This window comes from Achromobacter sp. UMC71, from assembly GCF_014170305.1.
In the GTDB taxonomy this organism is placed as follows: Bacteria; Pseudomonadota; Gammaproteobacteria; order Burkholderiales; family Burkholderiaceae_B; genus Achromobacter.
The window spans coordinates 54699-147572 of the sequence record NZ_LZZT01000028.1; the positions used below are offsets into that span (position 1 = coordinate 54699).

At 67.4% G+C, this 92874-nt stretch carries 84 protein-coding genes and 6 tRNA genes (1 of these 90 cut by a window edge); 55 read left to right on the top strand and 35 right to left on the bottom strand.

Going from position 1 to position 92874, the window contains the following annotated elements; genetic code table 11:
* The 4 genes from A9974_RS12940 to A9974_RS12950 all read left to right on the top strand — a co-directional run.
* Positions 1–729: the 3' portion of a D-alanyl-lipoteichoic acid biosynthesis protein DltD gene (locus tag A9974_RS12940; protein ID WP_183004494.1), read on the top strand. It extends 396 nt beyond the left edge of the window; 729 of the gene's 1125 nt are visible here — the last part of the coding sequence; the start codon falls outside the window, past its left edge; it ends in the stop codon at positions 727–729.
* A 67-nt stretch (positions 730–796) separates the two neighbouring features.
* Complete coding sequence (locus A9974_RS29480; RefSeq protein ID WP_255358783.1) at positions 797–922, top strand: hypothetical protein; 126 nt, start codon at positions 797–799, stop codon at positions 920–922.
* Positions 923–1024: 102 nt separating this feature from the next.
* Entirely contained in the window at positions 1025–2500 is a 1476-nt protein-coding gene (locus A9974_RS12945) for an inorganic phosphate transporter (protein WP_183004495.1), read from the top strand.
* Positions 2501–2605: 105 nt separating this feature from the next.
* Complete coding sequence (locus A9974_RS12950) at positions 2606–3253, top strand: DsbA family protein (protein WP_183004496.1); 648 nt, start codon at positions 2606–2608, stop codon at positions 3251–3253.
* Positions 3254–3285: 32 nt separating this feature from the next.
* Here the strand turns inward: A9974_RS12950 and A9974_RS12955 are convergent, their stop codons facing one another.
* The 3 genes from A9974_RS12955 to A9974_RS12965 are packed head-to-tail and all read right to left on the bottom strand — an operon-like array spanning position 3286 to position 5191.
* Complete coding sequence (locus A9974_RS12955; RefSeq protein WP_183004497.1) at positions 3286–3906, bottom strand: glutathione S-transferase family protein; 621 nt, start codon at positions 3904–3906, stop codon at positions 3286–3288.
* Between the two features lie 17 nt (positions 3907–3923).
* The gene (locus A9974_RS12960) at positions 3924–4241 is read right to left on the bottom strand and encodes a chaperone modulator CbpM (protein WP_183004498.1); all 318 of its coding nucleotides are present in this window, start codon (positions 4239–4241) and stop codon (positions 3924–3926) included.
* A 2-nt stretch (positions 4242–4243) separates the two neighbouring features.
* Positions 4244–5191 (bottom strand): DnaJ C-terminal domain-containing protein, encoded by a 948-nt coding sequence (locus A9974_RS12965; RefSeq protein ID WP_183004593.1) that lies wholly within the window; start codon positions 5189–5191, stop codon positions 4244–4246.
* Between the two features lie 232 nt (positions 5192–5423).
* Here A9974_RS12965 and A9974_RS12970 point away from each other — a divergent pair, with 232 nt between their 5' ends.
* The 8 genes from A9974_RS12970 to fabI all read left to right on the top strand — a co-directional run bounded on the left by A9974_RS12970 (position 5424) and on the right by fabI (position 12975).
* Positions 5424–5909 carry a GNAT family N-acetyltransferase gene (locus A9974_RS12970; protein WP_183004595.1) on the top strand — a complete coding sequence of 162 codons (486 nt, stop codon included), beginning with the start codon at positions 5424–5426 and terminating at the stop codon, positions 5907–5909.
* A 57-nt stretch (positions 5910–5966) separates the two neighbouring features.
* Positions 5967–6296, top strand: coding sequence for a DHCW motif cupin fold protein (locus A9974_RS12975; RefSeq protein WP_183004499.1), 330 nt, complete (start codon positions 5967–5969; stop codon positions 6294–6296).
* 97 nt (positions 6297–6393) lie between these two features.
* Positions 6394–7029, top strand: coding sequence for a glutathione transferase (gene yfcF / locus A9974_RS12980; RefSeq protein WP_183004500.1), 636 nt, complete (start codon positions 6394–6396; stop codon positions 7027–7029).
* A 19-nt stretch (positions 7030–7048) separates the two neighbouring features.
* Positions 7049–7450, top strand: a complete 402-nt coding sequence (locus tag A9974_RS12985; RefSeq protein WP_183004501.1) for a VOC family protein — start codon at positions 7049–7051, stop codon at positions 7448–7450.
* Between the two features lie 186 nt (positions 7451–7636).
* Entirely contained in the window at positions 7637–10024 is a 2388-nt protein-coding gene (locus A9974_RS12990) for a DUF3141 domain-containing protein (RefSeq protein ID WP_183004502.1), read from the top strand.
* Positions 10021–10965, top strand: coding sequence for a phosphate acetyltransferase (locus A9974_RS12995; protein ID WP_183004503.1), 945 nt, complete (start codon positions 10021–10023; stop codon positions 10963–10965). Before A9974_RS12990 ends, A9974_RS12995 begins: the two co-directional genes overlap by 4 nt.
* Positions 10966–11020: 55 nt before the next feature.
* On the top strand, positions 11021–12205 hold the full coding sequence (locus A9974_RS13000; RefSeq protein ID WP_183004504.1) for an acetate/propionate family kinase: 1185 nt from the start codon (positions 11021–11023) through the stop codon (positions 12203–12205).
* On the top strand, positions 12202–12975 hold the full coding sequence (fabI, locus tag A9974_RS13005; RefSeq protein WP_183004505.1) for an enoyl-ACP reductase FabI: 774 nt from the start codon (positions 12202–12204) through the stop codon (positions 12973–12975). The genes A9974_RS13000 and fabI overlap by 4 nt, the downstream gene beginning before the upstream one ends.
* Before the next feature lie 63 nt (positions 12976–13038).
* On the opposite strand, the gene A9974_RS13010 is transcribed toward fabI, so the two are convergent.
* Positions 13039–14730, bottom strand: a complete 1692-nt coding sequence (locus tag A9974_RS13010; RefSeq protein WP_183004506.1) for a SulP family inorganic anion transporter — start codon at positions 14728–14730, stop codon at positions 13039–13041.
* Between the two features lie 285 nt (positions 14731–15015).
* Between A9974_RS13010 and A9974_RS13015 the strand changes: the two genes are divergently transcribed.
* On the top strand, positions 15016–16005 hold the full coding sequence (locus A9974_RS13015; protein WP_183004507.1) for a tripartite tricarboxylate transporter substrate binding protein: 990 nt from the start codon (positions 15016–15018) through the stop codon (positions 16003–16005).
* Positions 16006–16494: 489 nt separating this feature from the next.
* Here A9974_RS13015 and A9974_RS13020 read toward each other — a convergent pair whose 3' ends face one another.
* From A9974_RS13020 to tkt, 3 genes are all read right to left on the bottom strand, one after another.
* On the bottom strand, positions 16495–17688 hold the full coding sequence (locus tag A9974_RS13020; RefSeq protein WP_183004508.1) for a phosphoglycerate kinase: 1194 nt from the start codon (positions 17686–17688) through the stop codon (positions 16495–16497).
* 95 nt (positions 17689–17783) lie between these two features.
* Positions 17784–18794, bottom strand: a complete 1011-nt coding sequence (gene gap / locus A9974_RS13025; RefSeq protein ID WP_183004509.1) for a type I glyceraldehyde-3-phosphate dehydrogenase — start codon at positions 18792–18794, stop codon at positions 17784–17786.
* 15 nt (positions 18795–18809) lie between these two features.
* Positions 18810–20846 (bottom strand): transketolase, encoded by a 2037-nt coding sequence (gene tkt, locus A9974_RS13030; RefSeq protein ID WP_183004510.1) that lies wholly within the window; start codon positions 20844–20846, stop codon positions 18810–18812.
* A gap of 259 nt (positions 20847–21105) precedes the next feature.
* Between tkt and A9974_RS13035 the strand changes: the two genes are divergently transcribed.
* Entirely contained in the window at positions 21106–21552 is a 447-nt protein-coding gene (locus A9974_RS13035; protein ID WP_255468149.1) for a hypothetical protein, read from the top strand.
* Between the two features lie 81 nt (positions 21553–21633).
* Positions 21634–22365 (top strand): 16S rRNA (uracil(1498)-N(3))-methyltransferase, encoded by a 732-nt coding sequence (locus A9974_RS13040; RefSeq protein ID WP_183004512.1) that lies wholly within the window; start codon positions 21634–21636, stop codon positions 22363–22365.
* 86 nt (positions 22366–22451) lie between these two features.
* Here A9974_RS13040 and A9974_RS13045 read toward each other — a convergent pair whose 3' ends face one another.
* The 4 genes from A9974_RS13045 to A9974_RS13060 all read right to left on the bottom strand — a co-directional run bounded on the left by A9974_RS13045 (position 22452) and on the right by A9974_RS13060 (position 27446).
* Positions 22452–22919, bottom strand: coding sequence for a barstar family protein (locus A9974_RS13045; protein WP_183004513.1), 468 nt, complete (start codon positions 22917–22919; stop codon positions 22452–22454).
* A complete protein-coding gene (locus tag A9974_RS13050; protein WP_255468150.1) occupies positions 22916–24148 on the bottom strand; it encodes a patatin-like phospholipase family protein in 1233 nt (410 codons plus the stop codon). The genes A9974_RS13045 and A9974_RS13050 overlap by 4 nt, the downstream gene beginning before the upstream one ends.
* Entirely contained in the window at positions 24129–26417 is a 2289-nt protein-coding gene (locus A9974_RS13055; RefSeq protein ID WP_183004514.1) for an NADP-dependent malic enzyme, read from the bottom strand. The genes A9974_RS13050 and A9974_RS13055 overlap by 20 nt, the downstream gene beginning before the upstream one ends.
* Before the next feature lie 138 nt (positions 26418–26555).
* The gene (locus tag A9974_RS13060; protein WP_183004515.1) at positions 26556–27446 is read right to left on the bottom strand and encodes an FAD-binding protein; all 891 of its coding nucleotides are present in this window, start codon (positions 27444–27446) and stop codon (positions 26556–26558) included.
* Positions 27447–27491: 45 nt separating this feature from the next.
* Here A9974_RS13060 and A9974_RS13065 point away from each other — a divergent pair, with 45 nt between their 5' ends.
* Positions 27492–28652, top strand: coding sequence for a pyridoxal phosphate-dependent aminotransferase (locus tag A9974_RS13065; protein ID WP_183004516.1), 1161 nt, complete (start codon positions 27492–27494; stop codon positions 28650–28652).
* Positions 28653–28748: 96 nt separating this feature from the next.
* Here the strand turns inward: A9974_RS13065 and A9974_RS13070 are convergent, their stop codons facing one another.
* Positions 28749–30221, bottom strand: coding sequence for an MFS transporter (locus tag A9974_RS13070; protein WP_183004517.1), 1473 nt, complete (start codon positions 30219–30221; stop codon positions 28749–28751).
* Positions 30222–30319: 98 nt separating this feature from the next.
* Here A9974_RS13070 and A9974_RS13075 point away from each other — a divergent pair, with 98 nt between their 5' ends.
* Entirely contained in the window at positions 30320–30937 is a 618-nt protein-coding gene (locus tag A9974_RS13075; protein ID WP_183004518.1) for a TetR/AcrR family transcriptional regulator, read from the top strand.
* Positions 30938–31477: 540 nt separating this feature from the next.
* On the opposite strand, the gene A9974_RS13080 is transcribed toward A9974_RS13075, so the two are convergent.
* Positions 31478–32296, bottom strand: coding sequence for a lytic transglycosylase domain-containing protein (locus A9974_RS13080; protein ID WP_183004519.1), 819 nt, complete (start codon positions 32294–32296; stop codon positions 31478–31480).
* An 81-nt stretch (positions 32297–32377) separates the two neighbouring features.
* On the opposite strand from A9974_RS13080, the gene ubiD reads away from it, so the two are divergent.
* Positions 32378–33922: a 4-hydroxy-3-polyprenylbenzoate decarboxylase gene (gene ubiD, locus A9974_RS13085; RefSeq protein WP_183004520.1), complete on the top strand. Its 1545-nt coding sequence runs from the start codon at positions 32378–32380 to the stop codon at positions 33920–33922.
* Between the two features lie 18 nt (positions 33923–33940).
* Here ubiD and A9974_RS13090 read toward each other — a convergent pair whose 3' ends face one another.
* From A9974_RS13090 to A9974_RS13125, 8 genes are all read right to left on the bottom strand, one after another.
* The gene (locus A9974_RS13090; RefSeq protein WP_183004521.1) at positions 33941–35038 is read right to left on the bottom strand and encodes a hypothetical protein; all 1098 of its coding nucleotides are present in this window, start codon (positions 35036–35038) and stop codon (positions 33941–33943) included.
* A gap of 255 nt (positions 35039–35293) precedes the next feature.
* On the bottom strand, positions 35294–35650 hold the full coding sequence (locus A9974_RS13095; protein WP_183004522.1) for a hypothetical protein: 357 nt from the start codon (positions 35648–35650) through the stop codon (positions 35294–35296).
* A 3-nt stretch (positions 35651–35653) separates the two neighbouring features.
* Positions 35654–36067: a phage holin family protein gene (locus tag A9974_RS13100; protein ID WP_183004523.1), complete on the bottom strand. Its 414-nt coding sequence runs from the start codon at positions 36065–36067 to the stop codon at positions 35654–35656.
* Between the two features lie 69 nt (positions 36068–36136).
* The gene (locus A9974_RS13105; protein WP_183004524.1) at positions 36137–36454 is read right to left on the bottom strand and encodes a YqjD family protein; all 318 of its coding nucleotides are present in this window, start codon (positions 36452–36454) and stop codon (positions 36137–36139) included.
* An 83-nt stretch (positions 36455–36537) separates the two neighbouring features.
* A complete protein-coding gene (locus tag A9974_RS13110) occupies positions 36538–37254 on the bottom strand; it encodes a hypothetical protein (RefSeq protein WP_183004525.1) in 717 nt (238 codons plus the stop codon).
* A 152-nt stretch (positions 37255–37406) separates the two neighbouring features.
* On the bottom strand, positions 37407–38285 hold the full coding sequence (locus tag A9974_RS13115) for an ABC transporter ATP-binding protein (RefSeq protein WP_183004526.1): 879 nt from the start codon (positions 38283–38285) through the stop codon (positions 37407–37409).
* A gap of 4 nt (positions 38286–38289) precedes the next feature.
* The gene (ntrB, locus tag A9974_RS13120) at positions 38290–39195 is read right to left on the bottom strand and encodes a nitrate ABC transporter permease (RefSeq protein WP_233175141.1); all 906 of its coding nucleotides are present in this window, start codon (positions 39193–39195) and stop codon (positions 38290–38292) included.
* 29 nt (positions 39196–39224) lie between these two features.
* Complete coding sequence (locus A9974_RS13125) at positions 39225–40529, bottom strand: CmpA/NrtA family ABC transporter substrate-binding protein (protein WP_183004527.1); 1305 nt, start codon at positions 40527–40529, stop codon at positions 39225–39227.
* Positions 40530–41053: 524 nt separating this feature from the next.
* Between A9974_RS13125 and cysG the strand changes: the two genes are divergently transcribed.
* Positions 41054–42469 carry a siroheme synthase CysG gene (gene cysG, locus A9974_RS13130; RefSeq protein WP_183004601.1) on the top strand — a complete coding sequence of 472 codons (1416 nt, stop codon included), beginning with the start codon at positions 41054–41056 and terminating at the stop codon, positions 42467–42469.
* A gap of 78 nt (positions 42470–42547) precedes the next feature.
* Here cysG and upp read toward each other — a convergent pair whose 3' ends face one another.
* The 5 genes from upp to A9974_RS13155 all read right to left on the bottom strand — a co-directional run bounded on the left by upp (position 42548) and on the right by A9974_RS13155 (position 47709).
* Positions 42548–43186 carry a uracil phosphoribosyltransferase gene (upp, locus tag A9974_RS13135; RefSeq protein ID WP_183004528.1) on the bottom strand — a complete coding sequence of 213 codons (639 nt, stop codon included), beginning with the start codon at positions 43184–43186 and terminating at the stop codon, positions 42548–42550.
* Between the two features lie 137 nt (positions 43187–43323).
* Positions 43324–44772, bottom strand: coding sequence for a D-alanyl-D-alanine carboxypeptidase/D-alanyl-D-alanine-endopeptidase (dacB, locus tag A9974_RS13140; protein WP_183004529.1), 1449 nt, complete (start codon positions 44770–44772; stop codon positions 43324–43326).
* A gap of 156 nt (positions 44773–44928) precedes the next feature.
* Complete coding sequence (locus tag A9974_RS13145; protein WP_183004530.1) at positions 44929–46083, bottom strand: ABC transporter substrate-binding protein; 1155 nt, start codon at positions 46081–46083, stop codon at positions 44929–44931.
* 65 nt (positions 46084–46148) lie between these two features.
* Positions 46149–46652, bottom strand: coding sequence for a flavin reductase family protein (locus tag A9974_RS13150; RefSeq protein ID WP_183004531.1), 504 nt, complete (start codon positions 46650–46652; stop codon positions 46149–46151).
* A 43-nt stretch (positions 46653–46695) separates the two neighbouring features.
* The gene (locus tag A9974_RS13155; protein ID WP_183004532.1) at positions 46696–47709 is read right to left on the bottom strand and encodes an LLM class flavin-dependent oxidoreductase; all 1014 of its coding nucleotides are present in this window, start codon (positions 47707–47709) and stop codon (positions 46696–46698) included.
* Positions 47710–47788: 79 nt separating this feature from the next.
* On the opposite strand from A9974_RS13155, the gene A9974_RS13160 reads away from it, so the two are divergent.
* The 9 genes from A9974_RS13160 (at position 47789) to A9974_RS13200 (ending at position 56725) form a co-directional block, all read left to right on the top strand.
* On the top strand, positions 47789–48625 hold the full coding sequence (locus tag A9974_RS13160) for an IclR family transcriptional regulator (protein ID WP_183004533.1): 837 nt from the start codon (positions 47789–47791) through the stop codon (positions 48623–48625).
* A 170-nt stretch (positions 48626–48795) separates the two neighbouring features.
* Positions 48796–49851 (top strand): tRNA preQ1(34) S-adenosylmethionine ribosyltransferase-isomerase QueA, encoded by a 1056-nt coding sequence (queA, locus tag A9974_RS13165; RefSeq protein ID WP_183004534.1) that lies wholly within the window; start codon positions 48796–48798, stop codon positions 49849–49851.
* Complete coding sequence (tgt, locus tag A9974_RS13170) at positions 49848–50984, top strand: tRNA guanosine(34) transglycosylase Tgt (RefSeq protein WP_183004535.1); 1137 nt, start codon at positions 49848–49850, stop codon at positions 50982–50984. The genes queA and tgt overlap by 4 nt, the downstream gene beginning before the upstream one ends.
* Before the next feature lie 296 nt (positions 50985–51280).
* Positions 51281–51622: a preprotein translocase subunit YajC gene (gene yajC / locus A9974_RS13175; protein ID WP_183004536.1), complete on the top strand. Its 342-nt coding sequence runs from the start codon at positions 51281–51283 to the stop codon at positions 51620–51622.
* A 112-nt stretch (positions 51623–51734) separates the two neighbouring features.
* Positions 51735–53615 carry a protein translocase subunit SecD gene (gene secD / locus A9974_RS13180; protein WP_183004537.1) on the top strand — a complete coding sequence of 627 codons (1881 nt, stop codon included), beginning with the start codon at positions 51735–51737 and terminating at the stop codon, positions 53613–53615.
* A 51-nt stretch (positions 53616–53666) separates the two neighbouring features.
* The gene (secF, locus tag A9974_RS13185; RefSeq protein ID WP_183004538.1) at positions 53667–54602 is read left to right on the top strand and encodes a protein translocase subunit SecF; all 936 of its coding nucleotides are present in this window, start codon (positions 53667–53669) and stop codon (positions 54600–54602) included.
* A 187-nt stretch (positions 54603–54789) separates the two neighbouring features.
* Entirely contained in the window at positions 54790–55101 is a 312-nt protein-coding gene (locus tag A9974_RS13190) for a helix-turn-helix domain-containing protein (protein WP_183004603.1), read from the top strand.
* 132 nt (positions 55102–55233) lie between these two features.
* The gene (locus A9974_RS13195; protein ID WP_183004540.1) at positions 55234–55911 is read left to right on the top strand and encodes a VOC family protein; all 678 of its coding nucleotides are present in this window, start codon (positions 55234–55236) and stop codon (positions 55909–55911) included.
* Positions 55912–55960: 49 nt separating this feature from the next.
* The gene (locus A9974_RS13200; RefSeq protein ID WP_183004542.1) at positions 55961–56725 is read left to right on the top strand and encodes an alanyl-tRNA editing protein; all 765 of its coding nucleotides are present in this window, start codon (positions 55961–55963) and stop codon (positions 56723–56725) included.
* Positions 56726–56860: 135 nt separating this feature from the next.
* On the opposite strand, the gene A9974_RS13205 is transcribed toward A9974_RS13200, so the two are convergent.
* A complete protein-coding gene (locus A9974_RS13205) occupies positions 56861–57622 on the bottom strand; it encodes a phosphatase PAP2 family protein (protein ID WP_183004544.1) in 762 nt (253 codons plus the stop codon).
* Positions 57623–57788: 166 nt separating this feature from the next.
* On the opposite strand from A9974_RS13205, the gene miaB reads away from it, so the two are divergent.
* The 5 genes from miaB (at position 57789) to lnt (ending at position 63381) form a co-directional block, all read left to right on the top strand.
* Positions 57789–59219 carry a tRNA (N6-isopentenyl adenosine(37)-C2)-methylthiotransferase MiaB gene (gene miaB / locus A9974_RS13210; RefSeq protein WP_183004546.1) on the top strand — a complete coding sequence of 477 codons (1431 nt, stop codon included), beginning with the start codon at positions 57789–57791 and terminating at the stop codon, positions 59217–59219.
* On the top strand, positions 59216–60241 hold the full coding sequence (locus A9974_RS13215; protein ID WP_183004548.1) for a PhoH family protein: 1026 nt from the start codon (positions 59216–59218) through the stop codon (positions 60239–60241). The genes miaB and A9974_RS13215 overlap by 4 nt, the downstream gene beginning before the upstream one ends.
* A complete protein-coding gene (gene ybeY / locus A9974_RS13220; RefSeq protein ID WP_183004550.1) occupies positions 60231–60704 on the top strand; it encodes an rRNA maturation RNase YbeY in 474 nt (157 codons plus the stop codon). The genes A9974_RS13215 and ybeY overlap by 11 nt, the downstream gene beginning before the upstream one ends.
* 155 nt (positions 60705–60859) lie before the next feature.
* Entirely contained in the window at positions 60860–61750 is an 891-nt protein-coding gene (locus A9974_RS13225; RefSeq protein ID WP_183004552.1) for an HlyC/CorC family transporter, read from the top strand.
* Positions 61747–63381, top strand: a complete 1635-nt coding sequence (gene lnt / locus A9974_RS13230) for an apolipoprotein N-acyltransferase (protein ID WP_183004554.1) — start codon at positions 61747–61749, stop codon at positions 63379–63381. The genes A9974_RS13225 and lnt overlap by 4 nt, the downstream gene beginning before the upstream one ends.
* 72 nt (positions 63382–63453) lie before the next feature.
* Here lnt and A9974_RS13235 read toward each other — a convergent pair whose 3' ends face one another.
* A complete protein-coding gene (locus A9974_RS13235; RefSeq protein WP_255468156.1) occupies positions 63454–64461 on the bottom strand; it encodes an aldo/keto reductase in 1008 nt (335 codons plus the stop codon).
* Positions 64462–64906: 445 nt separating this feature from the next.
* Here A9974_RS13235 and A9974_RS13240 point away from each other — a divergent pair.
* From A9974_RS13240 to A9974_RS13280, 9 genes are all read left to right on the top strand, one after another.
* A tRNA-Ala gene (locus A9974_RS13240) sits at positions 64907–64982 on the top strand.
* Between the two features lie 33 nt (positions 64983–65015).
* Positions 65016–65091 (top strand) — tRNA-Glu (locus tag A9974_RS13245).
* Between the two features lie 63 nt (positions 65092–65154).
* Positions 65155–65231, top strand: a tRNA-Asp gene (locus A9974_RS13250).
* Positions 65232–65335: 104 nt separating this feature from the next.
* Positions 65336–65411, top strand: a tRNA-Ala gene (locus tag A9974_RS13255).
* Between the two features lie 34 nt (positions 65412–65445).
* Positions 65446–65521, top strand: a tRNA-Glu gene (locus A9974_RS13260).
* A 69-nt stretch (positions 65522–65590) separates the two neighbouring features.
* A tRNA-Asp gene (locus tag A9974_RS13265) sits at positions 65591–65667 on the top strand.
* A 229-nt stretch (positions 65668–65896) separates the two neighbouring features.
* The gene (locus tag A9974_RS13270) at positions 65897–67387 is read left to right on the top strand and encodes a helix-turn-helix transcriptional regulator (RefSeq protein WP_183004556.1); all 1491 of its coding nucleotides are present in this window, start codon (positions 65897–65899) and stop codon (positions 67385–67387) included.
* Positions 67388–67637: 250 nt separating this feature from the next.
* Positions 67638–68732, top strand: a complete 1095-nt coding sequence (gene bioB, locus A9974_RS13275) for a biotin synthase BioB (RefSeq protein WP_255468152.1) — start codon at positions 67638–67640, stop codon at positions 68730–68732.
* Positions 68729–69706 (top strand): EamA/RhaT family transporter, encoded by a 978-nt coding sequence (locus A9974_RS13280; protein WP_255468158.1) that lies wholly within the window; start codon positions 68729–68731, stop codon positions 69704–69706. The genes bioB and A9974_RS13280 overlap by 4 nt, the downstream gene beginning before the upstream one ends.
* A gap of 13 nt (positions 69707–69719) precedes the next feature.
* Here the strand turns inward: A9974_RS13280 and A9974_RS13285 are convergent, their stop codons facing one another.
* Both A9974_RS13285 and A9974_RS13290 read right to left on the bottom strand, forming a co-directional pair.
* A complete protein-coding gene (locus A9974_RS13285; RefSeq protein ID WP_255468153.1) occupies positions 69720–71198 on the bottom strand; it encodes an MFS transporter in 1479 nt (492 codons plus the stop codon).
* 100 nt (positions 71199–71298) lie between these two features.
* Positions 71299–71802 (bottom strand): peroxiredoxin, encoded by a 504-nt coding sequence (locus A9974_RS13290; protein WP_025137301.1) that lies wholly within the window; start codon positions 71800–71802, stop codon positions 71299–71301.
* A gap of 247 nt (positions 71803–72049) precedes the next feature.
* Between A9974_RS13290 and A9974_RS13295 the strand changes: the two genes are divergently transcribed.
* Complete coding sequence (locus tag A9974_RS13295) at positions 72050–72487, top strand: hypothetical protein (protein ID WP_255468154.1); 438 nt, start codon at positions 72050–72052, stop codon at positions 72485–72487.
* A 197-nt stretch (positions 72488–72684) separates the two neighbouring features.
* Here A9974_RS13295 and A9974_RS13300 read toward each other — a convergent pair whose 3' ends face one another.
* A complete protein-coding gene (locus A9974_RS13300) occupies positions 72685–73569 on the bottom strand; it encodes a dienelactone hydrolase family protein (protein ID WP_183004609.1) in 885 nt (294 codons plus the stop codon).
* Between the two features lie 109 nt (positions 73570–73678).
* The gene (locus A9974_RS13305; RefSeq protein WP_183004560.1) at positions 73679–77434 is read right to left on the bottom strand and encodes a DUF748 domain-containing protein; all 3756 of its coding nucleotides are present in this window, start codon (positions 77432–77434) and stop codon (positions 73679–73681) included.
* A 235-nt stretch (positions 77435–77669) separates the two neighbouring features.
* Between A9974_RS13305 and moaC the strand changes: the two genes are divergently transcribed.
* The 5 genes from moaC to glp are packed head-to-tail and all read left to right on the top strand — an operon-like array spanning position 77670 to position 80606.
* Positions 77670–78158 carry a cyclic pyranopterin monophosphate synthase MoaC gene (gene moaC / locus A9974_RS13310; protein WP_183004562.1) on the top strand — a complete coding sequence of 163 codons (489 nt, stop codon included), beginning with the start codon at positions 77670–77672 and terminating at the stop codon, positions 78156–78158.
* Entirely contained in the window at positions 78139–78390 is a 252-nt protein-coding gene (locus A9974_RS13315; protein ID WP_183004564.1) for a MoaD/ThiS family protein, read from the top strand. The genes moaC and A9974_RS13315 overlap by 20 nt, the downstream gene beginning before the upstream one ends.
* A 5-nt stretch (positions 78391–78395) precedes the next feature.
* Positions 78396–78878: a molybdenum cofactor biosynthesis protein MoaE gene (locus tag A9974_RS13320; RefSeq protein ID WP_183004566.1), complete on the top strand. Its 483-nt coding sequence runs from the start codon at positions 78396–78398 to the stop codon at positions 78876–78878.
* Complete coding sequence (gene moaB, locus A9974_RS13325; RefSeq protein WP_183004568.1) at positions 78875–79396, top strand: molybdenum cofactor biosynthesis protein B; 522 nt, start codon at positions 78875–78877, stop codon at positions 79394–79396. Before A9974_RS13320 ends, moaB begins: the two co-directional genes overlap by 4 nt.
* Positions 79397–79400: 4 nt before the next feature.
* A complete protein-coding gene (gene glp, locus A9974_RS13330) occupies positions 79401–80606 on the top strand; it encodes a gephyrin-like molybdotransferase Glp (RefSeq protein ID WP_183004570.1) in 1206 nt (401 codons plus the stop codon).
* On the opposite strand, the gene mobA is transcribed toward glp, so the two are convergent.
* Genes mobA through A9974_RS13345 form a run of 3 tightly spaced genes read right to left on the bottom strand, consistent with a single transcriptional unit; the run spans position 80591 to position 83401 of the window.
* Positions 80591–81214: a molybdenum cofactor guanylyltransferase MobA gene (mobA, locus tag A9974_RS13335; protein ID WP_183004572.1), complete on the bottom strand. Its 624-nt coding sequence runs from the start codon at positions 81212–81214 to the stop codon at positions 80591–80593. The genes glp and mobA overlap by 16 nt on opposite strands.
* On the bottom strand, positions 81207–82301 hold the full coding sequence (moaA, locus tag A9974_RS13340; RefSeq protein ID WP_183004573.1) for a GTP 3',8-cyclase MoaA: 1095 nt from the start codon (positions 82299–82301) through the stop codon (positions 81207–81209). Before moaA ends, mobA begins: the two co-directional genes overlap by 8 nt.
* A gap of 23 nt (positions 82302–82324) precedes the next feature.
* The gene (locus A9974_RS13345; protein WP_183004575.1) at positions 82325–83401 is read right to left on the bottom strand and encodes a substrate-binding domain-containing protein; all 1077 of its coding nucleotides are present in this window, start codon (positions 83399–83401) and stop codon (positions 82325–82327) included.
* A gap of 159 nt (positions 83402–83560) precedes the next feature.
* Between A9974_RS13345 and A9974_RS13350 the strand changes: the two genes are divergently transcribed.
* The 7 genes from A9974_RS13350 (at position 83561) to A9974_RS13380 (ending at position 92789) form a co-directional block, all read left to right on the top strand.
* Entirely contained in the window at positions 83561–84118 is a 558-nt protein-coding gene (locus A9974_RS13350) for a formate dehydrogenase subunit gamma (protein ID WP_183004577.1), read from the top strand.
* Positions 84115–85686 (top strand): NADH-quinone oxidoreductase subunit NuoF, encoded by a 1572-nt coding sequence (locus A9974_RS13355; RefSeq protein ID WP_183004579.1) that lies wholly within the window; start codon positions 84115–84117, stop codon positions 85684–85686. Before A9974_RS13350 ends, A9974_RS13355 begins: the two co-directional genes overlap by 4 nt.
* A gap of 13 nt (positions 85687–85699) precedes the next feature.
* Positions 85700–88576, top strand: a complete 2877-nt coding sequence (gene fdhF, locus A9974_RS13360; protein WP_183004581.1) for a formate dehydrogenase subunit alpha — start codon at positions 85700–85702, stop codon at positions 88574–88576.
* Positions 88577–88598: 22 nt separating this feature from the next.
* The gene (gene fdhD, locus A9974_RS13365) at positions 88599–89429 is read left to right on the top strand and encodes a formate dehydrogenase accessory sulfurtransferase FdhD (protein WP_183004583.1); all 831 of its coding nucleotides are present in this window, start codon (positions 88599–88601) and stop codon (positions 89427–89429) included.
* Positions 89430–89447: 18 nt separating this feature from the next.
* On the top strand, positions 89448–89705 hold the full coding sequence (locus A9974_RS13370; RefSeq protein WP_183004585.1) for a formate dehydrogenase subunit delta: 258 nt from the start codon (positions 89448–89450) through the stop codon (positions 89703–89705).
* Positions 89706–89819: 114 nt separating this feature from the next.
* The gene (locus tag A9974_RS13375) at positions 89820–91487 is read left to right on the top strand and encodes an OFA family MFS transporter (RefSeq protein ID WP_183004587.1); all 1668 of its coding nucleotides are present in this window, start codon (positions 89820–89822) and stop codon (positions 91485–91487) included.
* A 159-nt stretch (positions 91488–91646) separates the two neighbouring features.
* Entirely contained in the window at positions 91647–92789 is a 1143-nt protein-coding gene (locus tag A9974_RS13380) for a class I SAM-dependent methyltransferase (protein WP_183004589.1), read from the top strand.
* The last annotated feature ends 85 nt before the right edge of the window (positions 92790–92874 follow it).

Consider the following 92874-nt stretch of genomic DNA (forward strand, 5'->3'; position numbering starts at 1 on the left):
GTGGTGGTGATGGTGTCGCCCGGCTGGTTCGACGGCGACGGCGGCCTGGGGCCGGACGAATTCCGGGAGCACGCCAATCCCCTGCTGCCCCGCCTGCTGCGCCAACCCGAGGGCCGCGAACAGGTGGCGCGCTGGCTGCAGGACAAGGGCGACGCCCGCGTGGCGTGGTCGATGGCGTCCGAGCAGGCCTATGTGTTCCGCCAGCGACTGGTCGATCTGTGGACGCCCGCCTATGCCGCGCCCGCCCCGGAAAGCGAACGCGCCGGCCCCGCTGCGGCCGCCCGCGTGGTGGACTGGGACGCCCTGGCGCGCGAAGCGCAGGACGCCGAACAGGCGCAGATGGCGCACAACCGCTACGCGGTGCGCGACGACTTCTTCGACAAGTACCTGCAGACGGTTCCGGCGGGCGGCAAGGCCGCGTTCCAGCCCCAGCCGCTGACCGGCAAGGACGAATTGCGCGAATTGGCCGCGCTGATGCAATTGCTGCGCAACCATGGCGTGAACGCGCTGTTCGTGATGCAGCCACTGCACCCGCTGGTGTTCAAGGACCTGGACCGATTTGGCCCGATACAGCGCGACGTCAATGCCCTGTGCGCCCGCTACGCCATGACCTGCATGGACATGTACGGCGCGCCCTACGAGATCGGCACCCTGCGCGACGTGCAGCACCTGGGCGAACTGGGCTGGCTGCGGGTGAACCAGCGCATCGCCGAGGTATTCCGCCCATGACGCCTCGGAACACCCTGCTGCCCCCCCGGCCGGTAACGCCGTCCCTGCCCGCCCTGGAGCGCCCGCAATGAAGAAAACCCTGTGGCTATGCCTGCTATACCTGGGGCTGCTGGCGGTCATGATGATCCAGGCCGATACGTCGGCCAATCTGGGCAAGCCGATCGAGATCGAATTCCAGTACCAGAAATTCTAGGGGCGAGCCCGGGCGGGGCGCCGGCCAGGTTGTCGAAAGCAACCGGGGACAGGTCACAAATCTGTAATAATCTGGGCCTCGCCGGAACCTCCCCCCGCCTCCATGTTCTCCCTCTTCCATGGCCTAGACCTCTGGGTCGGCCTCAGCCTTGCGCTGGCCCTGACGTTCGTCCTGGCCTTCGAATTCATCAACGGCTTTCACGACACGGCGAACGCCGTCGCGACGGTCATCTACACCAAGGCGATGCCGCCGCACCTGGCGGTAGTGCTTTCCGGGATCTTCAACTTTCTGGGCGTGCTGCTGGGCGGCGTGGGCGTGGCCTACGCCATCGTCCACCTGCTGCCGGTGGAACTGCTGATCAACGTGGATACGGGGCGCGGGCTGGCCATGGTGTTCGCCATGCTGGCCGCCGCCATCGCCTGGAACCTGGGCACCTGGTATTTCGGCATTCCGGCGTCCAGCTCGCACACGCTCATCGGCTCCATCCTGGGCGTGGGCCTGGCCAATGCCCTGATGACCCATCTGCCCCTGGCGGACGGCGTCAACTGGGGCAAGGCGATCGACATCGGCGCCTCGCTGGTGGTGTCCCCGGTGGCCGGTTTCCTGGTGGCCGGCGGCCTGCTGCTGGCCTTGAAACGCTGGCTGCCGCTGTCCAAGATGCACAAGACGCCCGAACAGCGCCGCGCCATCGACAACAAAAAGCACCCGCCGTTCTGGAACCGCCTGGTGCTGGTGCTGTCGGCCATGGGCGTGAGTTTCGTGCACGGCTCGAACGATGGCCAGAAAGGCATCGGCCTGATCATGCTGGTGCTGATCGGCATCGTGCCGGCCAACTTCGTGCTGGACACCAACAGCACCACTTACCAGATCGAACGCACCCGCGACGCGGCCACCCACCTGTCCGCGTTCTACCAGCGCAACGAAGCCATGCTGGGCGACTTCCTGGCGCTCAAGCGCGCCGGCTCGGCCTCGGACCTGCCGCGCAATTTCCGTTGCGATCCGGAACTGACCTTGCCCACCATCGACGCGCTGCAGGCCGATCTGCACGGCGTCAGCAACTATGCCGACCTGTCGCCGGCCAAGCGCATCGACGTGCGCCGCTACCTGCTGTGCCTGGACGACACCGCCAAGAAGGTGGCGCGCATCGAGGGGCTGCCGGGCCGCGAGCGCACCGACCTGCAGCGCCTGCGCGGCGACCTCACCGCCACCACCGAATACGCGCCTTTCTGGGTCATCGTGGCGGTGGCGCTGGCGCTGGGCGCCGGCACCATGGTCGGCTGGCGCCGCGTGGTGCTGACGGTCGGCGAAAAGATCGGCAAGCAGGGCATGACCTACGCGCAGGGCATGTCGGCCCAGCTGACCGCGGTAGGCGCCATCGGCCTGGCCAATGTGTTCAGCCTGCCAGTATCGACCACGCACGTGCTGTCGTCCGGCGTGGCCGGCACCATGATCGCCAACAAGAGCGGCCTGCAGGGCGGCACGGTGCGTAACATCCTGCTGGCCTGGATCCTGACGCTGCCCGCCTCGATGCTGCTGGCGGCCGGCCTGTTCTGGATCGGCGTGCAGATCGCCGGCTAGGGGTCAGCGCCAGGGGCCGCGGCCGCGCGATCCGCGCGGCTGGCGCAACACTCTGGCTACGGCGCCGGGCTATTTCCGGCGCGGGCGCGCCGCTACCATGGCGCCATGGCTACCCCACTCCCCACCCTGCATTACATCTACGATCCGCTTTGCGGCTGGTGCTACGGCGCCGCGCCGCTGGTGGAGGCCGCCCGCGGCATCGCGGGCCTGATGATCGCCGCCCACGGCGGCGGCATGATGACGGGCGGCAACATTCAGCCCGTCACCGAGGCGCTGCGCCGCTACGTCATGCCGCACGACGAACGCATCGCCGGCCTGACCGGCCAGGAATTCGGTCCCGACTATTTCGACGGTTTGCTGCGCGACCACGGCGCGGTATTCGATTCGGCCCCGCCCACCACCGCGGTGCTGGCCGCCGAAACGCTGGCCGGCCGCGGGCTGGACCTGCTCAAGCGCCTGCAGCACGCCCATTACGTGCAGGGCAAGCGCATCGCCGACCCCGCCGAGCTGCAACGCCTGGCCGAGGATATCGGCCTGGATGCCGAGGGCTTTCGCGCGGCCTACGCCGTGGCCCGGGGCGAGGCCACCGCGCGCCACATCGCGCAAAGCCGGGCCCTGCTGACGCGGGTGGGCGGCTCGGGCTTTCCGACGCTGGCGCTGGAACGGGACGGCGCCTATACGCTGCTGGAACCCAGCCGCTACCTGGGCCGCCCGTCGCAATGGCAGGCGGACCTGCGCGAACGCATCAAATAGCGTCTGCCGCGCCGGCGGCGCCTGCGGCCCCGTCAGGCGCTGGTCTCGCCGATATCGCCGTCGCGCTGCAACGCGCGGTGCATCGCAGGACGCGCGGCCAGCCGTTCGGCGTAGGCCGAGAACACCGGGTTCTCGGCAATCATCTTCACCTGCATCATGAACTGCAGCGTGCCGCCCAGCACGATGTCGACCGCGCTGAAATGGTCGCCCAGGAAATAGGGCCGCTCCTGCAGCACGTGCGCCACGACCTGCTCGACCTCGTCGGCCGAGCCCCAGCCCATCGTCCCACTCTTGTGCGCCGTTTTGAAGGCGCGCTCGGTCATGGCCGGCTCGAACACGCCGGTGGAATAGGCCAGCCAGGTCAAATAGGGCCCGCGCTGCGGATCGCCGACAACCGGGCCCAGGCCGGCCTGCGGATAGAGGTCGGTCAGGTACAGCGCGATGGCCGGGGTTTCGAAGATCGTCACCCCGTCGTGCACCAGCGCCGGCACCTTGCCGTGCGGGTGGATGTCGATGTAACCGGGGGAAAGTTGGCCGGAGCCGTCGCCGCGGCGGATCGACACCATTTCGGTGTCATACGGCACGCCCAGCTCTTCCAGCAGCCAGAGTATCCGGAACGACCGCGAGCGCGGCGCGTGATAAAGGGTCAGCATGGTCTCGGTCTCCCAGATTAGTCACCGGCGCCGCCCAGCGCGCGCAGTTGCGCCTTCAGGCGGCGCACCTCCTGGCTCAGGTCCAGGATCAGGGCCACGGCGTCCAGGCCGGCGCCGAAATCGCGTTCCAGGCGGCGCGCGTCCAGGGCGCGTTGCAGGTCCAGGCTGTAGAAGCGCCATTCGGCCGGACGCGGTCCGCTGGCCTCGACGATGCCGACTTCGACCAGTTGGGCGACCCACTCCACTTCGGCGCCGCAGGCGCGGGCCAGATCGTCGGCGCTGAGCGGCTGCGATTTGCCCACCACGGTGGCGCTGGTGATGACGAGTTTCTTCATGGTCAGACCCCCAGGTGGCGCCGCGGGTTGAACGGCAGATCTTGTTGCAGCTTGCGGTAGGCCTGCTTGGCGGCCTCGGTGTCGGCGGGCGGCAGCGCCAGCTCGAGCACCAGGTACAGGTCGCCGGGTGGATCGCCCGGGATGCCTCGGCCACGCAGGCGCAGCTTGCGGCCGTTGGCCGAGCCCGCCGGCACCGAGACTTCCACGGTGCCGCCCGGCGTGGGCACGTTGACCTGGGCGCCCAGCGCCGCTTCCCAGGGCGCCACGGGCAAGGTCATGTACAGATCGCGCCCTTCGGCCCGGTAGCGGGCGTGCGGCTTGAAACGCACTTCCAGGTAGAGGTCGCCGTTTTCGCCGCCGCCGTAGCCCGGCATGCCCTGCCCGGCCAGGCGGATGTATTGGCCTTCGCGCACGCCCGGCGGAATGCGCACGCTGAGCGTGCGCGTCTGCACTTGCGGCCGGCCCTGGTCGTCCATCTGCATGGAGCGCAGGCTGATGTCGCGCGTGGCGCCCTTCAACGCGTCTTCGAGATCGACCTCGATCGCCGCGTGATGGTCGTCGCCGCGGGCGCGGAATTCCTGCTGCGCGCCATGGCCCGTCGCACGGCGGCCCCGGTCGCCGAACAGCGACGAGAAGAATTCGCTGAACTGGGCTTCGTCGCCGGGCGCGGCGCCGCGGTGGAATTCGAAGCCCTCGTCCCAGCCAGGGGGCGGCTGGAAACCGCCGCCGGGCGACACGCCGGCGGCCAGGTTGTCGTAGGCCTCGCGCTTTTCCTTGTCGCGCAATACGTCGTAGGCCTCGTTGACGTCGCGCATGCGCACCTCGGCATCGCTTTCCTTGCTGACGTCGGGGTGGTATTTGCGGGCGAGTTTGCGGTAGGAGCGCCGGATCTCGTCGTCGGTGGCGCCGCGCTCCACACCAAGAATGCTGTAGTAGTCCTTGAACTCCATTTTCCAGCCCATGGTTAGGGTTGCAGCCAAAGGCGGCTCGCGCCGGATTCGGCCCTGAACAGAAAGAAGATAGGGGTTGTCGCCCGATTTTTCAATGCGATTCGCCAAGATTGCGGCTTCGCGCATAATTGCAGGTTGGGCGGCCGCGCAGGCTGGGCCACGCAGGCCACCCACGCGCCCGCAAATGCCGAGCCGGCTGCGCCGCGCCATTGCCAACGAACAGGAACCGATCGTGCTGGAAATCATCGACGTCGACTTCAACAACCCGGAACACGGGCAACAAGTGCTGGCCATGCTGAACGAATACGCCAGCGGCCCCATGGGCGGCAACTCGCCCCTGCCCGACCACGCCCAGCGCAACCTGATTCCGGAACTGGCACGCCGCCCGACCGCGCATGCCTTGCTTGCGCGGGTCGACGGTCAGGCCGCCGGCGTGGCCATCTACCTGGAAGGCTTTTCCACCTTCGCCTGTCGCCCGCTGGTGAACCTGCATGACCTGGGCGTATCGCCCCGCTTCCAGGGCATGGGCGTGGGCAAGCAGTTGCTGGCCGCGCTGGAAACCCGCGCCCGCCAGATGGGCTGCTGCAAAATCACGCTGGAAGTGCTGGAAGGCAACGACGTGGCCCAAGGCCTGTACCGCAAGCTGGGCTACGAAGGCTATTCGCTGGACGAAGAGACCGGTCGCGCCATGTTCTGGCAGAAGAAACTGGCCGCCTGACCCAAGCTCCGCCCACGGCTTCCGGGCGGCGCGCCCGCCCTCCCCAAAGGACTTTCCATGAAGATGAGCAACATCCCCTTCGGCACCACCGACTGGTCCGACGTTGACGCCACCGAACACCCCGGCGATACCGGCATGGCCTACTGGCGCACGCGCCAGTTCGGCGACCTGCGCGTGCGCATGGTGGAATACACCGCCGGCTACCTGGCCGACCATTGGTGCAGCAAGGGCCACATCCTGTTCTGCCTGGAAGGCGAGCTGCACACCGAGCTGGAAGACGGCCGCCGCTTCGTGCTGACCCCTGGCATGAGCTACCAGGTGGCCGACCAGGCCGAGCCGCACCGCTCGTCCACCGCCATCGGCGCCAAGCTCTTCATCGTCGACTGACGCGCCGGCGCGACACGCCAAATTTCAATTGCGTTACGCTTTGCGGTACGCCCCCTTGGTGCGTACTCATTTATCCACCGCCAGACCGGAGAAGCTCTTGGGCGCCCCGTTTACGCTGTTTGTCGATTCCCAGTTCCTCAGCCCCTACGCCATGTCGGCCTACGTGGCGCTGACTGAAAAACAACTGTCCTTCGAAGTGCGCCTGATCGACCTGGACGCGGGCGAGCAGCGCATGCAGCCCTATCAGTGCCGCGCCCTGACCGCGCGCGTGCCGGCGCTGACGCACGCCGACTTCAACCTGACCGAATCCACCGCCATCGCGGAATACCTGGAAGACCTGTATCCGGCGCCGGGCTGTACCGCGCTGTATCCGGCCCTGCCCCAGGAACGCGCCCGCGCCCGCCAATTGCAGGCCTGGCTGCGCAGCGACCTGGCCGCCCTGCGCCAGGAACGCCCCACCGAAACCGTCTTCTACGACCAGCCCGGCCAGCCCTTGTCCGATGCCGGCCATGCCGCCGCGGCCAAACTGATCCACGTGGCCAGCGCCCTGATCGGCGCGGGCCAGACCTCGCTGTTCGATCAATGGTGCCTTGCCGACCTGGACCTGGCGGTGGCGCTGCGGCGCCTGTGGCTGGACGGCCTGCCCGATCCGCTGCGCGACTATGCCGAAACGCAGTGGCAACGCCCCTCGGTGCGCAAATGGCTGGAGCACAACGCGGCCGCCCGCGCGTAAGCCGCCTGCCGGAGCCTCCATGCAATTGCTGGATCACGTCTCCATCAGCGTCGCCGGGCTGGATGCCGCCCGGCCTTTCTACGACGCCATCATGCAGGCCCTGGGCGCGGCCAAGGTCTACGACCGCGTCGACGCCCTGGGCTACGGCGAACGCTGCCAGCCCGGCGATGCCGGCCATAGCTACCTGACCATCCAGGCCGATGCCGGCGCCCCGCCAGCCGCCCCCGCGCGGCGCCACTGGTGCTTCAAAGCCGCCAGCCGCACCGCGGTGGACGCCTTCCATGCCGCCGGACTGGCCCAGGGCGGCCGCGACGACGGCGCGCCGGGCCTGCGGCCGCATTACCATCCGCATTACTACGCCGCGTTCCTGCTGGATCCGTCGGGCAACCGCATCGAAGCCGTGTGCCACGACGCGCCCTAGCGCGCCGGCCGGCGGGGTAAAAACCAAGAGGGACGGATAGTCCCCAGGCGTTTGACTTGCATCAACCCCACCTATGTTGCGATGCAACATCCATTCAGGTGTAATGGGGGGGTCAAGTCAGCTGGTTCCACTGGAGCCAGTCCGGCGGCAACCGTGCCGCCGGGAGCATACCTAGAGGAGATCGCCATGGCCGAATCCGGCAACGATCGTGTCCCCGCCCCGTCCTTCAATCCCTGGACGGCCGCCTATGAATACGCTGTGGACGCCTGGCAGCGTGCCGTGCTCTATGCCGATGTGATGCGCCAGCGTGGCAACCAATACCACGAGCACATGGCCAAGCGGGCGCCCAACGTGCTCAGCATGGAATACGAACTGGTGCTGGATGGCCGCGAACTGGCCCGCCCGGTCAACTACGGCCTGTTGCGCATCAAGCCGCCCGATGGCGTGGTGGTCGACCCGATCAAGCGCCCCTTCCTGGTGGTGGACCCGCGCGCCGGGCACGGCCCCGGCATCGGCGGCTTCAAGCCCGAAAGCGAAATCGGCGTGGCGGTGCGCGCCGGCCACCCCTGCTATTTCGCCACCTTCCTGCCGCGGCCCATGCCGACCCAGACCGTCGAAGACGTGATGATGGCCGAGGCCTACTTCCTGGAAGAAATCATCGCCCGCCACCCCGACGCCGAAGGCAAGCCGGTAGTGGTCGCCAATTGCCAGGCGGGCTGGCAGATCATGATGACCGCCGCGGTGCGGCCGGAGCTGTTCGGCCCCATCATCATCGCCGGCGCGCCGCTGTCCTACTGGGCGGGCTGGCGCGGCATGAACCCGATGCGCTATTCCGGCGGTCTGCTGGGCGGCAGCTGGCTCACCGCGATGACCAGCGACCTGGGCAATGGCACCTTCGACGGCGCCTGGCTGGTGCAGAACTTCGAAAACCTCAATCCCGCCAACACGCTCTGGTCCAAGCAATACAACCTGTATTCCAAGGTCGACACCGAAGCCGGCCGTTACCTGAGCTTCGAGAAATGGTGGGGCGGCCACGTCTTTTTGAACGGGCCGGAAATCCAGTACATCGTCGACAACCTCTTCGTCGGCAACCGCCTGTCGACCGCCGGCCTGGTGACCTCGGACGGCATCCGCATCGACCTGCGCAACATCCGTTCGCCCATCGTGGTGTTCTGCTCCAAGGGCGACAACATCACGCCGCCGCCGCAGGCCCTGGGCTGGATCCCCGACCTGTACCAGGACGACGCCGAAGTGCTGGCGCATGACCAGACCATCGTCTACGCCGTGCATGAAAGCATCGGCCACCTGGGCATCTTCGTGTCCGGCAGCGTGGCGCGCAAGGAGCACCAGGAATTCACGTCCAACATCGACATGATCGACGTGCTGCCCCCGGGCATCTACCAGGCGGAAATCACCGACAAGACGCCGGAAACGGCGAACGCCGACCTGGCTGATGGCAACTACGTGCTGTCGTTCGAACAGCGCAAGCTGGACGACGTGCGCGCCATCGTCGACCGCAAGGAAGACGATGACCGCCGCTTCAAGGCCGTGGCCCGCATCTCGGACATCAACCTGGGCATGTACCGCAGCTTCGTGCAGCCCTGGGTGCGCGCCTTGGTCACGCCGCAGTCGGCCGAATGGAGCCAGCGCCTGCATCCGCTGCGCCTGCCCTACGAACTGGTGTCCGACCGCAATCCGCTCATCGCGCCGATCGCGCGGGTGGCCGAGCAGGTGCGCGAACATCGTCAGCCGGTCTCGCCCACCAACCCCTTCCTGATCGCCCAGGAAATGTTTTCGAACATGATCGAGACCAGCCTGAACATCTTCCAGGAATTGCGCGATTCGGCTGACGAACGCACCTTCATGGGCGTCTACGGTTCGCCCCTGGTGCAGGACCTGGCTGGCCTGGGTGGCAAGGACGGCTTGCCGCGCCGTCACCCCGGCGTTTCGCCGGAACACCGCCGCTTCATGCAAGAGCGCGCCGCCGAACTGCGTTCCATGCTGCAGGAAGGCGGCCTGCGCGTTGCCGCCATCCGCATGCTGCTGTACGTGGCCGGCGCCGAAGGCGGACTGGACGAGCGCAGCTTCGCGCTGATCCGCAAGATGCGCGCCGAAGCCGGCAACGCCATGACTTTGCAGGAATTCAAGGACATGGTCCGCGACCAGGCCATGATGATGCGGCTGGATTCGGCGGCCGTGTTGCAGACCATGCCAACGTTGCTGGAAGGTTCGCCGCCCGCCGCCATCCGCGACGCGCTGGCCGCGATGACGCACGTGCTGGAAGCCACCGAGTCGCTGAACCCGGCTGCGCAGCAGAATCTGGCCGAGATGGAGCGCATCTTCGAGACCGCTGCGCGTCGTGCGCAGCAACACCAGCCCGCGCCCAAGGCGCGCCGCGCGGTTCGCGCCGCGGCCGCCAAGCTTGAAACGCATGACGTTACCGTCCCCGGCAAGACCGAGCGGGCGACGGCCAGGAAGGCTGCCCCCCTCAAGGCCTCGCCGAAAAACGCCGCGCCCGCCAAGAAAGCCGCGCCTGCGCGCGTCCGCCAACCCGCCAAAGACAAATCCGCATGAGTCTGCCCACCTCCACGCATTACGACAAGCTCATCGCGCGCGCGCAAACGCTGGAACCCGCGCGGTGCGCCATTGCCCATCCTTGCGACGAACCGTCGCTGTCGGCCGCGCTGGAAGCGCGCGATCTGGGCCTGCTGCGGCCGATTCTGGTGGGTCCGGAGCGCAAGATCCGCGATACGGCCGAACAGTTCCGGCTGAACCTGGGCGACGCCCGCATCGTCGACGCGCCGCACAGCCACGCCGCGGCCGAAGCCGCCGTGGCCTTGGTGCGCGGCGGCGAAGCCTCGCTGCTCATGAAAGGCAGCCTGCACACCGACGAACTGATGCATGAAGTGGTGGCGCGCGCCACGGGCCTGCGCAGCGGCCGGCGCATCAGCCATGTGTTCATCATGGAAGTGCCGACCTACGCCGAGCCGCTGTTCATCACCGATGCCGCCATCAATATCTTTCCCGACCTGGAAACCAAAGCCGACATCATCCGCAACGTGATCGACCTGCACCATGGCCTGGGGCTGGGCGAACCGCGCGTGGCCATCCTGTCGGCCGTGGAACAGGTCACCCCCAGCATCCCCAGCACCATCGAAGCGGCCGCGCTGTGCAAGATGGCCGACCGCGGCCAGATCACGGGCGGCCTGCTGGACGGCCCATTGGCGCTGGACAACGCCATCAGCCCCGACGCCGCCCGCATCAAGGGCATCCGCTCGCTGGTGGCGGGTGTGGCGCAAGTGCTGGTGGTGCCCGACCTGGAGGCCGGCAACATGCTGGCCAAGAACCTGACCTTCCTGGCCAACGCCGAAGCCGCGGGCATCGTGCTGGGCGCACGCGTGCCCATCATCCTGACCAGCCGCGCGGACAGTCCGCGCTCGCGGCTGGCGTCCTGCGCCGTCGCCGCGATCTACGCGCACCACCTGGCCCAGCAGCAGGCGCGTCCGCTGGCCTGAAGCCGCGGGGCCGCAGGGCCCCGCCTCGTCCGTTGCATCAAGAGGCTCTCGACCCATGTCCGACACCATCCTGGTCATCAACGCCGGCAGTTCCAGCATCAAGTTCTACCTGTACGACATTGACGCCAAGCAGGCCCTGGCGCCGCGGCTGGGCGGCCAGCTCGAAGGCATCGGCACCAGCCATCCGCGGCTGCGCGTGCGCGACGCGGCCGGCCAGACGCTGGTGGAACGCGACATCGCGCCCAGCCATGCGCCCGACGTGCCCAATGGGCAGGAAGTAGTCGGCACCTGGCTCAGCGGCCACCTGGGCGGCGCGCCGCTGGCGGTGGGACACCGCGTGGTGCATGGCGGACCCGACCTGTCCGAGCCGGTGCTGATCGACGACGACATCCTGGCCCGGCTGGACGCCTTCACGCCGCTGGCGCCGCTGCACCAGCCCAACAACCTGGCACCCATCCGCGTGATCCGCCAGCGGCGCCCTTGGATTCCTCAGGTGGCGTGCTTCGACACCGCCTTTCACCGCAGCCATTCCGACGTCGCCGACCGCTACGCCCTGCCCGACCCGCTGTACCAGCAAGGCGTGCGCCGCTATGGCTTCCATGGCCTGTCGTACGAGTACATCGCGCAGCGCCTGCGGCAGGCGTTGCCCGAGATCGCGATGGGCAAGATCATCGCTGCCCACCTGGGCTCGGGCGTGTCGGCCTGCGCCATGCATGAAGGCAAGAGCGTGGATAGCACCATGGGCTTTACCGCGCTGGAAGGCCTGCCCATGGGCACGCGGCCCGGCCGCCTGGATGCCGGCGTGGTGCTGTGGATGATGGAACAAGGCATGACGCACGACGAGATCGAGCACCTGCTCTATCACGACTGCGGCATGAAAGGCCTGTCCGGCATCAGCAACGACATGCGCGAACTGCTGGCCAGCGACGCGCCGTCGGCCAAGCTGGCGCTGTCGTACTTCGCCTGGCGCGTGGCCGAAGGCATGATCGGGCTGGGCTGCGCCATGAACGGCATCGACGGCATCGTCTTCACCGCCGGCGTCGGCGAGAACTCGGCCGAGATCCGCCAGGCCATCAGCGAACACTGGGGCTGGCTCGGCATCAAGCTGGATCCGCAGCGCAACGCCCACCATGGGCCGCGCATCTCCAGCGACGACAGCCGCATCGGCGTCTACGTGGTGCGCACCAACGAAGAACTGGTGATCGCGCAGCACACCCTGGACCTGGTGAAACAACGATGAGCGCCGCGCTTCCCCTTGCCGGCAAACGCGGCCTGGTCACCGGCATCGCCAATGCCGACTCCATCGCCTGGGGCTGCGCCAAGGCCTTTCGCGCCATGGGCGCGGAACTGGCCGTGACCTACCTGAACGACAAGGCGCGGCCGCACGTAGAACCCCTGGCGCGCCAGGTCGACGCGTCGCTCCTGATGCCGCTGGACCTGCTGCAGGACGGCCAACTGGAGGCCGTGTTCGACCGCATCACCGAGCAATGGGGCGGCCTGGACTTCGTGCTGCACTCCATCGCCTATGCCCCGCGTGAAGACCTGCATGGCCGTGTCACCGACTGCTCGCGCGCCGGCTTCCTGCAGGCCATGGACGTCTCGTGCTGGTCGTTCATCCGCATGGCCAAGCTGGCCGAGCCCCTGATGCCGGGCGGCGGCGCGCTGTTCTGCATGAGCTACTACGGCTCGCAGATGGTGGTCGAGCACTACAACATGATGGGGCCGGTGAAGGCCGCGCTGGAATCGGCCACCCGCTACCTGGCCGCCGAACTCGGCCCGCAGGGCATCCGTGTGCACGCCATTTCGCCGGGTCCGCTGAAAACCCGCGCCGCCTCGGGCATCGCCGAATTCGACGCCCTGCTGGACCGCGCCCAGGCCAAGGCGCCGGCGCGCAGCCTGGTGTCGATCGACGACGTCGGCGAGGCCACGGCCTGGCTCGCCACCGATGCCGCCCGCCTCATGACCGGGCAGACCCTGTACATCGACGGCGGCTATCACATCATCGATTAGCGGCGCCGGGCTGACAAGGGACTCTGCCCGCCCCGCTCGGGCCGGCAGATGCCGGGTCCGACATCACGCCAGCGTGTCGGGCGCCGGCCCCTGGCGCCAGCGCTCGATCGCCTCGACCGCCTGCTCGGGGCTGGCGAAGATCTTGTCGCGCCCGATCCGGTCGGCCAGGCCGCTGCGGTCCAGCGCCATGCGGAACTGGCCGTGGCCGCCCGCCACCAGCAGCACCATGCCCCGGTCACGCAGCGCGCGCCGCAGTTCATACAGCGCTTCGATCGCATCGGCGTCCGCCTGCGTCATCGCCTCGGCGTCCAACACGAACCAGGTCGCGTCGCCCGATTGCGCGATCACCTCGCGCGCCCGTCGGCGGAATGCATCGGCATTGAAGAACCAGACCGACGACTCGAACAGCCAGATCACCGTGCCCGGCACCGGCTGCGCCTGCGGATTCAAGTGCATCTTGCCCAGCACCGACTCGCCCGGCAGCCGGCCCAGCAGCGCATCGCGCGGATTGCCCGACACATACATGGCGTACAGCAGCGTCGCGCCCACCGACACCGCCACGCCTTGCAGCACGCCAAAGCCCACCACGCCCACCGCCGCCAAAATGCCGAAGGCCAACTCGATGCGGGAAATGCGCGCCAGCCGCAAGAACGCCTGGCCATCGAACAAGCTGGTGGCCGCCAGCAGCAGAATCGCCGACAACACCGCCTGCGGCAGCCAGTAGAGCGGCGCGCTCAGCAGGCCCACCACCACCGCCAGGGCCGCAGCCGCGCTCACGCCCACCAGCGGCGACGAACCGCCCGCCGCCAGGCCCACCGCCGTGCGTGAATCGGCCCCCGTCACCACGAAGCCCTGGAACAGGCCCGCCATCACATTGGCCGCGCCAAAGCCCACGAGTTCACGGTTCGGGTCCACGTGCTCGCCGGTGCGCGCCGCGAAACTGCGCGCTGTCACGATGCCGCTGGAAAAGCTCACCACCAGTACCCCGGCCGCGCCCAGCAGAATGTTGTCCACCCCTTCCAGCCGCACCGGCAGGCTCAACGCCGGCAGGCCGGCCGGCACCTCGCCCACTACCGCGATGCCCAGGCTGGGAAAATCGAACAGCCACGACAGCAAGCACGCGCCCACCACCAGCAGGATCGGTCCCGGCCAGGTTGGCCGCCAGCGCTTGACCGCCACCAGCAACAGGCACGACGCCACGCCCAGGCACAATGTTGGAACGCGGATCTCGGATACGCGCCGCGACAACTCCAAAAACGGATGGATCAGCCCGCTGTTGCGCAGCCCCACCCCGGTCAGCCCGCTCAGCTGCGACAGCGCCAGCGTCAACGCGACCCCCGCCATATAGCCGATCAGCACCGGCCGCGACAGCAGATTGGCCAGCACCCCTAGCCGCAACACCCGCGCGACCAGGCAGCCCACCCCCACGGTCAACGCAATGCCCGTCGCCGCCACCAGCCGGTCTTCGGGCGTCGTCAACGCCATCCCCGTCAGCGTTGCCGCGATCAGCGTGCAGGTGGCCGTATCCGGCCCCACGATCAGCGTGCGCGACGAGCCGAACAGCGCGTAACCCAGCATCCCCGCGATCGCCGCCCACAACCCCGCCACCGGCGGCACCCCCATCATCGCCGCGTAGGCCAGCCCCACCGGCAACGCCACCGCCGCCACGCTCAGCCCGGCCGCCACGTCACGGCCCGCGGACTGCCGCGTGATGCCGCGGAAATTATTCAGGCCAGGAAGAAAACGTAGATTCATGGAGCGGCAAGGCAGCTGAAAAACCAGAAAATCCGCGGCGCGCGGGCGAGCGACAAGGCTACACCAGTCCACGTCCCCAATACCTGTCGTCAGATCAAACGGGCCGCGCCGCTTCATTCCAAAAAGGAATTGATTTCCTTAACTATTTATCCCTTTTTATCAATTTCCCGATTGCGTAGAGTCGTGGGCACAACAAACGCGGCGTCATTGCCGCTCCCGGGGCTGCCCTAGCGGCCCCGGAACAACAGCGCGGTGCCCCCCGGGGCCCGCGCGCCAGGAGACTCCATGCCCCACGCCTTCCTGCGTCGCGCCGCGCGCGCGCTCGCTCTGACCACGCTCGCTCTCGGGGCCTCCGCGCCCGCCCTGTCGCAGGCCCAGTCCTACCCCGACCGCCCCATCAAGCTCGTCGTTCCGTGGCCTCCCGGCGGCGCCACGGACGCCCTGGGCCGCATGCTCGCCCAGCGCCTGACTGAACGCCTGGGCCAGACCGTCATCGTCGACAACAAAGCCGGCGCCGGCGGCAACATCGGCACCGCCTCGTTCGTACGCGAAAAGCCCGACGGCTACACCCTGCTGGTGGCGACCAGCTCGACCAACGCCGCCAACCCCCATCTGTACGCCCGCCTGGGCTTTGACCCCATCAAGGACTTCACCCCGGTCGCCTTCGTCGCCGAAATCCCCAACATCCTTGAAGTCCCCAAGCAATCGCCTTACCAGTCCGTGCGCGACCTCGTCGAGGCCGCCCGCGCCGCACCCGGCAAGCTCAATTACGGCTCCGGCGGCGTCGGCTCGTCCCAGCACCTGGCCGGCGCCATGTTCAAGTCGCGCACCGGCATCGACATCCTGCACATTCCTTACAAAGGCAGCGGCCCCGCGGTCTCCGACCTGCTCGCCGGGCAGGTCGACATGATGATCGACACCGGCTCGCTCGCCCAGGTCCAGGCTGGCGCGCTGCGCGCCCTGGCCGTTGCCTCGCGCCAGCGCCTGCCTGCCCTGCCCGACGTTCCCACCTTCGAGGAAGCCGGCGTCCCCGACATGCATGCCTCGGCCTGGTACGGCATCGTCGCCCCCGCGGGCACGCCTGCCGCCATCGTCGACCGCCTGAACCGCGACATCAACGCCATCACCGCCGCCCCCGACATGCGCCAGCGCATGGAAGCCATGGGCGCCCTCGTCCCCGCGGGGCAGACGCCCGCGGCCTTCGGCGAATTCATGCGCACGGAAATCGACCGCTACGGCGCGATCGTGAAGCTGTCGGGCGCAAAGATGGAGTAAAGGCACAAGCAAAGGCATCGCCACCCCGGCGTAGCGAGCCGCCAGGCAGCGCACGACATCGTTCAGCCCCCCACCTGCGCAAGCGCGCAGCGCGCATCGCCCCGACGCCTCACCGCACGTATGCCAGGACCGGCCGCCCGCGTGGCCGGTCCTGGCGGGCCCCGCAAACCTCCCCACATGCCATTGACCCAGCAACGCCACAAGCCAAGACGCCCGTAGCCCGGGGCGGCGGCTGGCAGGGCGTCGAGCAACCTCGATGCGCCCGAGGGAATCTGAAGGAGGAGCCGAAGGCTCGGACGAAGATGACGACGGGGCAGTCCGGAGCGAAGGCTCCGGACCGCAATCGTGGGCGCTCGACGCCCTGCCAGCCGCCGTCCCGGGCGACCTACGAAGCACCAGGGCGACAAGCCAAGACAAAACAACCATAACGACCAAAAAAAACCGCTCCAAAAGGAGCGGCTTTCATCAAGCAGACACCAAGCAAAACGCTTACTTGGCCCGCTCCTGCAGCACAGCCACCGCCGGCAACGTCTTGCCTTCCAGGAACTCCAGGAAAGCGCCGCCCCCAGTCGAGATATAGCCCACCTGCTCGGAAATCCCGTACTTGGCGATCGCCGCCAACGTATCGCCGCCACCGGCGATCGAAAACCCGTCCGAGTCGGCAATCACCTGCGCCACCACCTTCGTGCCGTTGGCGAATTGATCGAACTCGAACACGCCAACCGGCCCATTCCAGACGATCGTGCCGGCCTGCTTCAGGATCGCGGCCAGCTGCTCGGCCGTTTGCGGGCCGATGTCCAGGATCATGTCGTCCGCCGCCACCGCGTCGGCCGCCTTCACCGTCGCCTCGGCATCCGCCCCGAAGGACTTCGCGCACACCACATCCACCGGAATCGGCACATCCGCGCCGCGCTGCTGCATCAGCTCGATCACCGCGCGCGCCTGGTCCACCTGGTCGGGTTCCGCCAGCGACTTGCCGATCGACAGCCCCGCGGCCAGCATGAACGTATTGGCAATGCCGCCGCCCACCACCAACTGGTCCACCTTGTCGGCCAGCGACTGCAGGATCGACAGCTTCGTCGACACCTTCGAGCCGCCCACGATCGCCACCAGCGGACGCTTGGGTTCGTGCAGCGCACGGCCCAGCGCATCCAGTTCGGCTTCGAGCAGCGGGCCCGCGCAAGCCACCGGCGCAAAGCGGGCGATGCCATGCGTCGTGGCCTCGGCCCGGTGCGCCGTGCCGAATGCGTCGTTCACGTACACGTCGCACAACGCCGCCATCTTGCGCGACAGCGCCTCGTCGTCCTTCTTTTCGCCGACATTCACGCGGCAGTTTTCCAGCAGCACCACCAGGCCCGGCTCGACCTTCACGCCGTCGACCCAGTTCTGCACCAGCGGCACCGGCATGCCCAGCAGCTCGGACAGGCGCTGGCCCACCTTGGCCAGGGAATCGGCTTCGGTCAGCACGCCTTCTTTCGGGCGGCCCAGGTGCGAAGTGACCATCACCGCGGCGCCGGCGTCCAACGCCAGGCGGATGCCGGGCACCGAGGCGCGGATGCGGGTGTCTTCGGAAATGCGGCCGGCGTCATCGAACGGCACGTTCAGATCGGCGCGGATGAACACGCGCTTGCCGGACAGGGCGCCGGCCTTGGCCAGCGCGGACAGGGTATTGACCTTGGACATATGCTTTGCTTCCTACAGTTGGCGAACAAAGGGGACGAACCCGCTTTCCGCTTGGGCGGAAAACCCGTTCGTCCCCTTCGGCCTGACAGCGATGCTTACTTGGCCGACATCAGCGCGACGGTGGTGTCGAGCATGCGGTTCGAGAAGCCCCATTCGTTGTCGTACCAGGACGACACCTTGACCAGGCGGCCCGAGACCTTGGTCAGCGACGCGTCAACGGTGCTGGAGGCCGGGTTGTGGTTGTAGTCCACCGAGACCAGGGGTTCGGTGTTGTAGTCCAGGATGCCCTTGAGCTCGCCTTCGGAGGCGGCCTTCAGGATGCCGTTCACTTCTTCCACGGTCGTATCGCGGCTGGCCACGAACGACAGGTCGACCAGCGACACGTTGATGGTCGGGACGCGGATCGAGTAGCCGTCCAGCTTGCCGTTCAGTTCCGGCAGCACCAGGCCCACTGCGGCGGCGGCGCCGGTCTTGGTGGGGATCATGCTCATCGTGGCCGAACGCGCGCGGCGCAGGTCTTCGTGGTAGACGTCGGTCAGGACCTGGTCGTTGGTGTAGGCGTGCACGGTCGTCATCAGGCCGTTTTCCACGCCCAGCTTGTCGTGCAACGGCTTGACCAGCGGGGCCAGGCAATTGGTGGTGCACGAGGCGTTGGAGATGACGGTGTGCTCGGCCTTGAGCACGCCGTGGTTCACGCCGAACACGACGGTGGCGTCAACATCCTTGCCGCCGGGAGCCGAAATGATGACCTTCTTGGCGCCGCCCTTGATATGGGCGCCGGCCTTTTCCTTGCTCGTGAAAAAGCCCGTGCACTCCAGCACCACGTCGACCTTCAGCTCGCCCCAGGGCAGCTCGGCCGGGTTGCGGTTGGCCAGCACGCGGATCTTGTCGCCATTGACGACCATGAATTCGCCGTCGACTTCGACCTTGCCGGGGAACTTGCCGTGGGCGGTGTCGTAGCGGGTCAGGTGGGCGTTCGTCTTGGGATCGCCCAGGTCGTTGATGGCGACGATTTCGATATCGTGCTTCTTGCCACCTTCGTAGTGGGCACGCAGGATGTTGCGGCCGATGCGACCGTAACCGTTGATGGCGACGCGAATAGTCATGACTAAGCTCCTTTTTTACAAAACTTGGCGGACGGTCTCGGCCACCTTGTCGGCGGTCAGCCCGAAGAACTTGAACAGCGCGCCGGCCGGAGCGGACTCGCCATAGCGGTCGATGCCGACCACGGCGCCTTCCAGGCCCACGTATTTGTGCCAGAAGGCGGTCACACCGGCCTCGACGGCCACGCGCGGCAGGCCTTTGGGCAGCACGGATTGCTTCCAGGCGGCATCCTGGCGGTCGAACACGTCGGTGCTGGGCATGGAGACCACGCGCACCGCGATGCCGTCCTTGGCCAGTTGGGCCTGCGCGTCCAGCGCGATGGCCACTTCGGAGCCGGTGGCGATGATGACGGCGCGGGCGCCTTCGGCATCGCGCAGCACGTAGCCGCCGCGGGCGATCGCGTCCACGGTGGCGGCATCGCGCGGCACGAACGGCAGGTTCTGGCGCGACAGCAACAGGGCCGTCGGGCCGCCGTCATGCACGTCCATGCCGATGCTGGTCGGGCGCGTCACGGCGGCATTCCAGGCCACGGCGGTTTCGGCCGTGTCGCAAGGACGCCAGAGCGACAGGTTGGGGATCAGGCGCAGGCTGGCGGCGTGCTCGATCGATTGGTGAGTGGGGCCGTCTTCGCCCAGGCCGATCGAATCGTGCGTGAACACGTGCACCACGCGTTGCTTCATCAGCGCGGCCATGCGGATGGCGTTGCGCGAGTAGTCCGAGAACGTCAGGAACGTGCCGCCGAACGGCAGGTAACCACCGTGCAGGGCCACGCCGTTCATGATGGCGGCCATGCCGAATTCGCGCACGCCGTAGTTGATGTGGCGACCGAACTGGATGCCCTTGTCGCCGGCGCGCACGGCGGCCACGCCCTTCCAGTCGGTGAAGTTGGAGCCGGTCAGGTCGGCCGAGCCGCCCAGCATTTCCGGCAGCGCGGCGGCCAGCGCCGTGATCGCGAACTGCGAGGCCTTGCGGGTGGCCACGGTTTCAGCCTTTTCCAGCGTGGTGTTCAGGAACGCCTGGAATTGCTCGGCATAGCCGGCGGGCATTTCGCCCTTCATGCGGCGGGTGAACTCGGCGGCGTCGGAGGGGAACGCGGCGGCGTAGGCGTCGAACGCCGACTGCCATTCGGCTTGCGCAGCCGCGCCGGTCTTGCGGCCGTCCCAGCCGTCGTACACGTCTTGCGGAATCTGGAAGGGCTCGGCCGACCAGCCCAGCGCGGCGCGGGTGGCGGCGATTTCGTCCTTGCCCAGCGGGGCCCCGTGCACATTGTGGGTGCCGGCCATGTTGGGCGAACCCTTGCCGATGACGGTGCGGCAGATGATCAGCGTGGGCTTTTCCGATTGCGCGCGGGCGGCCTTGATGGCGGCGTCCACGGCGGCGGCGTCATGGCCATCGATGCCCCGGATGACGTTCCAGCCGTAGCCCTCGAAGCGCTTGGCGGTGTCGTCGGCGAACCAGTGCTCGACGTGGCCGTCGATGGAAATGCCGTTGTCGTCGTACAGGACGACCAGCTTGGACAGCTTGAGCGTGCCGGCCAGCGAGCAGACTTCATGCGAGATGCCTTCCATCAGGCAGCCGTCGCCCGTGAAGGCGTAGGTGTGATGGTCGACGATGGTGTGACCGGGCTTGTTGAATTCGGCGGCCAGCAGCGCTTCGGCCAGCGCCATGCCCACGGCATTGCCCAGGCCCTGGCCCAGCGGGCCGGTGGTGGTTTCCACGCCCGGGGTGATGCCCACTTCGGGGTGGCCCGGCGTCTTGGAATGCAGCTGGCGGAAATTCTTGAGCTCTTCGATCGGCAGATCGTAGCCCGTCAGGTGCAGCAGGGCGTAGATCAACATCGAGCCATGGCCGTTGGACAGCACGAAGCGGTCGCGGTTGGCCCAGGCGGGATCCTTGGGATTGTGGCGCAGGTTGCCGATCCAGAGGGCCTGGGCGATTTCCGCCATGCCCATGGGAGCACCCGGGTGCCCGGAGTTCGCTTGTTGCACGGCATCCATCGCGAGGGCGCGGATGGCATCCGCCAAGGCAAGTTTAGGGGCGGTCGGATTGCTCATTCGGAAGGCTCTTTGAAGCTGGCGCGCCCAAGCAGGAAATGGGGGCCAGTTGAGTAGGTTGCGAAGCAAAAGATTTTAGCATCCGGGGCTTGCCCCCCCGCCATCGGGCGGCGGGGCGAGGTAAATGGGCGCATTCCCGGGGAAATCGCGGGCGGCCAGCCGGAAAATGATGGGGTGGAAGCCACAATTGCGGCGAGGCGGTCCGAGATTCATGATGGCTGCATGTATCCGCCACTGGACGCCCGCTAAGATGAACCGCATGCTGAACGTCACCCTGCCCGTCGAAGGCATCATGGCATTGCGCAATGCGCTGGGCGAAGAGCAGGCCATTGCCATTGCCCATTCCCTGGAACTCGCCCAGATACGGGGCGAGGCCGAACTGGCGGCCACGTTGCGGCAAGAATGGCAAAAAGAAGCGGTTACGTTACGGCAAGAATGGCAAAAGGAACTGGCTGCCGCCGTCGCCCCACTCGCCCGGCGTGAGGAAATACAGGAACTGCGCCGCGAAATCGCCAAGCTTCCCAACCGCGAAGAACTCAAGCGCTTCGCCACTCACGAAGACTTGGCAGAACTGCGCAGCCAATTCCTGCGCCTGGACAAAAAGATGACCGTGGGCTTCCTGGTATTGCTCGCGCTCAACCTCACTTCCAACACCCCGCTCTTCATCGAGTGGGGGACCAAAGTGGTAGGCTACGCGCTCAAGTAGCCCGGGGATACCGCCGCCTGCAACACGCCCGGTCCCACCCCCTGCCCTTCGCTCCATTTTCCATCCGTTGCCGCAACGCCCATGTCCGCCCCCCGCTTCTTCTGCGATGCCCCTCTGTCCGCCCGTGCCCGCATCGCGCTGCCCGACGCCCTGGCCCACCACGCCCTGAGAGTGCTGCGCCTGCGCGCCGGGGAATCCGTCATCCTGTTCAACGGCAAGGGGGGTGAATACCCCGCCGTGCTGGAAGTCGAGGGCAAGGCCGGCTTCGCTCAATTGGGCGCCTTCGAGGCTCGCGAGGCCGAGCTGGCCGGTCGCATCACCCTGGTGCAGGGCCTGCCTTCCGGCGACAAGATGGACTGGGTGGTGGAAAAGGCCGTGGAACTGGGCGCGGCCCAGGTCTGCCCCATCGCGGCTCAGCGCAGCGTGCTGCAGCTGTCCGGCCCACGACTGGACAAGCGGGTCGCCCACTGGCAGCGCATCGCGCAATCGGCCGCCGAGCAGTGCGGCCGCAACCGCCTGATGACCGTCAATGCCCCCGTTACCCTGGCTGACTGGCTGGCGCTGCCGGCAGACGGCCTGCGTCTGTTGTGCCACCCCGATGCTGACACCGACCTGGCCGGCCTGTTGCATGCCACGCCCAGCCTGGCATCGCTGACCCTGCTGGTGGGCCCGGAAGGGGGTTGGTCTGACAAGGAATTGGCCGAGGCCCGCAAAGCCGGCGTGCAAGCTGTCAGGTTCGGGCCGCGAGTGCTACGGACCGAAACGGCTGGTCTCGCCTTGATCGCTGCGGCGGGCGCCCTGCTGGGCTGGTAACGGGATAAAAAGGGATAGAAAACACAACCGGCGTCGCTGACGCCGGCGGAGTATCCGGCAAGCCTATCGGGCTGCCACGACTGAAATCAGTCGTTTTCGCCGTAGGGCGCGGCGGCGACACCGGGTTCGGGATCCGGGTGCTTGCCCGCGTGTTCCACGACATACGCAAAGGTACGGCCATTTTCGTGCGCGAACTCGGCCGCGTCGGCGCACACCGACTCGATGCGGGCGGCGTCGTCTTCCAGGGCTGGGTCGCCCGAATGCAATTTGTACAACCACAGCACCACGCCGATTTTGTGATCCAGCACGGTATCGCACAGGCAGTCGTAGAGCGCGTCCAGGTTGCCGCCGAAATACTCGGGGAAATCCACGGCCTTGGCAATAGCCCGCAGCACCGCCGAACGGCTGCGCGCCGGGTCGCAATTGGCCACGAACAGGGATAGGCCGAGTTCATGCGCGGCGTCGACCACGGCTTTTTTGTCCAGCCCGTCATGAGCCAGCGCTCCACCTCGCTTCAACTGCCGCTGCAGGGTAGATTGGGCATTGCGCGTCATGCCTGTGCCTCCTTGAAAAAGGCGATCACTTCTTCGGTACGCTGCATCGTATCGGCATAACCCAGTTCGATCAATCGCTTGGTGTAGCTGGACTCGAACAACAGGTAGGACATCAGCGCGCCACCGCCGGGGCGGCCTGGGTCGGACGATACACCGAGTACGCGAAAAAGGGCACGGGCCTGGGCCGGCATGTCGTCCAGGTGTTCCAGCGCCAGCGAATCCAGAGACCGGCTGGGAGTGATCGCCAGCACCTGGATGCGGCGCACGTTGACCTCGCCTTCCTCCAGGGGCACCGCGTGGTCCACCAGGTAGTTCATGCGCTCCAGGCGCTCGACGTCCATCGACAGGCCATCCAGGAAGATGCTGGATAGCGCGTGGCCGCCCACCTGGGCCAGCGACGGGTACGGCGGCGCGGCTTCCCGGTGTTCGGGGTGGGTGTCATCGCGAAAGCCCGTGCCGATCACCAGCACCCGGTGCGCCCCCAGGTGGATGGCGGGGCTGATCGGCGCCAGCTGCCGCATGGACCCGTCGCCGCACCACTCGCCCTTGCCGTGCACCGGGATCTGCCGGGCAGGGAACACGAAGGGGATGGCCGACGAGGCCATCAGGTGGTCCACCGTGATCGGCGTGGGAATGGCCAGCCGCAGGTAGCGGTGCCAGGGCTCGATCGGCGTGTGGGCCTGATAGAACGTCAGGTGCTCGCCGCTGGTGTAACCCGAGGCGGTGATGGCCAGCGCCGACAGCGAGCCGCTTTCGAGGTTGGATTGCAGATGATCGAAATTCAGCACCCGGCCCAGCAGCGCCTGCATCGGGCTGTTGTCCAGCAGCGACTGCGGCCGCTTGCGCGTCAGGCCGGAATACATCCAGCCCAGCGACAACAGGCCCAGCCAGCGCACGCCCGTGCGGATCAGCCCGGGCGCGTCGGCCCGGTAGATCATGTCGGTATTCAGCGACGACCACAGGCGCCGGATGCGGCGCACGCCCAGGTGCGGACGTTCGGCCCGGCAGGCCAGCGCCGCGGCGTTGATGGCGCCCGCGGACGTGCCGCAGATGATGTCGAAGGGGTTCTTGAAACGCGAATGCCAGTCGGGGTCCAGCAGCTCCATGATGGCGCTGAGCACGCCCACCTGGTAGGCGGCGCGCGCGCCGCCCCCGGTCAGGACCAGGCCGGTCGGCGTGCGTGGGCACGCCGGACCGCCCGCAGCGACTTCAACGTGGCGTATTGGCATCGACCACAGTCATCGCGGTCATGTTGACGATGCGGCGCACGGTCGAGCTGGAGGTCAAAATGTGCACCGGCGCGTTGGCGCCCAGCAGGAACGGGCCCACCGCGACATTGCCGCCGGCGGCCGTCTTGAGCAGGTTGTAGGCGATGTTGCCGGCGTCCACGTTCGGGCACACCAGCAGATTGGCTTCGCCCTTGAGCGTGGACGAGGGCAGGATGCGCAGGCGCAGCGCTTCGTCCAGCGCGCAGTCGCCGTGCATTTCGCCGTCGATTTCCAGTTCCGGCGCGGCTTCGCGCACCAGCTCCAGCGCGCGGCGCATCTTGGCACCCGACGCCGAGCTGCCCGAACCGAAGTTCGACCGCGACAGCAGCGCCACCTTGGGGGCCAGGAACATGCGGCTCATTTCGCGGGCCGCGGCAATCGTGAACTCGGCGATCTGCTCGGCCGTCGGTTCATCATTCACATGCGTGTCCACCAGCACCACCGTGCGCTCGTTGAGCAGCAGGATGTTCATGGCGGCGTAGACGTTGCGGCCGGGCCGGCGGCCGATCACTTCATCCACGAAACGCAGGTGGTCGTGGTAGGCGCCCACCGAGCCGCAGATCATGCCGTCGGCATCGCCCAGGTGCACCATCATCGCACCGATCAAGGTCATGCGGCGGCGCATTTCCACGCGCGCCATTTCCTTGGTGATGCCGCGGCGGCACATGCGCTCCCAATACGTCGTCCAGTACTGGTGGAAGCGTTCGTCGTATTCGGGGTTGGTGACTTCGACGTCTTCGCCCAGGCGCAGGCGCAGGCCCAGTTTTTCGATGCGGGTCAGCAGCACCGACGGGCGGCCCACCAGGATCGGACGGGCCAGGCCTTCGTCCACCACCACCTGCACGGCGCGCAGCACGCGCTCGTCTTCGCCTTCGGCGTACACGATGCGGGCCGGGCCGCCTTCGCGCACGATGCGCTTGGCCGCCGAAAACAGCGGCTTCATGAAGGCGCCCGAGTGATACACGAACTGCTGCAGCTGTTCTTCGTAGGCTTCCAGGTCGGCCAAGGGGCGCGTGGCCACGCCGCCGTCCATGGCGGCCTTGGCCACCGCCGGCGCGATGCGCACGATCAGGCGCGGATCGAACGGCTTGGGAATCAGGTATTCAGGGCCGAAAGAAATATCGAACGTGCCATAGGCCGCGGCGACGACTTCGTTCTGTTCTTCCTGCGCCAGCTGGGCGATGGCGTAGACCGCCGCCTTCTCCATTTCGCGCGTAATGGTGGTGGCGCCCACATCCAGCGCGCCGCGGAAGATGTACGGGAAGCACAGGACGTTGTTGACCTGGTTCGGGTAGTCCGAACGGCCGGTGGCCATCACCACGTCGTCGCGTACCGAATGGGCCAGCTCGGGCAGGATTTCCGGGGTGGGGTTGGCCAGCGCCAGGATCAGCGGACGTGGGCCCATGGTGGCGACCATTTCCGGCTTGAGCACGCCGCCGGCCGACAGGCCCAGGAACACGTCGGCACCCTCGATTACTTCGGCCAGCTTGCGGGCATCGGTCTTTTGCACGAAGCGCGCCTTGTCCGGGTCCATCAACGTGGTGCGGCCCTCAAAGACCACGCCCTCGATGTCGGTCACCCAGATGTTTTCCAGCGGCAAGCCCAGGTCCACCATCAGGTCCAGGCAGGCCAGCGCCGCCGCGCCGGCGCCGGAGGTCACGACCTTGACCTTGTCGATTTCCTTGCCCACGACCTTCAGGCCGTTGATGAAGGCGGCCGACACGCAGATCGCGGTGCCGTGCTGGTCATCATGGAAAACGGGAATCTTCATGCGCTCGCGCAGCTTGCGCTCGACCGTGAAGCATTCCGGCGCCTTGATGTCTTCGAGGTTGATGCCGCCGAAGGTGGCTTCCAGGCCGGCGATGATCTCGACCAGCTTGTCCGGGTCGGTTTCGTTGATCTCGATGTCGAACACGTCCAGGCCGGCGAATTTCTTGAACAGGACGGCCTTGCCTTCCATCACCGGCTTGGAGGCCAGCGCGCCGATGTTGCCCAGGCCCAGCACCGCGGTGCCGTTGGTGATCACACCCACCAGGTTGCCGCGCGCGGTGTAGCGGAACACGTTGGCCGGATCCGCCACGATTTCCTCACAGGCCGCCGCGACGCCGGGCGAATACGCCAGGGCCAGGTCGCGCTGGTTGGTGAGCTGCTTGGTCGGGGTGACCGAGATTTTGCCGGGGCGGCCGTGCTCGTGATATTCAAGGGCGGCTTTGCGAAGGTTGGCATCCATAGGGGCGGCTACTGGCTAGAGTGAGGAACACGGAAAGGGGGCAATTCTATTCCGATGGCGGACGGCGCGAAACGTTCCCTGCGCCTTCCGGGCCGCGCCTGCCCCTTTGCCGCAAGCGCCGTCCATCTTACCCTCGGCTTACAAATTGTCGCTATTCGGGCCGTCCTGGAATTCGGGAAAACGCCCATAGGGATCGAATAGCGACTTGATCCGCGCCTGCAGCGTAGAGGATGGCGACGACACACCCGTTTCAGGCGGCGCCGCGGCCGGCCTGGCCTCCAGCGTCACCCCCTGTACCCAGGCCAGCGTGCCGCCGTGCCCCAGCAGCAGCTGCGCCAGATTGACGGTGTCCGGCGCCTGTGGCGCCAGCGCATCCAGGCGATAGCGCCCATCCCAGGGCTGCCCCGGTTCATAACCGGTGGCGAAGGCGCCGCCCGACAGCTGGAACAAGGACGGGATCAGCCGCTGCACCGTGGCCGACTTCAGCGGCTGCACGTCGGCGGTGCCGAACGGCCCCAGCGTTTCCTCCACCCCATCGGCCAGCATCAGGTCCACGGCCACCACCCCCGAGGCCGCGCATTGCCCCGTCGGCCAAGGCGCCGGCGCCGCCAGCCATTGCGCCAGCGTCATGGCGCCCGGCAGCCCGTCGAACTGCGTCAAGCCTGCCTGCGCCAAGGCGGCCAGCGGCACGCCAGGCTGGGCCCGCCAGCGCGGCGTAGGCCCGTTCAGCCGCGCCAGGCCCGACAAGGCGCCGGGGTCCAGCCGCAGCATGGGGCCGTAGACGGGCGCGAACGGCCCTTGCGCATCATCCAGCGCCATCACCACCCCGTATTCCGCGCACAGCGTGCGCGCCTGCGTCACATCCGATTCGCGCGCGGGCGTCAGGACCGCGCGCGGTCCCTCGGCGCCGGCGTCGCCCAGGTCGCGCACGGCGCCGTGGCACGACAGCCCCAGGCGCTGCAAGAAGGTGGCCCAGGGTGTCTGGACGGGTCGCCGGCCAAGGAGGAAAGCGCGCCGCGATGGCTGCATGACTACAATTCCTTTTTTCCGCTACAAGTAGCCTTCGAGAATCCGATGCCCCGCCTTGCCACCCGTACTCACGATTTCCTGACCTTCCAGGTCGTCGAATTGTTCAAGCAGGCGCAAGCGCTGCAGGCGGCGGGCAAGGACATCATCAGCCTGGGCATCGGCGAACCGGACTTTACCGCGCCGCCTCAGGTCGTGGAAGCGCTGCAGCGCGCCGCGCAGGCCGGCCAGAGCGGCTACAGCGCGCCCGCCGGCCTGATGCCGCTGCGCGAAGCCATCGCCCAGTTCTACCACGACCAGTTCGGCGCCACGATCAACCCCAAGCGCGTCATCGTCACCGCCGGCGCGTCCGGCGCCTTGACCCTGGCCTGCGCCGCCCTGGTCAACACGGGCGGCGAAGTCCTGATGCCGGACCCATCCTACCCCGCCAACAGCAACTTCGTGCTGGCCGCGGGCGGCCGCCCTCGCCTGATTCCCAGCTCCGCCGACAAGCGCTTCCAGTTGTCCGCCCAGGACGTCGCCGACCATTGGACCGACGCCACCCAGGGCGTACTGGTGGCCTCGCCCAGCAACCCCACCGGCACCTCGATCGACCACGGCGAACTGGCCCGGCTGCTGGCCCAGGTCCGCGCCCGTAACGGCTTTGCCATCGTCGACGAAATCTACCTGGGCCTGTCATACGAAGGCCAGCCGCGATCCGCCCTGACGCTGGACGACGACATCATCGTCATCAACAGCTTCTCGAAGTATTTCCACATGACCGGCTGGCGCCTGGGCTGGATGATCGTCCCGGAAGACATGGTCGCCCCGGTGGAAAAGATCGCCGCCAGCCTGGCCATCTGCGCCCCCACCCTGGCCCAGCATGCCGCGCTGGCCTGCTTTTCGGCGGACGCGCTGCGCACCTTCGAGCACCGCCGTGAAGCCTTCAAGCAACGCCGCGACTACCTGCTGCCCGAATTTGAACGCCTGGGCCTGAAGGTGCCCGTCAAACCCGACGGCGCCTTCTACATCTATGCCGACATCAGCGACCTGGGCACCGACAGCGCCAGCTTTTCCCAGCGTCTGTTGCTGGAAGCCGGCGTCGCCGCCGTTCCCGGCCTGGACTTCGGCCCCGCTCACGGCCATCACACGATGCGTTTTTCATACGCGACCGGCCTGGACCGCCTGGAAGAGGCCATCGCCCGCATGGGCAAGTTGCTGCGGGGCTGACCGCCGCCGTTGCACCGCGCGCGGTTTGGCCAGGTCCGGCCAGGGGGCGGTCCGCGGGTCCGGCCGCTCCCTAGGGCCTGTTAACACTAGAAGGCCCTAGCCTGGCAACTGACGTGGCAGCCACCGCCACGCCGCGATCCCGACCAGCAGCGTCAGCAACCCGCCCACGCCCACGGCCCAATGCAGCCCCGACAGAAACGCCGCCTTGGCCAGCAGCACGGACTGCGCGCTGATGCCTGGATACTCCAGGGTTTCATTCAATGTGCCGGCCACACCCGGCCCGGATAGCCGGAAGACCAGCGCCGCCAACGCCCCCAGCAAAGTGATGCCCAGCGCATTGCCCAGTTCGTTGCTGGTTTCGGCGATCGATCCCGCGGCCCCCGCGCGTGCGGCAGGTACCGCCGATACCGCGATCTCGGCCACCAGGCTGAAGGACAGGCCGTAACCAACCCCTGCCAGCACGGTGGAAGCCACGAAGGCAAGGGCGCCCGCCTCGGTCGTCGTGAACAACAGCAGGAATACCCCGGCGCTGATCAGCAGATGGGTCGCCACCAACGCGGCCCGGCGGCCGAGGCGCTCGACGATGCGGCTCGTGCCCACGCAGGTAGCCGTCAGTACCGCCGCGCCGGGCAAGGTCAGCAAGGCCGCCGTGAACACCTCGTAGCCCAGCACCGATTGCAGGTAAATGCCTGACAGATAGCCCGCCGCAGACCAGACCACCAGCGACAGCAGCCCTGTCAGGATGGCGAGCGAAAAGACGCGGTCCTTGAACAACGCCAGGTCCAGCAACGGGTACGGCAGCCGCGTCTGCCTGCGCAGGAACAGCGCCAGCGCCAGAACGCCTGCGATGCCCGCCACAAACTGCCCCGCCGCGAAACCCGCCGCTGCCGCGCGCTTGATCGAGTAGGTGAACAGCAGGATGCCGGCAAAGGACAGCAACAGACTCGGCACGTCGATCTGCCCGTAACGCGCGGCGCGCACTTCACGCAGCAGGAACGGCGCGGCCAGCAGGAACGCCAGCACCACAGGCACGTTGATCAGGAACACAGCGCCCCACTCGAAGCGCTGCAGCAACAGCCCGCCGATCAATGGCCCGATCGCGAACCCCGCCGCGAACGTCGCCGCAAAAATACCGATGGCCTGGGCCCGCTGGCGCGGCTCCGGGTACAGGGCGCTGACGATGGCCAGCCCCGACGGCAGCAACGTCGCCCCGCCCACCCCCATCAGGCCCCGGCACGCGATCAACTGCGCGGGCGTCGCCGCGTACGCCGCGCCCAGCGACCCCAGGCCGAATACCAGGGCCCCGCCCATCATCAGCCTCAGCCGGCCGTAGCGGTCGCCGATATTGCCGAAAGCGATCAGCAGCGACCCGACGACATAGCCGTAGACGTCGAGCATCCAGAGCGCCTGATCCGCCGTTGGTGACAGCATCGCCGTCACCCGCGGCATGGCCAGGTACAGCACGGATCCGTCCATCGCCACCAGCAGCACCAGCGCGAGAACGGTCAATAGCCCCAGCCATGCCTTGCGGCCGGTGGAGTGCGAAGAAGAAAGCGTATCGGTATTCATGGTCGTAGGCTCGCTATCAGCCACCCGGTTGCCTGCCAGGCGGCGGCTTTATATACTAAAGGTACATACTAACCGTAACTTACCTTTGGTATATAGCGATGTCAAGCCCGTCGAAATCCCCTGCCGCCCAACCCGGCCCGCCGCGCCGCCGCCTGACCCGCGACGAGCGCCTGCGCCAATTGCTGGACGTGTCATGGCAACTGATCCGCGCCGAAGGCACCGACGCGCTGACCCTGGGGCGCCTGGCCGAAGAAGCCGGCGTCACCAAACCCGTCGTCTACGACCATTTCGGCACCCGCAACGGCCTGCTGGCCGTCCTGTACCAGGACTTCGACGTCCGCCAGACCGCCCTCATCGACGCCGCCATCGCCGCCAGCCAACCCACCCTGGCCGACAAGGCCAGCGTCATCGCGTCCAGCTACGTCAACTGCGTCCTGACCCAGGGCCGCGAAATCCCCGGCGTCCTCGCCGCCCTGGACGGCGCCCCCGAGCTGGCCGCCATCAAGCACCAGTACCAGCAAGCCTTCATCGAAAAGTGCCAACGCATCCTGGCCCCCTACGCCGGCTCGCAAGGGGTGTCGCCCGCCAGCCTGTGGGCCATGCTGGGCGCAGCCGACGCCCTATCCCAGGCCGCCATCAAGGGGGATATCAGTGAATCCGAGGCACAGGAAGAACTACGCGAAACCATCCTGGCGATGGTCAAGCGCAGCAAGTGACACCGCGATGATGCCGTCACCCGTCAGCGCATAGGTACAGGTACGCAAACGGACCCCCGCGAGCCAAAGAATCAAACAAGCGGGACAGCAGGAAAACGGGGAAAGCGGGAAGCGAGGAAACCAGGAAGCGGGAGAAGCAGGGGAAACAGGGGCCCCCTACTACGCGACGCGAGAAGCGCCCAGAGCGCCAACACAGTCACCAAAAAAACACCCCGCGGGCAATCGCGCAGCGCCCACCATCACGACGCAGCACAACGCCAAAGCCCCACAAGGCCGCCCGCGCGGCCGGCCTGGGGCGAGCGACGCAAACCTCTCACCCCGCCCCTCGGTCTAGCGGCGCCTCATGCCTCGAATTCGGTAGCTCGGCGCGGGTTGCGCCCATGCGGGGCGCGCCGTCGATGCGCCCGAGGGAATCTGAAGGGAAGGCCGTAGGCCTGGACGAAGATGACGAGGGGCAAGTCCGGAGCGAAGGCTCCGGACCGCAATCGTTGGCGCGCCCCGCATGGGCGCAACCCGCGCCGAGCGGCCTACGAAGTCAAATCAATCCCGAGCCAAAGCAATCCCGGAAGCCAACGCCAACCGCCGCCGCTCCGCCTGCACCTTGGCCCCATATCCATTGTCATCCGGCCCCGTGGACCCGACATAACAAGCCAACCCGCCATCCACCGATCCGCGCCGGTTGATGCAATCGCGCAGGATCGTCGCCCCGACGGCGATATTGGCGCCCGGGTCCAGCGGATTCTTGCCCACGGCATCGAACTTGTCCTGATGCACGCTGGTCATTACCTGCATCAGCCCTTGCGCCCCCACGTGGCTTTCAGCCAGCGGGTTATAGCGGGACTCGATCGCGATCACCGCCAGCAGCAGCAGCGGATCCAGCTTCTTTTCGCGGCCGACCTTGTAGACGGTATTGAGCAACGGACCGGTCGCGTCATACGCGACCTTGTATTTGCGCGAAATGTAATTGCGCAGCGCTTCCGCCTGCGGGCCGGTCGCCACCATGGCGGGCTTGGGGGGCGCGGCGGGCGCGGCGCGGGCAGGCCCCAGCATGCCGGTCGCATTGCTGGAAGGCGCGGTAGGTACGGCCATGGCAATCGCCGACGAGGTGTCGACGCCAAACTCGGACCCGGTGTCGGATTCGACATCGGTCTGCATGGATGAAGGCGCTAGGGCGGTCAACAAGGCTTTGTGCACTTGCAATGCCTGGTCGCGCAAACCGGGCAGGGCGAATCCCATGCTTACCGTCACAATCACCGCGATGCCCAGATAGACGGAGCAGATGCGCAGGGATTCGGCAAGATATTGGTGCACTCCTTGGGCCATGTTCCTGAACAGGCTGGCCACTGACGCATCGGGCATAAAACCTCCTGCGTTAAAAAGAGGGAGTCAATGTTAACCTCTCTTTCTCCCCAAAATGTAACCAAATCGCCGGGATCTGTAGTGAAATACCGCGACCTTAGAGACTTCCTCGCTCAACTCGAACGCATGGGCGAGCTCAAACGCATCGCCGCGCCCGTCTCCACGCACCTGGAAATGACCGAAATTTCCGACCGCGTGCTGCGCGCCGAGGGCCCCGCCCTGCTGTTCGAAAACGCCATGCACGACGGCAAGCCGGCCGAGATGCCGGTGCTGGCCAACCTGTTCGGCACGCCCTCGCGCGTGGCCCGCGGCATGGGCGCCGACAACGTCAGCGCCTTGCGCGATATCGGCGAACTGCTGGCGTCCCTGCGCGAACCCGAAGCCCCCAAGGGCTTGCGCGACGCCCTGGCCAAGGTCTCGATGCTGAAATCGGCTTTGTGGGACATGAGCCCCAAGAACGTCAAGAGCCCCGCCTGCCAGGAAATCGTCTGGGAAGGCAAGGACGTGGACCTGACGCGCCTGCCCATCCAGACCTGCTGGCCCGGCGACGTGGCGCCGCTGCTGACCTGGGGCCTGGTGATCACGCGCGGCCCGAATGCCAAGCGCCAGAACCTGGGCATCTACCGCCAGCAATTGCTAGGGCCCAACAAGCTGATCATGCGCTGGCTGTCGCACCGCGGCGGCGCGCTCGATTTCCGCGACCACGCGCTGGCACACCCGGGCACGCCCTTCCCCATCGCCGTGGCGCTGGGCGCCGACCCGGCCACCACCCTGGGCGCGGTCACCCCGGTACCGGACAGCCTGTCCGAATACCAGTTCGCCGGGCTGCTGCGCGGCTCGCGCACGGAAGTCGCGCAGGCGCTGGGCAGCAACCTGTCGGTGCCGGCCTGGGCCGAAATCGTGCTGGAAGGCCACCTGCTGCCCTCGTCCGACCCCAGGGCCATCGCCCCCACCGTGCCCGACGGCGTCAACCCGCCGCCCGACACCGGCTACGAAATGGCGCTGGAAGGCCCCTACGGCGACCACACCGGCTACTACAACGAACAAGACTGGTTCCCGGTGTTCACGGTCGAGCGCATCACCATGCGCCGCAACCCGATCTACCACTCGACCTACACCGGCAAGCCGCCCGACGAGCCTGCCGTGCTGGGCGTGGCGCTCAATGAAGTCTTCGTGCCGCTGCTGCGCCGCCAGTTGCCCGAGATCGTGGACTTCTACCTGCCGCCCGAAGGCTGCAGCTACCGCCTGGCCGTGGTGTCGATCCGCAAGCAGTATGCCGGACACGCCAAGCGCGTGATGTTCGGCCTGTGGAGCATCCTGCGCCAGTTCATGTACACCAAGTTCATCGTGGTGGTGGACGAAGACATCAACCCGCGCGACTGGAAAGAAGTGGTGTGGGCCATGACCACCCGCATGGATCCGGTGCGCGACACGCTGCTGGTCGAGAACACGCCCATCGACTACCTGGATTTCGCTTCGCCCGTGTCCGGCCTGGGCGGCAAGATGGGCCTGGATGCCACCAACAAGTGGCCCGGCGAAACCCAGCGCGAATGGGGCACCCCCATCGCCATGGATGCCGACGTCAAGAAGCGCGTGGACGACATCTGGGGCCAACTGGGCCTGTAGGCGCCGAGCTGGCGGGCCTCAGCCCGGCAACAAGGTGTCCATGCGGCGCGGCCGTTTCGCCTTGGGCCGGTCACTGCCCGGCGTGGCCGCCGGCGCCGCCGGCTGATACGGAATCACATCGTCGCGCCGCAATGCGGCGCAGCCGGCGCCGCGCGCCTGCCCCGGCAACGGGCTGGCGCGCTGACACACCAGCAGCACGCCGCCCAGCGCAAAACGCTGATAGGCGCGCACCGCCTGCCCGCCCCGCACCGGCATCAGCGCCAGGCCTGCCGCGCTGACCGCCGCGGCCGCTTCCGGCTTGACCATCAGGTAGTGCTGCGGCGCCGTGCGATACACGCCCATCGGCTTGAGGACCCATTGCACCAGGCTGCCATAGTTGCCCGCCAGCAGCGCCACCACCACGAACACCACCACGGTCCACGCCGTCATCTTGCCGCTCTTGCCGGCATTGGCCGGCGCGGACAACAGCGCCAGCACCGGCAGGAAACTCAACCCGAACGTCAGGCCCAGCACGATCAACAAGGCAAATCCTGACCCCATCTCGCCCGCCAACGGCTCCAGCAGCGCCACCAGGATCAGGAACGGCGCGAGGCTCATCACCATCATCGCTCCCGCCAGACCCAGCGTCGCGCCAAGCACCCGCCAGAAACCCGTGGCGTCATCGCGCCACTCCCGCGTCAAGCGCTTGCGCGTCCACACCGCGGCCAGCGCCAACACCGCCAGGGCAAGTGCACTGCCCGCCGCCATGCAGGCCGCCACGCCAGCCCCGGGGACCCAGCGCTCGGCGGTATCGGCCAGGTAGCGCACCCCCGCCAATGCCGCCAGCCAGCACCCCGTGGTCAACCACGCTAGCCGGGTCGAGATAGTGAAGCGCGCCCCGCGGGCCGCGCGAGCCACCATATCCGCGCGCATGCCGCTGAAAAACGTCAGCGCCGGCGAGACGATCAGCAACGTGGTCACCAGGCAGCCGAGCAGCCCGGCGGCCAGCAGCACACCCAACCCGCTCCAGGACACCACCGCCTCCAGGAACAGGCTTTCCCAGCCGGCGTCGTACAGATGCAGCCAGACGCCACCGGCCGGCAGCACCAGCCACAGCGGCAACAGTTTCCACATCACGTCCAACGCCTCACGGCACAGCCCCAGGCGGCTGGCCAGGGTCCTCCCGCTGCCGCCGCCGTCCGCGACGCAGGCCGGCGGGGGCGGCCGGCGCCAGGGACGAACGGGGGGCTGTATACGAGGAGCGCGGGACATGTCCTGACCTATTTGAGAATTGGACGCATTTTATTTCAAATTCGGGGACGGAAAGATCCCATCGTCCAAAAAGAAACCCCGCCGGTCAGGGCGGGGTTCGAGGGTGCGGACGCAACGGGTTCAGCGGTTGTCGTCGTCCTGGCGTGAGTCCTGCCAGAGCTTGAACAATTGCCAGCCCACCAGCGCGCCGCCGGCCAGCTTGAGCAGCTTGGACTTCTTGCCGCCGCGCATGAACAGGGCGGACACCGACGAGCTGATCAGCGGATACCGCCGCGCCAGGCCGATGGCCTGCATGGCCCAGCGCGATGCGCCGCCCGAAGACAGGCCCGGCAGCATGCTCTTGAACAGGGCCGCCGGCTCGAGCTTGCGCCCGGCCGACACGATGCCCTGGGCAAGGGATTCGCGTTCGATCGCGGCGCGTGCGCGCAGCAGTTCGATGCGCACGGCGCGGTCGACGTCGGGAGATCTTTTCGTCATGGTTCAGCCCTCCTCGCGTCGTCGCGCCCGGTCATCGTCGTCTTGCGCATCGCGCACGCGTTCGAGCAGTTCCGCATCGCGGCCCAGTTCTTCCAGCGTGGCCGCGAACGGCGTCGGACCATAGAGCAGCCCGTGGCGCACCACCAGCAGCAGCACGACGCCGACCACCAGGTAGAACGCCGCCAGCAGGCCCAGCGCCAGATAGCGGTCTTCGGTGGGCCAGAATGCCACCGCCACGGTGATCGTGAACACCAGCACCGCCAGCGTCAGGAACAGCAAGGCGGCAAAGGCCATGCCCAACAGTTTGAGCAGGCGCGTTTTTTCGCCGGCCGCTTCAAGCGCCAGCAGTTCCAGGCGCGTGCGCATCAGCCCGACCAGGCTGGACGCCACGCCAAAGACAGATTTTCGTAGACCCATGGCAGAAAGGACGCCGGGCGGGAAACGCGGGCAAAACGCCTGCGCCGCCCGCCCGGACGCCCTGCCTTATCAGCGGCGGCTGATCAGCAAGCCGAGCAGCAGGCCGGTCACGCCTGCGATGCCGATGGCTTGCCAGGGATTGTCGTGCACGTAGTCGTCGGTGGCGCGGGCGGCTTTGCGGCCGCGTTCGAGCACCGCATCCTGCGCTTCGTAAAGGGCTTCGCGGGTGCGCTTGAGCGAGGTCATGGCGCGTTCACGCAGTTCGGTGGCTTTTTCGCCCGTGCTGCCGGCGGCTTCGCGCAGCAGGCTTTCAGCGTCGTTCAGGCTGGTCTTGACACTGTCGATGAGTTTTTCTTTTGCGACTTCTTCGGATTTTCTCGTGGCCATGTTTTGAGCTCCTGTTGTGTGTCTATGACGAAACCATCATACCAGCCACCCCGCGACGGGCCTGGCCGGCTTGCTACCGTGTGCTACTTGATTTGCGTAATCTCAACGGCGGACTTCACGCCGCCCTGGTCGATGTCCTGCTTCATGACCAGATTCACCGCCGGGCAATACCAATCGGTGACCGTGGTGTTCATGCCCGGGATAGGAATGGTCAGGCCTTGGAAGGTGGCCATGGTGGGATCGGAATTGCGCGTGTAGGAGACGGGGTGGCAAGTCTGCTGGCCCAGCGCCGTGTTGATGGCGGTGGCGCGGCCGACGGTTTTTTCACCGATGCGCACCGTGGTGCTGGGCTGGCCGCCCACCGGGGCTTCCTTGCCGATTTTCAGGCGGAAGGACGAACCCGGCAGCTTCTGGCCAGGGTTCAGCTTGCCGTCGTAGGCAAACAGGCCCAGCATGCGCAGATCGAACTGGCCTTCGGAAGGCTTGGGCGCTTCGCCGGCCGTGGCGTACTTCAGGAAGGTGGCCTGGCCGCCCTTGACGGTCATCAGGTAATCGAGGTTGGACTTGCCCGGCGGCAGGCCCGCGTAGCTGAAGCGGGCCACGCCTTGCACGCGCGCGCGGCAGTTGTCGCCATTGCTTTTTGTAACCTCGGTGAAGGCCAGGTCGGCGCCCAGCGCGATGTTGCCGGAGCCGGTCAGTTGCACCGCGCCGCCGTCATGCATGAACTTCGCGTCGCACACGCCCGCCTGCGCCGCGCCGGCCGCGCCCAGCGCGCCAGCCACAAAAACCAGGGATGCCATTTTTCGCAACGCCACAAGCCACTCCAGTAATCCAGAAAACGCCGCGCGCGCTGCGCGCACGGCTGGCTTGATACTACACCGGTTGCCAAAACCGGCGCATGACCGAACGTGTCAGCGGCATGACGCCGACCGGCCCTGCGCCCGCGTCCGGGTCAGGCGACGGTGCGGGACTCGCGGGCCTCGGCCTGCGCGCCAGGCTCCGCGTCCGGTAGCGGGACGCTGGCCAGGACGGGAGCCGGCGCGCGCTCCGGATTGCCATGGCGCCGGTGCAGAAAGTCGACCACGCCGGCGCGGCACGACAGGTACACCGGATCGTTGGCCAGCCGCACCCGGTCGCGCGGACGCGGCAACGGCACGGGCAGGATCTCGCCGATGGTCGCGGCCGGGCCGTTGGTCAGCATCACGATGCGGTCCGACAGCAGCACGGCTTCGTCGACGTCGTGCGTGACCATGATGGTGGTGGTGCGCGTCTTGGCCACGATCTTGAGCAACTCGTCCTGCAGGTGCGCGCGGGTCAGCGCGTCCAGCGCGCCGAAGGGCTCGTCCATCAGCAGCACGCCCGGCTCGATCGCCAGGGCGCGGGCAATGCCCACGCGCTGCTTCATGCCCCCCGAAATTTCGCGCGGCAGCTTGTTCTGCGCGGGCAGCAGTCCCACCAGGTCCAGCGCCGCGCGGGTGCGGTCGGCCAGCTGGGCGCGTTTCTCGGTGGCGCCGAAGACCCGTTCCACCGCCAGGTGCACGTTCTGGAAGCAGGTCAGCCAGGGCAGCAGCGAATGGTTCTGGAACACCACCGCGCGGTCCGGACCAGGCCCGGTGATCTCGCGCTCGGCGCACAGCAGCACGCCGCTGGTGGGCCGCGTCAGGCCCGCGATCAGGTTCAGTAAAGTGGATTTGCCGCAGCCCGAGTGGCCGATCAGGGTGATGAATTCACCCTGATCCACGGTCAGGTCGATATCGCGCAAGGCGACGAACGCGCCCTTGCGGGTGCTGAAGGTCTGGCCCACGCGCTCGATGCGTACGAATTTCTTCATGGCGCTATTCCTCGGTGTAGGTGAAGCGGCGGGCCAGCGCGACCAGCAGCGTTTCCAGGATCAGGCCGACGATGCCGATCACGAAAATGGCGATGACAATGTGTTCGACCTTCAGGTTGTTCCATTCGTCCCACAGCCAGAAGCCGATGCCGGTGCCGCCTGTCAGCATCTCGGCCGCGACGATCACCAGCCACGCGGTGCCGATCGATAACCGCACGCCGGTCAGCATGTAGGGCAGCACGGCGGGCAGCAGCACCTTGGTGGTGACCTTCCATTCCGACAGGTTCAGGACGCGCGCCACGTTCAGGTAGTCCTGTGGCACCCGCGACACGCCAACGGCGGTGTTGATGATCATCGGCCAGATCGAACAGATGAAGATGGCCCAGATGGCGGCGGGATTGGCGGCCTTGAACAACAGCAGGCCCAGGGGCAGCCACGCCAGCGGCGACACCGGCCGCAGCAGGCTCACGATGGGCGAGAACATGGCGCGCACCGGCGCGTAGCGGCCGATGGCAAAACCCACGGGGATGCCCACCAGCGCGGCCAGGCCGAAGCCGATGCCGACCCGCTGCAGCGAGGCCAGCAGATTCCAGCCGATGCCCTTGTCGTTGGGGCCGTTGTCGTAGAACGGATCGGAGAACAGCGTGACCGCCGCCTGCCAGGTGACGCCCGGCGTGGGGATTTCGGGGATGCGCATGGCCACCACCTGCCACACCAGCACGAACAGCGCGAAGCCGGCCACCGGGCCGACCACGGCGCGCAGCGCGGCTTCCAGGCGCTCGCGGCCGGCGTCGGCCCACTGTGCGGCGCGGCTCGGGGCGCCGGTCGCCACCGCCGCCTGCCCCGCTGCGGCCTCGGTTGACACGCCCTCGGCCAAGGCGCCTCTTTCCACACTCGTCACACTAGACATCGTCCCTGCTCCTTCTCGCGAACCCGCGCTCAGACCTTGACCTTGAAGCCATCGGCGTAGGCCGAGGGGTTGCTGCCGTCCCAGACCACGCCGTCGATCAGCTTGGCACTGCGCATCTCGCTGGCGGGCAGCGCGATGCCGGCGGCCTGCGCGGCCTGCTTGTAGATGTCGATGCGATTGACCTGGCGCGCCGTGGCCAGATAGTCGGGATGGTCCTTGAGCAGGCCCCAGCGCTTGTGCTGCGTCAGGAACCACATGCCGTCGCTCAGGTAAGGAAAGTTGGCGGCGCCGTCGCCCGAGAAGCGCATCGCATGTTCGTCGTTCCATTGCTTGCCCAGGCCATCTTCATATTGGCCCAGCATGCGGCCAACGATGGCACTGGCGTCCGTGTTGACGTAGGACTTGGCGGCGATGGTCTCGGCGGTCTTCTGGCGATTGGCGGGCGAGGCGTCGATCCACTTGCTCGCCTCCAGGATCGCGGCCGTCACGGCGCGCGCGGTGTTGGGGTTGCGCGCCACGAAATCGGCGCTGGTGCCCAGCACCTTTTCCGGGTGGTCGGTCCAGATGGCCTGGGTGGTGACGGCGGTAAAGCCGATCTTGTCCAGGATGGCGCGCGCCCCCCAAGGCTCGCCCACGCAATAGCCGTCCATATTGCCCACGCGCATGTTGGCCACCATTTGAGGCGGCGGCACAGTGATGACCTTGGCGTCCTTCATCGGGTCGATGCCATACGCGGCCAGCCAGTAATACAGCCACATGGCGTGCGTGCCGGTGGGAAAGGTCTGGGCGAAGGTGTATTCGCGCTTGTCCGACGCCATCAGCTTGGCCAGCGATTCGCCGTCGCGGGCGCCGGTCTGCAGCAGCTTGTTCGACAGCGTGATGGCCTGGCCGTTCTGGTTCAGGTTCATCAGCACCGCCATGTCCTTCTTGGCCCCGCCCACGCCCATGTGCACGCCGTAGACCAGGCCGTACAGGACATGGGCCATGTCGAGTTCGCCGTTCAACAGCTTGTCGCGCACCGCCGCCCAGGATGCCTCTTTGGAAGGCGTGATGGTCACGCCATACTTCTTGTCGATGCCCAGCACCGAGGCCATGACGACCGAGGCGCAGTCGGTCAGGGGAATGAAGCCGATCTTCACCTCGGGCTTCTCGGGCGCATCGCTGCCCGCGGCCCAGGCCCCGGCGCGCACCAGCGGATCGACCAGCGACAGGAGGCTGGCGCCGGCGACCGCGCGCGCGGTGCCCGCCAGCCATCTGCGGCGGCCGGCGTCGGCGGTGGAGTCCGGGCCGGCCTCGGACAGGCGGGGTTTCACAGGCGTCTTCACTGACTTCATACGGGGCTCCTGGCAAAAAAAAACGTCCCGCGCGCCTCGCGGGAACAACCCGTCGGCGCTGCGGAACGTCGTTGTTCCCTGCCGCAAATCGCGGCGCTTGGCGTGGGCGCGCCGTTCGCGGCTGCCCCATTACCCATTAAGCAAGCGCTGTGCCAGGCCTGCCGCCAGGCTGGCCGGCCCCTTGCCGCCCCGCGCCAATGCTGGCTTTGCGGGCGATGGCAAGGATCAACTGCAGGCAAGCGGCGATGCCCGGCGCCGGCGCGGACGATCCAAGTTGGTGCGCGAATCCATGCGGCGGCGCACCATCAATGTGCGGTTTTGTCGCCGCGGCCCCACGCCGCCCATTCCCCCTCACGGCCGCGCCCCTGGGCATGGAATTTGCATGACTCCTGCCAGGCAGACGCGCTGGACGCGTCCGCCAAATAAGTTATGGCTATATGGATTCAAGAAATCAGAAGTTGTGGGGATGAAACCCCGTCCCTATGATCGATTGACCTTCTGCCGGGTGCGCCCGAGGCTGCGTGATGAAGCTTTTCCCGATTTTTGCCGATCTGAAAGACCGGCCCGTGCTGGTCGTGGGCGGTGGCGCCGTAGCCGAGCGCAAGACGCTGGCCCTGCTGCAAGCCCACGCCGACGTGGCGGTGGGCGCGCCCGACCTGACGCCGGCCTTGGCCGCGCTGCGGGACCAGGGCCGCATCCGCCACCTGGCGGGCGCCTTCGACGCCGCCTGGCTGGACGGCGTCTGGCTGGCAGTGGCCGCCACCGACGACCGCGGCGTCAACGCCGCCGTATCGGATGCCGCGCAGGCCCGCCGTATCTTCAGCAATGTGGTGGACGACCCCGAGCTGTCCTCGTTCCAGGTGCCGTCCATCGTCGACCGCTCGCCGGTCATCGTTGCCATCTCCTCCTCGGGCGTGGCGCCGGTGCTGGCGCGCCGCCTGCGCGAACGCATCGAATCCCTGTTCGACCATACCCTGGGCCAACTGGCCGGGCTGGCCGAACGCTACCGCAAGCGCATCCGCGCCGGCCACCCCGACCTGGGCGCGCGCCGCCGCTTCTACGACTGGCTGCTGGATGGCCCCGTGGCCGGCTTGCTGCGTCAGCAACAGCCCGAGGCGGCCGAGGCCGCCTTGAGCGCGGCCCTGGCCCAGCCGCTGGCGCCGGCCGAAGGCAGCGTGGTGCTGGTGGGCGCCGGCCCCGGCGACCCCGGCCTGTTGACGCTGAAGGCGCTGCGCGCGCTGAACGAAGCCGACGTGATTCTCTACGACCGCCTGGTCAGCGACGGCATCATGTCGCTGGCGCGCCGCGATGCCGAGCGCGTGCCGGTGGGCAAGCTGCCCGGCGAAGACCACCATGCCACCCAGGCGCGCATCCACGCGCTGCTGGTCGAACATGCCCGCGCCGGCCGCCGCGTGGTGCGCCTGAAAGGCGGGGACGCCTTCATTTTCGGCCGCGGCGGCGAAGAACTGGAACATCTGCGCGCCCACGGCGTGCGCTATGAGGTCGTGCCCGGCATCACCGCCGCGCTGGCGTGTGCCGCCTACGCGGGCATCCCGCTGACGCACCGAGAGCATGCCCAATCGGTGCGCCTGGTGACCGCGCACTGCCGCGAAGACGAAGACAACCTGGACTGGCCTGCGCTGGCCCGCGAACGCCAGACGCTGGCGTTCTACATGGGTGTCGGGCAGCTGGAGCAATTGACGCAGCGCCTGATCCGCCACGGCCGCGCGCCGACGACGCCGTTCGCGCTGATCGAAAACGGCAGCCGGCCCGAGCAGCGGGTGCTGTCGGGCACATTGCAGGACCTGCCTCGATTGGCGCGGGCGCACGCCATCCGCTCGCCCGCCCTCTTGATCGTGGGCGAGGTCGCCGGACTGGCGCGGCAATTGCATTGGTTCGGCGAACATCTGGAAGGTGCGCCGCAGCGCTTGGCAGCCTAGGCCGGTTCACACCAGAAGGCGCCTCGCGCAGGCCCTAGGGCCTGTTGCCGCCCCGCGGCCGGCCAGCCGGGAAGGGACTTATTCCGTCTTTTGGGTCGTCCCGAAGATGCGGTCTCCCGCGTCGCCCAGGCCCGGCATGATGTAGCCATGCTCGTTCAGGCCGTCGTCGATGGACGCGGTGTAGATGTGCACGTCCGGGTGCTTGGTCAATACGGCGTCGATGCCGACCGGCGCGGCCACCAGCACCAGCGCGCGGATTTCCTTGCAGCCGGCGCGCTTGAGCAGGTCGATCGCGGCGACCATCGAGCCGCCGGTGGCCAGCATCGGGTCGACGATCAGGGCCAGGCGCTGGTCCAGTTCGCCCACCAGGCGTTCCAGGTAGGTGTGCGCTTCCAGGGTTTCTTCGTTGCGGGCCACGCCCACCACGCTGACCTTGGCGCCGGGGATCAGGCTGAGTACGCCGTCCAGCATGCCGATGCCGGCGCGCAGGATCGGCACCACGGTGACTTTCTTGCCGGCGATCTTCTCGACCTGAACCGACCCGCACCAGCCTTCGACGGTAGCGGGGGCCAGCGGCAGGTCCTTGGACGCTTCGTAAGTGAGCAGCGCGCCCACTTCCTGCGACAGTTCACGGAAGCTCTTGGTGCTGAGGTCGGCGCGACGCATGATCCCGAGCTTGTGGCGGATCAGCGGATGGCGGATTTCGTGCACGGGCATGTGCGTAAATCTCCAGAATTATTGATAGACAGGGTGTTTCGCCTCAGGCGCCGCCGCAACGCGGCCCGCGCCTGAGAATCGTAATCGGTTTAGGGGAAAAGCGGATGATGGGCGCGCTGCCGCGCCCATCATCCGCTCTATTGTTCGGCCAGCCAGGCGATCAGGGCGTCGTCGAACGCCCGCACCGCGCCTGCCTGCTCGTGGTTGACGATGCTGACCACGACATAGCGCTTGCCGCTGGCGCCCAGCACATAGCCAGCGATCGACCGCACATCGCGCAGCGACCCGGTTTTCAGGTGGGCCATGCCGGCGGTGCCGTCGCCCTTCAGACGGCGGCGCACCGTGCCGTCGACGCCGGCGATCGCGAAGGATGAAATGTACTCCGGCATGACCGGTGAATTCCACGCCACGGTCAGCATCGAGGCCAGGCTGTCGGCCGACACCCGCGCCTCGCGCGACAGGCCGGCGCCGTTGTCGATGACCAATTCCGGCATGTCCAGGCCCTGCTTGGCCAAGAGGCCCTTGGCCACGGTCTCGCTGCTGGCCACGGTGGCGGGCCGGCGCCCGCGTTCGGCGCCCAGGGTCAACAGCAGCGTGCGCGCCATGACATTGTTGCTGCGCTTGTTGATCTGGCGGATCACTTCGGCCAGCGTCGGCGAATCGTGCGAGGCCAGCACCACGGCGTCGCCCGGCACCACGCCCGTGCGGACCTGGCCCTTGAACGTGCCGCCCAGCTCTTTCCAGAGCATGCGGAAGACTTCGGTGGCGTAGTCGTTCTGCGACAGCGCCAGACGATACAGGCTGAACTCGCCGCAGGACCCGGCCACCTTGCCGCTGACGCGCAAGGTCACGCCCTGCTGGGTAATGACGGGATCGGTCTGGACCACCGGCGCGCCCGGGCAGCGGATGTCGCTCCAGTCCACGCGGCCTTCGATCTTCAGGCCAGGCAGCGGCGGATCGATCAACGGCACCCACTTGTTGGCGGCCGGATCGGGGGAAAACAGGATGCGCACGGCGCCAAAGCCCACCATCAGGGCATCGGGGCTGGCGTTGTAGGCGCGGTCGGGCGCGCCGTCGAAGGCGCCGGGGTCGGTCGCGACCTGGCCGAAGATGCTGCGGTCGATCACCAGGTCATTGATCTGCTTGACCCCGCGCAGGCGCAATTCGCGCAGCAGCGCCCACAAGTCCTGCAGCAGGAACTGCGGGTCGCCCCCTGCCCGCAGGTAGAGCGGGCCGGGCAGCACGCCGCGGGCATCCGGGCGGGCGCCCGGTTCGGTCATGAAATCGGTGCGCCAGACGTAGTTGGGCCCCAGCTCGGACAGCGCCGCCCAGGTGGTGACCAGTTTCATCACCGATGCCGGGTTGCGGGCTTGCTTGGCGTTCAGCGTCGCCAGGCGCGGCCCGCCGACCTCCTGCACCACCAGAGACAGGGCGCTGTCAGGCAGTTTGGTTGCCTTCCAGGCGTTCACCACGCTGGGCGGCAGGCCCGGAACCTGCGCGCAGGCGGCGCCGGCAGCCAGGGCCAGCAACCCGCCGGCCAGCCAACGCGCCGGCCCGCTCCACCGCTTTTTCCCTGATCCTGTCATGCCCTGTCCACCTGGTTGCCTGTCCTGCAAAACCGAGAGCATACAAAACCTGGGGCGGTTACGGGCGGCGGCCCGGCGCCGTCGCCCTCGAAAGGGCGTGCCCAAGCCCCACGCGCGCATCTGCGTGGGGCCCCGGGCGTCTGCTATCGCAGGCGGCTACTGCTGCAATTTCCACTTGCCGCCGGCCACGGTCGCCATGACCAGCGCGCGCTCGTCCAGGCCGTTGTGGTCGGTGGCGCTCATGTTGACCACGCCCGTGGCGGTGGGCAGGTTTTTCACGTTTTCCAACGCGTCGCGCAGCGCCGCCCGGAACTCGGGCGTACCGGGCTTGGCCGCCTTCAGCGCCACGGGCACGGCCTGTTGCAGCAGCAGGCCTACATCCCAGGTGTAGGCGGCGAATAGGGACACGCTGCCCGGGCCATTGGCGGCCTCGTACTTCTTGGCAAAGGCCTGCGCCGTGGCCTTGACCGGGTTGGTGTCGGGCAACAGGTCCGCCACCATCACCGGCCCGACCGGCACCCAGGCGCCGTCGCAGGCCGGGCCGCATACCCGCAGGAAATCATTGTTGGCCACGCCGTGGTTGAAATAGATCTTGCCCTGGTAGCCGCGCTCGCGCAGCGCCCGGGCCGGCATCGCCGCCGGCGTGCCCGACGCGCCTACCACCACCGCGTCCGGCGCGGCGCCCACCAACTTGAGCGTCTGCGCCACGGCCGAGGTATCGGTCGGCGCGAAGCTTTCCTTGCCCACGACCTCGATGCCGTGCTGCTTGGCCGCCTTTTCCACTTCCACCCAGAAGGTTTCGCCCAGAGCGTTGTTAAAGCCGATGAAGGCCAGCTTCTTGACGCCGTTGGCCGCCGCATGGCGGGCGATGCCCTCGGCCATCAGGGAATCGGAATGCGGCGTCTTGAACACCCAGCGGCGCTTGTCGTCCACCGGGTCGATCAGGCGCGCCGACGAGGCCAGCGTGATGACCGGCGTGGCGCCGGTGGCCACGGTGTCCAGCATGGCCATGGTGTTGGGCGTGGTGGACGACCCGACGATCAGATCGACCTTGTTCTCGGAAATCAGCTTGTGGGAATTGCTGACCGCCCGGGTGGTGTCGGACGCGTCGTCCAGCACCACGTATTCCACTTTCACGCCGCCGATCTCCGTGGGCAGCAGGCTGATGGTGTTGCGCTCGGGCATGCCCAGCGAGGCCTGGGGGCCGGTAGTGGACAGGGTGGCGCCGATCTTCACTTGGGCCAGCGCGGGCGCGGCGGCCGCGACCAGCAGAGCCGCCAACGCGGCCTTCAAGGTGCAACGGGGGGTCATGGGCAGTCTCCTTTGGGGCGCGGATATCGTTATGCGTCATGCCGATCCGCTACGGCGTGTAAGGGTTATACGACGGGAACGCCTCCGTGCGGCAGAAAAGCCCCGTTGTGGAAAACCAGGGCGCCGCCGTCATCATCAGGCGAGTGCAGGCGCAGCACCTCGCCGATCAGCACGGCGTGGTCGCCCACTTCCAGCACCTGGCGGGTCGCGCACTCGAACCGGGCCGCGCAATCGTCGAACACGGGAATGCCGTCCTGCCCGGCATACCAGGCCAGCCCGGCGTAGCGATCGGCCACCGGCTGCGAGAACACCCGGGCCAACTCGCGCTGCGGCGCCCCCAGCACATGGACGGCGAAGCCGCCTCGCGAGGTGAAATCGGCGTAGTGCATGCTGGCGCGGCGCAGGCTCCAAAGCACCAGCGGCGGCTCCAGCGAGACCGAGGCGAAGGAATTCACGGTCAGGCCGATCGGACCATGGGCGCCCGCGGCGGTCACCACGGTGACGCCGGTGGCGTAACGCCCCAGGGCCCGCCGCAGACGGGCGGGGCTGAGATCAAGAGTGGCGCTCATGGCGGCTCCGGCGGTGGACATCTGGCGGGCGGGCGCCCCGCGCTCAGGCTGGCAGGCGGTCCTGCGCCCGTACGCCCGACAGCGGCAGGGCCTCGGTCATCAGGCGCTGCATCGAATCGAGCACCTGGTCCTGCGGCATCAGGCCGAAATTGTGCAGGCTCATCACGTGGTCCAGGCCCATGTCGGCCAGCCGCGCCAGCTTGTCGGCCACGGTGCGGGGCGAACCGAACAGCGACAGGCCGCTGGCGATGATGTCGTCGTAGACCTGCTTGCGCGCGTACAGCCGGGTGTCCACGTACAGGTCGAAGGCGCGGGCGGCGCGCTCGCGGGCCTGCTCGTCGGTGGCGGCCACATGGGTGTGCAGCGCCACCGCGGCCATGCCTGTCGCGTCCTCGATGCCCGCCTCGGCCAGGCCGCGGCGGTAGTCCTGCATCATCAGGCCGATCTCTTCGAAGTTATCCACCGCGGCGTAGGGCACGAACAGCATGCGGCGCCCTTGCCGGCCCACGTGATAGGCCGCCTCGCGGCGCAGGATCGCCACGTATACGGGCACCGGCTGCTGTACCGGCTGCACATTGATCCGGACCTCGCGGATCATATTGAACTTGCCTTCGTGGCTGACCCGTTCGCCGGACAGCAGGCGCTCGACCAGCATCAGGTTTTCGTCAAAGCGCTCGCGCTTGACCGCGGGATCGACGCCGTAGCCCTCGAACTCGTGCTTCAGGTAGCCCGACCCCACGCCCAGCGACAGCCTGCCTTGCGAAAGCTGGTCCACCAAGGCATAGTTTTCCGCCACCGTCAGGGGGTTGTGGAAGGTCAGGATCGAAATCGCGGTGCCCAGCCGCAGCCGCGTCGTCTGCTGCGACAGCGCTGCCAGGAACACCGCCGGATTGGGCACCGCGCCGTATTCATGAAAGTGGTGTTCGGCCACCCAGAAGGTGTCGTAGCCCAGGCGTTCGGCTTGGCGCGCCTGCTCCAGCACCTGGCTGTAAAGCTGGCCCAGGCTGCGGGGCTGGTCGGGGTAATGGTCCTGCACCGAGAAGATGGACAGCTTCATGTTTTGTCTCCGTATTTGTCCGCGGCGGCGCGCTGATGTATTTTTTAGTGATACACGTATTCTAATAAGAGACGAACCAATGTCAACAGACAGCAGCACCGGCATCCAGTCGGCCGAAATCGCCCTGGACGTTCTGACCCGGCTGGCCGAACTGGGCGGCGCCGTGTCGGTGTCCGAACTGGGCCGCAGCCTGGACATGCCCCGGGCCAAGGCGCACCGCTACCTGGTGTCGCTGGAGCGGCGCGGCTATGTCGAGCAGGATCCCGCCAGCGCCCGCTACCGGCTCGGCCCCCAGGCCCTGCACACCGGGCTGGCAGCGCTGGCCGAGGTGGATTTCGTGAAACTGGCGGCCGGCTGCCTGGAAGACCTGAGCGCCGCCATCGGCCAGACCGTCTTCATTTCCGTCTGGGGCCAGCATGGCCCCACCATCGTGCAATGGCGCGACGCCCGGCTGCCCGTCACGGTAAACGTGCGGGTCGGCTCGGTGCTGCCGCTGCTCAACAGCGCCACCGGCCGCGTCTTCGCGGCCTGGCTGCCCGAGGCGTCGGTGCTGCCGCGCGCGCTGGCGGAATGGGATGCGGCGCAGCGCCAGGGCGCCGACGCGGCGAGCCTGCTGGGCGATCCCGCCAGCCCGCCCCTGACGGCCGCCGACACCGTCGACCCCGCCGGGGCCCTGCGGCGACGCTGGCTCGCCACCCGCGAACGCGGCTATGCCAGCGTCAGCGGCCACCTGCTGCACGGCATCGACTCGGCGGCGCTACCGGTGCTGGACGCCCAGGGCCAACTGGCCGGGGCCATCACCGGCCTGGGCCTGCACGGCGGCTTTGACCTGTCGCCGGACGGGGCGCCGCTGCGCGCGCTGGCCGCGGCGGCGGCCGACTGCTCGCGCCGGCTGGGCTGGCGCGGCGGGCGCTGAATCGGCCTTGCCCCGGCCCGGCCAGCCGCCCTTTTTCCCGGCCCCTTTACAATACCGAGTTGCCCCTGAGCCGGCCCCCGGGCCTGGCTCGTTTTTTCGCCGCCCCATTGCCGGCGGCCCGGCGCCCCGCGGCGACCCTCGCCACGCCAGCCCCCTGATACCGATATCCCGTGCAAGCCCTTACCGTTTCCGACTTCGACTACGAGCTGCCCGCCGAGCTCATTGCGCAGACGCCTGCCGCCCAGCGCACGGGCAGCCGCCTGCTGCACCTGGACGGCGCCAGCCAGCTGCATGACCGGCGCTTTGCCGACCTGGAAGGCCTGCTGCGCCCCGGCGACCTGCTGGTCTTCAACGACACCCGCGTGATCAAGGCGCGCCTGGCCGGCCACAAGGCCACCGGCGGCAAGATCGAAGTGCTGGTCGAACGCATTACCGACACCGACCGCGCGCTGGCCCACGTGCGGGCCAGCAAATCGCCCGGCCCTGGCATGGTGCTGCGGCTGGCCGACGCCTTCGACGCCACCGTGCTGGGTCGCGAAGGCGAGCTGTTCGACATCCGCTTCCCCGGCCCGGTGCTGGACCTGCTGGACGCGCACGGCGCCACGCCCCTGCCGCCCTATATCACGCACGAAGCCGACGCGGGCGACGACGACCGCTACCAGACCGTCTACGCCCGCGAGCCCGGCGCCGTGGCCGCCCCCACCGCCGGCCTGCACTTCGACCAGCCTACCCTGGACCGCCTGACGGCCCTGGGCGTGGACCGCGCCTTCGTCACCCTGCACGTGGGCGCCGGCACCTTCCAGCCCGTGCGCGTGGACAACCTGGCCGACCACATCATGCACGCCGAATGGTTCACCGTGCCGCAAGCGGCGGTGGACGCCATCGCCGCCGCCCGCGCCAAGGGCGGCCGTGTCATCGCGGTGGGCACGACCAGCGTGCGGGCCCTGGAATCGGCCGCCGCGCAAACCGAAGGCCGCACGGCCCCCGGCCTGCCGCTGGCCGCCGCCCAGGGCGATACCCGCCTGTTCATCACGCCCGGCTACCCATACCGCGTCATCGACGCCCTGGTCACCAACTTCCATCTTCCCCAGTCGACCTTGCTGATGCTGGTGTCGGCGCTGGCCGGCGTCGAGCCAATCCGCCGCGCCTACGCCCACGCCGTGGCCCAGCGCTACCGCTTCTTCAGCTATGGCGACGCCATGTTCATCGAATCCCCCGCCCCATGACCGGACTGAATTTCGAACTGCTCGCCACCGACGGCGGCGCCCGCCGCGGCCGCATCACGCTGAACCACGGCGTGGTGGAAACGCCCATCTTCATGCCCGTGGGCACCTATGGCAGCGTCAAGGCCATGATGCCGCACGAACTCAAGGAAATCGGCTCGCAGATCGTGCTGGGCAATACCTTCCACCTGTGGCTGCGCCCCGGCACCGAGATCATGGAAAAGCATGGCGGCCTGCACGGCTTCATGCAGTGGGACAAGCCCATCCTGACGGATTCGGGCGGCTTCCAGGTGTTCAGCCTGCAAGGCATGCGCAAGATCACCGAGGAAGGCGTCAAGTTCGCCTCGCCCATCGACGGCGCGCGCCTGTTCCTGACGCCCGAAGAATCCATGCGCATCCAGCGTTCGCTGAATTCGGACATCGTCATGGTGTTCGACGAGTGCACGCCCTATGAAATCGACGGCCGGCCCGCCACGTCGGAGGAAGCCGCCCGCTCGATGCGCATGTCGTTGCGCTGGGCGCGCCGCTCGCGCGAGGAATTCGACCGCCTGGAAAACCCGAACGCGCTGTTCGGCATCGTCCAGGGCGGCATGTACGAAGCCCTGCGCGACGAGTCCCTGGCCGGCCTGCAGGACATCGGCTTTCATGGCTACGCCATCGGCGGCCTGTCGGTGGGCGAGCCCAAGGAAGACATGATGCGCATCCTGGCGCACGTCACCCCCAAGCTGCCGACGCAGGCGCCGCGCTACCTGATGGGCGTGGGCACGCCGGAAGACCTGGTCGAGGGCGTGAGCCGCGGCGTCGACATGTTCGACTGCGTCATGCCGACCCGCAACGCGCGCAACGGCTGGCTGTTCACCCGCTTTGGCGACGTCAAGATCCGCAACGCCAAGTACCGCGACGACACCCGCCCGCTGGATCCCAGCTGCGCCTGCCATACCTGCGCGCACTTCTCGCGCGCCTACCTGCACCACCTGCAACGCGCCAACGAAATCACCGGCGCGCGCCTGAACACCCTGCACAACCTGCACTTCTACCTGACCATCATGCAGGAAATGCGGGAAGCCATCGCCGAAGGCCGCTTCGACGCCTGGCGCGCCCAATTCGCCGCCGATCGGGCGCGCGGGGTGGAATAGAATCCCAGACGGCGCCACGCCCGAGTAAAAGGCGGGCGCGCGCAGTGCCAGGACCCGCGCTAGAATCGCCGCCCCGCCGCCGGGCCGCCCCAAGGCGGGGCAGCCCCCTCGGGGGGCAGCTAGCGCACGAAGTGCGCGCGGCGTGGGGGTCCAAGTACCCGCGGCGTGGGGGCCTTAAACCTCGCTACAATAGTCGGCTTGCCCTATCCATGGCTCGCGCGGGGATGGGCGCAGAACAAGATCGACGACAGCTCGATACAAACAAACCCAAACAGACTAATACGCAGGAGAATTACATGTCCGCTATCGATACCGCCAGCCTCGTCGTGGCCCAGGCTGCCCCCGAAGGCAACGCGCTGATGGGCATGCTGCCCATCATCCTGATGTTCGTGATCCTCTACTTCCTGATGATCCGTCCCCAGATGAAGCGCCAGAAGGAACACCGCAATCTGATCGCCGCCCTGGCCAAGGGCGACGAGGTCGTCACCGCCGGCGGCATGCTCGGCAAGGTCACCAAGGTGAACGACAGCTACGTCACCGTCGAAGTCTCCGAACTGGCCGACAAGCCGGTCGAAGTCATCATGCAGAAGTCGTCGGTCTCGACCGTTCTGCCCAAGGGAACCATCAAGGCCCTGTAAGCGTCCCATAGGAGCGCCGCCGGGCCCCAGGGCACGGGCGGCGCCGCTGCGCCGCCCGCCGCGCCCGTCGCCCGGGCGGTCCTTTCATCACTCTTACATGAAGTAGCCGGCAATGAACCGCTATCCCCTCTGGAAGTACATTACGGTCCTGATTGCGGTCTTTATTGGCCTGCTCTATACGCTTCCCAATTTCTACGGCGAGTCCCCCGCCGTCCAGGTTTCCAGCGCCAAGGCCACCATCAAGGTGGATACGGCCATGCTGAACCGGGTCGAGCAGGTGCTGGCCGACGCCAAGATCCCCAACGAAGGGGTCTACTACGAACAGAACGGCACGCTCGGCACCGTGCGCGCCCGCTTTACGTCGACCGACCTGCAACTGCAGGCCCGCGACCTGATCGACAAATCCCTCAATACCGTCCAGGGCGATCCCCACTACACCGTGGCGCTGAACCTGCTGCCCGCGTCGCCCACCTGGATGCGCGCCATGGGCTGGTTCGCTCCCAAGCCCATGTACCTGGGCCTGGACCTGCGCGGCGGCGTGCACTTCCTGCTGCAAGTGGACATGCAGGGCGCCCTGACCGCCCGCTACGACTCCCTGTCCGCCGACGTGCGCTCGGTGCTGCGCGACCAGAAGGTCAACGTGGCCGGCGTCGAACGCTCGGGCATGGGCGTAGCCGCCACCTTCGCCAACGCGCAAGACCGCGACCGCGCCATCTCGACCCTGCGCACGCGCCTGCCCGACCTGGAATTCACCGAAAGCGAAGAAAACGGCAAGCTCCTGCTGATGGGCGCGCTGAACCCAGCCGCGGTCACCCGCGTGCAGGACTCGGCCCTGAAGCAGAACATCAACACGCTGCACAACCGTATCAACGAGCTGGGCGTGGCCGAACCGGTCATCCAGCAACAGGGTTCGGACCGCATCGTGGTGCAACTGCCCGGCGTGCAGGACGTGGCCAAGGCCAAGGAACTGCTGGGCCGCACCGCCACGCTTGAAATCCGCATGGTCGACGACTCCCCCGCGGCGCAAGCCGCGCTGCTGGGCGGCTCGGTGCCGTTCGGCCTGGAGCGCTACTCCGACCGCGACGGCCGCCCGATCCTGGTGCGCCGCCAGGTGGTCCTGACCGGTGAAAACCTGCAGGACGCCCAACCCGGCCGCGATTCGCAGACCCAGCAGGCCGCCGTTCACCTGACGCTGGACTCCAAGGGCGCCCGCATCTTCCGCGACGTCACCCGCGACAACATCGGCAAGCGCATGGCCATCCTGCTGTTCGAAAACGGCAAGGGCGAGGTCGTGACGGCCCCCGTCATCCGCAGCGAAATCGCCGGCGGCCAGGTGCAGATCTCGGGCAGCATGAGCTCCGAAGAAGCCGCCGATACCGCCCTGCTGCTGCGCGCCGGCGCGCTGGCCGCGCCGATGTCGATCATCGAAGAACGCACCATCGGCCCGAGCCTGGGCGCCGACAACATCTCGAAGGGCTTCCATTCGACGCTGTACGGCTTCCTGGCCATCGCGGTCTTCATCATCCTCTACTACCACCTGTTCGGCGTGTTCTCCACCATCGGCCTGACCCTGAACGTGCTGCTGCTGCTGGCGCTGCTGTCGATGCTGCAGGCCACGCTGACGCTGCCGGGCATCGCGGCTATCGCGCTGACACTGGGGATGGCGATTGACTCGAACGTGCTGATCAACGAGCGGATACGGGAAGAACTGCGCGCCGGGGCGTCGCCGCAGCAGGCGATCCACCACGGTTTCGAACGCGCGTGGGGCACCATTCTCGACTCCAACCTCACCACGCTGATTGTCGGCCTGGCCCTGCTGGCATTCGGTTCCGGTCCCATCCGCGGCTTCGCGGTGGTGCATTGCCTGGGCATCCTGACCTCGATGTTCTCGTCCGTCGTGGGCGTGCGCGCGCTGGCCAACCTCTGGTACGGCCGCAAGAAGAAGCTCACGTCGATTTCCATCGGCGAAGTCTGGAAGCCGAAGACCAACTGAACATGAGTGCGGGCGGCCAGGCCGCCCGCCGCTGACAAGCCAGGGCAAAAAATGGAATTTTTCCGGATCCACCGCACCATCCCGTTCATGCGCCACGCGCTGGTGCTGAACATCATCAGCCTCGTCACGTTCGTGGCGGCGGTCTTTTTCATCCTCACGCGCGGCTTCCACCTGTCGATCGAGTTCACCGGCGGCACGGTCATGGAAGTCAACTACGCCCAGACGGCGCAGCTGGAAAGCGTGCGCGGCGTGGTCTCCAAGCTGGGCTACACCGACTTCCAGGTGCAGAACTTCGGCACCTCGCACGACGTCATGATCCGCCTGCCCCTGCAGGAAGGCCAGACGTCCGCCACCCAGAGCGAAACCGTCATGGCCGCTCTGAAGACCGCGGACCAGAGCGTGGAATTGCGCCGCGTCGAGTTCGTGGGCCCGCAGGTGGGCCAGGAGCTGCTGCACAACGGCCTGATGGCGCTGCTGGTCGTGGTCATCGGCATCATGGTCTACCTGGGCTTCCGCTTTGAATGGAAGTTCGCCGTGGCCGGCGTGATCGCCAACCTGCACGACGTGGTGATCATCCTGGGCTTCTTCGCCTTCTTCCAGTGGGAATTCTCGCTGTCGGTGCTGGCGGGCGTGCTGGCGGTGCTGGGCTACTCCGTGAACGAATCCGTGGTCATCATGGACCGGATCCGCGAGAACTTCCGCAAGTACCGCAAGGCGGACGTGCACGAGGTCATCAACAGCGCCATCACGCAGACGATCTCGCGCACCATCATCACCCACGGCTCGACCCAGATGATGGTGCTGGCCATGCTGTTCTTCGGCGGCCCCACCCTGCACTACTTCGCCATGGCCCTGACCATCGGCATCTGGTTCGGCATCTACTCGTCGGTGTTCGTCGCCGCCGCGCTGGCCATGTGGATGGGCGTCAAGCGCGAAGACCTGATCAAGCCGGTCAAGAAAGACGGCGAGGAAGGCGAAGCCGCCTGATCTTTCCGCCCATAAAAAAACCCGTCGCATTTTGCGGCGGGTTTTTTTTATGGGCGCTGCCGATGAGGGAGGCGTTCGCCGTCAGCACGAATAGTGCCTAGTCCTAGATGACGATACCTTGGATATATCCGTCACCGAAACGGTTGAAACGGGTAATGGCCCGCCATGGGCCGCACAAGAGGCAAGCATGACAGGCAAAACTGGCACGCTGAACGTTCTGTACGATCTCGGCCTGGACGATGCCGCCGATCTGACAGCCAGGGCGCAACTGGCCATCAAACTCAACGACCTGATCGACAAGCGCGGCCTCACACAAGCCGAAGTTGCAGCACTGACCGGCATGACCCAACCCAAGATCTCCCAGATTCGACATTACAAGCTGCGGAGTATCTCGCTTGAGCGGCTCATGCGAGCACTGGTTTCCTTGGACCAGCATGTCGAAATTCGTGTCCGGAAAGTACGTCAATCTGACGCCACCGGCATCAGCGTGGCAGCTTAAGGTAGACCCAGACAGTAGACCTGGACAAAACTGCAGTACGCCGCCAGCGTCTCTCTGACCCTGCCACTGTACTGACCGCCCCCGCCCAGGTGTACGGGTACGGTGTCCCTTGTATTCGATACCATAGGCGCCATGAAACTCGTCCTTGATCATCTCGTCGTCGCCGCCGCCGACCTGGACAGCGGCACCCGCCATGTGGCCGACCTGCTGGGCATTGCGCCCGCGGGCGGCGGCGCGCATCCGCGCATGGGCACCCACAATCGGGTGCTGGGCATGGCGGGCGGCGTGTACCTGGAAGTCATCGCCATCGACCCGGATGCGCCGGCGCCGCAACGGCCGCGCTGGTTCGGACTGGACCAGCCCGCCCTGCGCGCACGCCTGGCCGACGGCCCGTTCCTGGCGCATTGGGCGGCGCGCGTCGCAGCGCCTGACGACCTGTCCGACTGGCAGGCGCGGCACCCCGACCGCATCGCGCCCGCCATCCCCATGACGCGCGGCGACCTGCGCTGGCGGCTTACGGTACCCGACGACGGCAGCCTGCCGGCCTGGCGCGAAGACGGCCAAGCCGCCGGCGCCGGTCTTCTGCCCACCCTGATCCAATGGGACGTCGAGGCCTATCCCGGCGTCAGCCTGCCGCGCCAGCCGCTCACGCTGCTCTCGCTTACCGGCACCCATCCGCGCGCGGCGCTGCTGCACCAAGGGCTGGCATGGCTGGGGGCGGATCAGTTGATCACGGTCGAGCAGGCCGACGGTCCGCCGCGCCTTGCCGCCACTATCGACACGGCCCAGGGTACGAGAACCCTGACCTGAACACGACCGAACCCACGGCCTGACGCCGCCACGGCCCGATCAAGCGGGCTTGCAGCCGACCGCCAGCCCCGACAAGACACACAACACCGGAGACCCCCCATGCCCCCCCACCCTCAAGCGCTTCGACGACGAGCCCTACCTGCAGCAATGCGAGGCCACGATCACCGCCGTCAACGCCGAAGGCGTCGAGCTGGACCAGACCGTTTGCTACGCCCGCAGCGGCGGACAGGCGGGCGACAGCGGCACGCTGACGCTGCCCGACGGCCAGAGGGTAACGCTGGCCGACACGGTCTACGCCGACGACCGCAGCCGTATCCTGCATGTGCTGGCAGAAGGCGCCGCCGTGCCCCAGGTGGGCGATCGCGTCACCGTCACCATCGACTGGGCGCGCCGCCACAAGCTGATGCGCCTGCACACCTGTCTGCACTTGCTGGGGTCGCTGGTGCCCGCGCCCGTCACCGGCTGCAGCATCTCGCCCGATTCGGCGCGCATCGATTTCGATCTGCCCGAATCCACGCTGGACAAGGCCGACCTGACCGAGCGCCTGAACGCGCTGATCAACGCCCGCACCGACGTGGCCGTGAACGCCATCATGCCCGAGGAACTGGCCGCCCAGCCGGACCTGGTGCGCACCGTGGGCGCGGCGCCGCCGGCTGGCACCGCACGCATCCGCATCATCGAGATCCCGGGCGTGGACCGCCAGCCTTGCGGCGGCACGCACGTGGCCAATACCGGTGAGATCGGCCCCATCACGGTGACCAAGATCGAAAAGAAAAGCCGCACCAACCGGCGAGTGGTCGTCGCGTTTGCTTAGGCTTAGGGACCGACACCTAAAAAGCGCGACTGGGTAATCCCGCCACGCCCAAAGAAAAAGGCTGCCAGAACGGCAGCCTTTTTTGCGGATGAGGGTCGGACCGGTATCCGGCTGGTGCCCCCCCTACTTGCCGGTTCAACCCTTTTTCCACCACCGCCAGGGCGCGCGCAGCGGCCACTGGTAGCGGCTGCACAAGATGCGCGGGGCCAGCAAGTGCCCCACCGCGATGGCGATGCCCGCGGCGGTCATGACGTCGGACAGGTAATGGTCCAGGTTGACCAGGCGGCTGACGGCAACCAGCGCCCCCAGCGACAGGAACGCCCAGCGCCAGCGCGGCGCCAGGATGCCCAGCACCACGGCCACGGCGAAGGCCGCGTAGGTGTGGCTGGACGGAAAGGAATTGAACTGCTGGGCGCGCGAGAAGGATTCGCCCAGTCCGTAGATGCCCTTGTCGAAGAACAGCTCGGGCCGGGCCCGCGCCACCGAGCGCTTGAGCACCAGCACCACCAGCCCGCCCACCGCCATGGTGGACAGCATCAGCAGGCTGCCGCGCGCCATGCTGGCGTAGCTCATGCGTACCGGGTTGCGCCAGCCGCGCGCCAGGCCGACCAGGCCGACAATGTAGAACGCCAGCGCCACGCCGATGTAGCGGCCGCTTTCGCCCATTGCGCCGATCCACTCGAACGATTCGTTGACGCCATCGCTGACCGACTGGCGGATCCAGATGGCCAGCGGCAGATCGATCCACAAGGCGCTGGCGCCGGCGGCCACCGCCAAGAGTACGCCCGCCAGCAACCATGCGCGCGTGGACAGCGGGTTGCGGAATTCGTCCGGCGCGGTTGCCGCGGCGTCGGCCACGGGCGCGGCCACGGGGGGCATGAGAGGGTTCGGCGTCATCGGACCGGCAGCGTAAAGATAATTATTATCGGAAAAGGAATCAGCGAAGGCCAGCTATCGTAACGGCCCGGGGTTTCCATTCCAAGAAGGAAATTTGCAGCAAGGGGTAAAATTCCGCCTTTCCCTTCTTCTGCCCCCGGGATCTACACCCGTCACGGCGACCATCATGCAAGAAACTTCCATCAAGCGCGCCTCGGCGCCCGACGGCCTCGCCGCCGCCCTGTCCCCCGCCGAGACCGGCTCCCCCCGCAAGCTGTATATCCGCACCTTCGGCTGCCAGATGAACGAGTACGACTCGGACAAGATGGCCGACGTGCTGCGCGGCGACCAGGGGCTGGAACTGACCGACAACCCGGAAGACGCCGACGTCATCCTGTTCAACACCTGTTCGGTGCGCGAAAAGGCCCAGGAAAAAGTCTTTTCCGACCTGGGCCGCGTGCAGCACCTGAAGAAAACCAATCCGAACCTGGTGATCGGCGTGGGCGGCTGTGTCGCCAGCCAGGAAGGCGAGGCCATCGTCAAGCGCGCGCCGTATGTCGACGTGGTGTTCGGCCCGCAAACGCTGCACCGCTTGCCCGACCTGATCAAACGGCGTCGCGAGGAAGGCCGTTCGCAGGTGGACATCAGCTTTCCGGAAATCGAAAAGTTCGACAACATGCCGCCCCCGCGGGTCGACGGCGCCACGGCCTTTGTCTCCATCATGGAAGGCTGTAGCAAGTACTGCAGCTTCTGTGTGGTGCCCTACACGCGCGGAGAAGAAGTCTCGCGCCCCTTCGACGACGTGCTGATCGAAGTGGCCGACCTGGCCGACCAGGGCGTCAAGGAAGTGACGTTGCTGGGCCAGAACGTGAACGCCTACCGCGGCCGCATGGCTGACAGCGACGAGATCGCCGATTTCGCCATGTTGCTGGAATACGTGCACGAGATCCCCGGCATCGAGCGCATCCGCTACACGACCTCGCACCCCAAGGAAATGACCCAGCGCATGGTGGACGCCTATGCCCGCCTGCCCAAGCTGGTGTCGTTCCTGCACCTGCCGGTGCAGGCCGGCAGCGACCGCGTGCTGGCGGCCATGAAGCGCGGCTACACCACGCTGGAATTCAAATCCGTGGTGCGGCGCCTGCGCGCGGCGCGCCCCGACCTGACGCTGTCCTCGGACTTCATCGTCGGCTTTCCCGGTGAAACCGAGGAAGACTTCGAAAAGACCATGAAGCTGATCGAGGACGTGGGCTTCGACACGTCGTTCTCGTTCGTCTACTCGCGCCGTCCCGGCACGCCGGCGGCCGATTTGCACGACGACACGCCGCAAGACGTGAAGCTGCGCCGCCTGCAACGCCTGCAGGTGCTGATCAACGAGCAGGCGGCCACCATCGCCCGCAACATGGTCGGCACGCGCCAGCGCCTGCTGGTCGAAGGCCCCTCGCGCCGCGACCCCAACGAGCTGATGGGCCGCACCGAGAACAACCGCATCGTCAATTTCGCCGCGCCCGCGCGGCTCATCGGACAAATGGTCGACGTCATCATCACCGAAGCGCACACCAATTCGCTGCGCGCCCGGGTGGCCGATGTGGACCGCGTTCCCCAAGAGGCCGAATGACCACTTCCCGCCCCCGCGCCCGCCGCGGCATGCCCGCCGTCGTCACCCTGGACGGCGACAACACCCACCTGGCCAATCTGTGCGGTCCGCTGGACGAAAATCTGCGCCAGCTGGCCGACGGCATGGGCGTGAAGCTCTCGCGCCGCGGCAGCCGCGTCACCATCGAAGGCGAACGCGCCGAACTGGCCGGGCGCGTCCTGCGGCGCTTCCACGAGCAGGCCGTGCACCGCGCCCTGTCGGTCGACGACATCCAGCTGGGGCTGGTCGAGATCGGCGTGGGCCGCCAGGAAGACAAGCTGCAGGAAGCGCCGGCCCACGAGGCCGACCCGCTGCCCGCGCTGGATGACGAAAGCGACGGCATCGCCCTGCGTACCAAGCGCAGCGACCTGCGTCCGCGCACGCCGCGCCAGCGCGACTACCTGAACAACATCCTGAAGCACGACATCACCTTCGGCGTGGGTCCGGCCGGCACGGGCAAGACCTGGCTGGCGGTGGCCTGCGCCATCGACGCGATGGAACGCGACACGGTGCAGCGCCTGGTGCTGACGCGCCCGGCGGTCGAGGCCGGCGAGCGCCTGGGCTTTCTGCCCGGCGACCTGGCGCAAAAGGTCGACCCCTATCTGCGCCCGCTGTACGACGCGCTCTACGACCTGATGGGCTTTGAAAAGGTGCAGCGCCTGTTCGAAAAACAGACCATCGAGATCGCGCCGCTGGCCTACATGCGCGGCCGCACCCTGAATCACGCCTTCGTGATCCTGGACGAGGCGCAGAACACCACGCCGGAACAGATGAAGATGTTCCTGACCCGCATCGGCTTCGGCAGCAAGGCCGTCATCACCGGCGATCCGTCTCAGGTGGACCTGCCGCGCGGCCAGGACAGCGGCCTGGCGCATGCGGTCAAGGTGCTGCATGACGTGCAGGGCATCGCCACCACCCGTTTCACCAGCCGCGACGTGGTGCGCCACCCCTTGGTGGCCCGCATCGTCGACGCCTACGACCGCGCTTCCGAAAATGACGCCTGATCTGTCCCTTTCCGTCCAGTACGGGGTCGAAGAACCCCGCCTGCCCCGCTGGCGCCTGCGCCGCTGGGCCGAACGGGCGCTGGCCGCCGCCGCCGAAGATGGCCTGGTCGACTTCTCTGCCGCCGAACTCAGCCTGCGGCTGGTGGGCGCGGCCGAAGGCCGGCGCCTGAACCGCGACTTTCGCGCGCGCGACTACGCCACCAACGTGCTGACGTTCGAGTACGGCGTGGACCCGCTGGGCGTGGCGCGCGGCGATATCGTGATGTGCGTGCCGGTGCTGGTGCGCGAGGCGCGCGAGCAGCGCAAGCCGCTCTTGGACCACGCCGCCCACCTGACCCTGCACGGCGTGCTGCATTCGCTGGGCTACGACCACATCAAGGCGCGCGATGCCCGCCGCATGGAAGCCCTGGAAACCGCCACGCTGGCCCGCATGGGCATCGCCGACCCCTATACCGAACGGTAGATCGCCGGGCCTGGGGTCAACCCTGAGAAATCGACGCAAAATGCCGTCCTGCACGGCGCAGATCGCGTCGGTTGCCCCCATTTTCAGGCCGCGCGTTACAAATCGAGCGTCAGATTCGGTTATGCTGGCCCCTCCATAACTTGTCCTCCCGGACGATGTCTGACCCTTACCCTGCTCCCGAAGCGACGTCTGCTCGCTCAACCAAACCCGCCACCAAATCCCTTCTAGACCGCCTGCTTTCCCTTGTGCGCCGCGAGCCCGAGGACCGTGAAGGCATCAAGGCCATCCTGGAAGCCGCGCACGACCGCAACCTGCTGGACGCCGAGTCCTACAAGATGATCAAAGGCGCGCTGGCCGTGTCCGAGGGCACCGTCGGCGACATCATGGTTCCGCGTTCGCGCATGGACCTGCTCGATGTCACGCAGCCCATCCCCTACCTGGTCGCCACGGTGATCGAAACCGCGCACTCGCGGTTCCCCGTGTACGAAGGCGATCGCGACAACATCATCGGCATCCTGCTGGCCAAAGACCTGCTGCGCTGCATGCTGGAACCCGGCATCGAAGTGCGCACGCTGGTGCGCCCGGCCGTGTTCATCCCCGAATCCAAGCGCCTGAACGTGCTGCTGCATGAATTCCGTGCCAGCCGCAACCACCAGGCCATCGTCATCGACGAGCATGGCGGCATTTCCGGCCTGGTCACGATGGAAGACGTGCTGGAACAGATCGTCGGCGACATCGAAGACGAATTCGACGAAACCGAGGAAGACTCGATCTTCCCCGAAGGCGAAAACCAGTGGCGCGTGCTGGCGGCCACCGACATCTCGCACTTCAACGACGTGTTCGGCTGCCAACTGCCCGACGACGAATACGACAGCGTCGGCGGCTGGATGGGCGGCCAGCTGGGCCGCATTCCGCGCCGCGGCGACACCGCCGAGTTCGACGGCCTGAAGCTGGAAGTGGCCCGCGGCGACGCGCGCCGCGCCATCTGGCTGCGCGTCAAGCGCAACGCGCCCTCGTCCAGCCTCCCGCCCGCCGACAACGCATGAGCCTCACGACTCGCAGCCGGCTCCTGCGTGGCGCCGCCGGCTTGACGCTGGCGGGCGCGGTCCACGCCTTGACCTTCGCCCCCGGCCCGCTGCCGGATTGGGCGCTGGCCATCACCCAGGTCCTGGCGCTGGCGGTTGCCGCCCGTGTCACCCTGTACGCCCCGTCGGCCCGCCAGGCCTGGGCGCGCGGCTGGCTGTTCAGCTTCGCCACCTACGCGCTGGGCCTGTACTGGATCTTCATCAGCCTGCACCGCTACGGCGACCTGGCCGCGCCGCTGGCCGTGGCGGCCGTGCTGCTGCTGTCGGCTTTCCTGGCGCTGTTCCCGGCCACCGCCGGCGCGCTGGCGCGGCGCTACGTGCCGCTGGCGCCCGACTCGGCGCCCGGTCGGGTGCTATCCGCCACGCTGACCTGGGGCGCGCTGTGGGCCGGTTTCGAATGGGTCCGCGCGGTGCTGTTCACGGGCTTTCCTTGGCTCAACATCGGCTATGCGCAGGTCGACAGCCCCATCGCCGGCTGGGCGCCCTTGCTGGGCGTGCACGGCATGGCGTTCGTGTCGGCCTTTGCCGCCGCCGCGATCGCCAGCCTGTGGCGTCCGGCGGGCGATCAGAAGCACGCCCGCGATGGCCGCCGCGCGCTGTCTGCCGGCGTGGCGCTGGCCCTGGTTGCCGCCGGCTGGCCGCTGTCGCGCATCGACTGGTCCGCGCCTAGCGGCGACCCGCTGAATGTGCGGCTGGTCCAGGGCAATATCGAGCAATCGCAGAAATTCGACCCGGCGCTGCTGGACCAGAGCCTGCGCCGCCACCTGGAACTGGCGGCCATGCCGCCGGCCCCGGGGGTGCCGCCGCCGCAGATGATCATCCTGCCGGAAACGGTGCTGCCGATCTTCCAGGACCAGCTCGATCCCCGCGTCTGGGACGTCTGGCGTCAAGTTGCCGCGCGGCAGAACGCCGTGATCGCCATGGGCGCGCCGGTGCATGACGCGGTGAACGGCCGCGACCGCTACACCAACAGCGTGCTGGGCTTCGATGGCCAGACGCCGGCGTCGCAACTGAGCAGCGGCGCCACCGCCATGCGCTACGACAAGCGCCACCTGGTGCCCTGGGGCGAATACGTGCCGCCGGGATTCCACTGGTTCGTCGACATGCTGAACATTCCGCTGGGCGACTTCGACCGCGGCCCGCAACGCCAGACGCCGTTCGCGGTGGGCGGCCAGCACATCGCCTTCAACATCTGCTACGAAGACCTGTTCGGCCCCGACCTGCTGCCCGCGCTGCAACCCGGCGCCAACGGCGAACCGGGCGCGACCATCCTCGTCAACGTCAGCAACCTGGGCTGGTTTGGCGATTCGTGGGCGTTGCGCCAGCATCTGCAGATCGGCCGCCTGCGCACCCTGGAAACCGCCCGCCCCATGCTGACGGCCACCAACACCGGCATCACCGCGGCCATCGACGCCAAGGGCCATGTCGCGGCGCAATTGGCGCCGTTGCAGCCGGGCGTGCTGCCCGTCGTGGTGCAAGGCATGTCGGGCCTGACGCCCTATGCCCGCTTTGGCGACAAGTCGGCGTTGGCACTGATCGGCCTGGCGCTGATCGCCGCGTTCGGCAGCAGCCGCAGGACGCGGCGCGGTTAAACCTGACGGGGTCACATGGCGACCCGGGTGGTTGGTTCACCGGGCAGGCGCCCCGTGAACCACCGCCCGCCGTCACGCAAACAGGTTGGCCGGCAAGGCGCCGCTGTCGTCTTCCGGGCGCAACGGCCCGAAGCCCGCGCCGGTCAGCTCGATGGCATCGGCGATGCGCGCCAGGTCGTCGCTGTCCAGTTCCAGTTCCGCCGCCCCCACCACCCCGTCGACCTGCGCCGCGCTGCGCGCGCCGACGATGGCGCCGGTGACGCCCGGCCACGCCAGCGTCCAGGCGATCGCCACCGCCGCCTGCGTGGCGCCGTGGCGCTCGGCGATGGGTTTCAGGGCGTCGGCCAGGGCCAGGTTGCGCGACAGGTTGGGCGGCTTGAATTCCGCATTGCGCGAGCGCCAATCGTCCTGCGGCAGGGCCTGCGCGCGTTCAACTGAAAAGCCGCCACTGAGCAGGCCCGACTGCATCGGGCTGTAGACGATGACGCCGGTGCCATTCTGCGCGCACCACGGAATCAGGTCCGCGGCGGCGCTGCGCTGGATCGCCGAAAACGGCGGCTGCAGCGATTCCACATGCCCCAGCGCTTCGGCATCCTGCAACTGCGCCAGATTGTGGTTGGACAGGCCCACGGCGCGCACCTTGCCCGCTTGCTTGAGATCCAGCAGTTCCTGCCAGTAGGCCTCCAGCGGCGTGCCGTCGCCGGCGGGCCAGTGCATCTGGTAGAGATCGATGCGCTCCACGCCCAGGCGGCGCAACGAGGCGTCGATTTCCCGGCGGATGCTGGCCGGCGCGCCGTTGCGCCGCGGCGTCGCCAGCGGCTGCCCGGCGGACCAGGTCAGGCCGCACTTGGTAAACACATAAGGCCGCTCGCCAGGACTCATCTGCGCCAGCGCCCGGCCCACGATCTCTTCGGAATGACCCAGGCCGTAGACGGCAGCGGTGTCGATCCAGTTGATGCCCCGGTCGACCGCCAGCCGGATGGCCGCGACCGACGCCGCATCGTCCTGCGGCCCCCAGCCGATCGCCCAATCATTGCCGCCCATCGCCCAGGCGCCCAGGCCGATACGCGTGATCGACATGTCGCTGCGCCCCAACGGACGCGTCGGAAAAGAAGTCTTAGCGTTCATGCGCTTGGTGCTCATGCGAAAAAATCTCCTGCCGGCAAGACAACACAGCGGCCCTCTGTGCACGGGCCCCGCAGCTTCCACGATAGCACTCGCCCAAGCCTTTGATTTTTAGGCGTTCCGCGCGTCTCGCAAGACCCGCCGGCCGCGCCGCCAAGCGCGCGGATATCCCCTTGTCCAGTACGCGTGCAACGCTCATATGTCCCCTTGAATCAAAATTCCCCTCAACTTTTTCATTTTTTGCACCCATCTGACTTGCACACCCAATTTAGTTCGTGCATAATCTCGTTTCTTCGCGAACGGCACTAAACAAAACCGGTAACGAGACCCGAAAAATGGCACTGAAAGGCGCCAGAAATCGTGGAAACGTTGAAGGATTTGGTTGGTACGTTTGGACCCGGGGGGTATAGCTCAGCTGGGAGAGCGCTTGCATGGCATGCAAGAGGTCAGCGGTTCGATCCCGCTTACCTCCACCAGTCTAAAGCGAAGATGCAGTACAGCAAGTCCAAGTCCCCTTCGTCTAGAGGCCTAGGACATCACCCTTTCACGGTGAGTACAGGGGTTCGAATCCCCTAGGGGACGCCAGTCTTACTGGCAGCAGTATGTGAATGCAGTTGAAGTGTCACAGTAGTTGAGTCAAGCCGCTGCGGAGCGGTAGTTCAGTTGGTTAGAATACCGGCCTGTCACGCCGGGGGTCGCGGGTTCGAGTCCCGTCCGCTCCGCCAAATTTGCTCTACGCAGTGCCGTTCAAGAGCTCCGTTCTCGGGGCTTTTTGCATTTATAGGGTGTAAGCCTTGTTGTTTGAAAGTTGGAACAACAGGGATTCCTGGGGGGTATAGCTCAGCTGGGAGAGCGCTTGCATGGCATGCAAGAGGTCAGCGGTTCGATCCCGCTTACCTCCACCAGTAAAGCAGTTCGCAGTAAAGTAGTTCTGTTCAGGTCCCCTTCGTCTAGAGGCCTAGGACATCACCCTTTCACGGTGAGTACAGGGGTTCGAATCCCCTAGGGGACGCCAGTTCGCTGGCATGTTTTACCAAGCTGTCCTGACAAGGCAGTGTGTTGCAAAGTTCAGTCATGCCGCTGCGGAGCGGTAGTTCAGTTGGTTAGAATACCGGCCTGTCACGCCGGGGGTCGCGGGTTCGAGCCCCGTCCGCTCCGCCAAGCACTTTGTGCTGCCCTCGCCCAAGCGAGATCCAGTTGTTCCGCAGGGGTACCCCTGCAATGCGCCAGAAGGCGCCCGCCAAAAGCTCCGGATTCCGGAGCTTTTTTGTTTGGCCGCGCCACCCGCCCTGCTCCCTTTCAATTGCCTGTCTCGTCCGTTTATCCTCTGGACAGGCTGCCCGCGTCCACGCATCCTGTGCGCTTGTGCCAGCCAAGCAAAGAGGCCTACGTGACCGCAAGCAACGCCGCTCCTCACGCGCAACGCCAACACCTGCAACGCATCATCGCAGGCTTGAACGAAGGCATCATCCTGCTCGAGCCCGATGGCGCCATCGCCTGGGCCAACGACAGCGCCCTGGCGCTGCACGCGGCCCAGACGCTGCAAGACCTGGGCCAGACGCCCGCCGGCTACCGCAAGCGCTACGCCCTGACCTACCGCAACCATCACCGCGTTCCCGCCCGCCACTATCCGCTGGACCGCCTGGCCGCGGCCGAGACCTTCGACGACCTGCAACTGGACCTGACCCGCAAGGACGACGCGGACTTCCTGCGCAATGTGCGGGCCCGCGGACTGCTGCTCGAAGGCGAAGGCGGCGACTACCGCGTGCTGATCCTGGACGACCAGACCAGCCAGTTCAACGCCGAACAGCGCTTCGAGCGCACGTTCAACGCCAATCCGGCGCCCGCCGTCATCTGCCGCCTGTCGGACTTGCGTTACGTGAAAGTGAACCAGGGCTTCCTGGACATGACCGGACTGACACGCGATGGCGTGCTGGGCCGTTCCGCCTATGAACTGGACGTGCTGGACGGCGGCGACAACAAGGAAGACGCGGTGGCCAAGCTGAACGCCGGGCTGACCATCACCCAACGCGAAGGCGTGCTGAGATTGGCCGATGGCGGCGCCAAGTTCGTCATCGTCGCGGGCCAGCCGATCGACATGCAGGATGAGCCCTGCATGCTGTTCACCTTCATCGACCTGGAAAAGCGCAAGCGCGCCGAAGAGGCGTTGCAGCAAAGCGAAGAGCGCTTTTCCAAGGCCTTCCAGCTGGCGCCCGTGCCCATGGCGCTGTGCGAAGGCGAGTCGCTGCGCGCGCTGAACATCAACGACGCCTTTGCCCAGGCTACCGGCGCTTCGCCCGAGGACTGCGCCGGCCAGGAGCTGACGGCGCTGGGCGTGCGTCCTTTCGAGGGCATGGCCGAAAGCCTGGCGCGCGGCGAAAGCGTGCGCAACCGCGAAGCCGCGCTGGTCGCCCCCGACGGCAGCCAGCTGGATTGCCTGGCGTCGGCCGAACCGGTGATGATCGGCGGCGAACGCCGCGTGCTGCTGGTGATGCAGGACATCACCGAGCGCAAGCGCAACGAGACCGAACTGCTGACCGCGATCGAAGCGGTGATGCAGGACACCTCGTGGTTCAGCCGCGGCATCATCGAGAAGCTGGCGCAGTTGCGCGCGCCCGCCCCGGCCGCACACGACGTGGCCGAGCTGGCGCAGCTAACCTCGCGTGAACGCGAGGTGCTCAGCCTGCTGTGCCAGGGCCACGACGACGACGGCATCGCCAAGCATCTGCGCCTGTCGCGCAACACCGTGCGCAACCATGTGGCCACGATCTACAGCAAGATCGGCGTGCACCGGCGCAGTGCGGCCATTGTCTGGGCGCGAGACCGGGGCATTACCGGCTATGAAAAACCCCGCGCGAAGGGCAAACCGGGAAAAACCTGATCCCCCGCCCCCTGAATTTACAAATTGAATCAAAATATTCAGGGGGTCCGCCTGCGCGAAGATGCCGCCGCGTTGACGCACGCGAACGGCCAAAATTCGCCAAATTTCTCGATCAAGCGATCAACTCGACGCTAAAAAACGGCCTCAACACCAGATTGCGCAAACCCTGCGCAGGTTCTTACGATCCGCCGATCAAGCCGTCGCCCCGGCGTGCGGCGCGCCCCCCGCAAGCCCTCTGGAGAGTCCGTTCATGCAGACCGCCTACATCCCCGTTCCCAAGCCGTCCAAGACGCAGCCCCCGCTCGCCTGGAGCAGCGATGCCGTCATGGCGCTCTACGAACTGCCGTTCATGGACCTGGTACATCGCGCGCAGCAGACACACCGCGCCCATTTCGACCCGAACGGCATCCAGCTGTCCAGCCTGCTGTCGATCAAGACCGGCGGCTGTCCCGAGGATTGCGGCTATTGCTCGCAGTCCTCGCGCTACGACACGGGCCTGGAAGCGGAAAAGCTGATGCCGCTGGACGAAGTGCTGGCCGCGGCGCGCGCCGCCCAGGCCAGCGGCGCGCAGCGCTTCTGCATGGGCGCGGCATGGCGCAGCCCCAAGCCGCACCACCTGGAAGCCGTGGCCGAGATGGTCAGCGCGGTCAAGGCGCTGGGCCTGGAGACCTGCGTCACCCTGGGCATGCTGCGTGAAGGCCAGGCCGAGCAGCTCAAGGACGCCGGGCTGGACTACTACAACCACAACCTGGACACCTCGCCCGAGTACTACGGCAAGGTCGTCACCACCCGCACCTACCAGGACCGCCTGGACACGCTGGAGCGCGTGCGCGGCGCGGGCATCAACGTCTGCTGCGGCGGCATCGTGGGCATGGGCGAATCGCGCCGCGAGCGCGCCGGCCTGATCGCGCAGCTGGCCAACATGGAGCCCTATCCCGAATCGGTGCCGATCAACAACCTGATGCGGGTGGAAGGCACGCCGATGGCCGACGCGCAAGCGCTGGACCCGTTCGAGTTCGTGCGCACCATCGCCGTGGCCCGCATCACCATGCCGCGCGCCATGGTGCGCCTGTCGGCCGGCCGTGAAGCCATGGACGACGCCATGCAGGCGCTGTGCTTCCTGGCAGGCGCCAATTCCATGTTCTATGGCGACGTGCTGCTCACCACCGGCAACCCGCGCATGGAGGCCGACCAGCGCCTGCTACAGCGCCTGGGCATGCGGATCGACGCGACCCAGCAGATGCATCAGCACGCGCACCAGGACCTGCATCCGGCCCCCGCGCAGGCCAATGCGCACGACTGCGCGCACCCGGCCGGGTCCCACGATGCGCCGGCATGCCGCTGACCCCGGGCCTGCTCTACCTGCTGGCCAGCGTGGTATGCAGCGTCGCCGTGGCGGCGATGCTGAAACTGGCGCGGCGCTGGCAAGTGGACGTGCGCCAGGCCATTCTGGCGAACTACGCCGTGGCTGCCCTGCTCTGCTGGGTGGTATTGCGGCCCGACCCGGCCGCGCTGCTCACACCGCAGACGCCATGGCGGGTGCTGGCCGCGCTGGGCGTGCTGCTGCCCAGCGGCTTCATGGCCATGGCGCTAGCGGTGCGCCATGCCGGCGTGGTGCGCAGCGACGCGGCGCAGCGGCTGTCGCTGTTCATTCCGCTGCTGGCCGCCTTCCTGCTGTTCGGCGAACCGCCCAGCACGCGCAAGCTCGCGGCCATCGCCTTGGCGTTCGGCGCCTTATTCTTGTTGCTGCGCCGTCCGCGCGCACCAGGCGCGCCAGCTGAGGCGGTTCGGACCGAGAGCGCCAGCCAGATCCGGACGCTTGCCGATGCCCAGCCTCCCGCGAGCACACCGGACGCAGCAGCAGCAGCAGCAGCAGCAGCAGCAGCAGCAGCAGCAGATCGCCGCGCCATGTGGCTGTGGCCGCTGGCGGTATGGGTGGCCTACGGGCTGGTGGACATCCTGTTCAAGCAGATGGCGCGCGCCGGCACGGCCTTCGCGGGCGGACTGCTGCTGGCCTTTGCGCTGGCCGGCGTGCTGACGCTGGCCTACCTGCTGTGGCGGCGCGTGCGCTGGGCGCCGCGCCACCTGGCGGCGGGCGTGGCGCTGGGCGCGCTGAACTTCGCCAATATCTTGACCTATATCCGCGCGCACCAGGCGCTGCCCGAGCATCCCGCGCTGGTGTTCGCGTCCATGAACATGGGGGTGATCACGCTGGGCACACTGGTCGGAGCCCTGGTGTTCCGCGAGCCGCTGACCCGGTGGAACGGCCTGGGGCTAGCCCTGGCGCTGGCGGCCATCGTGCTGATGGCCCCGTGGTGACAGACGCCGGCCGTCAGGTCCCGGTGCGAGGCCGGCGCAACGCCTGGGCCGGATCCGGCTCGGATGGCTCCGCGCCTTCATCGGCGACCTGCGCCGGGTCTGGCACAGACGAGGCCGCATCCGCCCGCGCGGCTTGCACCGCCGCATCATGGCCAGGGTCGGCCAGCGGCGGATCCACCGCCCCCGCGCCTTCGACCGGCGGCGGGGCCGGCGCGGCGGCCGGATCGGGATGGACCATTTCGATGTTGATGTCGTTTTCCACATCCACCCGGGGATCCAGCACGGCGGCGGCCGGCGAACTTTGCAGCGTGTCCGGCATGGGCACGAAATGCACCGGGGCCTCGTCGACCTGGTGCGCGCCGGTGACGCGGGTCGGCCGCACCTGCCAGACCAGGATCAGCGCGCAGGCGGAAATGAACACGTAGTACATGCTGGGCCCGGCCAGGGACATCAGCAGGCCCGCGATCATGGGGCCGACACAGGCGCCCACGCCGTAGGTCATGAGCAGCACCGCCGACAGGCTGACGCGACGCTCGGATTCGACGTGATCGTTGGCAAAAGCGGCGCCCAGCGGGTACAGCGTGAACTGCAGCACGCCAAACACGCAGGACATGGCCACCAGCGCCCAATAGGGCAAGGTCAGCCAGCCCCACATGACCGTGGGCAGCACCACCAGCAGCAGCGCGTTGAAGCGGATCAGACCTGCGCGGTTGATGCGGTCGGACAGCCAGCCCATGGGCCACTGCGACAGCAGCCCGGCGGTGACGGCGGCCGCGACGAAGATGGCGGCCTGCGAGGTGCTCAGGCCGTGCTTGGCGCCATAGACGGCGGCCAGGCCGTAGAAGGCGCCCGACAGGTTGCCGGCCACGAACAGCACGGTCATGGACAGCGGCACGCGCCGCATGAAGAAGCGGATGTCCAGCGCGGCCGGCAAGGGCGTGGGCGGGTGCGAACGCGCCGTGACGGCGATCGGCACCAGGCACAGCACCAGGCACATGGCCACCAGCGTCAGGGGCCGCAGGTCCAGCGTGGCGTAAGCGGTCAGGGCCAGTTGCCCCAGCACGGTGCCCAGGCCGGACACGACCATGTAGACGGAAAAGACCCGCCCGCGCTGGTGGTTTTCGGTTTGTTCGTTGAGCCAGCTTTCGATGACCATGAATTCGGTCACCATGACGATGCCCGAGATGACGCGGAACACCAGCCACAACGGCATGGAGTCGACCAGCGTCTGGGCCAGGATCATGCTGGTGGCGATGGCCGCACAGGCGACGAAGGCGCGGATGTGGCCGACGCGGATGATCAACTTGTGCCCCAGGCGCGCGCCGCACACCAGGCCCAGGTAGTACCCGGCGATCAGGGTGCCGATCCAGATCTCGCTGACGGACTGCGAGGTGAGCCTCAACCCCATGTAGGTGTTGAACAGGCCCGTGCCGACAAGCATCAGCAGGGTCGCGAAATACAGCGACGAGAAAGAGGAGATGGTAGCGAGCATGGCGTTGGGCAACCGCTGCTGGCGGTAGCGCGGCGGGCCGCCGGAACGGCCCGCGCGTTAAGCGATGAGACATGAACCGCGCGCACCGCGCGCGGCGAAATCAGGCCTGCGACAGCAGGGTCGCGGCGTCGCTGACTTCGAACTTGCCGGGGCCTTCGATGTTCAGGTGCTTGACCACGCCATCGACGATCAGGGCGGAGTAGCGCTGCGAGCGCACGCCCATGCCGCGCTGGATCAGGTCCAGCTCCAGGCCCAGGGCCTTGGTCCAGAGCGCCGAGCCGTCGGCCAGCATGCGGACCTTGCCTTCGGTCTTTTGTTCGCGGCCCCAGGCGCCCATGACGAAGGCGTCGTTGACGGACACGCACCAGATTTCATCCACGCCCTTGGCCTTCAGGGCAGCGGCCTGCTCGACGTAGCCGGGCAGGTGCTTGGCCGAGCAGGTCGGGGTGAAGGCGCCGGGCAAGGCGAACAGGGCAATGGTCTTGCCGCGGGTCAGGTCGGCAACCTGGAAGGCGTTGGGGCCGAGGGAGCAGCCTTCGCTTTCGGTTTCGATGAATTCGGTCAGGGTGCCATCGGGCACGCGGTCGCCGACTTTAATGGTCATGGGAAGATCTCCAGGGTATGTGTTGGGGGTGTTGCATTGGGGCGCGACGCGCCCCACAACCCCCATCATAGTTCTTGCGCGCGGCGGGTGCAGGCGGCGTGGGGCCGTTGGGAAAAAAAGAAGCACAGTCTGATACGACTCCACACGCTCGATGAAACGGCATGCAACGTGATCGTTGCCATAATGTGACGGTGATCAATGGCCTTCGCGCGTTGCGGCGTCGTGGGCGCTTTGTGGAGGGATATCGATGCGTAAGGGGCTGAACCGCAGGCTGATGAGCCTGGGCTTGACGCTGGCGCTGACGGCGCCGGCCTGGGCCGCGCCCGATGCGGCGGAGCAGGCGCAATTTGAATCATTCGTGGTGGCGGCGGGCGCGTCGAACGGCGCGGCGCGGGCTTGTGGCGCCTCTGAACCTGACCTGGCGCAGCACGAGGCGACTTCCCGCAAGAATCTTGCGCGCTATGCGAAGGAATATGGGTTTTCTGCTTCCGGGTACGACGGGCTTTATCAGAAGGGGCTTGCTGATGGGAAGGCGATGATGGAGGAGATGAAGCGGTCCGGGGTGGATGGATGCCGGGGAGTATTGGGCAGCTTTCAGAATGAGCGGGTGATTTCCTACGAGGATATGAAGGCGGCTTTGGCTGAGGTTAGTGATGGGTTGCCTGGGGAGAGTGCGGAGAAGTAAGGGTTGGTCTTGCTGGCATCGGATTGGGTTCTTGAGCTGCCCTGAGCGTCGGCGGCCTTACGAAGCTTACGCGGTGTCTTGCGGGTCGTGATAACGCTGCGCGCTCATGAAGAGGGGGCCTCTTGCAGGCCCCCTCTTTTTGCTTGCTCTTCTTTCTTTTGGCCGTTTCCGTCAGACGGCGACCGCTCGCCTCGCCGTTAAACGCCCAGGCCGTTCTGCTTGAACCAGTCGAGCATGCGTTGCCATGCCTGTTCGGCCTCGGCTTTGCGGTAGCTCGGGCGGTAGTCTGCATGGAACGCGTGGGGGGCGTCGGGGTAAACGTCAATGCGGGAGGCCTTGGCGGCGGCGGGGCCGTTGGCGAGTTCGATGCGCATCTTGTCGACGTCGGTCAGGGGGATGCCGGCGTCCTTGCCGCCGTAAGCGCCCAGGACGGGGGCTTTGAGGTTGTTGACCTGGCTCAGGACGGACTTGGGCTTGAGGTCGCTGGGCTCGCCGCCGAGTTGGCCGTAGAAAGCGGCGCCGGCTTTGAGTTTGGGGTTGTGAGCGGCGTAGAGCCAGACTTGGCGGCCGCCCCAGCAGAAGCCGATGATACCCAGCTTGTCGGCGTTGCCGCCGTTGGCGGCGGCCCAGGCGGTGGTGGCATCGAGGTCGGCTTCGACTTGTTTGTCGGGCACCTTGCTGATGATCTCGGCCTGCAGTTTGGGGATGTCGGTGTACTTGGAGGGGTCGCCCTGGCGTGCGAAGAGTTCGGGGGCGATGGCCAGGTAGCCTAGGTGGGCCAGGCGGCGGCAGACGTCCTGGATGTACTCGTGGACGCCGAAGATTTCGGAGATGACCAGCACCGTGGGCAGGTTCTTCCTGCCGGCCGGGGCGGCGCGATAGGCGGGCATCTTGCCGTCGGTGGTGGGGATGTCGATCTTGCCGGCGGTCAGGCCGTTGGCGTCGGTGTGGATGGCGGTCTGGGCGACGGCCGGGCCGGCGGCCAGGGAGAAGCCGGCCGCCACGGTGGTGGCGATAAAACCCCGCCGGTCCAGCCGCAGCGGCGGCAACAGGCTATCGAAATGCGCGTCCTGGTCTTTCATCATGAATCTCCGATATACGGCAGCCTGCCGGACACGGGCCTGTCCAACCTGAAAGCAAGCGCCTTTCAAGCGGGACAGTTCCGGGCGGATCCTGGCGGCCTGCCGGGTTTCACTTCAGGGAGAAGTCCACGCGCGAGGGCAAGCCCTCGTCCTTGATGCCATCGGCGTCCAGTTGCGGGGCAACGATGAACACGCGATCCGCGAGTCCTTCCTGGGCTTGCAGCTTTTCATATACCGCTTGCGCGCGGGCGTCGGCCAGTTGGCGCAACTGGTCGTCGCCGACCTGGGCAACGCCGCGCAGCATCTCCTCCATCTGTTCCGGCGGCACGGACTTGGCCATGCCGATGAAATTGCGCGGCTTGTCCTTGATGTCGGTGTCGTCGTAGACCTTTTCCAGGTACTTGACCCGCTCGGCGCCGGAGACCTGCACGCGGGACGGATCGGGCTTGGTGCCACGCGGGGCGGTGTCGCGGGCCTTGGCGGCGCGGATCTTGGCGTCGACCCAGGCCTGGCGCAGGCCGTCCATGTCGGTCTTGGGATCGGCGCGGCCGCTCAGGTCCATCTTGAGGGCAGGCCGGTCGACCAGGGCCTTGGTCAGGGTGTCGATGCGTTGCTGCGAGTCTTCGGTGAGCACGGCGCTGCCGGGCGCGAATTCGACGTAAGACAGCTCTTCGCCGCCACCGAAGGCGGACGCGAGCAGGCTGAACGGCGAGGTGACGGCCTTGACCACCAGGTTCAGCAAGACGCGCACGACGATGCCGCCGACCGAGAACTCGGGGTCGTCCAGCGAACCGGAGATGGGCAGGTTGATATCGATGTTGCCGCGCGAGTCCTTGAGCAGGGCCACGGCCAGCAGCACCGGCAGCTTGGTGGCGTCGGGGCTGTTGGTCTTGTCGCCGAAGGTCAGCTGGTTCAGTACGACGTGGTTGGTGGCGAGCAGCGCGCGGTCCTTGATTTTGTATTCCAGGTCCACCGACAGCTTGCCGCGCTTGATGGGGTAGCCCACGTACTTGGCCGAGTAGGTGTTGAAACGCGGCAGGTCCACGCCCTTGGCCGAGGCCTTCAGGTCCAGCGACAGGAACTTGGCGAAGGGCTGGACCACGCCGCTGATCGACAGGGGCGCGGTGGTGTAGACGCGGCCGCTGACCTTGACCTTGGCAGGCTGCGGGTTGGTGGACGAAACCGCGGTGATGGAGCCGTCGATGCTGGACAGTTCGGCCACGTAGTTGGGTTTGACGAAGCGGTCCGTGAAGGTCATGCGGCCGCGCGACAGGGTGACGCTGTTGAGCGAGATGTCGGGCATGCCGCCGCCCTTGGCGTTGGGCGCGGCGGCGGCCGCAGGCGGCGCGGCATTGCGGCCCGGGGTCTGGGTGTCCTGGGTGATGGAGCCGCCGGCCTGGCCGGGCGCGGCCACCAGGTCCATGACGTTCAGCCGGCCCTGGGCGTTGAGCAGGATGCGGCCGTAGAAGTCGTCGAGCACGATGTCGCCCAGGGCAGCACCGATCTTGTCGCCGGCCACCGAAATGTTCATGCCGGAGAAGGCCAGGCGTTTCCAGTTCAGGAAGTCGTCTTTGTTGACACGGTCCTGCAGGTCGACATCGGTGACTTCCACCCCGCCCTTCCAACCGGCCTTCAGGGGCGTGTTGCCGGCGGCGGCGATGAATTCGGCATCGCCCTTGGCGCCCAGCGTGATGGCGCGCACGGTGGCATTCAGGCTGGAAGCGGCGTAGGGCGCGAACGAGGCGACGTTCAGGCCGGCCAGGTCGACCGAGGTCCTCAGGGTGAGCGGCTGCGGGGTGAAGACGCCCTTCAGGTCGAGCTTGCCGTCGCCCTGGATGCCGGAGGCGGCCAGCGTGAAGTTGCTTTGGCCGGGGCCCATGGCCAGGCGGTCGGCGGTGACAGCCAGTTTTTGCAGGGCGATGTCCAGCGCCGGTTTCGGGGTTTCATCGCGCGCCTTGAACTGCGTCAGGTCGGCGTGCACGCCAGTGGCGGACGCGTCGACGGCGCCGTTCTTGTCCAGCACATGCACCTGAGCGGTCAGGCCGAGGCGGCCGTCGAGCAATTGGATGGGCGACAGGCTGCGCACGGCGGGAGCGAATGGCGCCAGCGCCACGTTGCCCAGGCGCACCGCCAGTTCCAGCGACAGCGGCTGCAGCACCAGCGGGCCCTTGGCGCGGATCCAGCCGCCGTCGGTGCTGTTGTCCACGGTAAGCCACAGGTTGATGGGCTGGTCCTTGACCTGCGGCAGCGCCACGCCTTCGACGGTGACGGCCAGGCCGGTCATGGTGTAGTCGAGCTTGCTGATGGCGTCGGTGACGTAGAGCTCGCCTTCATGGATGTTGAAGGCGTCCAGCGTGATCTTCCATTCGGCCGGGGCGGCCGGCTGGGCGGGTGCCGCCGAGGCGTCTTGGGGGGCGGGAGCGGCCCCGGAAGCACCGGCGGCCGGTGGCGTCGTGGCGGCGGCCGGCTTGCCGGACGGATCGGCAGCGGCGCCAGGCAGCGGTGCGGCAGCGGACGCCGGGGCCTGCCCCGGCGCGGCGGACGTTGCCGCCGAAGGTTGAGCGGAAGGAACCGGGGCGGCGGCCGTGCCGGGCTTGGCAGGCTCGCCCTTGCCGGCCGCGGCGGCCGTGTTGGCAGGCACGTCGGTTTTCGCTGCGGCGACCTTGGCGGCATCTGCTTTGGCAGGGCCAGGGCTGACGGCCTCTGCCTTGGCGGCGCCCGGCTTGGCCGGATCGGCCTTGACCGGCCCCGGCTTGGCGGCGGTGGCCGCGGGCTTGGCCGCCGGCGCGGGGCCGCCCAGCGCCTTGAGTTTGTCGACCACGTCCTGCCAGTTCAAATGCTGGTTGCTGTAGCGCCGCGCGTATACCTGCGGCGCCCACAGGCCGACATCGCCGACGTAGACCTGGCGGGCAATAGGTTCGAGTTCCAGGCGGCTGATGGTCAGGGCGCTCCAGGCCGCGAGGCTTTCGCCGGCGGTGTCGCGCAGGTCGAACTGGCGCAGGCCCAGATCGCCGACCACGCGGATCTTGGGCGCCGCATCCTTGGGCTGTTCAAACACGATCTGCAGATTGGAATCGAGCAACGCGCGTTCCAGCTTGAAGGGCAACGGCATGGGCCAGACGTCGGCCCACTTTTCCAGCTGCAGGCCGGTGAAGGCCACCCGCAGGGTCGACGAAGGCACCTTGTCGAAGGGCCGTGCGACGCCGGTCAGGTCGAACGGGCTGCCGTTGATGCGCAGGTGCAGCCGGGGCTGCACGTCGATATCGGTGGCATAGCCGAAGGTGGAAATGAACGGCACGCCCACTGCGAGTTCGTCGACGACCTGCTTGCGGCCGGTGACCTTGTCGTCCAGCGTGACCACGCCGCCTTCGATCACCATGTTGTTCAGGGAAAAGCGCGGCAGGCCTGCGTCGGGCTTGGGCGGCTCCTCGGGCTTGGCGGCCGTCATCTCGGCCACGCGCTGCTGGATATCCGAGAAATTGAAGCGGGTGACGTCTTCGCGCACGATCGAGACGGTGGGCGCGCGCAGGGTGACGCGGTCGACCACGGGCGCAAACCAGAACAGCGACGACCAGGCGGCGCTGACATCCAGTTCGGCGGCGGTGAACAGCGGCGTCTGCGAGCCGGGCTGCGCCACGGCGAGATCGCGCGCTCGCACGGTCAGGGTGAAGGGATTGAAGGTGATCTTGCCGACGGCGACGTCGCGGCCGATCATCTTGGCCACGTCCTGGGTCAGGACGTTATGCAGGACCTTGGGCACCTGCCATGCTGCAATGCCGCACAGGATCAGCGCCACGGCCACGGCGCCCAAGAGAATCTTGCCTAAGCGGCGGGTAAACCGGAACTTGGGCATCCGCAAAGGCATTACGCGTCTCCTGGTACGAATTGAAGGCCATTATCGCGTCCTTCGAGCAAATGTGGGGTGCTTTTTGCGCCCGCCGCCAAAAGCAAAAAGCCCCCGCAGGGGCATGAAAACATAAGGTTCTTTTATTCTTCAGCAGGGCCGGGCCGATAAACCCTCGTTATCATAGGCGTATCAATGGCCCCGCCACGGCCTGCCGGGGCAGCTCTTTTCAATCATTAACAATTTCTCGATCCCCATGACCACGCCCTCCCCCACCTTGAGCCACCTGGATGAAGCCGGCCAGGTCCGTATGGTCGATGTCATCGCCAAGACGGATACCGAGCGCGTGGCCGTGGCCGCCGCCAGCGTGCGCATGAACGCCGTGGCCTATGGTCTGTTGACGCAGCCGGGCCGCGGCAAGGGCGAAGTGCTGAACACCGCGCGGGTCGCGGCCATCCTGGCGGCCAAGCGCTGCGCCGAACTCATCCCGCTGTGCCACAGCCTGCCGCTGTCGTTCGTCGGCGTGGAGTTCTCGCTGGACGACGCCGCACACCGCATCGACATCCAGGCCACCTGCCGCACCAGCTACAAGACCGGCGTGGAAATGGAGGCCATGACGGCCTGCAGCGTGGCCGCGCTGACCATCTACGATATGTGCAAGGCGGCGGACAAGGGCATCGTGATCGAACAAGTTCGCCTGAAGTACAAGGCGGGAGGTAAAAGTGGTGAATGGCGCAACGATTAATCTGCTGTATTTCGCTCGCGTGGCCGAACTGGTCGGCAAGCGCGCCGAAGCCTGGCCGCTGGACGGCGAAGCCACCGGCGCGCAGTTGTTGGCCGCGCTGGGCGAACGCTATCCGCAGCTGGCGCCGGCGTCGCGCCTGAAGCTGGCGATCAACCAGACCCACGCCAAGCCGTCGGCGCCGATCCGCGCGGGCGACGAGGTGGCGGTGTTCGAACCCGTCACCGGAGGCTAAGCGCCATGATTCTCGTGCAGGAAGCCGACTTCGACGCCGCCGCGCTCACGGCGGCCCTGCGCGCCAGCGCCGGACCGGGCGTGGGCGGCATCGTCACCTTCGTGGGCTATGTGCGCGACTATGCGCCGGACACGCCCACCGAAACGCTGTATCTGGAACACTACCCCGGCATGTGCGAGCGCGAGCTCGAAGACATCGCGGCCACGGCGCGCGCGCGCTGGCAACTGGACGGCACCGTGATCGTGCACCGCGTGGGCGCGCTGTCGCGCAACGCGCAGATCGTGTTCGTGGCGGCCGCCAGCGCCCACCGGGGCGACGCGTTCCGAGGCTGTGAATTCATCATCGACGCGCTCAAGACCCGCGCGCCCTTCTGGAAGCGCGAAACGCTGGCAGGCGGCGACAGCTTCTGGGTCGAACAACGCCAATCCGACCAGGACCGCACGCAGTCCTGGGACGCCGACACCCCGCCCCCCAAGGAGACCGCATGAACGACGCTTCCCCCGTCTCGCTGGCTTGCGCCGTGCTGACGATCAGCGATACCCGCAGCGCCGGCGACGACACCTCCGGCAATCTGCTGGCGCACAGCCTGGCGCAGGCCGGCCACCAATGCGTGCGGCGCGACATCGCCCGAGACAACATCTATCAGATCCGCCGCATCATCAGCGACTGGATCGCCGACCCCGAAGTGCAGGTCATCCTGACCACCGGCGGCACGGGCTTTTCGCATCGCGACCATGTGCCGCAGGCGATCCTGCCGCTGCTGGACCGCGAAATTCCCGGCTTTGGCGAACTGTTCCGCCAGCTGTCCTATACCGAGATCGGCAGCTCGACCATCCAGTCGCGCGCCTTCGCGGGCTCGGCCAACGAAACCTTGCTGTTCTGCCTGCCGGGTTCCAACAACGCCTGCGAAACCGCCTGGACCAAGATCATCCGCGAGCAGCTGGACAACAGCCATCGCCCCTGCAATTTCGCCACGCATTTCCAACACCGCGAACAAGACCACTGAACCCATGCTGGATTTCGACCAAGCCCAGACCTTGCTGGCCAATGCGGCCGCCCCTCTCGCACGCCGCGAGCACGCCAGCCTGGCCGACGCCCCCGGCCGCGTGCTGGCGGCCGACCTTGACGCCACGGTGGACATTCCGCCGGCCGACAACAGCGCCATGGACGGCTACGCCTTGCGCGTGGCCGATTGGCAAGCCGGCGCACGCCTGCCCATCCAGCAGCGCTGCTACGCGGGCGACACGCCCGAGCCGCTCAAGCCCGGCCACGCCATCCGCCTGTTCACCGGCAGCCTGGTACCCGAGGGCGCGGACACGGTGGTGATGCAGGAAGACACCCACGAAGCCGACGACCACGTCGAGATCACGCGTGAACCGCGGCCCGGCCAGCATATCCGCCTGCGCGGCGAAGACACGCTGGCCGGCGCGCCGCTGTTGGCCGCGGGCACCCAGCTGCAAGCCGCCCACATCGCCCTGCTCGCCTCTCAAGGCCTGGCCAGCGTGCCGGTGGTCGGCCGCCTGAAGGTCGGCATCCTGACCACCGGCGACGAGCTGGTGGCGCCGGGCGGCGCGCGCGAACCGGCGCAGATCTACAACTCCAACGGCCCCATGCTGGCCGCGCTGGTGCGCGGCATGGGCGCCGAGCCGGCCCGCGTGCTGCACGCGCGCGACACCGAAGCCGACCTGCTGGCCGCCTTCAAGGCCCTGCTGGCCGAGTGCGACCTGGTGCTGAGCGTGGGCGGCGTGTCGGTGGGCGAACGCGATCTGGTCAAGCCGGCGCTGGCCGCGCTGGGCGGCGAATTGTCGCTATGGAAGGTGCGCATGAAACCGGGCAAGCCGGTGGCGCTGGCGCAGATCGACGGCAAGCCGGTGGTCAGCCTGCCGGGCAATCCGGTGTCGGCCTACGCCGTATTCACGCTGCTGGTGTCGCCGCTGGTGCGCCGCATGCAGGGCCGCGAGGAACTGTTCCCGCCGGTCAGCCGGTTGCCGCTGCGCACCGAGCATCCGCGCCAGGACAGCCGCGAGGAATTCCTGCGCGTGCAGCGCCGCGCGGCCGACGACGGCAACGCCGAACTGGTGCCTTACGGCCACCAGGGATCCGGCGTGATCAGTTCCCTGCCGTGGGCCACCGGCCTGGCGCGCCTGCCGGCCGACGTGCCGGTGCAGGATCGCGACCGCGTGCCCTACTACGACCTGCGTCACTGGCTGTCGTAGCCCTCGGCCGCGGCCAGGTCGCCGGGCGTGTTCAGGTTCATGAACGCGCCATCCGCATCGTCGAAGGCGGCGGCCACGCCGCCCGCCTGCGACTGCCACAGGCCGACCTTGCGTTCACCGCTGTCCAGGTACGCGCGCAACGCCGGCAATAGCGACGTGCGCGCAGCCATGCAAGCCGGATGGCGCTGACCGCCGGCCACGGCATAAGCCAGGGGCGCGTGGGCGGCTTGCGCCGCAGCGATCAGACGCGCGGCCAGATCCTTCGGCAGAAAGGGCGTATCGCAAGGCGCCGCCACCAGCCAGTCAAACGCGGACGCGGCGGCCAAGCCGGCCGCCAGGCCGGCCAGCGGCCCCTGCCAGGCGCCCAGCGCATCGGTATCGTCGGCCACCACCTGGCCATAGCGTGCGTACGTCTGGATATTGCGATTGGCGCTGATGATCAGCGTGCCCACTTGCGGCGCCAGCCGGCGCGCCATGTGCGCCACCAGCGGTTCGCCATGCAAAAGCACCAGGCCCTTGTCGCGGCCGTCCATGCGCGCGCCCTGTCCGCCCGCCAGGATCAGGCCGGCGACGCGTTGCGGGTCAAGGATGGGCGCGGGGTCAGCCACCGATGTAGCTCATTTCGACTTTGCGGGCCGGATCGGCCTGCTGGCGGCCGCGCAGCTCGGAATAGTTGTCGCCGCGCGCGGCCCAGATGCCCGTGAGGATGGCGGCCAGTTCGTCGTCCGTGGCGCCGTCGCGCAGCGGCGCGCGCAGGTCGTAGCCCTGGTGCGCGAACAGGCACAGGAACAGCTTGCCTTCCGGCGACAGGCGCGCGCGCGTACAGCCGCCACAGAAGGCGTGGGTGACGCTGGAGATGACGCCGATTTCGCCGCCGCCATCCAGGTAGCGCCAGCGTTCGGCGACGCGGCCCATGTCGTCGGCGGCAACGGGTTCCAGCGGATGGACCGCGGCGATGCGCGCCAGCACTTCCTGGCTGGGCACGACCTCGGTGAGGTTCCAGCCGTTGCTGTTGCCCACGTCCATGTATTCGATGAAGCGCAGGATGTGGCCGCTGTGGCGGAAGCGCTCGGCCATGGGCAGGATCTGGCCGTCGTTCAGGCCGCGCCGCACCACCATGTTCACTTTCACGGGCGCCAGCCCCGCCGCGGCGGCGGCGTCGATGCCGCGCAGCACGTCGTCGGGGGTGAAGCCGCTGTCGCTCATGCCCTGGAACATGGCGGCGTCCAGGGCATCCAGGCTGACGGTGACGCGGCTCAGGCCCGCGGCCTTCAGGTCGGCGGCCTTGCGTTCGAGCACGCTGCCGTTGGTGGTGAGCGTCAGTTCGAGCGGCCGGCCGGCAGGCGTGCGCACGTCGGCCAGCAGGCCCACCAGGTTTTCCAGGTGCTTGCGCAGCAGGGGTTCGCCGCCGGTCAGGCGGATCTTTTCGACGCCCAGGCGCGTGAACACGCCCGCCAGCCGCGCGATTTCCTCGAACGACAGCAGGTCGGAATGCCGCATGAAGGTGTAGTCGGCGTCGAATACCTCGCGCGGCATGCAGTAGGTGCAGCGGAAGTTGCAGCGGTCGGTGACCGAGATCCGCAGGTCGCGCAGCGGCCGCGCGCGCAGGTCGAGCGCAGGCTGGCCCGGCGCCGGGGGCGCGAGGGGCGCCGGACGGTCATCGCGGCGGTCAGCCAGGAGAATCACTTTGCTCATGGAATCATCATAGCCCGGCGCCCTCAGGCGAAGGCCTCGTCCAGGGTTTGCAGCCGGCCGGTGTGGCTGGCGTCGTAGCCGACCAGCTGGCCGACATAGCCGACGTAGTCGGGGCTGCGCATGAGGGACAGCAGGTCCTGCATAGCGGGGGTGTCCAGCGAGGTTTTGCGGATGGCGAAGAAATAGCGTTCGCGCACCAGCGGAATGAAATCCAGGCCGAAGCGGCAGGCGGCGGTTTCCACGCCCACGCCGGTGTCGGCCATGCCGCTGGCAATGTGCGCGGCGATGGCCATGTGGGTGAACTCGTTGGTTTCGTAGCCCTGCACCTCGCTGATCGACACGCCGGCGCGCTGCAGCATCAGGCCCACCAGGTAGCGAGTGCTGGAGCCGATCTGGCGGTTGACGAAGCGCACGTCCTGGCGCGCCAGGTCGCCCATGCCGCGGATGCGCTTGGGATTGCCGGCGATGACGAACAAGCCCGTATTGCGCACCGCCAGGTGGATCAGCAGGTATTCGTCGGCGTGCAGCCACTGCGCGTAGCGCTCCATGATGGGCGCCTCGAAGTCGCCCAGCGGCACCTGGAAGCCCGCCAGGTCGCATTCGTGGCGTTCCAGCGAGGCCAGCGCCTCGATCGCGGTGCGGTAGCGCAGTTCCAGCCCGGGTTTGCGCGCGCCCATGTGCTCCATCAGCGATTCCACCGCGAAGCCGTGGCTGGCGTGCAGCCGCAAGTGCGGGCCGTTTTCGGGCAAGAGGCGCGCCAGTTCTTCCTGCAGTTCGGAGGCCATGCTGTCCAGCGTGGGCATCAGGCGCGCCTCGATGCGGCGGTTGGCCCACAACAGGCGCTGCGCGAACGGCGACAGCTGCGTGCCCTGGCGCCGGTTGGTGATCAGCAGTTGCGTGCCGAAGATGCCTTCGAAACGGCGCAGCACGCCCCAGGCGTGCCGGTACGACAGGCCACAGGCGCGGCAGGCGCCGGCGATGTTGCCGGTGGCGTCGATGGCGGCCAGGAGCGCCAGCATGTCCTGCAAGGGCACCGGCGCCGCGTCGTCTCCGCCCAAGGTCCATTGCGGCCGCAGGCCGATTCGGAACTTATATGTCATTTATTTCTTATTGAAGGCGTTTAATTACCTGTTTAGAGTACACAAATAACGCGGCGCATGGGTACTTTATATGCTTATAAAAGCATATTAATAACCCTGACGCCCCACCACAACAAAACCCCTGCAATGGGGTCCAGCACACAACTGGAGGAGACCGCCATGCGTCAGCGCGAGGCAAAATCCGATCTGGCGTCCAGCGGGGGCGCCCGAGGCGGCCCATTGGCCCTGGACGCCGCCCAGGCGTCGGCCAGCCCGTCCATCGCCGCCACGGCCCGCATCCTGGCCCAGCTGAAAGACCAGCCCGGCCCGCTCTTGCCGGTACTGCACGCGGTGCAGCACGAATTGGGCTGTATTCCGGCCGAGGCGGTGCAGACCATCGCCGAGGCCCTGAACCTGTCCCGCGCCGAAGTGCATGGCGTAATCACCTTCTACCCCCATTTCCGCAGCGAACCGGCCGCGCGCCACACGCTGGAAGTATGCCGGGCCGAGTCCTGTCAGGCCATGGGCGGCGAACACCTGGCCGCCCACGCGCGCCAGGCGCTGGGCTGCGACTTCCACGCCAGCACGCGCGATGGCGACTTCACGCTGGAGCCGGTGTATTGCCTGGGCCTGTGCGCCCAGTCGCCGGCGGTGATGATCGACGGCCAGCCGCATGCGCGGGTCACGCCCGACAAACTCGACCGGCTGTTGCGCCGCACCCGGGAGGCCGGACAATGACCGCCCCCACCCTCATCTACGTGCCGCGCGACGCCGCGGCCCTGGCCATGGACGCGGACGCCGTGGCCCAGGCCATCGAGCAGATCGCCGACGAGCGCGGCCTGGCCGTGCAGGTGGTACGCAATGGCTCGCGCGGCCTGCTGTGGCTGGAGCCGCTGGTGGAAATCTCCACGCCCAGCGGCCGCCTGGCCTATGGCCCCGTGCAGCCCGAAGACGTGGCTGGCCTGTTCGACGCCGGCTGGCTGACGGGCGGCGAACACCCGCTGCGCCTGGGGCTGACCGAAGAGATTCCCTACCTGAAGCAGCAGGAACGCCTGACATTCGCGCGGGTCGGCGTGATCGACCCGCTATCGCTGCAGGACTACGCCGCCCACGGCGGCCTGCAGGGCCTGCAACGCGCGCTGACCATGGAACCGGCCGCCATCGTCGACGAAATGGTGACTTCGGGCCTGCGTGGCCGTGGCGGCGCGGCGTTTCCCACCGGTATCAAATGGAAGACCGTGCTGGGCTCGCCCGCCGACCGCAAGTACATCGTCTGCAACGCCGACGAGGGCGATTCGGGCACGTTCGCCGACCGCCTGCTGATGGAAGGCGACCCCTATGTGCTGATCGAGGGCATGACCATCGCCGGCCTTGCGGTGGGCGCCACCTATGGCTATATCTACGTGCGGTCCGAATACCCGCATGCCATCGCGACGCTGCAAGCCGCCATCGACCGGGCCCGCAGCGTGGGCTGGCTGGGCGATGACGTGCACGGCAGCGGCCGCCGCTTCGACCTGGAAGTGCGCAAGGGCGCCGGCGCCTATATCTGCGGCGAGGAAACCTCGCTGCTGGAAAGCCTGGAAGGCAAGCGCGGCGTGGTGCGCGCCAAGCCGCCGCTGCCCGCGATCTCGGGCCTGTTCGGCAAACCCACCGTCATCAACAACGTGATCTCGCTGGCGACGGTGCCGATCATCATGGCCAAGGGCGCGGCGTACTACCGCGACTACGGCGTGGGCCGCTCGCACGGCACGCTGCCATTCCAGCTGGCCGGCAACCTGAAACAAGGCGGCCTGGTGGAAAAGGCCTTCGGCCTGAGCCTGCGCGACCTGCTGTATGGCTTTGGCGGCGGCAGCGCATCGGGGCGCCCCTTGCGCGCGGTGCAGGTCGGCGGCCCGCTGGGCGCCTATCTGCCGGAATCGCAATGGGACGTGCCGCTGGATTACGAAGCCTATGTGCAGATCTCGGCCATGATCGGCCACGGTGGCCTGGTGGCGTTCGACGACACCGTCGACATGGCGCGCATGGCGCGCTACGCGATGGCGTTCTGCGCCATCGAGTCCTGTGGCAAGTGCACGCCCTGCCGCATCGGCTCGACCCGCGGCGTGGAAACCATCGACAAGATCGCGGCCGGCGGCCCCGACCGCGCACAGCAGGTGCATCTGCTGCGGGACCTGTGCGACACCATGCTGGGCGGCTCGCTCTGCGCGCTGGGCGGCATGGCGCCCTACCCCGTGCTATCCGCGCTGAACCACTTCCCGCAGGACTTCGGCATCGAATCCTCTCAGCCCGCCGCTCACCCGGCCTGACCCCGAGACCGCCATGCTAGAAACCGTCATCAAGCGCGACCGCGATCTGGGCACCCCGGCGCGGGTGTCCGAGCAGACCGTCACCCTGACCATCGACGGCCAGGAAATCACCGTGGCCGAAGGCACGTCGCTGATGCGCGCGGCCGCCGAGGCCGGCATCAACATTCCGAAGCTGTGCGCCACCGACAGCCTGGAGCCGTTCGGCTCCTGCCGCCTGTGCCTGGTCCAGATCGAGGGCCGCCGCGGCTATCCCGCGTCCTGCACCACGCCCGCCGAGAACGGCATGGTGGTCTACACCGAAACGCCCAAGCTGCATGACCTGCGGCGCGGCGTGATGGAGCTGTACATCTCTGACCACCCGCTGGACTGCCTGACCTGCCCGGCCAACGGCGATTGCGAGCTTCAGGACATGGCCGGCGTGGTGGGCCTGCGCAACGTGCGCTACGGCTACGACGGCGCCAACCATTTGAAGAGCGAAAAGGACGAGTCCAATCCGTACTTCACCTACGACGCGTCCAAGTGCATCGTCTGCAACCGCTGCGTGCGCGCTTGCGAGGAAACCCAAGGCACCTTCGCGCTGACGATCTCGGGCAAGGGCTTCGAATCGCGCGTGTCGCCGGGGCAGGACCAGCCGTTCCTGGACAGCGAGTGCGTGTCCTGCGGTGCCTGCGTGCAGGCCTGTCCCACGTCCACCCTGCAGGAAAAGACCGTCATCATGATGGGCCAGGCCGAACACTCGGTCGTAACCACCTGCGCCTATTGCGGCGTGGGCTGCGGTTTCAAGGCCGAGATGAAGGGCCAGGAAGTGGTGCGCATGGTGCCCTGGAAGGACGGCCAGGCCAACCGCGGCCATTCCTGCGTGAAGGGGCGCTTTGCCTGGGGCTATGCAACACACAAGGAGCGCGTGCTCAAGCCCATGATCCGCAAGCGCATCACCGATTCCTGGAAGGAAGTGTCCTGGGACGAGGCGATCAACTACGCCGCATCGGAATTGCGCCGCATCCAGAACGAATTCGGCCGCGACGCGGTCGGCGGCATCACCTCCTCGCGCTGCACCAACGAAGAAACCTGGCTGGTGCAAAAGCTGGTGCGCGCCGCCTTCGGCACCAACAACGTCGACACCTGCGCCCGCGTCTGCCATTCGCCTACCGGCTACGGCCTGAAGCAGACCCTGGGCGAATCCGCCGGCACGCAGACGTTCGATTCGGTGATGCACACCGACGTGGTGATTGTGATGGGTGCCAATCCGTCCAGCGGCCACCCCGTGTTCGCCTCGCGCCTGAAGCGCCGGCTGCGCCAGGGCGCGCGCCTGATCGTGATCGACCCGCGCCGCATCGAACTGGTGAGCTCGCCGCACATCAAGGCCGACTTCCACCTGCAGGTGCGCCCGGGCACCAACACCGCGCTGTTGTCGTCGCTGGCCCACGTGATCGCCACCGAAGGCCTGATCGACGAGGCCTTCGTAGCCGAACGCTGCGAAACCCGCGCTTTCAATGAGTGGCGCGATTTCGTATCGCTGCCGGAGAATTCGCCCGAAGCCATGGCCGAGATCACCGGCGTGCCGGCGCAGGCCGTGCGCGGCGCCGCGCGGCTGTTCGCCACGGGCGGCAACGGCTCGATCTATTACGGCCTGGGCGTGACCGAACACAGCCAGGGCTCGACCACCGTCATGGCGATCGCCAACCTGGCCATGGCCACCGGCAACATCGGCCGCGAGGGCGTGGGCGTGAATCCGCTGCGCGGACAGAACAATGTGCAGGGCTCGTGCGACATGGGCTCGTTCCCGCACGAACTGCCCGGCTACCGCCATATTTCCGACAACACGGTACGGGCGCAGTTCGAACAGGACTGGGGCGTGACGCTGCAGCCCGAACCCGGCCTGCGGATCCCGAACATGTTCGAGGCTGCGCTGGGCGGCTCGTTCAAGGGCCTGTACTGCCAGGGCGAAGACATCGTGCAGTCCGACCCGAACACGCAGCACGTGGCCGCGGCGCTGGCGGCAATGGAGTGCATCGTGGTGCAGGACCTGTTCCTGAACGAAACGGCCAAGTACGCGCACGTGTTCCTGCCCGGTTCGTCGTTCCTGGAAAAGGACGGCACCTTCACCAACGCCGAGCGCCGCATTTCGCGGGTCCGCAAGGTCATGGAGCCCAAGAACGGCAAGTCGGACTGGGAAGTGACCGTGGCGCTGTCCAACGCACTGGGCTACCCCATGAACTACCACCATCCGCGCGAGATCATGGAAGAGATCGCGCGCCTGACGCCGACCTTCAGCGGCGTCAGCTACGACAAGCTGGACAAGCTGGGCAGCCTGCAATGGCCATGCAATGACGACGCGCCGGAAGGCACGCCCATCATGCACATCGACGCCTTCGTGCGCGGCAAGGGCAAGTTCATGATCACCAAGTACGTGCCCACCGACGAGCGCAGCACGCGCCGCTTCCCGCTGCTCTTGACCACGGGCCGCATCCTGTCGCAGTACAACGTGGGCGCGCAGACCCGCCGCACGCCCAACGTGATGTGGCACAGCGAGGACGTGCTGGAAATCCACCCGCAGGATGCCGAAGACCGCGGCGTGAAGGACGGCGATTGGGTGGGCGTGCAGAGCCGCGCCGGGGAAACCGTGCTGCGCGCGACGCTGACCGACCGGGTGCAGCCGGGCGTGGTATACACCACGTTCCACTTCCCCGAGTCCGGCGCCAACGTCGTCACCACCGACAACTCCGACTGGGCCACCAACTGCCCCGAGTACAAGGTCACCGCGGTGCAACTCACGCGGGTGTCCCAGCCGTCGGAATGGCAGCGGCAATGGTCGCGCTTTGCGGATATCCAGCAAAAGCTGCTGCGTGAACGCTCGCGCGAAAGCGAAGCCGCGCTGACGGGGAAATAACCCGCGCAGCCCCGGAACCGCCATGGACCACACTTCCTCTTCCCCATCCGACCGCCTCGACAGCGTGGCGGCCCAGGTGACCCGCGTGCGGGCTGGCGCCATCGCGCCCGGGACCGAGGCCGACCACCTGGCCGAGGAAACGCCGGTGGCGCTGGAGTTCAACGGCATCAGCCACGCCACCATGCTGGCCACGCCCGCGGACCTGGAAGACTTCGCGGTGGGCTTTTCGCTGTCCGAGGGCATCATCGACAGCGTGGGCGACGTGCGCGGCATCGACGTGCTGCCACAGTGCGACGGCATCGTAGTGCAGGTGGAAATCTCCAGCGCCTGCGAAGCGCGGCTCAAATCACGCCGCCGCGCCATGGCTGGCCGTACCGGCTGCGGCCTGTGCGGCGTGGAAACGCTGCCGGAAGTGCTGCGGCCCGTGGACCCGGTGCCGGCAGGCGCGCCGCTGCCCATCGGCGCGGTGCTGCGCGCCATGGGCGACATGCGCGCGCGCCAGACGCTGCACGACCTGACCGGCGCCACCCATGCCGCCGGCTGGGCGGGCGCGGACGGCGCCGTGGCGCTGGTGCGCGAAGACGTGGGCCGCCACAACGCGCTGGACAAGCTGGTGGGCGCCTTGGCCCGCCAAGCCGTCAATGCCGGCGGCGGCATGGTGCTGGTGTCCAGCCGCGCCAGCTTTGAAATGGTGCAAAAAACCGCGTCGGCCGGCGTCGGCGTGCTGGCGGCCGTGTCCGCCCCCACGGCGCTGGCGGTGCGCCTGGCCGATAGCGCCGGCATTGCCTTGCTCGGCTTCATGCGGCGCGACGACGCCACCCTGTATTCCCACCCCGAACGCATCATCTCCTAGACCGGACGCGACACACGCATGGAAATCGGCAACCTGATCCGCATGGCCAACCGCATCGGCCAGTTCTTCGACGCCATGCCCGTGCGGCCGGAAGCGCTGGAAGGCGTGGCCAACCATATCCACAAGTTCTGGGAGCCTCGCATGCGCCGCGAGCTGCTGGACTTCCTGGCCCGGCAGCCCGACGGCGATGCCGGCGAACAGCAGTTGCATCCCCTGGTGCTGGAGGCGGTCACGCAGAACCGCCAGCGCCTGACACCGCTCGCCCGGGTGCCGTAGACCAGGCAGGCGGCCGCCGCAGCAAGCTTTACCGCAGCAAAGGGTTCACAAGAAGCGCTGGGCTGGATTTTCCAAGCCGACGCGCGCTATAAAGCCGCACCCCGAGGAGACCTCATGGAAAGCACTGCAACACTAGACCTGCCCGGCGGCAAGCCGGGCTTCCTGGATAAAGAACGCACGATTGCCGGGCCGGGCTTTTCCCGCTGGCTGGTGCCCCCCGCCGCCCTGGCCATCCACCTGTGCATCGGCATGGCCTATGGCTTCTCGGTGTTCTGGCTGCCCCTGACCAAGGCGATCGGCGGCGCCCAGCCGCTGGCCTGCCCGGCCGACATGAGCCTGGCCGCCGAGCTGTTCACCACCAGCTGCGACTGGCGCATCTCGACCATGGGCTGGATGTATACCCTGTTCTTCGTGCTGCTGGGCTGCTCCGCGGCGCTGTGGGGCGGCTGGCTGGAACGCGCCGGCCCGCGCAAGGCCGGCGTGGTATCGGCGCTGTGCTGGTGCGGCGGCCTGGTGATCTCGGCCATCGGCGTCTACCTGCACCAGATGTGGATGCTGTGGCTGGGCTCGGGCGTCATCGGCGGCATCGGCCTGGGGCTGGGCTATATCTCGCCGGTCAGCACCCTGATCAAGTGGTTCCCGGACCGCCGTGGCATGGCGACCGGCATGGCCATCATGGGCTTTGGCGGCGGCGCCATGATCGGCGCGCCGCTGGCCGACCTGCTGATGCGCCATTTCGCCACGCCGACCTCGGTCGGCGTCTGGCAGACCTTCCTGACCATGGCGCTGGTGTACTTCGTCTTCATGATGGCCGGCGCGATGGGTTACCGCGTGCCGCCGACGGGCTGGAAGCCCGAAGGCTGGACCGCGCCCGCCAAGCAGGCCAACAACGCCATGATCACGAAGGGCCACGTGCACGTGAAGCGGGTCTGGGGCGTGCCGCAGTTCTGGCTGGTGTGGCTGGTGCTGTGCCTGAACGTGACGGCCGGCATCGGCATCCTGGGCATGGCCTCGCCGCTGCTGCAGGAAGTGTTCGGCGGCGGCCTGATCAACAAGCCCGAACTGGGCTACGGCCAGCTCGACAAGAGCCAGCTGGCGGCGATTGCCGCCATCGCCGCGGGCTTCACCGGGCTGCTCAGCCTGTTCAACATCGGCGGCCGCTTCTTCTGGGCCAGCCTGTCGGACAAACTGGGCCGCAAGCTGACTTACCTGATCTTCTTCGTGCTGGGCTTCGTGCTGTACGCGGCCATCCCCTGGACCGCGCACATCGGCGCGCTGGCGCTGTTCGTCGCGGCCTTCTGCGTGATCCTGTCGATGTACGGCGGCGGCTTTGCCACGGTGCCTGCCTACCTGGCGGACCTGTTCGGCACCCAGATGGTGGGCGCCATCCACGGCCGCCTGCTGACGGCCTGGTCGGCCGCGGGTATCTTCGGACCGGTGCTGGTGAACTACATCCGTGAATATCAGTTGAAGGCGGGAGTGCCGCGCGCCCAGGCCTACGACATCACCATGTACATCCTGGCAGGCATGCTGGTGCTGGGCTTCCTGTGCAACCTGGCGATCCGCCCGGTGAATCCCAAGTACTTCATGACCGACGAGGAACTGGCCCGCGAAAAGGCCCTGGCGCACGAACGTGCCGCGGCCGCCGAGACCCACGGGTCGAGCACGTCCACTTTCCGCACACCCCTGGCGCTGGTGCTGTTCGCCTGGGCCTGCGTCGGCATTCCGCTGGCCTGGGGCATCTGGATCACGCTGCAAAAGACGGTGGTGCTGTTCCACTGACCCCCATAAGGACCGGGCGGCGCCGCGCGCGCCGCCCCGCCCCTGGGCGCGAAGCTGCTACATTGGCAGCCGCGCCCTTTGTTTTTTCTCCCTCCTTTTTCCGAATTCCCCTCCCATGACCTGCTTGCCCAAGAAGCCCCTCTCCGCCGGAGCGTTACGTTGACCCTGCCTGAACTGAGCTGGACGGAGGGCGATGCCCCCGACCAGACCACGCACACCGCCCGCTGGCGCTCGGAATCCGGCGCCACGCCTCCCAAACGGGTGGTGCTGGCCGACGACCGCACCACCGCGGACATGGCCTACCGCCAGGCCTGCGAAGGCGTGGGCCTGCTGTGGCGCGGCGACTTCCAGAATGCGCGCCTCTTGCTGCAGGCCATGACGCGCCGCGTGGACAAGCGTCCCCGCAAGCCGGTCGAGACCCTGCTGGAAGCCTTCAACCAGCACCGCCAGATCCAGTCGCAGCGCGCGCGCATCCTGGGCATGCTGCTGATTCCGTTCGACGCCGGCCACGGCATTTCGCTGCGCCGCGCGCCCGACGCCCGCCAGGCCTGCGAAGAAGCGCACGGCCCGGCGAACGAGCCGTACGTAGCGTCCCTGCGCGAACTGCTGGGCCTGATCGGCGCGTTCGAGTGGCGCAAGAAGGGCGTGGAAATTCCCGTCCTGAACAACCGCATCCACCCGCACTACGGCGTGTTTTCGCCGCTGCGCGGCGAATATATCGACCTGGTGGCCAACACCCCGATGCCGCGCGGCAGCGTGGCGTTCGATATCGGCACCGGCACCGGGGTGCTGGCCGCCGTGCTGGCGCGCCGCGGCGGCAAGCGGGTCATCGCCACCGACATGGATCCCCGCGCGCTGGCCTGCGCCCGCGAAAACCTGGAACGCCTGGGCCTGTCCAAGCAAGTCGACGTCGAGCAGGCGGACCTGTTCCCCGAAGGCCGCGTGTCGCTGATCGTCTGCAATCCGCCCTGGCTGCCCGCCCGCCCCAGCTCGCCGGTCGAGCAGGCCGTGTACGACCCGGACAGCCGCATGCTGCGCGGCTTTCTGAATGGGCTGGCGGCGCACCTGACGCCCAACGGCGAAGGCTGGCTGATCCTGTCGGACCTGGCCGAGCACCTGGGCCTGCGCACCCGTGAGCAGCTGCTGGAAATGATCCAGCAAGCCGGCCTGCGGGTGGTCGAGCGCATCGACACGCGGCCCACGCACGGCCGCGCCAAGGACGCGAACGATCCCCTGTATGCGGCGCGGTCCAAGGAAGTGACGTCGCTGTGGCGCTTGGCGGCGGCCGCGCCGGCGGCCTGATCGCGCGCGCCGGCCTGGGACCTGTTAACACTAAAAGGCCCTCGCGCACGGAAAACGGCTCGGGCCGGGGGGGAATCCCCGGCCC

What these genes read in the sequence shown, in the direction of transcription:
- A9974_RS13320 (WP_183004566.1), top strand. Translation starts at nt 78,396, where the DNA reads ATGATTCTCGTGCAGGAAGCCGACTTCGACGCCGCCGCGCTCACGGCG.
- A9974_RS13095 (WP_183004522.1), bottom strand. Translation starts at nt 35,650, where the DNA reads ATGACGAAAAGATCTCCCGACGTCGACCGCGCCGTGCGCATCGAACTG.
- miaB (WP_183004546.1), top strand. Translation starts at nt 57,789, where the DNA reads ATGCAAGAAACTTCCATCAAGCGCGCCTCGGCGCCCGACGGCCTCGCC.
- A9974_RS13115 (WP_183004526.1), bottom strand. Translation starts at nt 38,285, where the DNA reads ATGAAGAAATTCGTACGCATCGAGCGCGTGGGCCAGACCTTCAGCACC.
- tkt (WP_183004510.1), bottom strand. Translation starts at nt 20,846, where the DNA reads ATGAGCAATCCGACCGCCCCTAAACTTGCCTTGGCGGATGCCATCCGC.
- A9974_RS13355 (WP_183004579.1), top strand. Translation starts at nt 84,115, where the DNA reads ATGACCGCCCCCACCCTCATCTACGTGCCGCGCGACGCCGCGGCCCTG.
- A9974_RS12950 (WP_183004496.1), top strand. Translation starts at nt 2,606, where the DNA reads ATGGCTACCCCACTCCCCACCCTGCATTACATCTACGATCCGCTTTGC.
- dacB (WP_183004529.1), bottom strand. Translation starts at nt 44,772, where the DNA reads ATGACAGGATCAGGGAAAAAGCGGTGGAGCGGGCCGGCGCGTTGGCTG.
- ntrB (WP_233175141.1), bottom strand. Translation starts at nt 39,195, where the DNA reads ATGTCTAGTGTGACGAGTGTGGAAAGAGGCGCCTTGGCCGAGGGCGTG.
- moaA (WP_183004573.1), bottom strand. Translation starts at nt 82,301, where the DNA reads ATGAGCAAAGTGATTCTCCTGGCTGACCGCCGCGATGACCGTCCGGCG.
- secF (WP_183004538.1), top strand. Translation starts at nt 53,667, where the DNA reads ATGGAATTTTTCCGGATCCACCGCACCATCCCGTTCATGCGCCACGCG.
- gap (WP_183004509.1), bottom strand. Translation starts at nt 18,794, where the DNA reads ATGACTATTCGCGTCGCCATCAACGGTTACGGTCGCATCGGCCGCAAC.
- A9974_RS13205 (WP_183004544.1), bottom strand. Translation starts at nt 57,622, where the DNA reads ATGACGCCGAACCCTCTCATGCCCCCCGTGGCCGCGCCCGTGGCCGAC.
- cysG (WP_183004601.1), top strand. Translation starts at nt 41,054, where the DNA reads ATGAAGCTTTTCCCGATTTTTGCCGATCTGAAAGACCGGCCCGTGCTG.
- A9974_RS13305 (WP_183004560.1), bottom strand. Translation starts at nt 77,434, where the DNA reads ATGCCTTTGCGGATGCCCAAGTTCCGGTTTACCCGCCGCTTAGGCAAG.
- A9974_RS13020 (WP_183004508.1), bottom strand. Translation starts at nt 17,688, where the DNA reads ATGTCCAAGGTCAATACCCTGTCCGCGCTGGCCAAGGCCGGCGCCCTG.
- A9974_RS13155 (WP_183004532.1), bottom strand. Translation starts at nt 47,709, where the DNA reads ATGAAGCTGTCCATCTTCTCGGTGCAGGACCATTACCCCGACCAGCCC.
- A9974_RS12995 (WP_183004503.1), top strand. Translation starts at nt 10,021, where the DNA reads ATGAGTCTGCCCACCTCCACGCATTACGACAAGCTCATCGCGCGCGCG.
- A9974_RS13125 (WP_183004527.1), bottom strand. Translation starts at nt 40,529, where the DNA reads ATGAAGTCAGTGAAGACGCCTGTGAAACCCCGCCTGTCCGAGGCCGGC.
- A9974_RS13215 (WP_183004548.1), top strand. Translation starts at nt 59,216, where the DNA reads ATGACCACTTCCCGCCCCCGCGCCCGCCGCGGCATGCCCGCCGTCGTC.
- A9974_RS13105 (WP_183004524.1), bottom strand. Translation starts at nt 36,454, where the DNA reads ATGGCCACGAGAAAATCCGAAGAAGTCGCAAAAGAAAAACTCATCGAC.
- A9974_RS12975 (WP_183004499.1), top strand. Translation starts at nt 5,967, where the DNA reads ATGAAGATGAGCAACATCCCCTTCGGCACCACCGACTGGTCCGACGTT.
- A9974_RS13285 (WP_255468153.1), bottom strand. Translation starts at nt 71,198, where the DNA reads ATGCTCGCTACCATCTCCTCTTTCTCGTCGCTGTATTTCGCGACCCTG.
- A9974_RS13040 (WP_183004512.1), top strand. Translation starts at nt 21,634, where the DNA reads ATGTCCGCCCCCCGCTTCTTCTGCGATGCCCCTCTGTCCGCCCGTGCC.
- A9974_RS12990 (WP_183004502.1), top strand. Translation starts at nt 7,637, where the DNA reads ATGGCCGAATCCGGCAACGATCGTGTCCCCGCCCCGTCCTTCAATCCC.
- A9974_RS13375 (WP_183004587.1), top strand. Translation starts at nt 89,820, where the DNA reads ATGGAAAGCACTGCAACACTAGACCTGCCCGGCGGCAAGCCGGGCTTC.
- fabI (WP_183004505.1), top strand. Translation starts at nt 12,202, where the DNA reads ATGAGCGCCGCGCTTCCCCTTGCCGGCAAACGCGGCCTGGTCACCGGC.
- A9974_RS13065 (WP_183004516.1), top strand. Translation starts at nt 27,492, where the DNA reads ATGCCCCGCCTTGCCACCCGTACTCACGATTTCCTGACCTTCCAGGTC.
- upp (WP_183004528.1), bottom strand. Translation starts at nt 43,186, where the DNA reads ATGCCCGTGCACGAAATCCGCCATCCGCTGATCCGCCACAAGCTCGGG.
- A9974_RS13295 (WP_255468154.1), top strand. Translation starts at nt 72,050, where the DNA reads ATGCGTAAGGGGCTGAACCGCAGGCTGATGAGCCTGGGCTTGACGCTG.
- A9974_RS13370 (WP_183004585.1), top strand. Translation starts at nt 89,448, where the DNA reads ATGGAAATCGGCAACCTGATCCGCATGGCCAACCGCATCGGCCAGTTC.
- A9974_RS13345 (WP_183004575.1), bottom strand. Translation starts at nt 83,401, where the DNA reads ATGACATATAAGTTCCGAATCGGCCTGCGGCCGCAATGGACCTTGGGC.
- A9974_RS13045 (WP_183004513.1), bottom strand. Translation starts at nt 22,919, where the DNA reads ATGACGCGCAATGCCCAATCTACCCTGCAGCGGCAGTTGAAGCGAGGT.
- A9974_RS13070 (WP_183004517.1), bottom strand. Translation starts at nt 30,221, where the DNA reads ATGAATACCGATACGCTTTCTTCTTCGCACTCCACCGGCCGCAAGGCA.
- lnt (WP_183004554.1), top strand. Translation starts at nt 61,747, where the DNA reads ATGAGCCTCACGACTCGCAGCCGGCTCCTGCGTGGCGCCGCCGGCTTG.
- A9974_RS12955 (WP_183004497.1), bottom strand. Translation starts at nt 3,906, where the DNA reads ATGCTGACCCTTTATCACGCGCCGCGCTCGCGGTCGTTCCGGATACTC.
- A9974_RS13035 (WP_255468149.1), top strand. Translation starts at nt 21,106, where the DNA reads ATGCTGAACGTCACCCTGCCCGTCGAAGGCATCATGGCATTGCGCAAT.
- A9974_RS13150 (WP_183004531.1), bottom strand. Translation starts at nt 46,652, where the DNA reads ATGAGCGCCACTCTTGATCTCAGCCCCGCCCGTCTGCGGCGGGCCCTG.
- A9974_RS29480 (WP_255358783.1), top strand. Translation starts at nt 797, where the DNA reads ATGAAGAAAACCCTGTGGCTATGCCTGCTATACCTGGGGCTGCTGGCG.
- bioB (WP_255468152.1), top strand. Translation starts at nt 67,638, where the DNA reads ATGCAGACCGCCTACATCCCCGTTCCCAAGCCGTCCAAGACGCAGCCC.
- A9974_RS13235 (WP_255468156.1), bottom strand. Translation starts at nt 64,461, where the DNA reads ATGTCGATCACGCGTATCGGCCTGGGCGCCTGGGCGATGGGCGGCAAT.
- secD (WP_183004537.1), top strand. Translation starts at nt 51,735, where the DNA reads ATGAACCGCTATCCCCTCTGGAAGTACATTACGGTCCTGATTGCGGTC.
- A9974_RS13290 (WP_025137301.1), bottom strand. Translation starts at nt 71,802, where the DNA reads ATGACCATTAAAGTCGGCGACCGCGTGCCCGATGGCACCCTGACCGAA.
- A9974_RS13225 (WP_183004552.1), top strand. Translation starts at nt 60,860, where the DNA reads ATGTCTGACCCTTACCCTGCTCCCGAAGCGACGTCTGCTCGCTCAACC.
- A9974_RS13195 (WP_183004540.1), top strand. Translation starts at nt 55,234, where the DNA reads ATGAAACTCGTCCTTGATCATCTCGTCGTCGCCGCCGCCGACCTGGAC.
- A9974_RS13000 (WP_183004504.1), top strand. Translation starts at nt 11,021, where the DNA reads ATGTCCGACACCATCCTGGTCATCAACGCCGGCAGTTCCAGCATCAAG.
- A9974_RS13080 (WP_183004519.1), bottom strand. Translation starts at nt 32,296, where the DNA reads ATGCCCGATGCGTCAGTGGCCAGCCTGTTCAGGAACATGGCCCAAGGA.
- A9974_RS13100 (WP_183004523.1), bottom strand. Translation starts at nt 36,067, where the DNA reads ATGGGTCTACGAAAATCTGTCTTTGGCGTGGCGTCCAGCCTGGTCGGG.
- A9974_RS13160 (WP_183004533.1), top strand. Translation starts at nt 47,789, where the DNA reads ATGTCAACAGACAGCAGCACCGGCATCCAGTCGGCCGAAATCGCCCTG.
- A9974_RS12965 (WP_183004593.1), bottom strand. Translation starts at nt 5,191, where the DNA reads ATGGAGTTCAAGGACTACTACAGCATTCTTGGTGTGGAGCGCGGCGCC.
- glp (WP_183004570.1), top strand. Translation starts at nt 79,401, where the DNA reads ATGCTGGATTTCGACCAAGCCCAGACCTTGCTGGCCAATGCGGCCGCC.
- A9974_RS13010 (WP_183004506.1), bottom strand. Translation starts at nt 14,730, where the DNA reads ATGAATCTACGTTTTCTTCCTGGCCTGAATAATTTCCGCGGCATCACG.
- A9974_RS12985 (WP_183004501.1), top strand. Translation starts at nt 7,049, where the DNA reads ATGCAATTGCTGGATCACGTCTCCATCAGCGTCGCCGGGCTGGATGCC.
- ybeY (WP_183004550.1), top strand. Translation starts at nt 60,231, where the DNA reads ATGACGCCTGATCTGTCCCTTTCCGTCCAGTACGGGGTCGAAGAACCC.
- A9974_RS13145 (WP_183004530.1), bottom strand. Translation starts at nt 46,083, where the DNA reads ATGACCCCCCGTTGCACCTTGAAGGCCGCGTTGGCGGCTCTGCTGGTC.
- A9974_RS13350 (WP_183004577.1), top strand. Translation starts at nt 83,561, where the DNA reads ATGCGTCAGCGCGAGGCAAAATCCGATCTGGCGTCCAGCGGGGGCGCC.
- moaB (WP_183004568.1), top strand. Translation starts at nt 78,875, where the DNA reads ATGAACGACGCTTCCCCCGTCTCGCTGGCTTGCGCCGTGCTGACGATC.
- A9974_RS13110 (WP_183004525.1), bottom strand. Translation starts at nt 37,254, where the DNA reads ATGGCATCCCTGGTTTTTGTGGCTGGCGCGCTGGGCGCGGCCGGCGCG.
- A9974_RS13075 (WP_183004518.1), top strand. Translation starts at nt 30,320, where the DNA reads ATGTCAAGCCCGTCGAAATCCCCTGCCGCCCAACCCGGCCCGCCGCGC.
- A9974_RS13055 (WP_183004514.1), bottom strand. Translation starts at nt 26,417, where the DNA reads ATGGATGCCAACCTTCGCAAAGCCGCCCTTGAATATCACGAGCACGGC.
- A9974_RS12945 (WP_183004495.1), top strand. Translation starts at nt 1,025, where the DNA reads ATGTTCTCCCTCTTCCATGGCCTAGACCTCTGGGTCGGCCTCAGCCTT.
- A9974_RS13190 (WP_183004603.1), top strand. Translation starts at nt 54,790, where the DNA reads ATGACAGGCAAAACTGGCACGCTGAACGTTCTGTACGATCTCGGCCTG.
- moaC (WP_183004562.1), top strand. Translation starts at nt 77,670, where the DNA reads ATGACCACGCCCTCCCCCACCTTGAGCCACCTGGATGAAGCCGGCCAG.
- A9974_RS12960 (WP_183004498.1), bottom strand. Translation starts at nt 4,241, where the DNA reads ATGAAGAAACTCGTCATCACCAGCGCCACCGTGGTGGGCAAATCGCAG.
- A9974_RS13015 (WP_183004507.1), top strand. Translation starts at nt 15,016, where the DNA reads ATGCCCCACGCCTTCCTGCGTCGCGCCGCGCGCGCGCTCGCTCTGACC.
- A9974_RS13300 (WP_183004609.1), bottom strand. Translation starts at nt 73,569, where the DNA reads ATGAAAGACCAGGACGCGCATTTCGATAGCCTGTTGCCGCCGCTGCGG.
- fdhF (WP_183004581.1), top strand. Translation starts at nt 85,700, where the DNA reads ATGCTAGAAACCGTCATCAAGCGCGACCGCGATCTGGGCACCCCGGCG.
- yajC (WP_183004536.1), top strand. Translation starts at nt 51,281, where the DNA reads ATGTCCGCTATCGATACCGCCAGCCTCGTCGTGGCCCAGGCTGCCCCC.
- tgt (WP_183004535.1), top strand. Translation starts at nt 49,848, where the DNA reads ATGACCGGACTGAATTTCGAACTGCTCGCCACCGACGGCGGCGCCCGC.
- fdhD (WP_183004583.1), top strand. Translation starts at nt 88,599, where the DNA reads ATGGACCACACTTCCTCTTCCCCATCCGACCGCCTCGACAGCGTGGCG.
- A9974_RS13060 (WP_183004515.1), bottom strand. Translation starts at nt 27,446, where the DNA reads ATGCAGCCATCGCGGCGCGCTTTCCTCCTTGGCCGGCGACCCGTCCAG.
- A9974_RS13050 (WP_255468150.1), bottom strand. Translation starts at nt 24,148, where the DNA reads ATGCCAATACGCCACGTTGAAGTCGCTGCGGGCGGTCCGGCGTGCCCA.